Below are 115,343 nucleotides of genomic sequence, written 5' to 3' on the forward strand. Positions count from 1 at the left end.
TTGCCACCTTACCACCTTCTCTACTATAAACCTCTCCACTCCTTTACTAATAGGATGATTCGAGTTTTTTACTAGTTCTAAAACGATACTCTCATCAAAATCTTTTAACTTCTCATAGGTAATAACCGTTGGCTTTCCTTCCGTTATCGTTCCAGTTTTATCCAAAACAAGCATGTCGCTTTTTGCCATAGTTTCCAAAAACGCTGCCTCTTTAAAAAGAAGTCCTCTCTTAGCGGCTATACCTATGCCTACCAAAGTAGCCATCGGAGTAGCAAGCCCCAAAGCGCAAGGACAGGCTATAACTACCACAGAAATAGCTACTATCAAAGCCTTTTCAAACTCTCCCGCATAAAAATACCACCCTAAAAAAGTTAAAAAAGCGATAGAAAGAATCGTAACGCTAAAATATCCCGAGATCTGATTTACTAGTCTCTCTATTTTAGGCTTTTTAGTTATGGAGTCTTCAAGTAGTGAAACGATATTTGATAAAAGTGATGTGGAAAAATCTTTTTTCGCTCTATATCTGACTACCCCGTCTAAACAGATGGAACCGCTTAATACCTCATCACCCTCTTTTTTAAATACCGGCTCGCTCTCTCCGGTTAAAGAGCTTTCGTCAAAGGAAGCGCTTCCGTTTACTATAATCCCGTCAATAACAACTTTTTCGCCAGGTTTTATCTCTATGATATCTCCGGGCTCCACATTTTCCACCATCACTAGAGCTTTTTCGTTCTCCTTTACAACCGTAACTTCGGTAGGAATAGTACCCAAGATAGAGTCTAGAGTATCAACCGCCTGTTTTTTACTTAAAACTTCAAGATATTTTCCAACCAAGATAAATGTTACTATCATAGTTACAGAATCAAAGTAAACCTCTCCAGTTCGGGTAACCATGGCATAAATGGAATAGATATAAGCTAGCGTAGCTCCTGTTGCTACGAGCAGATCCATATTGACAAAGCGATGCTTCAAGCCATAATAGGCACTTCTGTAATATACCCATCCGCTATAAAAAAGAGTAGGAGTAGCCAAAACGAACTCGGCAAAATTCAATATATCTTTGATATCTCGTCTCATTCCGGTAAAAAGTCCTACATACTGAGCTATAGCTATCCACATAATATTCATTGTTGCAAAAACAGCTACTAGTATGCGAGCATAGTAGTCTCTCCTTTGTTTTACTGCTCTCTCTTCTTGAAGTTTTGGATCGTAAGGATAAGCGTTATACCCTATGGAGCGGATCGTTTCTATAATCTTAGAGAGTTTTATCTCTTCTGGAACCCAAACAATTTTTGCTTTATTGTTGGTATAGTTGATAGTAGCCTCTATGACTCCGGGAGTTTGGTGAAGAACCTTTTCGTTAAGCCATACGCAAGCTGCACAGTGAATCCCCTCCATTATGAGATTTATCTCGTGCAACCCGTCATCTCTAACTTTTACATACTTTTTGATAAAACCTTCTAGATCAAACTTTTTTAGATCATCCTCTTTCTTAACCGCAGGCTGAAGCTTCGTGCTCCCTAGTTTATCGTAAAAACTATCAAGACCTTCCTCTTTTAAAAGATGATAAACTCCCCGACACCCTTTACAACAAAAATACTTCTTTTCTCCATCAATCTCATCTTCTATCATAACCTTTTCGTCAAATTCGAGATTGCAGTGATCGCAGCTTATTTTCGACAAAAAACTCCCCTCTCTCTATCTTTTATAATTTTATTATAAGGAAGAACCAAAGAGTGCATAGCTATAAAAACCCCATGCTCATAATCCAAAAGAAGTTTTGCTAAAGCCAAAGTAAAATTTGCCGTCGCTTCGACCGGATTTATGGAAAAAGGCTCCATAGCACCGGTAAATACGACACATTTTTCTTCAATATTTTTTGCTATGAAGGCCGCACTCTTTTGCATAGTATCCGTTCCGTGAACTATTAAAACCTTTTTAGTTTGAGCATTTTTTATCTCGTTTAGCAGACTCTCTCTATCTTTATCGTCCATTTCAAGACTATCTTTAAATATCATCCCTTTTAGTACATAATCTAAGTTTGTATGATAACTTTTTAAAATATTCTCTATAGCTAAGTTATCTTTGGGAACTATCAACTCTCCCTTTATGGGATCATATCTTTTATTGAAGGTCCCTCCGGTATTGATAATCGCTATCTCCAACTCTACCTCTTTAGTTAATATTCAACCATATTTTATTCATTTTTGATTAAAATAGCGAAAAGTTTTTATATTAGTAGGAGTTATGGAAGATAAAGCTTTATATCTAATCGTTTTAATAATTTTTGAGCTATACGAGGCATCTTGGCAAAAAGCGGACAGTTTTAAAGGTATAATCGACAATATTTTTAAAAAGTATGAAAATGGCCAAATCTACTTTTTCTTATCTCATCCTAGCTACTGGTTTGTTTTATATATAGCTATAAAATCTGGAATATCAAATATATGGATGATTAGTATCTTGCTTTTAAAAACTTCCGATATAGCCTTTAAACTATGGCTCATTCAATCTAAAATAAAAGGCAAAGATATAGATGAGATTTTAGGTATCCCTCAAGATTTTCAGATGTCTTCTAGTATGATATACTTAAATACAGTCGTTTATACTGTATTGTTTTATTTTGCACTCTTTTGATAAAGAACTAATAACTTACACATAAACAGCTTTTTTATCTTTTTCTTTTTTGAACTATAATAATTCAAAAACGAAAAAATAGCAAGATTATATCTTAACACGATAAATCTTGCTCCAAGGAGATATAACTATTGGCTCAAACAGATCTTTATCATAGTTGTCAAAAACAAACATCTGGATATATAAAGAGTTTAACATCTCATCATCGACTATCAAAAAAGATTGATAACTTGACAAAGAGATCACGCTTAAAGGAGCGTTTTTGCGCAGACTCTGTTTTTGTTTAACAACTTTTCCATCTTTTGTAAACCCTACCGTAAAAAAATCTTTTATAGGGACTTTCTGTTTACCGATAAGTAAAACTCCACTTTTTTTATCAAGCGCCACTCCTCTTTCAAATATGAGGAGATCTTTTGTATCTTTAAATCTTTCACTATAGAACATAAAAGGTGAGGAAGTTTTTTTGCCGGTTTTTAGATCTATACTGCTAAAAAGTTTTACGGTTGAAAAAATCTCCATCATTCTAAGAGGCAGATAGATATATATCTCTCTCGTCTTTTTTGGAAGTTTTACGTCACCATATTTTAGCTCTTCTAAAAAGTCGTTTGGATCTATCTGGCTCTTTTTACCGTTTTGAAAGATTACATCTGCAACCGGAAAACCCGGATTTGCTACAAAAGATTTCCTCCCTTTTTTTTGAAATATAAACTCTTCTGGAATTTCAGATAAATCAAGTCCTTCTTCTTTATATCTTTTATACCACTCTACCTGTTTGACGTAAGTCTCAACGGAGATCCTAGCTAGTCTAGCGGCTTGTAGTTGTGAATTGGTTGAGAGAATTGTTGAAACTATAAAATTGTCATGATTGTGTTTTCCACCGTCTATTAACGTACATTTATCCGCATAGTACCAGATGGGATAGCCGTAATCCCACCAGGTTAGCACAAAATCTTTAGATGAACCTATATTTTTAAGTCTATTAAGGTCTGCAACCTCTTTTTTCGTAAAAACGGTAGGGACTTTATAATCCACAACGTGGAGGATATTAGGTAGTAGCGTAAAAAAAGTCAAGACACCAACAAGTAGATATCTAAAAATATTTTTTTCTATTTTATAGAACATGAACCAAAAAAGATATACCAAAGAAAAAGCCAAAAATGGTACGGCGTAAATGGTAAATCTAAGTCCCCCCGTTATAGCAAAAAGTCCAAGTCCTACCAAAACCAAGCTTATCCAAAAACTTCTCTCTTTAAATAAAAGTACGATATATCCTACCATTGCAAGCAAAAAGGTGGCTACATGGCCGCTTATCCTGTTTGCGAGAGTCTCAAATGGTATCGAGGAGGCTTCTCTGACGGTTTGCATAACCTTAAAAAAGTGTAAACCCTGATTTTCCGTTCCGTGTTTGAAAAAATATGCGTCAATCTTTTGCCAGATCCTTAAAAGCGCATCACTCCAAAGGAAAAATATAGCAATAACTCCAAAAGCTATATACTTCTCATACTGTTTTGAGATAAACTCTTTTTTCAACACTATAAATGAAACTATTACCAATATGAGTTTAAAAATAAAAAATAGAGGAAAAAGCGAAATATAAAGTACAATTAGCGACGGATAGAAAAAGGAGTCTCTTCTATGAAAAATTGCCAAATAGATAGTATATGCTATGATAAGTCCGTATAAAACGTTCTGTCCAGGAATATAAAAAAAAGGATATATAGCACTAACAACAGCAGCCCAAAAGGTATCATAATAGTTTTTTCTCTTTATAGAAGCAACTAAAAAGTAAAACACGAACATCAAAATCGATACGCTAAACATATCCGTATCGTAGTAGCCTATCATGGTCCTGTTGTAATAACTCCAAACTATAGAGCCTAAAAGTGCAGCAAAAAAACCGATCCAACTATTACCGTAAAGCCGTCCCAATAAAACAAGAGGAATTACTATAAAACTAGAAAAAAAAGCGGATATAAAAAGGATTATCGTATCTAGAGAAAAGGGTAAAACCTTAGCTAAAATAGTGGTTATAAAAACAAGCCCCCTATCCCAAAAGCCTGGGACTAACGGATTAAACTGATGCATCCCAAATAGCTCTTTTTGAGCGCCGCTAGCAAAAAAGTAACCGTCATTGGTATTTATCATAATCTGATTGTTCCAGTAAAACCCATCTATTCCCGATGCCCAATAGTACCAATAAAAACGAACGGTTATAGAGAAAATAAAAGCTAAAACTATAAAAACAATAATCTCTTTTTTTGATATATTCTCTTCCTTGTTACTAAACACTTATTCACCTTTAAAGTAAATTTTTATAATATTAACATTATTGTTTATCAATATACTTTAAAAACAAAAAACTATTTTTTATCAACTTTTTTTATAATGATTGGGCTGAAACTCTTTAACTATCTCTTTTAACTTTGCAACTATACCGTTTTCATCGGTTTTTAAAAGTTCTTCTATATTTTTTTCAAGCACATCAATATCATAAATGGTCGGTCTTGTCACATAGATAGATTCATACTTTGTTTTTTGCTCCCTCTCATCTAGCAATAGTTCTTCAAAAAGTTTTTCTCCGGGTCTAAGACCGGTAAATACTATCTCTATCTCTTTCTCTTTTCCGTAAAGCTTTAGCATTTTTTTAGCTAAATCTACTATCTTCACAGGTTCTCCCATATCTAGTATAAAAATCTCTCCTCCCTTAGCGATTGCAGCTGCTTGAAGAACCAACTGGCAAGCCTCGGGAATAAGCATAAAGTATCTTGTAACTTTAGGATGCGTTACGGTTATAGGGCCGCCTTTTTTTATCTGCTCTTTGAACTTAGGTATGACACTTCCACTACTTCCTAGTACGTTGCCAAATCTAACAGCGACAATCTCGGTATCTTTAGCATCCACATTTTGTGCGTATAGTTCACAAACTCTTTTTGTCGCACCCATTACGTTCGTAGGTCTAACAGCTTTGTCTGTTGAAATAAGTACAAATTTCTTTACTCCGTACTTAATAGAAGCGTCAATTACATTTTTTGTTCCTAGTATATTGTTTATTACTGCCTCTTTAGGATTAAACTCAACTAGAGGAACGTGTTTATACGCTGCCGCGTGAACTATGATATCCGGTCTATATTTTTTTATAGTTTTGTTGATAGCTTCTCTATCCACAACCGTTTGCAATAAAGAAACTATATCGTAATGTAAGAGCTCTTCTGTTATAGTGTATAGATTATATTCGCTATTGTCTAAAAGAATCAGTTTTTTTGCTCCAAATCTACTACACTGTCTTGCTATCTCGCTTCCTATACTACCGCCTGCACCTGTTATCAAAACAGTTTTATTTTCTATAAAATCTTTGATAACTTTAATATCTAAATCTTTTGGTTTTCTAGCTAAGAGATCCTCTATGGATATATCATTTAACTCTTCGACTCTATCTCCCAAAAGCTTTACCAATTTAATATCTTCTATACCTAAATCTTTAAGCTTTTCAAAAATTTTATCTAACTCTTTCGTATCATAATCTTTTGCGATAATAACGGAACTTATATTTAATTTCTCTATAAGTCTTTCTAAATTTCGCAAATCATATACTTTTATATTTGCAAGATAAGTATTTATCATCGAACTATTATCATCAACTATAGCAACAGGCCAATAATCTACTTTTTCCGTTACAAAATGTCTTATAAGAGAAACCGCCTTTGGAGTAGCCCCTATAATCATAGTCGGTTTAACTTCACCTTTTTTTGAAAACTCTAAAAATAGTCTTTTTAAAAAACGAAAACCGCCTATAAAAAATATAGATAAGAAAAAGTCTATTAAAATAACGCTTCTTGGCATAGGTATAAAAAACTCTTTGAAAAATAAAAATAGAATCGTAAAACCAAAATAAGCTGCAATATGAGCAAAAAGTAGTTTTTTAGCTTCATTTAAAGAAAAAAATCTCCAAGCAAAAAAGTAGATCTTAAAAGCAAAGAAAAATAAAATCTTTAAAGATACCAATACAACGAATACTTTTGGAAAATTGTGTAGATGATCAGCCGGTATGTGAAAATTAAATCTTAAAAGATATGACAAATATAGCGTGAAAAGAGAGATTAAAAGATCAAATATCAAAAAAAATATCGCCCTATTTGCAACTGTTGGTTTAAAAATATTCATCAAAAGGCCTTTTTTGTATCTATAAACTTTGTCAAAAAGTATAAAGCGACAATATATATTAAAAAGAAGTAAAAAATCTCTTTTGTCCCTTTTAAAACGTATAAAATAGAAAAAGCGACTAAATTAATAATCATTGCGACAATAATGGTCTGCTTATGCGTAAACCCGGCTTGTACGACTCTTTGATAGGCATGTTTTTTATGAGGTTTCGTAAAAGGTTCTCCGTTTTTTATCCTTCTTACAAGGGTTAAAGTAGCATCAAACCAAAACAGGGCAAGTAAAATAAGCCAATAGATTATGGAGACTTCCTTATGTATATAATAGACTATAAACACCGCAAATACAAAACCCAAAAAAGCGCTGCCCACGTCACCCATGAAAATCTTGGCTTTTGGCCAGTTAAAGGGTAAAAAACCGCTAACCGACACCGCCAAAAGCAAAAAGATCTCATTTTGAAACAGAATGTACGCTCCAATAGATACGAAAATCGCTTCCGTAGCCGCATACGCGTCTATACCATCTATAAAATTGTAAAGATTAATAAGCCAAACCATACCCAAAAGTATCAAAAGATTAATCCATTCTCCTTCGATTTTAAACAGAACGAAATCTAGCTTATCGACTCCCCCTAACAAGTAAAGAGCCAAAGCGGCACTTGCCGTCTGAACAATAAATCTTACTTTAGAACTCACCGTTACGATATCGTCAACTAAACTAACTATAACGATGGGTAATGAGCATATTAAAGCAAAAAAAAGCTCACTAGAAATTTTACCATTAAGATAAAAAATCACAAGACCGATATAAAAAGAGATCACTATCGCCAAACCGCCGCCTCTTGGCGTAGGAACACTATGAGAGCTTCTTTCGTTTGGAACGTCGATAATTTTTTTTCTAAGAGCATACTCTCTTACGAGAAATGTTAATATCAACGATAAAATTATAATCGATATATAAAAAGTCATTTGATCCTCGTTTCTAAAAATCCTAAAAACTTTTCAACTTCTCGCCATCAATCATAAACTTAATTCCCTCTTGAGTCGTATAGGGATTTTTGAGTCCTAATCTCTTCATAGTCTCTTTATTATCTACTACTAGATTCCCGTAAAGCCTTTTATAATAATCTCTCTTTAAAGTTTTCAACAAAAAGGAAAACATCGGAATTTTAACCAAATTTACTTTTTGCCCTAAACTTTGAGCTATTAGTTCAATCAATCTAGTAGTACTTATAGCCTCATCGTCGCTCGCCAAAAAAATACCGTTTTTTTCCTGTTTTACAATCTCATCTATCAAATGAGACAAATTTCCAACATATACCATACTTCTTCTGTTGTTAATATCCGCAAAAGGCAGTATAGGAAACCTTTTTACCAAAGTTACAAGACTTCTCATATTTGCCTTAACGCCGTATCCGTAAACGATAGGTGCTCTTACTATAGATACTTTAAAATCGATATCTTCTATTTTTTTTAATTCCAATTCTGCTTTCAATTTACTTTTTCCATAATAATCTTCAGGCTTGCATATAGATTTTTCAGTATATACCTCATCACTCTCTTCGCCGTAAACTTTTACACTGCTCATAAAAACAAACTGCTTTACGTCGCTCTCTTTTGCTTTTCTTGCCAAATCAAGAGTTTGCTTTACGTTGATCTTTTCATAATCTCTAATATCTCCACATCTCATCTGATGCACCAAAGCAGATAGATGTATAACTACGTCAACATCTTTTAAATCCAGTTCGCTAAAATTATCTTTTAAAAAGGAAAATGTTTTTATATGGTAAGTTTGTCTATGTTTTTTTATAAAGTATCTTCCTATAAAACCACTTGCTCCTGTAAGTAAAACTTTTTTTTTCTTCATAATGCATATACTTCTTGTGCTAATTTTTTCATAATATTTTTCCTGCTAAATTTTTTTACAAATTCTCTTCTATCAATCTTAACTTCTACAATCTTATTAAATTTACTCTTAAAATCGTTTATATCACAGGGTGTAAACACCATTGAAGCAGTAACATTTTTTTCTATAAACTCCTTTGCATAACCATCTACTCCGGCAATAATAAACTTATTTGTAGCTGCATATTCAAAAATTTTAGAAGGAAGTACTTTTTTAAAAGCCTCATAACTGTTTAAATGCAAAAAAAGGAAATCACTATTTGCATATTCTTTCAATAATCGACTTCTTTCCATAGGAGGAATTATTTTTACATTTTCTAATCCTTTAACGGCATTTGCCAACTTTATTTTTGTTCCACCATCACCTATAATTTTGATTTCATATTCACTACCCAAAAATTTGGCCATATTGGGAATTATCTTTTCTAAACCCTGACCCTCTCCAATATTTCCTGCATAAGTAATCACCTTTTTTTTATCTTCTCTTTTTTTTTCAAATGAAGTATTTATAAAGATTTCATCTACTCCATTGGGATAAAAACTGTATTTAATATTTGGGTTTATATTTTGAAAATATTCTGAAAATCCCTCAGAAACTAAATTAATACAATCAGCAGAGTTTATAGTATATTTTTCTACTATTTTAAATAGGGGAATTATATGTTTTACTTTGCTTTTTTCAAATATAGAATTTAGTGTGTCTGTAAAAATATCTCTTATATCCAAATATAACTTAGCCTGTGTATGTCTTTTTACCAAGCTACCTAAAAATGCGGTCATCAAACGAGAAGAAGTCGCAAAAACAATATCATATTTTTTTTTTGTTCTTAAAATTTTAAATACTGCAATTGCATACTGAAGAAATAGATATGACTGATCTATAAAACCGCTTTTATGTTTTGATAATTCTACTCTATATATAGTTATATTGTTATACTTCTCTATTTTTTTTGCGTTTTTATTAAAAGTGTTATATCTGTTTGGTAAAGTCGTTATAATATCGATTTGATCATTATCAGAAACTATTTTTTTTAATTCCTCAACAAAAGCGGTCATTCTAAACGAACCAGCAGATAAATCGGGCTTGTAATAAAAAGTTAATATCAATATTTTTTTACTCATATGACAAAATAATTTTCAAAAGTAATAATATTTTTGTGAATTTTAACAAACTCATCTATTTTTCTTATAGAAAAACGGCTTTGTGCTTTAGGATGTCCAATAATGACTAAATTGTTATAATTTTTGTTTTTTTCATATAACTCATAAGCTTTTTCTAAAAGAATGCTTCTATATCCATCGCATGATACGACATTGTACGATGGAAAAGCTAACAGTTTTAAAATATCTTTTTTTGAAAAACCTATAGGGTTTCCGTCTCCAAAAACTTTATGAGTAGTACTCTTAACTTTTTTTGCTATTATAAGTTTCCAAAAAAATTGCGGATATATTTTAATATAGCCAATAGGAATTTCAGTAAATGTGCCATTTGGCTGCTCTATAAGAGGATCATCTTCAAATTTCCATAAGGTTTTTTTTGGAGCATTTCTAAAATCAAAATAGTGTGTTTTTGATAGATTATTTCCTCCATAATAAATAGTGCTATCTAACCAAATATTATTCTTTTTTAATGCTTCTTTTATTTTCTTAAAAGGCTGTATACACCATCCACCTGCTCTATAAGCAAATATGTTATCACTAAAATTTTCTAAAACTTTTTTATATCTTTTAACTATATCTTCTATTTCATATTTAGTAAAACTATGAAGCCTATATCTTTTTAAATCAAAAACCCATTTTTTACCATCATAAAAACTATCTTCCCAATGAGAATGAATATGTAATTGAATCTCATGTCCTTTTTTTGACAACTCTTCTAACTGAGAAAATACTAAATCATATTCTTTTTTTATATAACTATATTTTTTTTTATATTCTTGTAATCTTAATAAATATCCACTATCCACAAAAAATATATATTTCACTCCATAAACATCAGCAATTTTAATAAGTTCATTAGTTGGTTCAATAATAGATTTTAGAGCTGTTCCACTTTTTCTACCAAAAAATAATTCATAATCAAATGTAAAAAAAATATTCATTTACATTTCCTAATACTATCAATGGGTTCTTCATATTTTAGTCCTTTTAATCCCAAATATGTTTTTACAACTATATTAAAAAGTTTAAATTTTAATGGATTTATTACTATTCTAAACGTATATCCCTTTTTTAACTCGGCTCCAAATCTGCTTTTAAATTTTTGAATTCCTTCAAATTTTGAGCCTTTATTTACACAAAGTCTTGCCCCTACAAAATCATAAAACCTAACCCCTTTATCTCTTAAAATCTTCATCGCTTCATATTGTAATAAATTTATACTACCTATATAAGGCTTTTGAATACTTCCTCCATACATATAATAGCCCTTCTCATTGTCATAAATTATGATAGCGCTTCCTTGAATAACATTATTTTTTTTTGCAATCAACAAAAGCAAATTATCACTAATATTTGCCTTTAAACATTCAATATATGATAAAGATGGAAAATATGGCGATTTTTGTCTTAATAAAGTTTCTTTTATATTTTTAAATATTAATTTAGTATCATTTGTAACTTCAATCTTAACTCCATCTTTAATAGCTTTTCTAATAACATTTCTATGTTTTGAATGAAATGATTTTAATAGTTCTTCATTATTTTTGTCTATATCGGTTATATATGTCCCCCATTCAATACAATCACTATTTTTAGGACAATAATTAAAATATACATTAGATTGAGGTTTTGCAATAAAATCGCAAATTTTTAATTTCTTTACAAAATCAACTAACTCATCTAAAAACTCTTTTTCATCATTCAAACCAAACTCCCCTTTAGGTATCAAAGCCATTGTAAATACCATTCTTTTAAAAACTAATCTTTTATCTATAAAAAAAGGTAAAACAAAATTTTCATTCTCAAACCAACCATATTCACTACTTTTACATTTTAAATAATTCTCCGTCGCTAATACTGGCAAATTTATTTTTATTTCATTATAATCTTTTACTATTTTCATCTAATACCTTTATAAATTCGGCTATATCATCAAAATAATCTTGATATCTTAAAATATCTTTTATATTCATATCCCACCATTTTAATTCTAATAATTTTTCAATAATATCTTCGCTAAATCTATATCTTATAACTTTTGCTGGGTTACCTGCGACTATTGCATATGGTGGAACATCTTTGGTCACAACTGATCCGGTACCAATTACGGCACCATTTCCCACTTTAACTCCCGCTAAAATAATAGCATTTGCGCCTATCAATACATCATTTCCTATTTCTGTATATCCTTTATCTTCAAACTCATTATATAACTGTTTCTTAACATATCCCCTATAAGGTTCATAAAAAACTGGACTTGTAGAAAAGAAATGCAAAGGATGAGGTCCCAGACCTATTTTTACTCCGTGAGAGATAGAACAAAACTTTCCTATTTTTTTTGTGTTGGTATCAATTTGAGTATTTTCGTTGACAAATGTATAATCTCCTATTTCTACGTCTTTTTGAATTTTACAACCTTCTCTAATAATTACATATTTTCCTATTTTCACCCCTGGCATTATAAAATTGGTATAGATTTTTGCTGTTGGATATTTAAAAAATTTAATGAAAAAAAAATAGACGTAATACATTTTTTTTAAAATAGTTTTCATATTTTTATTTCCTCAATATTTTTTATAAAAATAAATTTTTCAGGATATTTGCAATTATAATATTTCATTATATTTCCGTCTAATATATCCAAAATATATGTTTTTTTATGAAAATGTACTGCATCAAAATGACAAGATGAATATATAGAAATATGCGCAATACTACTATAAATATATTGTTCAGTTAAAAACTTTTTTGAGTTTAAAATCTTAATATATTTATTATCAATTTTAAACTCAAAATTTTCCGTAGGATGAGGTAAATAAAGCAAATAAATATCTTTTTTTTTTAAAAAGTTTATTGAGTCTTTCAGAAAAAGCACTATCTCTTTTTGTTTAATGCCTTGTCCGGTAAATACAATAAATGGTTTATCATAGATTTGAATATCCTTTACTAATTTATATTGATATTTAGGATAAATTCTGATTTGTTTTTCATCATAATATCCAGCATTTAATATCTCACTTTTCCAAAATTCATCGTAAACTAGTATTTTATTTGGAGTAGGTAAAAGAGGAGATTTTACTTTATAATTGTATCCTCTATGCATTTCTCCTATAATTCCATGTTGTAATTCTATAATTTCTATTCCCTTTTCTTTTAAAACTGCTATTATTTCTGTATTTGAATATGCAGAAACAATATAAGCTTTTTTTATCTTAAAAAACTCAAATACTATTTTATATATCCAATATCCCACTATAAATTTAGCATATATATATCGTATCTGCTCATCAAATATTTCGAAATTATTTTTTTTTAAATATTTTTTTATATCTCGAATATCTAATTTAATAAATTTTTTAAGAATTTTAGCAAAAATGTTTCTCAATGGAGAAAACAGAAAACTATGAACAATTACTCTATGATTTTTAAAATATTCTTTATGAAGATACATTCTATCTATTAAATCTGCACTTGCAAAATATAAAATATCATCTTTTATTAAATCTTTTGGATAATAAATATCTATAACTTTTCCATCTATTTTTAAAATACCGGAACTTGCTCCAACAAATAAAACAACTTCCCTTTTTGATAAAATTAAATTTTTCAAACTATTTATTACGAAAAAAAACAATTTTTTAAATTCAAATTTATATTTATTTTCTATAAAAAATCCAATATTCAAACTCTGAGCATATATATAATTTTTTATATTTATCCATACGGTAGATTTTTTATATTTAAACTTTTCGATAATATTAAAGTTTTTTTCTATTTCGAATAAAACTTCAACATTTTTTGGTAAACTATTACTCATATTATCTAATAATCCTATTATGATTTTTGAAGTGTGCTCATTATTGATATAAAAATTTTTTCAGAAATATTATTTAATAACATAATTTATATTTTCATTTTAAGAAGTAAACTTTTAAATTTTAAGTTAAGAATTAGTTTAAAATAGGTTATAATAATCATACTACTAAAAAGTAGTTTTAATATAATTGAATCTATAAAATTATTAATGAAAAATAGTATTAAAATATATAAAATATAAATTGCGTTGTTAAATCTAAAATCGGTATATTTTTTTACAAGAAAAATAAAATATAATATACTTACTAATAAACCTAATAAGGAACCTATAGCAACACCTATAGCTCCTAAATATTTTATAAGCAACAAACTAAAAATAATATTGACAACTATTCCATATATTATTCCAAAAACTTTTTTTCTATTTAACAAAGCTGAAATAGAAAGTGCATTGGTGTTTATAAAATAAACAATCCCAAAAATATAATATAAAATAAATATAGGAACGATGTTTTTTGCTTCAATATATGAACTATTTATGATATTAAACAATAAAGGATAAAAAAATAATAATAAAACTTCAACTATCCCGGCTATAAAAACAAGTTTATTTATAATAGAATAGATTTCTTTAAATTCTAATCTATTTTTATTTTTTTCATAAAGTTTAAAGAAAATCGGAACATATGCACTGTTTATTGCCAGCATTATTATTTGTGCTATACTGCCAATTTGCAAACCTAGATAATATACACCTACAACTCCACCTCCAATGATATTCAATAATAAAAATCTATCAATAGAACTATTTATAATATTAACTACTCTAAGAGGTATTATAGAAATAGAGTAATTAAAAATAAGTTTTATAATCTTTTTATTGATAGTTAGATTTATTTTCTTATTTAATTTATATAGCGCAATTACTGCAAACAATATATTTGAATATAACATTCCATTTAAATATAATAAATCTTTTTTAAAATTAAAAAAAATTACGAAATATAAAACAAAAGAAGTTTGCGACAAAAAATAAAAATTATAAAATATTGCAAATTCTTTTATATTTTGAACAACTTTCAAAAAAGAAATGTATAATATATTAATCATTTTAAAAGATACAATAAGTATCGCAATGAAAATATAAGGGTAAAAACTGAGATTAGAAAAGATTATTTTAAAGAAAAAAGGACCAACAATTGATAACACAGTAATCCAAAAAACTATGGAGAAAATTGATATTAATATTACGGTACCTAAAAAATCTTTTTTAAGTTTTTCATTTTTGAGTCTTACGTAATATCTCATTATCGTTGACTCTAAAGAAAAAGCGAATATAATTTGAAAAAAAGCTATAAAGATAAAGATAATTGATATATTTCCATATTCTTCAGGAGTTATGTAATAAGTTAATAATGGAGTTATGAAAAAAAACAAACCTTTTTGAAAACCTTCTATTGCGGAATAAGAAAATGCAAGTTTTAATATTTTTTTCATATATCAATATTTCTCGCTCTCTTCTATATGTATATCTAATAATTTATCATACTCTTGATTTTCAATTATTATTAAAATAAGTTTTATTTTAAGTAACTGTTCGACAAGCAAATTATACCTTCCGTAATTAAATACTTTTTTAACATCTTCTGAATCAAAAAATTCATCAAACGTTTTACATTCATAATTTTGAATTTTTTTGACAAACGTTTTCACTTTTTTATTCTTCCACCAATCATTATAATTTATTACTAAGCCTCTAATAATAAAGTTCAATAAACTTATAATTTTATATAAAAAATTATAATATTTATTTATAGGTTTATTTTTAAATGTAAGCGGTAGTTCAAAAGTTTGTAAAGGTATAGATGCTATATTTTTATCTTTCCATAACAAAAACTCTTCCATTATTTTTCTTTTTTTTAAAAAATTCTTATCCCATTCTTTAGATAACTCATAAATGTAGGGATAATAAATAGAATATGATTTTACTTGACCGTGCAAACTTTCAAAAGCCCCTCGAATAGTATGCCTACTTAGATGCAAATTCATTATTAATGTTAAGTTATTTCCTGCAATATTCTCAAAAAATTTTTCATACTCTTTAATTATTTTTACTCTTATTTCTGAAGGAATCAAAAAATTACTTTTTTTAAAATTATCTAATTTTTCGTGTAAATTAGCTCTTATTTTAGATAGTCCAAAAAAGGATAAAATTTTATATAAACTTTTTTTAATAAAAATCGATTGTGCCTTGCCAGTTTCCAATTGTTCTAAATCAGAGATAGATGAATAAAATAAAAATAATTTATTTATCAATTCTTTTCTTTCTTTAGAACTTAATAATTCATCATTTAATATTCTACCACCTATCATGCCCCCATATGCTCCTGTAATTAAAATATTAAATTTTTCATTTTCGTCAAAATATCTTTTTTTATCAATCGCTTTTAAAATATTACTTGGACCTATAGGATTTCTTGATATATCTATCATAGCTTTTTTATAAAAATCAATACTAAAAGGATTAATTAATTTTAATCTTAATCCAAAATACTTGGCAATTTTTTTAGCACTTTTAAAATCCAAGGCATCCAAAAATTTTTTATTTATACCAATCAAATAAGCTATTTTTTTAGAAAATCTTTCTAAATAAAAAAGAGGAAAACGAGAATCTAATCCTCCACTTATAGTTACCGCAATAAAAGGATCGTTGTTTTTTGAAAAAATTTTATCAGTTGTCTTTTCAAATGCTTTATCTATCTTATTAAATAGTTCCTCTTTGCTATTATATTTTTTAGAAATCCTATACTCTATAGGCTTATAAGTTTTTATACTAAATTTACGTTTTTTTTTCGAATAAACTAATATACTGCCTTTTGGAACCACTTTTATCCGTTTAAAAAATGTTTTGTTATTAAGAGGAAAATACATAACTAAAGTTTCATATAAAGCTAAGACATCCAAATCTTTAGTAGTTAAACCTTTTTCTTTTACTAAATACCATAAATTATTGCTTACTAAAAAACTATTCTCATCATAAAAATAAAACCATTTTATGCTGCCCAATTCATCGTTAATAATATAAACATTTTCTTTATCTTCAAACAAATAAGAGAACTCTCCTAAAAAGTCTTTAATATTTTCGGATTTAATTCTTTTATAAATCTCCTTTATATCAATGTCAGGTTCAAAAATTTCTCCGGCATTATAAAAATAAAAACTATCTTTCTCTTTTAAATTTATACGTTTAACATTTTCTTTTTCAATTTGCAACACAAACATTTAAACTCTTTTTTTTATATATTTTCAATAATTTTTTTATAATGTTTTATTACTTTTTCTCTTTCGTCCTCTAATGTTTTTATTTCACACTCATCAATATCACTAATAACTTTATTCAACGCAAATTGTAAAATATATTCAGGCGTTCTTTTCGCACCTTCCCCAATATTAACTATAACCAAATCTCCATCCTTTATTAAATTTTTCCTTACAGCCTTAAATAAACCTTCAATTGCAATACCCGCAGCAGGTCCAATTTTTACCGTTTCAAGCACAGCTATTAATTTAGTAGTTAATTTTGTAAACTCTTCATCAACGCCTATAATATCTCCTTCACTATCTTTTACTATTTTTGCGACATATGGATATAAAGTGGGATTTCCCGTAGCAATCGTAGTTATTTTAGTATCAGGATTATTATAAATAGGATATTCTAAAAACCAATTACCTTTAAAGTCATTTTTTTTAGCATTTTGGTAAGCATCTGCCATAGGTGCGCATTTATTACTTTGAATCAATATCAATTTAGGTAGTTTTGATAGCAAATTGTTACTCATCAACTCTTTTGAACCCTTATATACTCCTATAGGACCGGTTCCACCGCTTAATGCTTGAATATAAACGTCAGGCTCTCTTTTTAATTGTCTTAATATCTCATATATCATAATTTTTTTTGCTTCAATTCTTGTAGGATCTATTCCAGTTGCGGCAAGTAAAAAGTTGTGTTTTTTAGCAAATTTTTTAGCTAGTATTTTTGCTTTATGATAATCCCCATCAACTTTATATACAACTCCTCCATTGCTTCTAATTTCAGCTTCTTGCATAGAAGATGAGTCTTTTGGCAAAAATGCATACAAGTTTATATCGTTTATTGCTAAATATCTTGAAAATACCGCGGCTATATTTCCCGTTGATGCAACTACATAATTTTTAATATTGTTTTCTTTTAATACAGATGAAACCATAGTTCCTGCTAAATCTTTAAATGTTCCAGTTCCTGGATTATTATCATTTCTAATTACTCTGATTTCACACTCTATATTGAAAATATCTTTAACTATATTTTCAACTCTTTGCCATCTATCTATAGGTAAAACACCTTCTCCTAAAGTAGTAATATTTTCTTTTCTTTCCAATGGTAAAATATCAAAATAATGCCACATACTTTGTACACATTCTCTAGTTAATAAACTAACAAAATCAACATTTTCATAATCATATATAGCTTTAACATAAATTTCTCCACATTTAAGACATTTTTGCCCTATTTCAAACCACTCTACAAAAGAATTTACAATATGGCCACACTTCGTACATTCAAATTTATACTTCATTTTTATCCTTTAATATAACTTCAGCTAATTTAAAATCAACTTCGTCATCAATATCAACTGAATTTTTTCTATCCATTATATAAGCATAAATATTGTTTTTAATAAAGAAAGAATTTTCCTTTAATAATCTTTCAACTTTATAAATATAAATAGCACCATTAATTTTATAAAATTTTGGTAAATCTTGACTTCTTTTATTTTTGATTTCATCTTTCAAAAAATTATTCATACTTAAGTCATCTGGAAGAGTATTGCTCCATAGGGGAGAATGTTCTGCTTCGCAAACTGAAATAATAGCGTCTGCTTTTTTTTGTTCTAATAATTCAATCGCTTCATCTATATGTTTTTCATTTCTTAAAGGACTTGTAGGTTGTAATAAAACTAAATAATCATATTTTTCATTTACATTTTCAATAGCATGTTTAATTACATCTATCGACTTAGCAGTATCACTTGCAAGATAATCAGGCCTTTTTATAGTTACAACATCATAATTCCTTGCAATTTCTAATATTTTATTGCTATCGCTTGAAACTACGGTTGTATCAATATATTTTGATTTTTTAGCAGCTTCTATACTCCAAACTATAAGAGGCTTTCCTGCTAAATTTAAAATATTCTTATTTGGAAGCCTTTTACTACCTCCTCTTGCAGGAATTATTGCTAAAAATGTTTTGTTTTTGTACATTAAAAAATCCTCTTATATTCTTCATTCGCTCTTTCATACTCTTCTATTCTTCCAATATCAAGCCAATATTCTCTAATAGGAAAAGATATTGTCTTTTGTTTTTGTGCAATTAATCTCTCAAAAAGATTTGGCATATCAAAATATTCATTTTTTGGAATAAGTTCTATAGTTTCCGGATTTAACATATAAATACCTGCACTTACAAAAAAATTATATTTAGGTTTTTCCTCAATTGAAATTATTTTATTACCATCTAAATTCACAACTCCAAAAGGTACTTGATATTCATATTCTCTTACACACATTGTAGCAATTGCATCATTTTGCAAATGATATTCAAGTAGATGCTCAAAATTTATGTTTGTAAGCAAATCTCCATTCATTACAAAAAAAGGCTCTTTTGGTTTTTCATTTAATAAACTAAGTGCTCCTGCCGTTCCCATCCTTTTACTTTCTAAAACATATTCAATATTAACTCCAAACTTGCTTCCATCACCAAAATAATCTTGAATAATATTTGATTTATAATTTACACACATTATTATATTTATAAATCCATAGCTTGCAAATTTTTCTACTATTGTTTGTAAAATTGGCTTTCCACCTACATGAAGCATAGGTTTTGGAGTATTTTCAGTTAATGGTCTAAGCCTAGTTCCAAGCCCCCCTACCATTAAAATTACTCTATTTGGATACTCTTTTGGTTTTAAAAGTTCATCTAATAAAGCAATTTTTATAACTTTTCCTTCCTTATCTACAACAGGTACTTGATAAATTTTTTTTGAAGCACATAAATTAATAATATTTTCTCTATTTTCATCAATAGAAACAGTTATAGGATTTTTAAAATACACATCTTCTATATTATCATCTAAACTTTTCCCATTAAGTATAGCTCTTCTTATATCTCCATCTGTAATAGTACCAAGTAAAACATTATTTTTATCAACTACTAATGCAATTTTAATAGCACCACTATCAATTATTTGAAGGGCTTCCTTTATCGTAGATTTAGGTGATAATTTTATTTTTTCCAAGTTTTTCATTTGATACCTTTTATGTCATAAAATTCTTTTTTTAATAAATTTTTCAAATCAAAAGATTTAATAGTCTTAACAATTTTCTTACTTGGCAATTCATTTTGTTCATAAGGATTTTTTACACTCTTTAATCTTTCTTGAAAGTCCGTGGAGTAAAGCTTTTCAAATGCTTTTCTTATATCCTCTTTTTTAGGTTTACAATCAATAACACTTTTAGCTTTTGTTCTACCTTTTTGTCTATCTCCTATATTTATAGTCCCAATTTTAAAAGATGGTGCCTCTAATAAACCACTTGAACTATTCCCTACAACTGCATCTACAAACTGCAATGCACTTAAATATCTAAGCTGTCCCATAGAAGTAAATGCTACTGCTTTATCACTGTTTTTAACCACATAATAATCAATCATTTGGTTGATGATTCTACCATCAGTATCACTATTGGCTTTTGTAAAAATAATATTTGTTTCTGATAATTCATCGATAGCACTTAATAGCTCTTGAAATTGTTCTTTAGCAGTTGAGTTTTCAAGAGTTACTGGATGAAAAGTTACTAATATATTTTTTTTATTAAGTTTAAAACCTATAGACTTTTCAAACTCCTCTTTTGAAAGAAGTTTTAGGCGTTTAATATTTTCTATACCCATTCCACCGACATTAAAAACTCTTTCAGGACTCTCTCCAAGTTGTATAACTCTTTTTTTATAACTCTCAGTAGCTGTAAAGTGCAAATGACTCATCTTTGTGATAGAGTGTCTTATGGATTCATCAAATGCACCTTCAGTAGTTTCCCCACCATGCAAATGTGCAATAGGTATACGGGCTATCATCGCTGCACTCGCAGCTGAAAATATCTCATATCTATCTCCCAACACAACAACAATATCTGGTTTTAATTCATTATAAGCCTCAGCAAAAGAAATTTGCGCTAAACCCATTGATTTTGAGATACCTATAGGTGTATCAGACGATAATAGCATCTCAATTTTTTTATCTATTTTAAATTCTTTTTCTATTTCTTTGTAAGTTAAGCCAAATTCAGGACTTAAATGCATACCGGTAGCAATAATTTGTAACTCTAAGTCTTTATCTGCTTCAATCTCTTTCATAAGCCAATAAAGTAATCCATACTCTGCTCTTGTACCAGTAACAACACAAACTTTGCGTTTACTCATATTAAATCATCCTTGTCATAATCTCTTTGTGCCACTTTACCAATTATCTCATTCCATCTCATTGGAGATATTCCACTACCTGGTCTTTTAACGGTTAAATTTTCCTCACTAAATATTTCACCTTTTTTTATATTTCTTCTTGCAACAATACTTTTTCTCGCAATTTCTTTGTTTTTACTCTCACTCTTGCTTGGTTTTTTAATACTATTTCCAAGTGCTTTTTCAATATTTCTAATGGCCGCTACCATAGCCTTTAGCTCATCAGGTTCTAAGCTTGCCTTATGGTCAGGTCCAGGCAAATTTTTATCAAGTGTAAAATGTTTTTCTATCACTTCTCCACCCATTGCAACGGCTGCGATTGGCACTTCTATTCCTAAGGTATGGTCACTATACCCAACTTTTACATCAAAAGCACAAGCAATCGTTTGCATTGCTTTTAAATTCACATCCTCTATAGGAGTTGGATACTCAGTATTTGCATGTAAAATGGTTATATTGTCTTTTTTTGTTCCTGCGTCTATTAACACATCCAAAGCATCCTCAATCTCACCCAAATCAGCCATTCCAGTTGAAAGAATAACTTTTTTGTTTAATCTTCCAATAGCTCTTAGATAAGGCAGATTTGTTATCTCTCCGCTTGGTATTTTAAAAATTTCAAGTCCTAAATCATTTAAAAATTCAATACTTTCTAAATCAAAAGGAGTAGATAAAAAAGTAATGCCTTTTTCATCACAATATTTTTTTAATTCTGCAAACTCATCAAAACTTAACTCTAACTTTTTAATCATTTCAAGTTGAGATTCATCTTTATTAGTAGTTTTCTTTTGATAATCTGCTTTTTGAGCATTTTTACTAACTAAATTTTTCGCTTTAAATGTTTGAAACTTAACTGCATCGACCCCTGCTTCTTTCGCCTTATCTACTAGTTTTTTAGCAAGTTCCAAATTGCCATTATGATTTACTCCTGCTTCAGCTATTATAAACACACTCATTTAACTAAACTCCTAGCTTTTATAAAAGAGTTTTCTTCTATTTTTATATATTCTTTTGCAATGGCACCACTTCCAAAAAAACTGTTTTTACCTAAAACCACACCGCCATTTACAGTAGCACCTGTTGAAATATGACAATTATCTTCTATAACCACATCATGTTCAATCAGTGCTTTTGAATTAATTATGCAGTTTTTTCCTACTTTTGCATTCGCATTGATTAATACATCATGCATAACAACTGTTCCTTCATCAATAAAAGAGTGTTTTGAAACATAAGCCCGTGGAGAAATAATGACAGGTAAATTATAATTTAAATTTTTGAGTAAGCTAAATAATTTTATTCTAATTTCTGCTGACTTAATTTGTCCAATTGTAACTAATGCATAATCATATTTTTTTCTTAATTTTTCTAATTCATCATCACATCCTATTACTTCATAACCTAAAATCTTATCACCAATTTCTAAATTATTATCAACAATTCCTGCAATTTTAAATTTTCCTTCCATTTCTATAACATCTATAACACTCCTGCAATGTCCACCTCCACCTATTAAAATAATTTCTTTCAAAGTAGAACTCCACTTGGAATATTTACAACTCTCTCTTCTAAATAATCAGCATTTTTAAGACTATCTCTTTGGCAACTTTTATACATAGGCAATTTATTCATAAGTCTCCAAATAGGTCTTGTCATTACATCATTATTATTTGAGTACTCTAAAAATTCATCTCTCTCTTCTTTGTTGTCAAACATTATTGCATTTAGCCAAAAGTTACTTTTAGCATATTGTGGTTCATTTACAAATTTTATACCTAAACTTTCAAAAAACTCTTTATATTTAAAAGCCAGATCTCTTTTTATTTTTAAAAATTTATCCAAATTTTCAAGCTGGGCTAAAAGAAGAGCCGCATTTATATTCGGCATCCTGTAGTTATATCCTATCTCATCGTGAAAATATTCCCATTTGTGAGACACTTTTGCAGTAGTTGTCAAATGTTTGGCTCTTTTAGCCAACTCTTCATCATCTGTTACTATTATCCCTCCACCACCACTAGTTACAATTTTATTGCCGTTAAAACTAAACACACCAATTTTTCCAAAAGTTCCTGTATGTTTGTTTTTATAAAAACTTCCAAGAGATTCTGCCGCATCCTCTATTAAAACAATATTCCATTCATCGCAAATCTCTTTTATTTCAACAATTTTGCAAGGATGTCCAAATGTATGCATAGGCACACAAGCTTTGATGATTTTTCCAGTTTTTTTATTTATACACTGGTTATTTTTTATTTCACAATTTTGCTCTAAAAAAAGTTTTAATGAATCTGGACTAAGACCTAAAGTATCCAAATCTACATCAATAAAAACTGGTTTTGCCCCTGTATAATTTATTGCATTTACAGTTGCAACAAACGTTAAAGGTTGAGTTATCACTTCACTATTTTCATCAACTCCAACTAAAATTAAAGCAATATGCAAAGCGCTTGTTCCATTTACAGTTGCTATTGCGTATTTAGCTCCTGTGAAATCACCTATCCACTCTTCAACTCTATTTACATATTCACCTACACTTGATACGAAAGTAGATTCAATTGTATCACACACATACTTTTTTTCATTACCTATAAAAACTGGCTCATGAAGAGGGATTATAGGATTTAGAGGTTTGGATTTGGGATTTGGTGTATAGATAGATTTAATAAAATTAATAATTTTTTTAAAATTTTTATTTTTCTTCATATTTCCTCACTTTCACAATTATTACTCTTACTAAATCCCACATCCTATATCCTAACTCCTATTTTACATTTTATCATCTAAATATTTTCCTCGCTCTAGATGCGAAAATTCAGGTAACATATATTCAAAAAGTTCCACTATCTCTTTTTTACTCCACTTAAGAGAGTTTTTCATCCTTTCTATCTCTTTCATAAAAAAGTTTAGCTTATCTTCTTCAAAAATTGGTTCATTTTTTATAACCCCAATTCCTTCAAATCTATCCCAATCAATGATATTTTCATCTGTATAAAACTCTTCAAAATCTTTCTCTCCTGTAGTATCACTAATGGTAAAAAGGCAAGGCCAATATTTGGATTTAGGATTTAGGGTTTTGGATTTGGAGTTAAAAAATTCTCTTGCTTCTTCTTCACTCTCACAAATATAAGGCTCATATCCTTTAATTTTTAAATATTTAACTGCAATATCAGCAAATGTTATTAAGTGCAATTTTTCACTAAGTTTTGGGAAAAATATATCCCTATTTTCTCCAAAAATTGCACTCATCAAACAAAGCTCTCCACTCTCTTTTGGTGTAACAAAATATCTCTTGATATCTTTTGGAGCAACAATTGGCTGATTTTTTTCAAGTCGTCTGTTAAATGAATATAAAAGACTCCCATCTGAGAAAGCCACATTTGCAAATCTAGCAGTAGATACAGGAATTTCTAAGCTTCTTCTCATTAAAAACAGTTCCATTATTCTTTTACTTGCACCCATCATATTTACTGGATTTGTTGCTTTATCAGTAGATACACAAAAATATTTTTTTGTTTTATTTGCAATAGATTGCATAAGTGTTTTTTCAGTATTCAAAATATTAACTTCTATCATTCTCATCAAAGTAAATGGGTCTTTTTCACTTCTAACATGCTTTAAGGCTGAAAAATTCAATACATAATTATATTTCCCATCCTTTTTTATAAAAGTATCATACTCAAAACTCCCAGCATCCAATGCAAATGTTTTAAACTCTCCATCAATATATCCTAAACTGCTTCTAATGTCTCTTACAAGTTCTACTAAATTATTCTCACTTATATCTACAACATGAAGTTTCTTTGGATTTCTTTTAAATATCTCTTTTACTGTTGCACTACCTATGCTTCCAGCACCACCAATTACTAAAAATGAAGAATTATTGATTATTTTACTAAGCTCTTTTTCATGTTTTTTTATATCTTCTTCAAAAAGCTCGCTATTTCTTCCTAGCAATTTTAATATTTCTTTATCCATTAAACACTCCGCAAAAATCTAACACTTTTTTATTTCCACTAATTCTTAGATTCTTAAATTCTTTATGTGCCACTAAAAATACAATAATATTTGCTTCATAAATAGCTTTTTCATAATTTACAATTTTAAATTCATTAAACTCTTCAATATTAGGTTCTACTGCTAAAATATTATAATTTTCTTTTATTAATCTTCTAGTAATATAAAGTGCGGGAGATTCTCTTAAATCATCTATATCTGGTTTAAATGAAAGACCCATACAAGCAATTTTTGGTTTTCTTTTATTCTCAAGTTCATATTTTAATATTTCATTTTTAATCTTTTCTATAACCCATTCTGTTTTAAAAGTATTTACCATTCTTGCTGTTCTTATCAGTTTTGCCTCATCCTTAGCATCTGCTACAATAAACCAAGGATCAACTGCAATACAATGTCCGCCTACTCCAACTCCGGGGTAAAGAATATTTACCCTTGGATGTCTGTTTGCAAGTTCTCGTAATTCCCATACATCTATTCCAAATTTATCACAAATTATTGATAATTCATTTGCAAACGCAATATTTACATCTCTAAAAGAGTTCTCCACCAATTTACAAAGTTCAGCCGTTTTTGCATCTGTTTTTAAAACTTCTCCTGTTACAAACGTTTTATAAAACTCTGCAACTTTTTCTGTAGCTTCAGTAGTAATACCTCCAACTATTCTGTCATTTTCTACAAGCTCTTGCATAATTCTACCCGGTAAAACTCTTTCTGGACAATGAGCGATATAGATCTTTGATGTATCAATACCCTCATTTTTTAATGTCTCTTCAATCTTCTCTGTTGTACCAACAGGCGAAGTTGACTCTAAAATAACAATATTTCCATCTTTTATATAAGGAACAATTGACTTTGTTGCATCTATTACATAATCAATATTTGGAATATGGTTATCTTTAAATGGTGTTGGAACTGCAATTATAAAAATATCTGCTTCTGACGGCTTAATATCTGCTATGAGTTTACAACTGTTAACTGCTGCTTTAACAAAAGTATCTAGTTCAGGTTCAACTATATGTATCTCTCCTTTATTTATTGTGTCTACAACATCTTCAACTATATCAACACCATGAACATTATATCCTCTATTTGCCAAAAGAGCAGCTGTTGGCAAACCAATATATCCAAGCCCTAACATACATATTTTTTTATTTATTTCCATCTCAAAAACTCCACAATTCTTTTGCTTGCTTTACCATCTCCATAAGGATTATGAGCCTTACTCATTTTTTCATACTCTTTTTTATTTTTTAGAAGTTTTTCTATCTCTTTTACAATTTTTTCTTTATCTGTTCCTACAAGTTTCACTGTACCTGCTTCTACTGCTTCAGGCCTTTCTGTTGTTTCTCTCATAACTAATACTGGTTTTCCAAGTGATGGGGCCTCTTCTTGAACCCCACCGCTATCTGTAAGAATAATATAACTTTTACTCATTAAATAAATAAACTCATGGTATTCAAGCGGTTCAATTAAGTAAATATTTTTTATATTCTGTAATATTTTGTTTACAGGTTCTCTCACATTCGGATTTAAGTGAACAGGATAAACGATATTGATTTCGGGATTTTTAATAGCTATTTCTTTTAAAGCATAACAAATATTTAAAAAACCTTCTCCAAAATTTTCTCTCCTATGCCCTGTAACCAATATAAACTTTGAGTTTAAAGTTTTAAAAGATATAGCTTTAGTCAATTTTACTATAATTTCTTCTTTTAAATTTAAATCATTTTCGATTTTATCAAGTACCATAAATAAAGCATCTATAACAGTATTTCCCGTAACAATTATGTTTTTATCTTCTATATTTTCCTTTAAAAGATTCTCTTTTGCTTTTTGTACGGGTGCAAAATGATATTTTGCCAATACTCCTGTTAATGTTCTATTTGCTTCTTCTGGCCATGGGGAATACAAATTACCAGTTCTAAGTCCAGCTTCAATATGTCCTACATCTATTTTTTGATAAAAACATGCTAAACTTGTTGCAAAAGTTGTCGTTGTATCACCATGTACTAAAACAAAATCGGGTTTAAAATCATTTAAAACCTCCCTCATACCGCCTAAGATATTTGATGTTATATCAAATAAATCTTGATTTTCTTTCATAATATTTAAATCATAATCTGCTTTAATTTCAAAAAGATTTAATACTTGATCAAGCATTTGACGATGTTGAGCAGTAACACAAACTTTCAATATAAATCTATCCCCATTTCGTTCAAATTCTTTTACCAATGGAGCCATTTTTATTGCTTCTGGACGTGTACCAAAAACTATTAATATTTTTTTCATTTGTATCCTACTAGAAATTATAGTTGCATTTATCATGTTTATTATGCATGCTCTCTTCTTTGCTGGAAATAGTTTTATAATATTTTTGATTTTTATCTAATTTCTCCATTCTTTAACCCCTTCATTTTTTCACTCTTTATGTATTATACACTGTGCAGTTGGCCAGGGGACAGTATACTAGAGCAGTCTGATAAACCTCTTTTAAAAGATCTTTGAATTCTTCTAAGATTTTATCAAAATCTATCTCTTTTCTCTATTCAATAGTCTTTGCTATTTTTTCTCTATTAATATATCTAATTGGGCAAACACTTTCTTTTTCTTACTTAACTCAACTTTCGCACATAAGTTATATTAGTTTTTTAACCCGGATTTTGCAATAGAATTTGTTTCAATAGTACTTTTACTTGAGATTTAGAGGCTTTTTAAAAATTTTGAAGCCCTATCTATAAGATGATAAGTAAAAAAAATTTTTAATTGCCTATAAACGGGGTGTTAAGTGCTAATGTGATAAAGTCTATTGTAAAATCCAGGTTTATTTAGGGTCAAGACCCGTTTAGAGGTTCTTTTCTAAAGTTTTTTATAAGAATTTTAATAAATCATTATGACGATTATTAAATCTAAACTCACACTCTTTTAAGTGTAAATTGAATTTGTCTTTAGAGAGTCTTCTAAATTTATATAATCTCATTTTAGCATAACTCCAAAATGATTCTATGTCATTAATGTGATTCTTTCCATTTGCAAATTCATTGTCACCATGATTTACTCTAAAATGCTTGTCATAACCAATATCAAAAGTTAGTTATAACCTCTCAATTTGTCAGAATAAATTACACTCTCTATCGAAATTTTCCCTCTAATTATTGCCTGTAATGTGTCTTTTTGAACATCTGAAACTATCTCTGTATAAACTTTACCATTTCTTTTTAAAATACCAAATACGATAGTTTTTCCTTTTGCTCCTCTGCCTCTTTTACCTTTTACTCTTTTTGCTCCAAAATAACTCTCATTAACTTCAATTTCTCCCTGAAATGGAGAATCAATTTGACAAAGTCTCACTATTCTCTCTCTGAATTTATTAAAATATCTATTGATTGTATTTCGATTAATTTTTGTTATTTCAGATGTCTGTTTTGCTGTTAAATCTAAGCAAAAACATTTCAGAATCTCTTTAAATTTTCTCTCTGAAATATGCGCATTTTTTTTATATATCTATTTTTGCCCTTCATATCGATATAGTTTAGCATATTTTTATTGCTAAACTAGTCTTGACCCTTTAAAATTTATACAATTCTAAAATGAAATGTTATAGACTTATACACACTATTCACTTAATTTTAAATCTCCGGTAAAATACCTTCTTGAAAATCATAATGAGTGCCATATGTATTGGACTTATACATAAACTTGACAATAATAGTGGGTTAGTATAAAATAACGACACATATTTACTTAAAAACGCTCTTTTTATCTTTCATAAAATCTGCTGCAAACAAAATCACAAGAGGAAATCAATGAACGAAAATACAAATCAAAGCGAAACGACGACAAATTCAAACCAAAACGGACAATCTGCTCCAAAATCAAAAACAAGAACACATATACCGGTAGAGGGCTACACTATAGAAGAACTTAGAACAAAAACGCTTGACGAACTTATAGCGATTGCTACTCAACTTGGTATCGAAAACCCGCAAGAGTATAAAAGACAAGATTTGATGTTTGAGATACTAAAGTCTCAAGTGAGCAAAGGCGGGTATATACTTTTTACGGGTATATTGGAAATAACTCCTGAGGGTTACGGATTTTTAAGAGGTATAAACGAAAACTTTTCAAATACTGCAAACGACGCTTATGTAAGCGCCACCCAGATCAGAAGATTTGCACTTAGAAACGGAGATGTTGTAACTGGACAAGTTAGACCTCCAAAAGATCAAGAGAGATACTACGCACTTTTAAAGATAGAAGCTATAAATTATCTTCCACCTGAAGAGAGTAAAAAAAGACCTCTTTTTGACAACTTAACCCCACTCTATCCAACTCAAAAAATAAAACTAGAATACGACCCAATGAAACTAACAGGAAGGGTTTTAGATCTCTTCACTCCTATAGGAAAAGGTCAAAGAGCTCTTATAGTTGCACCTCCTAGAAGCGGTAAGACTGAGCTTATGAAAGAGTTGGCTCACGGGATAGCAAAAAATCACCCAGAAATTGAACTTATCGTGTTGCTAGTTGATGAGAGGCCTGAAGAAGTTACTGATATGGAAAGAAGCGTAAAAGGAGAGGTTTACAGCTCAACTTTCGATATGCCAGCACGCAACCACGTTAGAGTAGCCGAACTGGTTATAGAAAAAGCAAAAAGAAGAGTTGAGATGGGCAAAGATGTGGTAATCTTGCTTGACTCTATAACTAGACTAGCAAGAGCCTATAACACGGTGACTCCATCAAGCGGTAAAGTTTTAAGCGGCGGTGTTGACGCAAATGCTCTTCATAAACCAAAAAGATTTTTTGGTGCGGCCAGGAACATAGAAGAAGGCGGTAGCCTCACTATCATCTCTACTGCTCTTATCGATACTGGCTCAAGAATGGACGAAGTCATCTTTGAAGAGTTCAAAGGAACGGGTAACTGCGAAATAGTTCTTGATAGGAAGATAGCCGATAGGAGAATATATCCGGCCATAGACATACTGAAATCTGGTACAAGAAAAGAGGAACTTCTCCTTGATCCTAACACTTTACCTAAAGTTTGGGCTCTAAGAAACGCTATGCAGCAAATGGACGAAGTTGAAGCATTGAAGTTTTTATACTCTAAGATGCTAAAAACGAAAAACAATGAAGAGTTTTTAAGTATTATGAATGAAGGAGCATGAGTAGACATTAGTATTTAGTCGACAGTCGTTAGAAAAAGGGAATCGTTTTGAAATGTGAAAATCTTGATGTATGGAAACGTTCTTCCAATTTATGTGTAGATATTTACAAATATTTTAAAAGTTTAAAAGATTACTCATTCAAAGATCAAATAACTAGATCTTCTCTTTTGATTCCAAGCAATATTGCAGAAGGATTTGAAAGAATATCAGATAAAGAGACAATAAGATTTATAGATATTTCAAAAGGCTCTATTGCAGAATTGAAAACTCAAATATTTATAGGTATAAAAATTGGTTATATTTCAAAAAATGTCGGTTTGTCTTGGATAGATGAACTAAATGAGATTTCAAAAATGTTATCTTCTTTGATAAAAAAAACCAAATTCTAAAGACTAATGACTAAAGACTAAAATATGAAAGTGGCAGTATTTGATAGCGGCATAGGTGGACTCACCGTTGTAAAGAGTCTTCTTGAACACAAACTTTTCGAAGAGATTATCTACTTTGGAGATACCGCAAGGGTCCCATACGGGATAAAAGACAAAAACACAATTATTCGCTACTCTTTGGAAGCTTTGGAGTTTTTTAAAAACTTTGAGGTAGATATCTTGATAACAGCCTGCAACTCGGTAAGCGCCTATGCTATCCCAGAACTTAAGCAAAACGCTCCTTTCCCGGTTGTAGGGGTTATAGAACCCGGAGTTTTGGCTCTAGAGAGAAAGATAAATGATAAAGAGGCGAATATCCTCATAATTGGAACTAACGCTACTATTAAAAGTCAAAAATACCAAAAACTTCTAAATCAAAAAGGTTTTTTCAACCTTGTTTCAAAACCTACCGGACTTTTTGTTCCTATCGTGGAAGAAGGTATATTTGAGGGAGAGGTTTTGGAAGCGGCTATGAGGCACTACTTTAAAGATATCAATAAACCTGACGCCATTATACTTGGCTGCACACACTTTCCTTTGATAGCCAAAAATATAAAAAATTACTTCCAAAACGATACAACTCTCATTCACTCCGGAGAAGCGATAGTAGAGCATTTAGAAAAAGATTTCTCTCTTAAAAAGAGATTTTCAAAAACATCGTTGAAACTTTTCGCCTCCGAAAATCCCGAAAAATTAAAAGTTATCGCAAAAGTCTGGTTAAAACCTTCTATTGTATAATATAAAAAAACATACTTGGAAAAAAGATGAATAAAAATAGAGTTTTAAAAATAATAAAAGATAATAAAAAAGAGCTATCAAAATTTGGTGTAATAAAAATTGGTATTTTTGGAAGTTTTGCAAAAGGAACTTTTACAACAAATAGCGATATTGACATTTTAGTGGAAATTGAAAAATCAAAAAAAACTTTACACAACTTTTTAGAAATAAAACGTTTCTTAGAAAAAAAACTTCAAAAAAAAATAGATCTTACAACTCCTGAAGCTTTAAAAAAATATATAAAAAAAGAGATATTAGAAACGGTTTTGTATGTCTAGGGATCAAGTATTGTATCTTCTTGATATAAAAGAAAGCTGTGAAGCTATTTTTGAATATCTAAAAGATATAGAATCTGCTCAAGATTTAGTTAAAGATAGAAAAACATATCAGGCAACTATAAGAGAATTTGAAATAATAGGAGAGGCGGTTTCTCATATATCGAAAGATATTAAGGAAAAATTTTCCGATATTGAATGGAGAGATATTAAAGATTTTAGAAATCTTTTAATTCATGAATATTTTGGCGTTGATTATGAGATAGTATATAAAACTGCTAAAAATGATTTAGAAATTTTATATATAACTGTTAATAAAATCTTAAAGGATTATGGTGTCTAAAACTCTTGCGCTTAAATATCGTCCTAAACGTTTTGAAGATTTGATAGGTCAAGACTCAATTGCTCAAACATTGTCTTTAGCTCTAGATTCAAAACACCTTTCTCATGCTTATCTTTTTAGCGGTCTTAGAGGAAGTGGAAAAACAAGCACCGCTAGGATCTTCTCAAAAGCTATGATCTGCGATGAAGGACCTACAAGCAAACCATGTGAGTCTTGTGAAAACTGTATCGCAGCAAATGAAAACCGCCATATAGATATCATAGAAATGGACGCTGCTAGCAGCAGAAAGATAGACGACATCAGAGATCTTATAGAACAGACCAAATACAAACCCGCAAGCGCAAGATTTAAGATATTTATCATAGACGAGGTTCATATGCTAACACGCGAGGCTTTCAACGCCCTTTTAAAAACTTTGGAGGAACCTCCCGAATATGTTAAGTTTATACTTGCAACTACCGATCCTTTAAAGCTGCCGGCAACTATTTTGAGTAGAACACAGCATTTTAGATTTAAAAAAATAAGCGAAAAAGAGATTGTGTCTCATTTAGCGCATATTTTAAATCTTGAAAATGTAGAGTATGAAGAGGAGGCTTTGCAGATATTAGCTAGAAGCGGTTCCGGGTCACTTAGAGACACTCTAACTCTTCTTGATCAAGCCATAATCTACTCCAAAAACTTCGTCAATACCCAAACTGTTACAGAAATGTTGGGTTTAGTGGACCCTAAAGTTTTAGAAAAGATTTTCGAAGCTATCTTAAGCGGCGATAAGAAAAAAGTAAAAGAGATTGTGGAAAATCTAAGAGATTATGAAGCTGAAATGGTGATAGATGAGATGATCATCTATCTAAAAGAGAGACTTTTTGAGGGTGATATAAGATTTTCCACGTTGATTCTGGATAGGTTTTTTAGAATTTTGAGCGAAGCCAAAAATCTTCTTTTTATAAATGCAGACGAAGATTTTGTTTTGACTCTATCTTTTTTAAAAATGATGGAGGCTCTAAAAATCAAAGAGATAGACGAACTGATAGAATCTTTAAACAATGAAACAGATATAGAGCCTACTCAACGACCAACTCAACCTAAACCGATAGAGACAAAACCAAAAGAGCCTCTACAGCAAAAACCGAAAGATTATAAAGTGGAGTTTAAAAAACTTATCAAAAAACTTTATGACAGAAATTATGAACTAGGAAAATGTTTTGAAAAGAGCATTAAATTTGTCTCTTTTGAAAACAAAGTTTTAACATGGCAAAGCGATCCCGATGAGGAGTGCAAAAAAACTTTAAAAATCTCTTACGGAATCATAAGACACTTTGTTCAAGAGATCTTCGGTATAGATACAAAGATAAAAAAGATAGTTCCACCGAAAAACGAAATCAAAGAGATGGAGCTACACGCAAACGAAGATAGCTCTTCTATGATAGAAGATATAGAGTCACAAAGCAGCTGTATAAGCGCTCAAGCGGGATTATCCGCTAAAGAGTTTGAAACTAAAGATATTTTAAACGAGCCTATGGTGCAAAAAGCAAAAGAGCTATTTGACGCAAAAAGGATTATCGTAAAGCCTAAAGTTTGAGTAAACTCAAGTGAAATAGACGAAAAAATATTGTCAGAGAAGATGTAAGCATTGTTTGCAATGACTGCAATCCAACCTTCACAATAAAATTATCAAAAATCACATCTGAAGTTGTTGAATTTTACAATTATAGATAAAATTGTACATTTGACTAAACGATAATGTCAAGAAAAATTCGCAATTTTCCTGATACTGTCAAGTTTTGTTCGCAATTTTACTTCCCAGCAAGTTGTATTTCATTGGATATCAAGCAGCTTTAAGCTGCGCTTCATAGATTTCCATCACCTCTTGAAGCTTTTGTGGATGAATATAGCTTCTCTCAATCTCCCAGTCTTCAGTGTACTCCATCAAGTATGTGGTAATGAGTCTAATATAGGACTCTCTTGATGGAAAAACAGATACTACTTTAGAGCGTCTTCTAATCTCCTTGTTGATTCTTTCTAACACATTTGTCGAACTTATCCTCCTTTTATCAATTTGCGGGAAGTGATAAAACTGCAAAGAGTCTTCCAATCCATTTTGAAGCACTTGGGTAGCTTCAGGGAATTTTTTGCCATATTCATCGATAATAGCTTGGGCTATAAGATAAGCTTCCTTTTTGCTGTTTTGCAGCCAGATTTGTTTGAGTTTTGCTGCAAATTTCTCTTTTGCTTTAGGTGGAACATGAGCCAGGATATTACGCATAAAATGGACTTTACACCGTTGCCATGATGCGCCAATAAAACTCTCTTTGAAAGCCTTTTGAATCCCTAAATGTACATCACTGATAAGCAATGCTATTTTTTTGTAATCCTCTTTCTTTGAGTCTCTCAAAGAAATTTCTCCAAGTTTCATAAGACTCATTGATAAATGGCTCTATGGCTAATACTTCTCTTTTGCCTTCTAGTGTTACACCATAAGCTATCATAATAGCGGTAGATACCACTCTTCCTTCATAGTCTCTCACTTTCTCATACAAAGCATCAACCCTTGCGTTGGGATACTCTTTTTGCAGCGGTCTGTTTCGAAACTCTTCTACTTGTTCATCTAGCCCTTTATTGATTTGAGATACTTGCGAAGCACTAATATTTTCTATCCCCAACTCTTTGGCCAAACGCTCTATCTTTCTTGTGGATACTCCATTCACATCAAATCCTGTAAAATATCAAGACACCCTGACCCCTCTCTTCTAAACCTCTCTAAACCTATTTTTATGGGACTTCTGCTCCCTCTCTTTAAAAAGTGAGAATATCAGGAAAAAATTAGAAAAATGATAATTAGATTGATTGAATATAATAAAAACAAAATTCATTAATAACTATACTAACTTTTTACTGATCACTGCTTACTGTTTGCTGATTACTAACTTATTTCTATTTATCCAAAAGATACCTAAGCAAGGCTAAGAGGATAGGTTGGGCAAATCAGACCGCTATTTGAGGAGTTGCGGGATTTTTCAATATGTCTTGCAAATTTGTTATAAACTTAAAACTATTTTTCGGGCAAAATGCCCGAAAAATCTTAAGTAAATTTAGAATTTAGAGATATATTCTGATACAGCTTCGATGTCAGCATCGCTGTAAGAAGCAACTTGACCTTTCATAAGGCCGCCCATTCCGTAAACGTTTCTTGTACCCGCTTTATATCCTTTAAGAGACTCAACTAGCTTATCTTTACTCCAACCTTTAATTGGCTTAGATTTTCCAAGTGCGTGTTTTTCACCATGAGCGCCGTGGCATCCCGCACATTTTTTATATAGAGCCGCTCCGTCAGCCGCCATTAGGCTCATAGTTCCAGCGGCGATAAGTCCTATTATTGCCAATTTTTTCATTTATGCTCCTTTATAGATTTTGCACAATAGGTGCAAATTTGATTAAGTCGTACATATTATAAATTATGAAATCTTTAATAAAGATAAAGAGTTGTAGAATTGCATTAAAATATTGTTTGTGATAAGAAAAGAAACAAAATAGTTTTAAATATCGACAATGAAGGAAGGTTCAGTATGAATAAAGCTATTTTTTTAGATAGAGACGGAGTTATAAATATAGATAAATCTTATGTTTACAAAATTGATGACTTTGAATTTGTTGAAGGATTGATTAAAGCGCTAAAACATTTTCAAGGTTTAGGGTATTTGCTTATAGTCGTAACTAATCAGTCCGGAATAGGTAGAGGATATTATACTATTGATGATTTTAAAAAACTTACCGAGTGGATGTTGAGAGAGTTGAAAAAAGAGGAGATAGACATAAAAAAAGTATTTTTTTGTCCTCATTCTCCAGATGAAGGGTGTGAATGTAGAAAACCTAATCCTGGAATGATAAAAGAGGCAGTCAAAGAATTTAATGTAGATCTAATAAACTCTTGGATGATAGGAGATAAAGAGAGAGATATAGAAGCGGCTTTGAGTGCCGGTATAAAAAATACGATATTGATAGGAGATATGGAAACGAAAGCGAAATTTAAAGTTAAATCGATTTTAGATACAATTTCTATAATTAAAAAGTAGAACGTAGCCGGTAAGTTACAAGGAGAAAAGATGAGATATTGCGATATAGACTTTAATAATAAAACCGTTTTGATAACAGGAGGAGCCGGTTTTATAGGGAGCAATCTGGCTTTCTATTTTCAAGAAAATTTTCCCGAGTGCAAAGTGGTTGTTTTTGACAAATTTAGAACCGAAGAGAAGTTTTCAAACGGTAATTTGACTAGTTTTGGCCATTTTAAAAACCTTATAGGTTTTAAAGGTGAAATAATAAGCGGAGATATCACAAATAAAGAGGATCTTGAGAGATTAAACGATTTTAAGTTTGACTATATTTTTCATCAAGCCGCTATTAGCGATACTACGGTTCAAGATCAAAAGATAATGGTAGATACAAACGTAAATGCTTTTAAAGACCTTTTAGATATGGCGGTTATGATGAAAGCGGGGATGATTTACGCTTCTAGCGGGGCGGTTTACGGAAAACTACCGGCTCCTCATAGCGTCGGCAAAGAGGCTCCCGCAAATATATATGGATTTAGCAAACTTATGATGGATAATTTAGCTTATGAATATATAAAAAAAAGTGACATTCCTATCGTAGGACTTAGATATTTTAATGTTTACGGTCCTAGAGAATACTACAAAAACAAAACCGCATCTATGATACTTCAGTTTGGTTTACAGATACTTAGAGGACAAAACCCTAGACTTTTTGTAGGAAGCGACAAGATAAAAAGGGACTTTGTGTATGTGGAAGATATTATACAAGCCAACATCAAAGCCTGTGATCCGAAAAAAAGCGGAGTTTATAACGCCGCTACTGGGATTGCTAGAAGTTTTCAAGATATAGTCGATATTTTACAAAAAGAGTTAAACACTGAACTTCCTTGTGAATATATTCCAAACCCTTACGAAAAACAGTATCAGTTTTTTACTCAAGCCGATATCGAACCAACCAAAAAGTTTTTAGATTATGAACCTAGATTTTCTTTAGAAGAGGGTATAAAAGCAGATATACCTTATATTAAAAAGATTTATGATGAGGAAGTAAGGTAGAAGGGAATAAAATGAGAAATAATCAATATAGAGATTTAATTGTTTGGCAAAAAGCAATGAAACTAGTTGAATTAGTTTATGAGAAATTGCTATATTTTCCGAAAGAAGAAATATATGGTTTGGCATCTCAGATAAAAAGATCAGTGATATCTATTCCAACTAACATTACAGAAGGTAAAGGAAGAAAAACAGATAAAGAGTTTATACAGTTTTTACATATTGCTTTAGGCTCTTTATATGAACTTCAAACTCAAATTGAACTTGCCAAAAGATTAAATATGATAGAAAATATTGATGAAATAGAAAATAGAAGTTTAGAAATAGAAAAAATGTTAAATGCATTGATAAATTCTAAAAAGGAATATAAATGATATCTTCATCCTTCAACCTTCATCCTTCAACCTATATTCCTAAAATCCTGGTAGTGGGTGATCTTATGATAGATCACTACCTTTGGGGAGAGTGTGAGAGGATATCCCCTGAAGCGCCAGTTCAGGTAGTCGATGTCAAAGAGGAGAGCTTTGTTCTTGGTGGAGCGGGAAATGTTTTAAACAATCTAAAAGCTTTTGGAGCTGAGGTAAGCGTAGTTAGTGTTGTGGGAGATGACGAAAACGGAGAGTGGCTAGAGAGAAGATTAGAAAAAAGAGGCATAAAAAAACTAGTTCTCATAAAAGAGAAGGGAAGAAAAACCAGCAAAAAAAGTAGAGTTATCGCTTCTCATCAACAGATAGTAAGGTTTGATAAAGAGAGTAAAGATGATATCTCTAAAAGAAGCGAAGAAGAGATTTTGAATGTTTTAAAGAAAAATTTCTCGGATTTTGATCTAATTTTGCTTTCCGATTACGGTAAAGGGGTTTTAACTCTTTCGTTGACTCAGGAGATAGTTTCTTTAGCAAACGGAAAGATTCCGATCTTTGTTGATCCAAAAGGAAAAGATTATAGCAAATACAAAGGAGCCGATCTAATAACGCCTAACAAAAAAGAGGCGTCAATCGCTACTGGTATCGAGATAAAAGATGAAAAGAGTTTAAAAGAGGCCGGATTTTATTTGAAAAATGAGTATGATTTAAAAAATGTGATAATAACTTTGTCAGAAGAGGGAATGGCAATATTTGAAGATAAGATGGTTAAAATCCCTACCGTAGCTAAAGAGGTTTATGACGTTACGGGAGCTGGCGATACGGTATTGGCGGCTTTGGGTTTTGCGGTTGCAAGCGGAAAGAGTTTAAAAGAAGCCGCGCGGTTTGCCAATCTTGCGGCCGGAGTAGTTGTAGGAAAAGTTGGTTGCGCTACTGCTACTTTAGAAGAGATAGAAGAGTATGAAAGCTCTTTGCATAAAAGTAGTTCCGAGGAGCAAATAAAAAGCTTTGAAGAGATCAAAAAAGTCGTTGAATATCTAAAAAGTAAAAATAAAAAGATTGTCTTTACCAACGGCTGTTTTGATATTTTACATATAGGGCATGTGAAATATCTTGAAAAAGCTAAAAAATTGGGCGATGTTTTGATAGTAGGCGTTAACGCCGATGAAAGCGTTAGAAGATTAAAAGGTGATGATAGACCCGTAAATCCTGAGTATGACAGAGCTTATTTGCTAGCAGCTTTGGAAGTGGTGGATTTTGTTGTGATTTTTAAAGAGGATACTCCTTATGAGCTTATAAAGATAATTCAGCCTGATATTTTGGTAAAAGGAGCCGATTATAAAGGTAAAGAGATAGTCGGTAGCGATATAGCAAAAGAGGTAAAACTTATAGAATTTGTTGAAGGTAAGAGTACGAGTAAGATTATTGAGAAAGTGAGAAATAAGTCGAATTAGTATACTAGTATATTTGTATATTGGTATATTATTTCTCAATATTCTAATACATTAAATATACTAAACTTTTACGAATAAAGGAAAAAAATGTTGGAAATAATAGAAAAAGATTTTGAGTCTCATTTAAAAACTTTTGAAAAGGTTGTTGAAGAGTTAAAGTTTCATATATATACCGCTTCGATAATCTGTGTTGAGGCACTAAAAAATCAAAAAAAGATTTTACTTTTTGGAAACGGAGGAAGTGCGGCTGACGCTCAACATCTTGCGGCTGAGCTTGTGGGGAGATTTAAAAAAGAGAGACGCTCTTTGCCGGCTATTGCCCTAACAACAGATACTTCCGCTTTAACGGCTATAGGAAACGATTACGGCTTTGAGGAAGTTTTTGCAAGGCAGTTAGATGGCTTAGCGAACGAAGGGGATGTAGCTATAGGTATAAGTACTAGCGGAAATAGCGAAAATGTTTTGAGAGCTTTGGAAATTGCAAAAACAAAAGGGTGCAAAACTATAGGGTTAAGCGGTAGAGATGGTGGGAAAATGGCTGCTTTATGTGATGCAAATATTGTTGTTCCATCAAATGAAACACCTCGTATCCAAGAGATGCATATTATGATAGGTCATATTATATGCAATGTTATTGATGAGAATTTTTAATGAGATTGACAGAATTTGAGATAGAAGCTATTAGAAAATGTGCTAAAGATATTATCAAAGAGGGTAGAGTTTATCTTTTTGGTAGTAGAGTTGATGATACAAAAAAGGGTGGAGATATCGATTTGTATATTGAACTTCCAAAAAAACCTGATTTCATGATGAAAATAGATTTTTTGGTATGTTTAAAAAAAATAATAGGTGAACAAAAAATAGATATAGTTTTACATTATCCTGAGAAAAAAAGAAAGTTAATAGATGATATTGCTAAAAAAGAGGGAATATTGCTATGGAGCAATTAAAAGAGAAAATTTTTATGCTTGAACAACTTTTTAAAAAAACTGATTTTGACTTTGACGAGTTAACAAAAATGGATTTAAATGAAAAAATATATGAAAATATTGAAAAAGAAAGGATTGTAAATAGTTTTTTATTTAGGTATGCAAAAATACAAGACAGTATGGGAGCAAAGCTTTTTAAAGAGATTTTATATGCTTTGAAAGAGATAGATAACTATTCTATTCCTATGAAAGATGTGTTAAATAAAATGGAAAAATTGGGGATTATAAAAGATGCTACAACTTGGGATAGATTAAGAGAAATTAGAAATGATATATCGCACGAATATCCGTTAGATTATGAAGAGAGATTGGAAAATCTTAAAAAAGCTATGTGGGGTTATGCAAATCTAAAATCAATATTTAATGATATAAAAATTTATTTAAAAAGAGAAAGTCTTTTAGATTAACTCGTTTGCAGCTTTTATAACCATATTTGGAGTTAAATCTTTCATACATTTATGATGTTTTAGCGGACAGACTCTTTTCATACAGGGTGAGCAGTCCAAGTTTAGAGTGACTATTTTACTTTTTGGGTTTTCCCATTGGGAAGTGGAAGTATAGTCGGTAGGGCCAAAAATAGCAACAGTTGGTATCTTAAAAGCTGCCGCTATGTGCATAGGTCCGCTATCGTTTGTTATAAAAAGATCCAGTTTTGAGATTGCTGCCATCAACTCTTCTATAGTAGTTTTTCCGGCTAAATTTATATAGTTTTTAATACCCAATATTTTGAGTTCTTTTTCTATATCTTTTGCTATCTCTTTTTCGTTTGGGCCTCCAAAAATTACTATATTAAATCTATCCGAGAAGGTAGCCGCTACTTTTGCAAACTTTTGAGGATACCATCTTTTTGCACTTCCGTATGTTGCGCCTGGATTTATACCTAATAGAGGAGAAGGCGGTAAGGTGATAAGGTGGTAAGGATTAAGATAGAGTTTTAAGTCGCTGGGCGGTAGATCTGTTTTAAAAACGGAGTTTATGAAGTAGTTGTACTTTTCTACTTGATGCAAAGAGGTTGAAGGTTGAAGGTTGAAGGTTGAAGGAGAATAAAAAAATCTTTTTTTTGAATCTGTTAAAAAGAGTAGAAGTTTAGAAAAAAAGTGGCTTCTAAAAGATACTGCGATATCATGAGAACCGATTTTTTTAGCTAGTTTGTATGTTGAAAAGAGGCGATTTTTACTCTTTTTGGTTTCGTCGATGAAAACTTTATTTATTTTTGGATGGTGTTTTAACGCTTCGGTAGATACGTAACTTCCTACTATAGTTATCTCTTTAGGATTTAGAGTTTGTATGAGATTTTCGATAGCCGGTGTTGCCATAACAGTGTCACCAAGCCATGTGGGAAGTTCGATAAGTAAGTTTGAAGTTTGAAGTTTGAAGTTTGAAGGGTTAGACAAGTTCATAGATAACCTCTAACGTTTTTTGGACATTTTTTTCTATGGTAAAGTTTTTTGAAATTTCTCTCATCTTTTTTTGCGTTTTATTGAGTTTTTCTTCATCTTTTAAGAACAAATCTATCTTTTTAGCAACCGAAAAATCTTTTGGTTTTTTTAAAATAAACTCTTTAGGTAATATCTCGGAAGCGCCATTTTGGGCCGTAGTAAACGTTACATTTTCAAAACTCATAGCCTCCAAAACAACGTTGGAAAAGGGCTCGTAGTGAGTTGGAAATAAAAATATATCGGAAGCCGCGTAAAAATAGTCGATATCCTTTCTTGGACCCGTAAAGGTAACTTTTGCATCAATTCCCAAATCTTTTGCCATTTTTTTATATTTTGATATATTTTTCTCTTTACCAAGAACAAAAGCGTGAAAATCACTTTCAAGCAATGCCAAAGTCTGTAAAAACTCCACAACTCCTTTTCTTTTAAAACCGCTTCCGGCATATAGGATAATTTTGATATCTTTATCTATTCCAAACTCTTTAGAAAGAAGGACTCTAGACTCAATCTTATCAAACTCTTTTATCTCTATACCGTTGTAGATGACAACTATTTTTTCAGGAGGAACATTGTAATTTTTGAGGATTTGATCTTTTATCATATTAGAGTTTGCTATGATCTTTTTTGCGTTTAGAAAAGCTTTTTTCTCAAGATAGAGATATGTTAGATGAAGTGGATTTAAAGATATACCTTTAGTTTTTAAAAACTCTTTGTGGACCCCGTCTCCTGCTCTGTATATATCGGGGCAGGCGATACGATCTAGAGAAAAGTAAAACTTTTTATTTTTTTTGCTGCAAATTTGTCTATTAAAAAGTAAAGCTTTTATCCAAGAAGGAAGCCAATTTGGAAAATTTGCATGTATGATCTCAAAATCGATATCTTTTTCTTTTAAAACTTTTGTAAGTCTCTCAAGATATCTTTCCGCTCCTCCGTAGGGAGTATATTTTTGACGGATGAAACTAATCATAAAAGGATATTGTCTTTATTTTTATTTTCTATATAATTCAATGTACTAGCCCAAATAAGAGACAACAGCATAGCATTTTCATGATGAAAAGTAGTGTTAGCTAAAGAGATTATCATATTTGCAACCCATATTAATATAGATACTTGTACAATGTCCAAATTTTTATGCTTAATAAATTTATAAAATATTGTAAAACAAAATATTAGATATGAAATGAGAGCTAACACTCCTCTTTCAACAAGAAAATTTGTAAAGGTGTTATGTGCATGAGAATTTCGTTCAAATGGAGAGTATGGAAAATAGTCGTGAATATTAATATTGATAAAATTACCTGGTCCTATGCCAAATAGTAAATCTCCATCTAGCCACTTTAAAATAGCAGTTTTAAAAAGAACATCTCTGTAGCTTGGCCAAAGTCCTTGTTGAATTTTCATAAATAGTCTTGAATCTTGTAGTAAAAAATAAAAAATCGCTAGTAAAATCAAAGACAAAAAAATAAAAAACAATATGTTTTTTAAATTCATTTTTTTATCAATTATTAGATATAAAAAATAGATTATAGGAAAAGTGAAAATTGCTGCTCTACTTCCAGTGTTTAATATGCCAAAAATCGCAATAAAGGTAGAGAAAAAAAACAAAACTTTAAGTCTAATATCATTTATTTTTAAAAAAAAGACTAAAGAGAGTGAAAACATAAAGATTATATAAATTGCAGAATGGTTAACATGTCCTACGGAATGAATATTCATATATTGATTTAATACAAATTTATCATAAAATCCCCAAAAAGAAGCGATTATAAAAGATAATAATAAAGGAAAAATAATATAGTATTTTATATTATTTTTTGTTAATGGTGTATTTCTTAAAATTATAAATATTAATAATATTCTAAAAATATCTAAATTTTTCCGTAAATTATATATTACAGTGTTTTGATATTCTGATTGAAAAGAGCTTATTAAAGAAAATATAAAAAACATTAAAAATGACCAAAAAATTACATCTTTTTTTATTTTTATTTTATATTTAATTATTATTGATAATCCAAGCAAAATAGTTAAATATGAAAAAATCTGTTTTCCAGCTTCAGTTAGAGGTAGCGATAAACATAGTAAAAAAAGAGAAATTAAAAAACTTCTAAATAAAATATCTGTTTCCGCAGATGTATTTTGTAAGAGGTTATCTTTATCAAATCTCATAATTTTTTCCGTGTTTGTTGTTTAATGCTTTATCTATTTGTTCAATAACTTCTTCTATGCTAATACTCATCATAGCAGTACTTATTTTTTTGCCGTTTTTAAAAACGATTTTATCGTTTGGATGTTGTATAATAACATGTTTACCGTTGAATTGGGTTTGTTTGATTTTTTTATAGCTAGATTTTTCCGTTTGATTGTCCCATGGACCCCAAATAGTAGGTTCAGTGGGACCTAAAAGAGCAATAACCGGAATATCCAGGGCTGCAGCCATATGCATCGGCGCCGTATCTACGCCTAAATATAGAGTTGCTTTTGAAATAAGAGCGGAAAGCTCATATAAAGAGATTTTGCCTCCAAGATTTAAAGGGGTGCTTTTACAATACGAGAGTATTGTATTTACCTTATCTAACTCTTTTTTTTCTGGAGAAGAGGTTATGATGACTTTGAAGTTTGTTTCGTTTTCTATATAGTCTATAACTTTGGCGAATTTTTCGTCGTCCCAACATTTAAACAGCCATCTTGAGACCGGATGAACTATTATAAACTTTTCGATATTGTGAGATTTTAAAATATTTTCTATCTTTTTGTTGCTAATATCATCTATATAAATTTCTACTTTTTTTTCTAAGATATTTTTTCCCAAGTGTTTTACAAATTGTAAGTCTTTTTCGACTGTGTGAATAAACGGATCAAAAGATATTTCTTTAGTATACGGTTTTAAAAGGTTTAAAAATTTGTTCCTGGTTCTTATACCTAATCTTTTTGGTGCTTTAGATAATATAGATATTATAGCTCCTCTATCGCCTTCTGTTAAATTTATAACAATATCATATCTATTTTTGATTATCTGCTTTGTAAAATCAATTTCATATTTTATTTTTTTTAAAAAACTTTGACTTTTATTTTTTCTATCGTATGAGAAAATTTTATTGATATTAGGATTATTTTTAAGAATAGGCAAGCTTTCTTGGTTTAATACGAAATCTATCTTTGAATTTGGAAAATTTTTCTTTAAATTTTTTATAAGGGCAGTAGATAAAAGAACGTCTCCTATATGTCTAAATTTTATTAGAAGAATTTTCATTATAGAACCTAATATATAAAATCTTTTTTTCTTTTAAAAACTGAATTCTAGTAAAGTTGCAAATAATTAAAACTGAAAAAACTTTTTATATATACATTTTTACAATAGTTTAAACTTATTTAATTTAGTTTTTTTAAAAAATTATCGAAATTTTTGCTTCTGTTTTTGTAAGAAAATTTTTTTGCCAATTTATTCATTTTTGTTATTTTTTTCTTTTGATTTTTATCTGTTACTATTTTTTCTATAGTCCTTGCAAACTGTATCGGATCGTTATCCGCAAGATATATTTCATCGTTTTTAACAATAAGATTTATTGATGGATAGTTAACCGCCAATACAGGAATTCCTGTTGCCATATATTCAAATAGTTTCATAGGGGAAGTTAAATATTTTGATTGAATATTATTTCCTAATGGTAAAAGTAATACGTTAGAATTATTAAGGACTTTTTTTTACAATTTCATTTTGCTTTATAAATCCAAGATAGTTTACTCTTTTTTTGTCAATATTGTATTTTTTAATTAATTCTTCTATTATTTCAATACTTTTTCTATCCCCTTTTCCTCCTGCTATTTTTAGGGTAAATTTTTCATCAAGTAGTGAAAAAGATGAAAAAATTAGATCAATATTTTTCCATTTATTAAACTGTCCAAGATATGTTAAGACAAAATTATCTTGTTTTTGTGTATATTTAAACTTGTCTATTTCAACACCGTTAGGTAAGATGATATAATTAACGGGAGAGTTTTTCTTAAACTCTTTTTTAAAAAAAATCACTTGTGAAAAGTTTGTAAAAATAAGTCCATCTAGCTTTGAAATTGATTTAAAAAACTTGTTTTTCGTTTTTCTTGATCATAAAAGCCGTATAGATATATTTTATAACCTAAATTAGATAAACTCTTATAATCTCTTATTATTTGAATAGTTTGTACGGAAGTAAAAGTTAAATAAAGTGGATGAAAATAAAAAACAGTTTTTTTCATTAAAACTTTTCTTATTATGCTTAGATGATGTTTATTGAATTTTTTTGGTATATTATTATATCGTAGTTTATTAATTCTGGTTTTGATACAAAAAAATATCAACTAAATGGAAGTATTATGTTCAATAATAAAAACATACTTATAACAGGCGGAACCGGAAGTTTCGGGAAAAAATATACCGAAATTTTACTAAAAAGATACAAACCCAATAAGATAATTATCTATTCAAGAGACGAACTAAAGCAGTTCGAGATGGCTCAGGAGTTCAACGAGCCTTGTATGAGATATTTTATAGGGGATGTAAGAGATAAAGAGAGACTAATGATTGCTATGCAGGATGTGGACTATGTTATCCACGCTGCGGCGCTTAAACATGTTCCAGTGGCCGAGTACAATCCTATGGAGTGCATAAAGACAAATATTCACGGAGCCGAAAACGTCATACAGGCTGCTATAGCTAATAATGTAAAAAAGGTTATGGCTTTATCTACCGATAAAGCGGCAAATCCTATCAATCTATATGGGGCTACTAAACTTGCGAGTGATAAGATGTTTGTAGCTGCAAACAATATAGTTGGAAAAAGAGAGACTAGATTTAGCGTTGTAAGATACGGAAATGTAGTAGGCTCACGTGGGAGTGTAGTACCTTTTTTTAAAAAACTGATAATACAAGGAGCTAAAGAGCTGCCTATAACCGACGAGAGGATGACTAGATTTTGGATAACTCTAGAGCAGGGAGTAGAGTTTGTTTTGAAGAACTTTGAGAGGATGAAAGGTGGAGAGATATTTGTTCCAAAAATCCCTTCTATGAAGGTTGTTGATCTTGCGAAAGCTATGGCACCGGAACTTCCTTTAAAGATAATAGGCATACGACCCGGAGAAAAACTTCACGAAGTAATGTGTCCAAAAGATGACAGTCATCTGACTTTGGAGTTTGAGGATCATTACGTTATAAAACCAACAATTCAATTTGCACATAAAGTAGATTTTGAGGAAAACACTATTGGAGAAAAGGGAAAACCTGTTGAGATTGGTTTTGAATACAGTTCGGATAAAAACGATTGGTGGCTAACCGAAAAAGAACTTCTTGACATGATAGAAAAGATATGATGGACTTTATACCTTACGGAAAGCAGTATATAGATAAAAAAGATAGACGTGCAGTAAAAGAGGTTTTAAAATCACCATTTATCACTCAGGGTCCCAAAGTAAAAGAGTTTGAAGATAAAATTTCCGAATATATCGGCGCAAAATATGCTGTGGCGGTATCAAATGGTACAGCAGCTCTTCATCTGGCTTCTTTGGCTATCTTGAATCCAGGGGATAAAGTATTGACGACTCCTAACTCGTTTGTAGCCACTTCAAATGCTATTCTTTATGTTGGAGCGAAGCCGGTTTTTGTAGATATAAAAGATGATGGCAATATAGACTTGGATAAGTGTATAGAGATTTTGGAAAAAGATAAAAATATAAAAGCCTTATACGCGGTTCATTTTAGCGGAAACCCCGTAGAACAAGAGAAATTAAGTTATATAAAAGATAGATTTAAAATAGCTGTTTTGGAAGATTGTGCCCATTCGATAGGGGCAGAGTACAAAGGGATTAAAGCAGGTAGCTGCAAATATAGCGACTGTTCGATTCTCTCTTTTCATCCTGTAAAGCATTTGACAACAGGAGAGGGTGGTGCGGTAACTACAAATGATAAAAATATTTACGAAAAACTGCTTATACTTAGAAACCATGGCATAACTAAAGATGAAAAGCAATTTTTAAACAAAGAGATGGCTTATGATGAAAAGGACAATCTAAATCCTTGGTATTACGAACAGCAGTTTTTGGGATACAACTACCGTATAACTGATATGCAGTGCGCTTTAGGGATAAGTCAGTTTGAAAAACTTGATACTTTTATAAAAAGAAGAAGAGATATCGCTTTAAAGTATGATGATGCATTCGAAAAAGAGGATATTGTAAAGCCGCTGTATAGATACAATGACAACTCATCCTATCACCTCTATGTGGTAAGGGTAGATTTTGAAAAGCTCTTTATAACCAAATCGGAACTCTTTTACAAGATGAGAGAGAAAAATATTGGACTACAACTTCATTATATACCGATAAATAAGCAGCCATATTACAGGATGTTGGGTTATGGCGAAGAGTGTACTCCGAAAATGGATAGATACTATAAAGAGGCTTTCTCTTTGCCTATGTATCCACCTTTGGAAAGAGAAGAGCAAGAATATGTGATAAATACGCTAAAAAAGATCGTTAATGAGAATAAAAAGTGATCTTTTTGTCATAATTCAGGCCCGTATGACCTCTACCAGGCTTCCTGGAAAGGTTATGCTCCCTCTTTGCGGCAAAACCGTATTGGAGGTAATGATAGAGAGATTAAATAGATTTGCAAAAAACATTATCATAGCCACTACTGACGACGGAAGCGAAAAACCTATAATTGAACTTTGTGAAAAAAAAAGATTGCGATTTTTTAGAGGAGATACAAACAACGTACTAGATAGATACTACAAAGCCACTACTGCTTTTGGCGCAAAAAATAGTGATACGATAGTTAGGCTTACGTCTGATTGTCCTTTAATAGATCAAGAGATTTTGAAAAAGATGTTGGAAGAGTTTGGAAAAAAGAAGTGCGATTATCTTTCAAATACGATTGAAAGAAGTTTTCCAAGAGGACTCGATATAGAAATTTTCAGTTTTGAAGCGTTAAAAAGAGTCTATGAAAATGCAAAAATGGAGTTTGAAAAAGAGCATGTGACTACTCACATTCACACTACCCATAAAGACGAGTTTATGATTTGTCAATATAAAGATAAGGAGGATAATTCAAAATATCGTCTGACTTTGGATGAAGAGGCTGATTATGAAGCAATAAAAGAGATATATAAACTTTTAAAGTGTAAGACGGATTTTAGTTATGAGGATTTGATAGAGATATTGGAAAAAAATCCCTACATATACGAAATAAACAGCCATGTAGAACAAAAAAAGGTATGAAAAAAATTTTAGTCAGAGCGGACAGCTCAAAAGAGATAGGAACAGGGCATATAACAAGAACTCTTGTTTTGGCAAAAGAGCTAAAAAAAAATGGTTTTGATGTAATATATCTAGTGAAAAATCTGCCTGGAAATATAAATTTCAAGATAAAAAAGGCTGGATTTAAGAAAATTGAACTTAAAAGCAAAGATAAATATAGCGAGATTAAAGAGGTAAAGAGCATTATAAAAGAACAAAACGCATCTTTTATAGTGTTCGATCATTATGGAATTGATGAAGATTATGAAAGAGAGATAAAAAATAGTGGTGTAATGATCTTTTCCTTCGACGATCTATATAAGAAACACTATTGTGATATATTGTTAAATCAAAATATTTACGCAAAAAAAGAGGATTATAAAGGACTGGTACCAAAGGAGTGTAGCCTACTTTGCGGGATCGAATTTGCACTTATAAGAGATGAGTTCAAAAGAATCAAAGATATAAAAAAATCAGAATCCAATAAGAAAAATTTGAGAATTTTAGTTACTCTTGGCGGAGCCGATCCTGAAAATGTGACTTTTGAAGTTATAAAAGCTTTAGATGAGGTTGAAGATGTTTTTTTTGAAGCGGATATTGTAGTTGGTGCCGCAAACAAACATCTAAAACAGCTTCAAGATTTTGCGAAAAATAGCGAAAAAGGATTTAATATTATTGTAGATGCCAAAAATATGGCTGAGCTTATGAATAGATCAGATATAGGAATTATATCTTGTGGAACTACAAGTATAGAAGTTCTATATATGAAACTTCCTTTTATAGCTCTACGATTAGCAGATAATCAAAAGAAAATTTTTGAGTATCTTACTAAAAATGGTTATGCTATTGGTGCAAAAAACTGTAAAAATGAAATAAAAAATGCCTTTGTGACTCTTGCAAATGATGAAGAAACGAGAAAATTTTTGATAGAAAAGATGAAAAATCTATCTATAGGAAGAGTTGATAAAGTTACAAAGACAATAATCTGCAAAATATATGAAGACTTTTATATAAGGAAAGCGGAAAAACAGGATATAAAAATAATTTTTGATATCTCTAACGATGAAGAGGTTAGAAGAAACTCTTTCAACAGTGAAAAAATAGTTTTTGATAACCATCAAAAGTGGTTTTTGAATAAGTTAAAAGATAGAAATACTCTGTTTTTAGTTGCACAAAAAGATGATGAGGTCTTTGCCCAAGTAAGATTTGAAAAAGATAATGAAGGCTATATTATAAGCATATCTTTATCCTCTAAAGTTAGGGGATGCGGGTTGGGAGTAAAAATATTGGAAAAGAGTTTAGAATATTTCAAGGAAAAAATAGGCAATGAAGAGATTTACGCTTATATAAAAAGAGAGAATATCTCTTCTATAAAAATATTTGAAAAAATCGGTTTTAGAAAGGAAAAAGAGACTTTGTATAAAAATATTCCTACCTACATTTTTAAAAGGTCAAAAGATGATTAAAATAGGTTCCAAAACCATCTCAAACGATAGTCCAGTATATATAATCGCAGAAGTTTCGGCAAATCATAACCAAGATTTTGAAATAGCCAAAGAGATGATAAAGGCTGCAAAAGAGGCAGGGGCAGATGCGGTAAAGCTTCAGACTTACACTCCAGATACTATAACTTTAAAATGCGACAATGAGTATTTTCAGATAAAACAAGGTACCATCTGGGATGGAAAAACTTTATATGAATTGTATGAGGAAGCGTACACTCCTTGGGAGTGGCAACCAAAACTTAAAAGTTACGCAGACTATATAGGAATCGATCTTTTCTCTTCTCCTTTTGATAAAAGTGCGGTAGATTTTCTTGAAAAGATGGATGTGTCCGCCTATAAAATTGCCTCTTTTGAGATAACGGATATTCCTTTGATAGAATATGCGGCTTCAAAAGGAAAACCTATGATTATATCTACGGGTATTGCGACTCTTTGCGATATTGAAGAGGCGGTGAATGCTTGTAGAAGAGTCGGCAATGAACAGATCGTACTTCTTAAATGTACATCTGCTTATCCGGCACCCTTGGAAGATGCAAATTTAAGAACCATTCCCAATCTATCCGAGACTTTTGGCGTAATAGCGGGATTTTCCGATCACACTTTAGGTATTACCGCTCCCGTTGCAGCTGTAACTTTGGGGGCCAAAGTTATAGAAAAACACTTTATTTTGGATAAAAGTTTAGGTGGTCCTGATGCTGCATTTAGTTTGGACATAAATGAATTCAAAGAGATGGTAAAGGCTGTTAGAGATACTGAAAAACTTCTTGGAAGAGTTGACTACACTATGGACGAAAAGAAAAGAAAAAACAGGGAGTTCTCGAGAAGCCTTTTCATAGCTAAAGATATTAAAAAAGGTGAAATTTTGACTGAGAAGAACATTCGTTCTGTCAGACCCGGTTTTGGGCTTCATCCAAAATATTTAAAGGATATTTTAGGCAAAAAAGCGGCGGTCGATCTAAAACAGGGAACGCCTCTTAAGTGGGAGCATATTAGCTAAGCAGATTTTGATAAATATATAAGATTTTGTCTGCCATTACTTTTTTAGAAAAATTTTTAACAACAAAATCCCTAGCTTTGAGGGAGTGGTTTTCTCTAAGCTCGGGATTTTGTATCAATTTATCCACACTTTCAACCAAATTTTTCATATTTTTGGGCTCAACTAGTATAAAATTTTCATCGCGCCACAAATCTTTTACGCTGCCCACATCTGTAGCCACAACGGGCAATCTCATCATAAGAGCCTGCATAACCGATTGGGGAACGCCCTCGTTTGAATCGGAAGTGAGAGTGAAGATATCCAGAGCCGAGAGGAATTTTGCCGGCTCATTTATATGACCCAACATTTTGACTTTTTTTTCAAGTCCGAAATCTTTTACCAATTTTTTAATGCTTTCTCTTCTTGGACCGTCACCTGCTATCAAAAAAATGGTATTTGGATGTTTTTTTGATATCTCTTTTGCCATTTCTAAAAATAGATCATGCCTTTTAAAACCTCTTAAAACCGCTAAGATTCCTATGGCGATTTTGTCTTTTTCTATACCGAAAAGCTCTCTGTTTTTTTCTTTGTCGTATTTTGAAGGATCAAAAATCTCTTCATCTATACCTGTTGGAATGGATTCTATTTTTTGTGGCTTTATTCGATTGTAACGGATCATATTTTCTTTTACGCTTTCCCCTGTAGTGATGATAAAATCGGCCATCTCGTTGATGAAGTTTAATCTTGAAGGATTAATTTTATTTGATAAATGTCTGGTTCTGATAAATTTTACTCCGGCTATTTTAGCCGCAAATCCTCCCACCCAAGTATCTTTACCGCTGTGGGTGTTTACTATATCGATATTTTCATCTTTTATGATTTTAACTAAACTAAATAGTGTCTTTAAGTCTGCATTTCCTTTGAAAGGAAGTGTGTGGACTTTAAACCCTTTTTTTAAAGCTTCCTTTTTTATTTTGGCATGATCTCGACAAGCAAGTTGAAGCTCCACTCCTTTTTCACGCAGAGTCTCCATTTCTGAAATGATTCTTATTTCTTGTCCGCCCCATCCGTCAGACCATTCTGTATGTAATACTTTTATCTTTTTCATCTTTTTAAAATTACCTTTAGAGTTCTTTTTTGCTTTTTACATATTTCCAAAAAGTATATTGGCTGTATAGTCTTGCTATCAAAAATCCTTCCCAACCATCGAGAAAACCCAGCTTTAAAAAATATATTTTAAAAAAAGTCCAAAAAGGGTTTATTAAAGCTTTGAGCTTGTTTGGTTTGGCACCAAGAGAAGAGTATCGGTTTTGTTTAGATATAAACTCTTCAACGCTTTCATAAGCAAGATGGATCATATGGTTTTTTAGCGAGCCAGTTTTACCTTGCGTAACTACTTTTTCGTGAACCTCGTCTTGAGTGAAATGGGCTTTTTCTTTATCGAATAGCCTGATAGTTTTATCTGGATAAAGCCCGCAATATCTTATAGGTTTTCCAAAAAAGTAGTTTAGTCTTGGAACTTCATAAGCCTCAAATTTTGGATTTTTCAAAATTTCATTTATCTCAATTTGGAGATTTTCGGTTATTCTCTCATCACTGTCAAGCACGAAAACCCATCTGTTTTTGGCTAAATCTACCGCTTTTTGTTTTTGCTTTCCAAAACCCAGCCACTTTTGATACTCCACTCTTGCACCAAGACTTTTTGCCACATCTAATGTTTTATCACTAGAGCCGCTATCGAGGATCAAAACTTCGTCCGCAAATGAAGCGCTCTTTATAGCATTTTTTATATATTTTTCACTATTAAAAGTTATGATAACTACAGTTAGCTTTTCCAATCAAACTCCATAAAACTCTCTATACCATTTGACAAACTGTTCTACTCCATATTCGATAGGTGTGCCTGGCTTATAGCCTAGATCTTTTTCCAAAGAGGAAGTATCCGCCCAAGTTGCAGGAACGTCTCCTGGCTGCAAAGGAAGATAATTTTTCTTAGCCTCTTTGCCTAGAGATTTCTCTATAGCTTTTATAAAATCCATCAGTTCAACAGGAGAGCCGTTTCCTATGTTATATACTTTATAAGGAGCTTTACTAGTGGCAGGATCGGGCGTTTTACCGCTCCAGTTTGGGTTGGGTTTGGCCGGATTGTCTATGACTCTGACAACACCTTCGATGATATCGTCGATATATGTAAAATCTCTTTTCATTTTTCCATAATTAAAAACGTCAATAGTTCTATCTTCCAAAATCGCTTTAGTAAACAAAAACAGAGCCATATCCGGTCTTCCCCAAGGACCGTAAACGGTGAAAAATCTAAGTCCGGTTGTAGGAATATTGAAAAGATATGAGTATGTGTGAGCCATTAGTTCGTTACTTTTTTTGCTTGCTGCGTAAAGGCTTATTGGATGATCTACGTTGTGATGAACGTTAAATGGCATAGTCTCATTTAGTCCGTAAACACTGGAACTGCTTGCATATGATAGATGTTCAACTTCGTTATGACGGCAAGCTTCTAAAATATTGATAAATCCCACTATATTGCTTTGAGCATAAGCGTGCGGATTTGTCAATGAGTACCTAACACCTGCTTGAGCGGCGAGATTACATACTCTTTGAGGATTTTCGTTTTTGAAAATTTTCTCAATAGCCTCTTTGTCTTCGAGATTTGCTCTGTAAAATGTGTGGTTGGAATATCTTTTGCTTACATACTTTTTTCCAAATTCAAAATCTTTCTCTTCAAATCCAAGTTCTTTTAATCTTCCGTATTTAACCCTGATATCGTAATAGTCGTTAATATTGTCTACTCCTACTACTTCGTCTCCTCTTTCAAGAAGTTTAATTGCTAGATGAAAACCTATAAATCCTGCCGTTCCTGTTACAAGGATTTTCATTTGAAAATCCTTTTAGTTAATGGTTGATGGTTTATGGTTGATAGTTGTTTGTTGATTATTATAATAGAGTTTTTCATTTTGTTTTTCCTTTCAAAGAACTTATAAGACTGTTTAACATTTTTCTTAATTTTGTTATTTCGAGAATATAATTTTCAATATTATTAATATATCCAATTTTTTTTGCAATTATAATTTGAGTTTCTAATTCAGAAGCAGAACCTAAAGCTATATATAAAAATTGTATAAACTCTTTTTTAGTATTTCGAGATGCACCTTCTGCTATATTACTTGGAATTGAAATTGCTGATCTTCTAATTTGATCTGATAATACATATATTTCACTATTTGGGAAACTTTTAATAAGCTGATATATTTTTTCCACTAAGGATATGGAGTTTTGCCAAACCTTCAAATCTTTGTAATCATTCAACTATTATCCTTTCAAAACTATCAACTATCCACCAGAAACACCTACTTGGTAATATTCAAATCCCATCTCTTTGAGTTTATCTTTATTGTATTGATTTCTTCCGTCAAAAATTATAGGGTTTTTGAGTCTTTTTTTCATCTCAAAAAAGTCCGGGCTTCTGAACTCTTTCCATTCAGTTACTAGTATCATAGCGTCCGAGTCGTTTAGAGTGTCGTATTTGTTGTCGAAATACTCGATATTTTCAACACCTTTAAGCCAAAAGTTTTTTGCCTCATCCATAGCTTTTGGATCGTAAGCTTTGATTTTAGCGCCTCTTTTGGTAAGCTCTTTTATGATTGTGATGGAGGGAGCTTCTCGCATATCATCCGTTTCTGGTTTAAAGCTTAGTCCCCATATAGCAAAAGAGAAGCCTTTTAATGGCTTATCTTTTGAGTTGATAGTTGATAGTTGATAGTTGATAGAAAAGCGGTTTAAGATTTTGTTTAGAAAATAGATTCTTTGCTCTTTGTTTACCTCTTCGACAGCTTTTACGATCTTTGGATCAACTCCCGAATCCAGCGCTATCTTTTCAAGAGCCTTCACATCTTTTGGAAAACAGCTGCCGCCATATCCGACTCCAGGATATATAAAGGCATAACCTATACGACTATCGCTACCGATTCCAACTCTTACTTTATTAATATCGGCTCCTACCGCTTCGGCGATACGCGCCATTTCGTTCATAAAAGATATTTTAGTTGCAAGCATTGCGTTTGCGGCGTATTTGGTAAGTTCGGCGCTTCTAACGTCCATACCTATAAACCTTTCATGACTTCTTGTAAAAGGAGCATATAACTCTTTTAAAACTTCCATTGATTTTGGATTATCGGCGCCTATGACTACTCTATCTGGTTTCATAAAATCATTTACCGCGTCACCCTCTTTCAAAAATTCAGGGTTGCTGACAACGTCGAACTTCATTAGCTCTTCAAATTCGCCTTCGGTGATATCTTTGTTATGAAGTCTGTTTTCGAGCTCTTTTTTTATAGTTTCTCTAACTTTATCTGCGGTTCCTACGGGAACAGTGGATTTATCCACTACTATCAAAGGATGGCTCATATATTTTCCGATATCTTTTGCTACAGCTAAGACATACTGCAAATCTGCACTTCCATCTTCACCTTGTGGAGTTCCTACTGCAATAAAAACTATATCAGAGTTCTCAAGTGCATATTTTATATCTGTGGTAAATTCCAAAGTACCGATTTTGAAGTTATTTTTAACTATCTCTTCAAGACCTGGTTCATATATGGGTATAATTCCCTTTTTTAGATTTTCAATCTTTTTTTCGTCGATGTCAACGCATACTACGCTATTTCCCATCTGTGCAAAACAAGCACCGGTAACGAGTCCTACATAACCTGTACCAATAATGCTTAGCTTCATTTTTTTCCTTTATTTATAAATCTCTTCATACTGATTTTTCCACCTTTTATGAAACCAAAACCACTCATCAGGTTTTTGACGTATCACTTTTTCCGTTATATCTGCCTGAGCCTGGGTGCATTTTCTTATATCCTCTTCGCTGTTTTGGGTTTTTTTGCAGATTATGGGTTCATAAAAGGTGATTGTATATTTTTCATAATCGTTTGTGCTTATGAACGTAGGTATAATTTTAGCATTAAATCGTCTAGCCAGTAAAGCCGCACTTGGGGTATGGCGTGCACGTTTGCCAAAAAAGTCTATCAATATCCCTTCGCTTTCAGCTGTGTTTTGATCTACTAAAAGTCCAACCATTCTTCCTTTTTTAAGATCGTTTATAAGTCCCTTCATGGCTCCTTTTTTATCGAGTATTCTTATATCATACTGCTCTCTATTTCTTTTTAAGATATCGTTCATCGTTTTAGAGTCAAGCGCTCTTCCTACTGCAGTAAGTGGTCCAAAAAAAGCGGCTATGGATAGTGGCAGAAGCTCCCAGTTTCCGTAATGGGCTGTTATGAGTATAACTTTTTCGCCATTTTTCAAAGCGTCTTTTAATATCTTTTCGTTTTTAAATTCAATCTTTTTTAACAGTTCCTCTTTAGAAATACCTTGGTTTTTTACAAAATCTGCCAAATTATAAAGCATATTTTTATAGCATTTTTTAATGATTTTATCTTTCTCTTTTTTGCTAAGTTTATCTCCAAAAGCAAAATCCAGATTGGTTTTTATTATTTTTCTATGCTTTTTATCCAAAATATATATCAGCCATGAGAGTGAGTTTAAAATGGCGTTTAAAACCTTTTTTGGAGTATGTCTGACTGTCCATTGGAAGATATTGAAAAGTCCCAGATATATTTTATCTTTCAAGAAGCTCCTTTGCTTTTTCTATAATTTTTTTAGGCTCTATCAGCTTGATTGAATCGTCACTTTTATCAAATCTGCAAGCTCCGGCGGATGACGGAGATTTTATAGCTATATTTTTAGGTGTTTGATACATTAAAGTAACAGGGGTATAGCCAAAAAGAACTATCGAGGCTCTATTCATAGCCCAGGCCATATGAACCGGTCCCGTGTCCCCTCCGATTATAAGATCCATTTTAGAGATAAGATATTTTAAATCGTTTAAAGATAGTTTTGGCAAAACTTTAGCGCCACTTTTTTGGGAGATATACTCTGCCTTTTTCCTCTCCTCTTCATTTCCCCATAGAAGCAAAATATTTTTCTTTAAACTTTTAGCTACTTCAATAAAACCTTCACTAGGATAGTTTTTGTTCTCTTTGCTTGAACCTGGAATGAACAAAATATTTTTATCTTCTAAAAAATTATTGATAACTGAGTAGTCTTTAGAAGTATCATAAAAAAGATAAGCCTCTTTTTTTAAAATCTCTTCATCATTATATTCAAATCCGAAAATTTTGGAAACAAAATCTAAGTTTCTATAGATCACATTATTTTCGCAAGGAATTATTACTCTATCTGTATAAAAAAGGGAAGCTAAAGATTCTCTTATGCAACCAACTTCCAAACCGTATCTTTTTTTACCCAAAAAAAAGGAGATAGTAGCCGATTTTATAAGCCCTTGTATATCTAAAACATAATCAAAACTATCAAGACTTTTTAAAAACTTGGCTGTTTTTTTGAACTCTTTTAAAGATTTTTTAGTTTTTAGTTTTTTAATATCTATTCCCACAACTTGTTTTATACCGGGATTGAAGTTTAGTACATCTTCGAAGTTTTTTTGAGTAACCCAAGTGATATTGGCATCCGGAAAATGTTTTTTTATAAACTGTAAAACAACCATAGAATGAACGATATCCCCAAGCGCACTAAGTCTAATAATTGCTATATTCATCTTACTCCTTGAGATTTGGTATTTTATCAAAACTGCAAAAAATTGACAATTTTTGTATAATATTTGTTAATTTTATCTACGGAGTAGCAATGATTTGTGTATTTGACTGTGAAACGATCCCAGATACCGAGCTTATAAAAAAACAGTACTCTTTTAATGAGGATTTGGATGAGTTAAATCTAAGTTTAAAGGCTATGAGCCTTCAAGAGGCAAAAAACGGTTCTTCTTTTTTACCTGTTCCATACCATAAAGTTGTGGCTATTTCGGCAGTTATAGCCGATGATTTTGGAAATTTCAAAAAAGTCAGCTCCATTGATGGCACAAATGAAAAGGAGATGATAGAAAACTTTTTGAATTTTATCGACAAACACAATCCAAAGCTCATTAGTTTCAATGGAAGAGGTTTTGATATTCCTATGCTTTTTATAAGAGCTTTAAAATACAACCTTTCATGTCCTGCATATTTTGAGCAGGACAATCAGATGTTAAATAAGACCAAATGGGAAAATTATCGATCAAGATACAGCGAACAGTTTCATATAGATCTTTTGGAAGTTCTGGGACATTACGGTGCCGTTAGAAATCTAAAACTAGATACTATCTGTACTATGGCTGGAGTTCCAGGAAAATTTGACATAAGCGGCGATATGGTGTTGGAGCTTTATTATAAAGGCGAAATTAAGAAAATAAAAGAGTATTGCGAAAGTGATGTTTTAAATACTTATATTCTATTTTTGAAGTATGAGATATTAAAAGGAAATCTCTCTCAAGAAGATTATAAAGCTATCCTTTTGCAAATGAGTGATAAAATGCCAAAAGAGAAAAGTTACAGCAAAATTTTTTTAGATTTTATAAAAAAAGAGGTAAAAGATGATAGTTAGAGAGATTGAGCAGTACGCCGAGATAAGAACGAAAGCTAGAGCCTATTTATGTTATTTGTTACAGCGTTACATACCGAACTATATGCCGGTTCCTTCGTTAGACAACATTATCAATACGTTAAAAATACTTAAAAAAGAGCTTCCTCAAGCGGAGGCTTTTTACGTATTGGATAAAAGCGGAATGCAGATCATCGATGCTATCTCAAAAAATCCCGAATATAGAAAAGGAAAAGGGATTAACAGAAGTATGAGAGCCTATTACTATCGTGCTGTAAAAGAGAAAAGATGCATTTTGACAGATCCTTATCCCTCTTTGTTAACTCATGAACTTACAGTAACGGCCTCATATCCTATATATAACGATAAAAAGCAGTTAGTTTATATAGTCTGTATCGATCTCTCTTTAACGGATGTTTTAAAAGTTTTTCATCCTACCTCTATAGATTCGATTTTTGGTAATTTTTCCAAAATCTCATATTTTCTTTTTACTTTTGCACTTTTGATAGTGGCTATTCTTCTTTTTTTTAAAGGGATTATGAGTGTTATGGCTCACGGCATTCACGTATATAATCTAGACGTAAAAGAGATTTTTGAATCCACTATTTTGATAACTTTGTCCTTAGCCATATTTGATCTGGTTAAAACTCTTTTTGAAGAGGAAGTATTAGGCCGTCATAAACAAAGAAGTACCTCCGATATACATAAAACTATGATACGATTTTTAGGTTCGATTATAATCGCTCTATCTATAGAAGCTTTGATGTTGGTTTTCAAGTTTGCTATAATCGGGCCGGAAAAAATTATATATGCTGTTTTCTTAGTAGCAGCCGTTACGATGCTACTATTTGGTCTCTCTTTCTATCTAAAATCTATGCAAGGGTATAGAGAGGAAGAGTAGATTTTAGATGTTTGATGTTGGATAATTGATAATGAATTGTTCAACATTTAACATTTAACATTCCATATTTTTCAAAGAGGTATTATGAAAGTAGCGATAGTTGACTATAATATGGGAAATCTAGCAAGTGTTAAAAATGCTTTTTTAAAAATAGGTGCAAAGCCAGAGATTGTAAAAGAAGGTGAAAAACTAAAAGGTTTTGATAAGCTTATTTTACCTGGAGTTGGGGCTTTTGGAGACGCAATCTCTCATCTAAATCAATATGGCCTAATTGAGCCTATTTTAGAGTTTGCAAAAAGTGGAAAACCTCTTCTTGGGATTTGTCTTGGAATGCAGCTTCTTTTTGATAAAAGTTATGAGTTTGGCGAGCATAACGGGCTTGGACTAATTTCTGGAGAGGTGGTTCCTTTTTATAAAAGCAGATTCGATCATAGGCTGAAAGTTCCACATATGGGGTGGAATGAACTTTTTGTTCAAAAGGAGACTCCTATCTTCAAAGGACTTCCAAAAGCTTTTTATCTCTATTTTGTTCACAGTTTTCATGCCGTATGCGATGAAAAGTATGTTATCGGGAAAACTATATACGGCTATGAATTTGTAAGTGCGGTTCAAAACGAAAATGTATTTGGCCTTCAGCCGCATCCGGAAAAGTCACACGAAAACGGACTTAAAATTTTGGAAAATTTTGTGAGACTTTAGGGTGAATAGTGTGAGTGTGAGTGTGAGTGTGAGAGGATTATCCCTTACCACTTACCTCTTATCACTAATTACGCTTTACAATTCAAGATTCACGAATCACAAAATAAAGGAATATAATGACGATTTATCCGGCAATAGATCTAAAAGATGGAAAAGCGGTAAGACTAACAAAAGGTTTGATGGAAAGCGCCAAAATCTACAGTAATGAGCCGTGGGAGCTTGCTAAGAAGTTTGAAGAAATGGGTTCAAAATGGCTTCATTTAGTTGATCTAAACGGTGCTTTTGCAGGTGAACCTAAAAATCTTGAGCAGATAAAAAAGATTAGAGAAAATTCCTCTTTAAAGATGCAGTTGGGCGGCGGTATAAGAGATGAAGAGACTATAAAGAGATATCTTAATATTGGTATTAACAGGGTTATTTTGGGTTCAGTCGCGGTAAAAAATCCTAGTTTTGTTAAAGAAATGGCAAAAAAATATCCCATTGTAGTTGGAATAGACGCAATTGATGGCTATGTGGCGGTAGAGGGATGGGCAAAAACCAGTACTATGAAAGCTACTGAACTTGCAAGAGCTTTTGCGGATAGCGGAGTAGAAGCGATAATCTGTACCGATGTTGGGCGTGATGGAACTTTAAGCGGAATAAATGTGGATTTTACCGTAAGTATAGCCGAAGCTAGTGGCATTGAGACGATTGCTAGTGGCGGTGTCAAAGATATAGAAGATATAAAAAGATTGCTTGAAACTAAGAAAGTAGCCGGTGTAATAATAGGTAAAGCTTTTTATGAAGGTACTTTAGATTTGAATGAGGCGTTTGAACTAGTCATTAGTTATTAGTCATTGGTGTCGATAAACTTAAAATTGCCGCTAATGACTATTATGTATTACATGTTATGTATTACGGTTTAAAGGATTGTTTTGAGAGATTATTACTATGAAGTTACGATTACTCCATCCTCTCATAAAGAGGAGATAGAGAGTTTTTTGATGGATCATTTTTATAACGGTATCGAAGAAGTCGGAAACTCTTTAATCTTAAGAAGTGAAGAGCCGCTAGAGGATATTATTGAAAAAACTAAAGAGTATGCAAATGCTTTGAGTAAGATTTTTTCTGAAAAAGTAGAACTAGATATAAAGATTGAAAAAAAAGAGAATCAAGACTGGATAGAAAACTATAAAAAAAGTATTACGCCTGTTGAAGTAGAAGAGTTTTATATACGTCCAAGCTGGTATGAAAAAAAAGAAACCAAGATAGATATTGTTATGGATCCGGCTTTAGCTTTTGGCTCGGGGCATCATCCAAGCACTCTTAACTGTTTGAAAATAGTAAGTCAAAAGGTAAAAAAAGAAGATAAAGTATTGGACGTAGGTACCGGTAGCGGTATATTGGCTATTGCTGCGGCTAAAAAGGGAGCGATAGTCGATATTTGCGATACGGACGAACTTGCCGTTAAAGAGGCAAAGAAAAATTTTAGATTAAACAAAGTTGAATTTAATAAAGCATGGATTGGTTCGGCCGTAAATCTCAAGGAAAAGTATGATATAGTAATAGTCAATATAGTAGCTGACGTTTTGGTATTTTTAGCCAAAGATTTAAAAAGTTGCGTAAAAGATGGAGGATACTTGATACTTTCGGGGATAGTGGAAAAGTATCTTTCAAATGTATTGGAAAGATATAACGATTTGAAACTTATAAAAAAAATTCAAGAAAAAGAGTGGATCACTCTTTTGTTAGCAAAATAGTTATAATACGTTAAAGTAAATGGAGCTTTAACTCTAAAATATTTAAATTTTTCAAGAAAAGGATACAGATGGCAAAAAAGAGACCGAACAGAGATAAAAAAGATAATTTTTTCAACCAAAATCCTCTTATAACTTTTGCAATTTTTTCGATTATTATCATACTACTTTTCAAATCGATGATAGGTCCAACTGGCGGGAATATGGGAGAGGGTGCGGCTACGCATATGGTAGGAGCGCCTATACAAAAGAGTAAAGAGGTTAGTTATTCTGAACTCAAAAATCTTATAAAACAAGGACAAATAAAGTATGTTGCTATTGGCCAAAGAACCATTAAGGCAATAGCCGACGAAAATGGTTATAAAGTTATATACTTTGCAAATAGAGTACCAGAAGACAACACTTTGATACCTCTTTTGGAGCAAAAAGGCGTTGATTATGGTGGATATAGTGAAAGCAACTGGGTAAGCGAGGTTATTTTTGGCTGGGTTATTCCTATTTTTATCTTTTTTGCGATATGGATGTTTTTAGCAAGCCGAATGCAAAAGAGTGTCGGTGGCGGGATTCTTGGTATGGGTAGTGCCAAAAAACTTATAAATAGCGAAAAACCTAATGTAAAATTTAGTGATGTGGCCGGAGCGGAAGAGGCGAAAGAAGAGGTAAAAGAGATAGTCGATTTTCTAAAATATCCCGATCGTTACGTTAAGCTTGGGGCTAAGATCCCAAAAGGGGTTTTGCTTGTAGGACCTCCTGGAACAGGAAAAACTCTTTTGGCAAAAGCTGTTGCCGGTGAAGCGAGTGTTCCCTTTTTCGCCGTTAGCGGTTCAAGTTTTATAGAGATGTTTGTTGGGGTAGGCGCGGCAAGAGTAAGAGATCTTTTTGAACAGGCTAAAAAAGAGGCTCCTGCGATAATTTTTATCGACGAGATAGATGCCATAGGAAAAAGTAGAGCTGCTACGGGACCTATCGGCGGAAACGATGAGCGAGAGCAGACGCTTAATCAGCTTTTAGCAGAGATGGACGGTTTTGATAGTGCGAAATATCCGATTATAGTTTTGGCTGCCACAAATAGACCCGAAGTTTTGGATCCGGCACTACTTAGACCGGGACGTTTTGATAGAACGGTAGTTGTGGATAAACCGGATTTTGAAGGAAGGTTAGCCATACTTAAAGTTCACGTGAAACATATAAAAATGGCTAAAGATGTAGATTTGACAGAGATTGCAAAGTTAACGGCCGGACTTGCGGGAGCCGATTTGGCAAATATTGTCAATGAAGCCGCTCTTTTAGCAGGTAGAAAAAATAAAAAAGAGGTAGAACAAGAGGATTTCCTGGAGGCGGTTGAGAGAGCTATAGCCGGGTTAGAAAAGAAAAGCAGAAGAATAAGTCCAAAAGAGAAAAAAATAGTAGCATATCATGAGAGTGGGCATGCACTGTTAGCCGAGACCACGCAAGGTGCAAAAAGAGTAACAAAAGTCTCTATTATTCCTAGAGGGCTTGCCGCTTTGGGTTATACTCTCAATACTCCCGAAGAGAACAAATATCTTATGCAAAAACATGAGCTTGTTGCTGAGATAGACGTACTTCTTGGAGGTAGAGCGGCCGAAGAAATTTTTATAGGGGAAATTAGCACCGGTGCCGCTAACGACCTTGAAAGGGCAACCGATATAGTAAAAGCTATGGTTATGATGTACGGGATGAGTGAAGTAGCGGGCTTAATGGTGTTGGAAAAGCAGAGAAACCTCTTTTTAGGCGGTGGAATGGCGCCTGTTAAAGAGTATAGCGAGAAATTGGCCGAAGATATAGACGAGTTTATAAAGAGATTTTTAAACCAGAGATACGAGCACGTTAAAGATCGGCTTAAAGAGTATAGCGAAGCGATAGAGGAGATGGTTAAAGAGCTTTTTGAAAAAGAGGTTATAGAGGGTAAAAGGGTAAGAGAGATAATCAGAGAATTTGAAGAGAAACACTCTATAGAATCAAAGTTGGTTTCTGACGACTTGGAAGATATAAAAGAGGCTAAAGAGAGAGCGAAAAAAGAGTCTCAAAAAGAGGATGAGCCAAAAAGGGAGAAGGAGTAAACTTTGAGCCTCTTCTTTGATTATTTTGCTTACGAAGGACGTAAAAAGTTGGTAATAAGCGTGTTAATTGCGCTTATTGTGGTAGTTTTTGCTAAATCTTGGTTTTTGAAAGCTTTTTTTATTTCTGTCTTTTTGTTTTTTTTATATATCTACTATATTCCGAAAAACAGAGTCGAACTTTTAGAAAAAGATGCCATTTTTTCTCCCGTAGATGGACAAGTTACCGATATTTTCGAAAAAGATGGAAAAAGAGTTATAGAGATTTATAAAAACCTAGAACACGGTTCTGTTATAAAATCTCCTATGAGCGGGATAGTAGAGGATATTTACTTTAGACACGGAGCATTTTTGGATTTGACCTCAAGAAAATCGCATAATTTTAATGAAAGATTTACTTTTGTGATAAAAGATGATAAAAAGATGATAAAAGTTGTTTCATTGGCCGGAAAATTGGGTTTTTTTGGACATTCGTTTTATAAACCTAAAAATAACCGATGCGATTTCTCTGAAATTTTGGGATTTTGTACCGAGGCGTTATTTAACATAGAGTTACCCGAAGAAGCCGTATTGAATGTGAAAAAAGGTGAAAACCTAGTTGCAGGTATAAGTGTATTGGCTTATCTAAAGGGATAAAATTGAATAAACCTAGTTTTCATTTGATGTATATATTGCCTAATCTTTTTACCGCAGCAAGTGCATTTATTGGCGTTATAAGTATCATAGCAGCTTCTAAAGGCGAATTTCAAAAGGCCGCATGGCTTATACTTTTGTCTTTGATTTTTGACGGTATAGACGGAAGAGTAGCAAGACTTACCCATACTACTAGTAAGTTTGGCGTAGAGTTTGACTCTTTAGCTGATATTGTCGCTTTTGGTGTCGCGCCGGCTATGCTTTTGTATTTTTGTTGTGGTCACGAATATGGAAAATTTGGCTCTTTGGTATCGGCTATGTTTGTAGTTTTTGGTGCGATTAGACTAGCTAGATTTAACGTAATGGCACCATCGAGTGAACCATCAGTATTTATAGGTGTGCCTATACCTACTGCAGCAGTTTTTGTGGCTGTATGGATATTGCTTTTTCAAGAGTATCCTATTTTGCTTAAATACTCCTATTTTCTTTTGATTGGCGCTCTGCTTTGTGCATTTTTAATGGTCAGCAATATAAGGTATCCTAGTTTTAAAAAGATAGAGCTTCAAAAAATAAATGCCATAAAAATTTTGATAATTTTGGTTATTGTTTTATCTCTTTTGTATCTTTTTCCTATTGAGGGTATAACTATACTTACTACAATTTATATACTTTATGGTATTTTTAGAGCAGCCTATTTTGTTATATTTAGAAAAAAGAGAAAAATATAGTATAATAATGGAAAAAAATTATTAAGGGAAAATAAATGAGTGATGCAGGTGTTGTTAAGGCTATCAAAATTCTTCCTAAAATAGAGATTAAAAACCTTCTCCTGCGCTTCTGATAGATTTTATCAACAGATATATAATAATCAAAACATTTTTTAATTTAAAGGATAGAAAATGAGCGATATAGTAAAAATTTTCGATACAACTTTAAGAGATGGTGAACAAAGTCCCGGAGCATCTATGAATACAGAAGAGAAGATACAGATAGCAAAACAGCTAGAAAAGCTTGGAGTAGATATCATAGAAGCAGGTTTTGCAGCGGCAAGTCCGGGAGATTTTGAAGCTATAAATAGAATAAGTGAAATTGTAAAAAAAAGTACCGTATGTTCTTTAGCGAGAGCAGTTGAAAAAGATATTAAAGCAGCAGGGGAAGCTATAAAACCGGCAAAAAAGAAAAGAATACACACTTTTATCGCTACAAGCGATATTCATATGAAATATAAGCTTAGAATGAGTCCTGATGAAGTTGTAAAAAGAGCAATCGAGGCAATTAAATTTGCTAAAGAGTTTGCGAATGATATAGAATTTAGTTGTGAAGATGCAGGTAGAAGTGAGATGAGTTTTTTAAAAGAGATAATAGATGAGGCTATAAAGGCAGGTGCTAAAACTATAAATATACCGGATACCGTTGGTTATAGATTGCCTCACGAGATGGGTGAGATGATTAAAGAGTTAAAAGAGTTTATTGGTGATAGAGCCATAATTTCCGTTCATTGCCATAACGATTTGGGACTTGCTACTGCAAACTCTTTATATAGTGTTTTAAACGGGGCAAGACAGGTTGAGTGTACTATAAATGGACTTGGCGAACGAGCAGGTAATGCGGCTTTGGAAGAGGTTGTGATGGCCATTAAGACTAGAAAGGATATCTTTGAAGGTATTGAAACAAATATCAATACAAAAGAGATTTATCCTACTAGCCGTTTAGTTTCTACAATAACAGGTATTGAGCCTCAACCAAATAAAGCGATTGTTGGAAGAAATGCTTTTGCTCATGAAAGCGGCATCCATCAAGATGGGGTATTGAAACATAAAGAGACTTATGAGATAATGAGAGCCGAAGATATAGGATTTGAGACAAATTCTATAGTTTTAGGTAAACATTCAGGACGCCACGCTTTTAAAGAAAAAATCAAATCTTTAGGCTTTGATTTAAGTAATGATGAGATTAATAAAGCTTTTGAGAGATTTAAGATCTTAGCAGATAGAAAAAAAGAGATAACTGACGATGATTTAAGGATGATAATAACTAGCGAATTAACTAGCATACCGGAAATTTATAAACTTAAAAAGTTACAGATAAATGATTGTAGTGAAGGGGTTCCTAGTGCCGCCGTAACAATAGAGCATAATGGAAAAGAGATAACTGATGCCGGTATTGGCGACGGCACTATTGACGCTATATTTAAAACTATAGATAGAATAAGTGGTTATAGCGGAACATTAAACGATTATGAAGTAAAAGCTGTAAGTAAAGGAAAAGATGCTTTAGCTAAAGTCGTAGTCAAAGTCGTATTTGATGAAAACAAACCTGCGGTTATTGGTCATGGCTTAAGTATAGATACCATGATGGCAAGCGCCAAAGCCTATATAGGAGCTTTAAACAGCTTTATTTCTATGAGAGATATTTTAAAGAAAAAAAGTTGCGTTGAAGGAGATGATATATAGCAGGTCAAGTTTATACTTGACCTGAATTTCTTTATATATTTAGTATTTTTTCACTTTTTTTAAAAAGCACTCCGGCATATTTATAAACTCTAAACCGATTTGATAACTATCATCTTGTAAGATATATTTTATCTTTGCCTCTGTTGATTTAAATTCATTATCAAACAAAATATTTAATGTGACTGTTTTGTTTCTATCTATATCAATATTTTTTTCATTAGTAGTTACTTTTACACCGTCTAAACTAATATTTTCGACCACACAGTTAAATGAGCTAACAAATCCTTTTTGGGTTTTATAAGTCAGTTTTGCTTTCAAATTAGTTTTATATCTTTCATGGCCTCTTGTTTCTTTATATGATAGTGAGGTACTATGTTCAGTTGTAATAATACACCCGCTTTCGCTAAAATCGATAGATATTATTTTTGTATTAAATTTATAAAAACGCTTATCTTCACTTCTTGAAAAGCCTATTTCTATTTTTTCACCTTCGTTCAAATATTTTACTTGATTACAATCTATATACCAGAATAGTTTTGATTCTGAGTTTCTTTGAAGAGATATAGGTATATTGTTTTTACTGATAACTACTGCTTTTTCCCTATCTTTGATATGTTTTGTATTTGATAGGGCATACTTTGTATCATAAAAGTTTAGTTTTTCTCTTATATTATTAAGAAGATTTTTCTCTTGATAAGTCAATCCTTCTATATGCTGTTTTAGCCAATCTGCAACACTATTTTCAAATTCTGAAATATTTTTTATCTCTATATCATATTGAGAAAAAATTTTACGTAGAAGATCTTTTTCGTTTTCTGTGAGTTGTATCTCTTTTAGTATTTTTTCTATCTTGTTTCTATCCATTTCTAATGTCCTTGTATATACTATAACATTTAATTAAATAATATCATAAAAATATTACAAAAAAAATATTGAATTGATTAATATAATAAATATTTAATAAATATTAAAAATAACTTTTCAAAACTTCCGGGATTTTGATAGAACCGTCTTTTTGCTGATAATTTTCCATAATGGCAATAAGTGTTCTTCCCACCGCAAGGCTTGAGCCGTTGAGGGTATGGACCAGCCTGTTTTTTTTACCATCTTTAAATCTTATCATGGCTCGTCTTGCTTGAAAATCTCTGGTATTTGAGACGGAGCTTATTTCACGGTATTTTCCTTGTCCCGGTAGCCATACTTCAAGGTCTATCGTTTTAGCGGCGCTAAATCCCAGATCTCCGGTACAAAGCATAACTAGTCTATGAGGAAGTCTGAGAGACGTTAAAAGATCACTGGCGGTATTTACCATCTCTTCGAAAACTTTGTCGCTATCTTCGGGTTTTGTGATGGCTACAAGCTCCACCTTGTCAAATTGATGCTGTCTTATCATACCTCTTACGTCTTTCCCGCCGCTTCCTGCCTCTTTCCTAAAGCACGGGGTATAGGCAGTGAGTTTTATAGGTTCTGTTAAATCGGCAATGATCTCGTCTCTATAAAGGTTTGTAAGAGGCACTTCAGCTGTAGGTATGAGATACAAATCTTCATCGCAAACTTTAAAAAGATCCTCTTCAAATTTAGGCAGTTGTCCTGTTCCAAGAAGCGTGGATGAATTTACCATAAATGGGACATATACCTCTTCGAATCCTCTGTTTTTATTGAAATCTAGCATATAGTTGATTAAGGCTCTCTCTAGTACGGCAGCCTCTTTTTTAAGAACGCTAAAGCGGCTTTTTGCAAGTTTTACCCCTCTTTTAAAATCTATCCAGCCGAGATCTTCCCCAAGCTTGAAGTGCTCTTTTGGTTCAAAATCAAACTCTTTTGGTTCCAACACTTTTTTTATCTCTACATTATCCTCTTCGTCTTCTCCTATAGGAACGTCCGGATCTGGAATATTTGGAATTTGAAGGGCGATTTTTTTCAAATCCTCTTCTATGTCTCTAACTATCTCTTGGTGGGCTGATATTTTGGCTTTGTTGCTATCTACCTCTTTTTTTAGTTCATTTATATCTTTTCCCTCTTTTTTGTATATTCCAAAAAGTTTAGAAAGTTTGTTCTGTTTTGCCTGAAGCTCTTCTAAAACTTTTTTTTCCGATTTATATTTGGTAAAGAGCTCTTTAAGTTCGGCCAAAAGTTTTTCCTCTACACCTCTGTTTTTAAGTTTTTCGGCAATCTCGTCAAAATTTTTTTCTAAAAGTTTAAGGTCAAGCATAAAGGCTCCTGTTAAATTTATTAATAAAAGTTAAAAAAGCTGAATAACAAAAAAAATATTTAAACATTTGCTATTTTAAAATCAGATTATATATAAATATTGCTATGAGTGTGATAAATTTTGGCATATTTGATGAAATGTTTGAAAATTTTGTGAGAGGTTTTAGAGAAGGGGATAAACTCCGGATGCCACTGGACGCCGAGTATGTATCTGTTTTTAATATGCTCTATGGCTTGGGTTATACTGTTTTTGTCATAAGCGGCGATTTGCAGATCTTTTCCTAATATATCTATAGCTTGGTGATGTAAAGCATTTACTTTGATTTTTTTTCTTTTTAGAATTTTATATAGATGCGAGTCTGAGTCGATAATAACCGTTTTTAAAGGAAGAGGGGTTTTTGAGTGAGGATGATTTAGATCAAGTTCGTTTATATCATAATGCAACGTTCCTCCAAAAAAAACGTTTATAAGTTGCATACCTCTGCAAATCCCTAAAATAGGAATCTCTTTTTTAACTGCCTCTTCAATGAGAGACAACTCAAGTAAGTCTCTTTTTTTATCGCCGTTTTTTATATAACGTTTTTTGCCGTAGATAGATGGATCGATATCGACTCCCCCACTAAGAATGAGTCCTTGAAAGTTTTTGGGATTTTTTTTAGAAGAGGGAGAAACAAAAACAAGTTTGATTCGATATGGTGTAAGCATAAGTTTGATAAAGCTCCATACAATTTTACTTCCTTTATCTGAACCTGTAATAACTATCTTTATACTCAAATAATACCTCTATCGTTTAATATTGTATCTACTCTTTTTACCCACATTGATGTAATAAACCAAAAAGGAGATTCTAAAAAGTCTCTATACTCTTTGGATAAGATATATAATCTATTTTCGTCAAAAGCCAATTTTTCTATCAACGCCCAATAGTTAAACTCATAAGCTATAGACCAGATATCCTCGTCTATTCTGGAGTTTGGCAGTCTATAATGAAAAGCCGGTCTTGGGGTTATTTTTTCATTTGGTAGTTTTTTTTTGACCTCTTTATCTAAATAAGCAAAAAGAGGAAGCATATCCAAAGCTCTGTTTCTTGTCGGATTGAATCGGATATAATCATCTATCAACTTTTTAAAATCAGGTGTGTAGTTTGAAGCCATTACTAAAAGAATATACTCTTTATCAAATGGCTCTATAAACCATGAGAGTTTCCTTGTTAAGTCTATATTGTCCTTCTCTTTTATCCAATCATATAAGATCAAAAAAGCTCTAAAAATATTTAGAATATGTTTTAGTTCCAATGATGGAGTCTCTATGTTTATATGAAGGCCAAAGGCGTAAAAAGCGGAAGATTTCGTACCCAAAGCGCCTCTTCCTTTTAGTTTTTCTCTTAGATAATCTATCTCATCTAATCTATCAAAGGGTATAGGGGGAGTTACTATTTCGTATGGTATAAAGATTTCCGATACAAAAAAGAGAAGATCTTCAAAGAATTTTTTATCACCATTTTTTTTGTTTTTTTCATAATCTTGTAAAAGTTTGCTATCTATGTAAATCTTAAAATCTCCAAATAGAGTCTCTTTGACTATTAACGAGTGCTCTTGCTCGTACTGTGCTCTTCCTCCAAAAAGTTCAATGATTGTTGCGGCACTTTGAGTGGGGGTTAGGCCGCTAAACTCAATCTCAAATCCAGCTTTTCTTATTTTGCCTTCTTGATTTTTTAAAAGCGGAGGAAGAGAGAAACCATCCATTATATCTCTTTAGGAGATGAAAGCTCAACCATTATTTTCATAACATTTCCCTCCTCAACAGCGTAAAATCTATGTTTTTTACACCAGTTAGCGTTTGCGTGGTTAGCGAGTCTCAAAGCTTCAAACTCGGCCTCTTTTTTATCTTTAAATGTTTTGTTTAGCCATTTTTCTTTTAGTGTTTCATCTTTTTTGGCACATCCGCACATCATTTGCATCTGGATTTTATACATTATAAACCTCCATAAATTTTTTTAAAAACTATTATACCCATTATTGTTGCTCCAAGCGATAAAATTACGTTTAAAGTTATGTTTATAAGAGCTCTATAATAGAGTGAATTTTGAAGCATGGTTACTGTTTCATAGCTAAATGTTGAAAATGTTGTTAAAGCTCCTAAAAAACCGGTAACAAGCAGAGCTTTTTGAGTTGGGTTTATTACATTTTCGAAGTAAACTATCAAAAAACCTATTAAGAAACTACCGATAACGTTTACGCTTAAAGTACCGAAAGGAAAAAATGAAGAGCTTAATTTTTGAATGAAACTTGAGATTAAAAATCTGCTTATTGCTCCAAAAAAACCGCCGACTCCTACGGCAATTATCAAACTTATATTCATTATTTACCTCGTAATTTAAAATCCGGGATAATTTGAGTGAGTAACAAAATCTTACTTCACACCTTTTCCCTTATTCCCAATTCCTAATTGAGTACTCTGAAAAATTAAGAAATTTCACTCAAGCGAGTTACAATTTTTCCTAACGGATTGCTTGAAAATTTTATTAAAAAGTGCTAAACAAGCGCACTTTTTTAGCCTTTTGGCGAACATAAAATTTTCAAGCTAAAATTACAAAGCTTTCGCTCAATTTTGATTTTCCAGAGAGTTCAATTCCTAATTACTAATAATCAAATTTCTGATGTTTATAACTTATTACTTCCGTATCTGATAGCGTTACCAAACCTTCTTTAACCATGAGATCTACAACTCTTAAAAAACTCATGATTTTATCTTCTTTATCGATTATCTCTATGACTATAGGTAGTTTTTGGCTAAGACTCCATACCGAAAACGAACTTATCTCAGAGTGAGCACCCATTCCGGCAACTCCTTTGAAGACGGTTGCACCGGCAATACCGTTTTCCTTTGCGGCAGATAAAATAGCTTCCCAAAGAGGTTTTTCATCGTAAGTGTCGTTATTGTCTATATAGATTCTTAAAATCTTTCTTGGTCCTAGATAGCGCTTCATAGGTTTCCTTTTTTTGCTCTACTATCCAATATCACATTTTATCTCAAATATGGCTCTATTTACTTTTTCCATCTTTTTAGCGGTGATCTCTTTTGCCTTTTCGTTTCCTTTTTTTATGATGTTGTCTATCTCTTCGTTGCTTAAAGAGGCTCTTTTTTCTCTAATGGGTTCCAATACTTTTTCTATCGATTGGGCGCACCATTTTTTACACTCAACGCAGCCAATAGTTGCGCTTTTACAACCATCTTCCACTTTTTTGACTATCTCTTCGTTGCTGAAAGCTTTGTGATAGTCGTAAATGAGACACACTTCGGGATCTCCTGGATCTGTTCTTTTGACTCTTTGAGGATCTGTTTTTGCACCTCTTAGTTTTTGCCAAACCTCATCTTTTGAATCGTTTAAAAATATGGCGTTATTGTAACTTTTGCTCATTTTTCTACCGTCCAATCCCAAAAGACGCGAAGTTGAACTTAAGAGCTCTTTTGGTTCAGTGAAAATTTCGCACTCGAAAAGATGATGAAAACGTCTAACAATTTCTCTAGCTATCTCTAGATGAGGTCTTTGGTCTTCGCCTATGGGGACTCTATTTGCGTCATAGAGTATGATATCCGCCGTTTGCAAAACGGGATAAGTTAAAAAACCGGCGGTGTGGATTTCTTTATTTTTCATCTGCTGAAGTTGATCTTTGTAGGTAGGGTTTCTCTCAAGCCAGCCAAGAGGTGTTATCATATTTAGTATTACGTATAGTTCGGCATGCTCTTTGATGCTGCTTTGTATAAAGATGGTTGAACTATTTGGATCAATACCCGAAGCCACCCAATCTTTGACGAGTTCTAAACTAAGCGACTTTAGGTTTAGTTTATCTTCGTAACTTGTAGATAATGCGTGCCAATCTGCAACGAAAAAGAAACATTCGTTTTCTTTTTGTAGCTCTATCCAGTTTTTCAAAACACCTAGATAGTGTCCTAAATGAAGTTTGCCTGTTGGCCTCATACCGCTTACAATTCGCATTTTTCTCCTTTTTTATTAGTATGGGTGTGGGTGTTTGAATTTCGTAATCCGTAATACCTAATTCTCAAATCATGAATCGTAACATTTTCTTCCATACCATTAACCATCAACCATGAACCAAAAATCCTAATTTCCAATATACCAAATATACTAATATACTAATAATATACTAAATTCCTCTCACTTAAAACTTGAAACTTTACCGCTTCACTACTTATCGCCTTACCTCCTAATCATCATCCAATATCTCCTCCCTCTCTCCTCTTTTCCTTGGACTTAAAATAACCGGGCTTCCTTCTAAGTCGAAATTTTCTCTTAGTTTATTTATAAGATATCTTTTATAACTAAAATGGAGTCCTTCGGGTCTATTCATAATAAGAGCAATTTTAGGCGGTTTTGTTTCATATTGAGTGGCAAAGAGGATATTTACCACCTTTGAGTAGTATGCCGGTATAGCGTGGCGTTGGGTAGCCTCTTTTATAATTTTGTTTAGTTGTGACGTAGGTAACCACTGAGAGTAGTTTTTATAGACTCTAAGTATTAGATCGTATATTTTGTCCACTCTTTTTCTCGTTTTTGCCGAAACGGTTATTATAGGAGCAAAACTTAAAAACTTAAATCTATCTCTAACCTCTTTAACCGCCTCTTCGTAACTCATCTTAGCCTTGTCCCATTTGTTTAAAACGATAATGCAGCCTAGTTTATACTTATCTACAAGTCCCGCGATCTTTTCGTCTTGTTCGGCAAAGCCTTCGCTAGCGTCTAAAACTACCAAAGCTATGTCAGCGCGCTCAAGCATCTTTTGGGTTCTGTTTAGCGCGTATTTTTCTATGCCTACAATCTTGCCTCTTCTTCTAATACCCGCAGTGTCTATAAAAGTGATAAGTTTATCTCTATATAGATACGTCTCATCTACTACGTCTATGGTTGTTCCCGCAATATCGCTTACGATTGATCGTTCCTCTTTCAAAAGAGCATTCAGTAAAGAGCTTTTTCCCACGTTGACTCTTCCTATAATTGCGACTCTGATTTCGTTTGAATCCTCCTCTTTTTTGTTAATTTCAAACTCTTCTAAAAAAGATTCGATATCTAACTCTTCATCCTCTTGGATATTTAAACTCTCTTCGTTGGGTATTTTGCTCTCTATCCACTCAAGCAGTTTTTTAACTTTTCTATTGTGGGAAACGGAGATTGGAAATATGTTTTTAGTTCCGAAACTGTAATATTCCCAGACGTTTTCTTCTAGTTTGTCGTTGTCTATCTTGTTTATGACCAAAGCTATATCTTTATCAAGTTTTTGAAGCTCGAAAAATAGTTTTCTATCCTCTTCATCGGGAAGCTCTTTCCCGTCAACCATATAAAGGATTATGTCCGCCTCTTTTGCGGTCTGCAAGGATTTTTCTTTAACTTTGTTAAAAAGCTCGTCTCTGTCTTCAAGCCCGCCGGTATCTATTAGCTCTATCTCCTTTTCTCCCAAATTGGCTATCTTTTTTTTTATATCTCGCGTTGTTCCGGCTACTTCCGAGGTTATGGCGTCACGCTGTTTTAAGATTCTGTTAAAAAGCGAACTTTTGCCCACATTTGGTTTTCCTAAAATTACTACTTTTTTCATTGCTCCTCTTTTTGGTGTGAGTGTGAGTGTGGGTGGATGTAAGTGAGAGATTTTATTAGATTATAAAGCATTTTACTAATTTTATCTGTTTCTTTTATTAAAAAATTATAATTTTCTTTTGTAATATATCCAATATCTTTTGATAATCTAAGAAAATATTTCAATTCACCAGCAGAGCCTCGTGCAATTCCTACAAATTGTTTAAACTCTTTTTTATTTATTCTGTGTGAGCCTTCCATTAAATTTGCTCCTATAGAACTTGCAGATCTCCTTAGTTGGCTTGTTATACCATATTTTTCATATTCTGGAAAATAATTTGTAATCTCATATATTTTTATTGTTAATTTATGTGCTATTTTAAAAACTTCCAAACCTTCTGCACTTTTTATCTCATTATTCATATTATATCACCTTTAACACACACCCACACCCACACTAACATCCACACCCACACTGTTCACCCACACTATTTTACAATTTTCTCAACATATATAGATTGGCTAGGAAAGGCAAACTCAGCTCCGGCACTTTCCACTATATCCATAATTTTTAGATTTACATCCTCTTTGATTTCAAGATATTTTTGCCAGTTAGCCGTATTTGTAAAACAGTAGATGAATATGCTTAGACTGCTATCTTGAAACTCATCGAAATTAACAAGCATAGTCGCTTTTTTATCGATTCTTGGATGGGATTTTAACATATTTCTTATATTTTTGAGAATTTCGTCCATCTGCTCTTTTGTTGTGGAGTAGGTTAGTCCAACTCTCATTTTGATTCTTCTTATATCTCTTCTTGAAAAGTTTTCGATAGGATTGTTTGCCACTATCTGGTTGGGAACCGTAACGAGAGATTTTTCGAAAGTTCTTACCTTTATGGTTCTAAGACCTATATCCTCTACCGTTCCTTCCACATCTTGAACTTTTATCCAGTCATCTATCTTAAGCGATTTATCGGCTAGTATGGTTAGTCCTCCAAAAAGATTGGCCGCCGTATCTTTGGCAGCTAAAGCAAATGCAAGACCTCCAAGTCCCAAGGAGGCTATAAAGGCGCTTACGTTTATGTTCCACTCTTGTAAAACTGCCACAAGACCAACCGAAAAGATGAATATCTTAAGTGTTTTTATAAAAAAGTTTCCAATTTCACGATACAACTCTTTTCCAAATTTTTTAGCGAAATTGAAGATGGTCTTTTCAAGGACGCTAACGGCGTCAAAAAATAGCCAAAATATAGCGACGATAACCATCGAACGGACTATCTTGTCAACCGTTTCGCTATCTATATCCATTACCTTTACTGAAAGGTAAAAGCCTACGATTATAAAGGCAAATTTTAAAGGTTCAGTTACGATTGCCAAAACTTTGTCGTCTAATGAAGATTTCGTTTTTTCGGACATCTTTTTAAGAATCTTTAAAACAATAAGGACAAAAAGTTTTCTTAAAAAGAGAAATAGTAAAAATATCCCTATACCGGCTACGATTTTATAAAGGGGGATATTAAAAAATCTGTTTTGAGTTAGAAAAAACATAGCATTTTCTTTTAGTTGATATATATACGTAGTGGTTTTTCCTAACCTTGATTCGATAAAAATATTTAGAGCTTCGTTGAGGGCATCCTTAATATCTACGTTTTTAGATGAAAACTTGGAGGCGGTCTCTAATATGTCGATTTTAAGTTGAAATACTTTTTCGCTTTTTTGCTTTAATGCTTTAAAAAAAAGGAGAAGTTGCGATTTTATCTCTTTTTTTATATAGCTATCTTTGAGATTTGTTAATCTTTGAATCTCTTTTTCAAGGTTTTCAACATACCTTTTTTTATCAAGTATTCTCCATCTCTCTTTTTCTATCTCTAACTTTTTTATCTTTTTATCTATCTGTAATATTTTTTTTTGCAGCTCTTTTACGCTTTTATTGTTATTTGTAGTTTTAAACTCGATTTTTGGCAAGTATTTTAACAGCTGTTTTAACCAAACCTCGTAAAGTGTCTCTACCTTTTCGATATCTTTTTTTATTTTGTCGTATTTTTTATAGTAATAGGCGTACTCAAGCTGCAAAGTTAAAAGGTTGGTTGCGTTGGAGTCTAGTTTAGAGATATCCTCTTCTATATCGCTTAGTTGCTCTTTGAGTTGTGATAGACTCTTTTTATACCTTTTTGCTTCGGCTATTTTTTCAACGATTGTAAAAAACGTATCTATAAAATTTTTTTGGTTACTTACTTTATAGTTGTATATATCAAAACTTTTAATACCCTCTTTTTTAATATTTAATATCTTTACGATAAGAGTTTTTTGCAAGGCGGTTTCCGGGTTATCGGAAGTTTTTAACGACTTTAGAATATTTTTGTAGATAGCGCTGGTGTTATTGTCCTTTAAAAGAGTAGTGTTAAGGTCGGCCGCTTTTATAAACGTTATAAGAAGAGATATTATTAAAAAAATCTTTTTCAACTAACTACCTTTTTGAAAGTATAAAGTATTATATAATTTTGTGCTATTTTAACACAGATGAATTGATAAAGGTTTTATATGAGAGCTTTAGCGTTAGGTTTTTTTCTGATTTTTACTCTCTATTCTCAAACAATTGAAGCAAAATATAGAGTAACTTACGGTATTTTGGGCAAAGTTGGATACTCAGTCGCCACATTTACGAAAAACAAAGATAGATACGTTATAAAAGTAAAGGCTAAAGCTACCGGTCTGGCTAAAATTTTAAGCCGAGGAAGAGAAGAGGAGTATATAAGCGAAGGCGTAGTCCAAAAGGGGATTTTGATACCAAAGGTTTATAAAAAGGTTCGAAAAAATGCATCTAAAAAAAGTATAAAAGTCTATAGATTTGATCATGAAAAAAAGAGGATTTTCGTTCATACAAAAAGATATAAAAGCGGTAAATTAGAGAGTAAACACGATGAAATTTTGCAATACTACGCAAAAGATGATATTTTAAGCCTCTATTTTAACCTAAAAAAGTATTTTATTAACGGCAAAAAACATCTTGTATTTTTTGCGGTGGGAGGAAATAGAAAAGATGGAAAGGTTGATGTTTACTTACCGGAAGGAAAAGAGCTGAAAAAACTAAAATCTCTTTTTGGTAACGAAAAAGGTCTCTATATGGACGTTGTTATACATCAAAAGATTTTTGCCTCTAAAGAGGGAAGGCTTCATATAGTTATGGATGAGAAGAGTGGAGTCGCTAAAAAAGCTCTTTTAAAAGATGTGATATTTTTTGGGGATATTGTTGGAAAATTGGATAAATTAAAGATTAAATATTAGTGTATTGGTATATTAGTATATTTGGTATATTGGAAATTAGGATTTTTGGTTGAGTGGTTGAGTGGTTGAGTAGTAAATTAACACACCCACACTTACACCCCTTTAGCCTTCATTTTTTGAATCGTAAATCGTGGTAAGGGGATAAGGGGGTAAGGGGATTGCTTGCACTACACTACTATATAAAGGAGGAGGGTGATAAAAAGAGTAGAAATCGGTATTTGGTATATGCTTTTTGCCTCGCTTTTGTTTGCTGGAATGGGAGTGTTTGCCAAACTGTTGAGTCAAAACTTGCCCTCTTTGGAGGTCGTTTTTTTTAGAAACCTATTTGGCGTTATACTTATAAGCGCTACGCTTTTTGCAAAACCTATGAGGCATAAAGGCGGGAGGCCTTGGCTACTTCTTTTTAGAGGTTTGATGGGTTTTTTGGCACTTTTGTGTTTTTTTTACGATATAGCGCATATTCCTTTGGGAGAAGCTATGACTTACTCTAAAACTTCTCCTATATTTACAGCGCTTTTTGCTTTTTTGTTTTTAAAAGAAGCTCTAGGTAAAAGGGGTTGGTTTGCGCTTTTTATAGGTTTTGTCGGAATCGTTTTTATAACAGATCCCTTTCATACCCCTTTTGATAAATACGACATTTTAGGGATTTTAAGCGGTGTTGGAGCCGCTTTGGCTTACACGAGCGTAAAAGAGTTAAAAAAGTATTACGATACTAGGGCCATAGTTCTTTCTTTTATGGTGGTAGGAAGTGTCGGGCCTCTTATATTGATGGGTGTTTCAAGATTTGTAAAAGTTGAAGAGCTCGATTTTATGTTGGCCGAATTTGTAATGCCCGAGGGTGAGATGTGGGTATATATTTTCTTTATGGGGCTTTTGGCTACTTTGGCACAAGTATATATGACAAAGGCTTACGGCGCTAGTAAAGCGGGAGTCGTAGGGACTATAAGCTATTCTAATATACTTTTTTCCATCGCTTTAGGGATAGTTTTTTTAAACGATCCTTTTCCTGAAACTATCAAGATTTTGGGTATAATCTTAATAGTGATTAGTGGAATTTTGGTAGCTAGGAGATAATAATGGCAGCTTTGGATTTATTGGATAGATATACATATGAAGATTATAAAAAATGGGAAGATAGATGGGAATTGATAGATGGAATTGCATATGCAATGAGTCCGGCGCCAAGTCTGAAACATCAGAGTGTTGTAGCAAGAATATGGAAAGAGTTGGATGAAAATTTAGATTGTGATAAATGTAAAGTCTATATCTCACCCGTTGACTGGGTAATAGACGATAGAAATGTTGTTCAACCGGATGTTTTGGTAACTTGCGAAGAGGTAGATGAGGATGCAAAATTTTTGACAAAACCTCCGAAAATTGTTATTGAGGTTTTATCATTATCAACTGCATTGAAAGACTTAACTACTAAATTTACTCTTTATGAAAAGGTAGGAGTACAATACTACGTTGTTATAAATCCAAAAACAGAAGAACTTGAGATATTTGAACTAAAAAATAGCAAATATCAATTGCAAGAGAGATTTAAAAGTAAAGGCGTATATAATTTTCAGTGGGATAGTTGTAAAACCCAAATAGATTTTGAAAAGGTGTTTAAATGATTTTGATAGCGGGACCTTGTGTTATAGAGAGCAAAGAGCAGTTAGAGATCATTGCCTCAAAATTGAAAGAGTACGATGAAGACTCTAGTATAGATTTTTATTTTAAGGCTAGTTTCGATAAGGCCAACAGGACGAGTCTTGATAGCTACAGAGGGCCAGGTTTGAAAAAGGGTCTTCAGATGTTGGCGGATATAAAAGATAGTTTCGGTTATAAGATATTAACGGACGTTCACGAATCTTATCAAGTTGAAGCGGCAAGCGAAGTTGCCGATGTTATACAGATCCCTGCCTTTTTATGCAGGCAAACCGATCTTTTGGTCTCAGCGGCAAAAACCGATAAGATAGTCAATATAAAAAAAGGGCAGTTTATGAACCCCAAAGATATGAAGTATAGCGTTTTGAAGGTATTAAAAAGTAGGGAAAGTGTATTGGAAATAGGGAATTGGGAAGTTGAGTCTTTGTATGAAATCAGTAAAAAAGCCGGGATTTGGCTAACTGAAAGAGGAACGACTTTTGGATACGGTAATCTTGTGGTAGATATGAGAAGTTTAGTCATTATGAGAAGGTTTGCTCCCGTTATTTTTGACGCAACCCATTCGGTTCAGATGCCAGGAGGCGCTGGAGGGAAAAGCGGCGGTAAAAGGGAGTTTGTAGCGCCTCTTGCTCGCTCAGCTACGGCTGTTGGGGTAGATGGGTACTTTTTTGAAACCCATTTTGATCCGGATAACGCATTGAGCGACGGGCCAAATATGCTAAAACTAGAAGAGTTAAACCAAGTTATATCAGATATCAAAAAAATCAGGAGTTGCCTTGAGTCTTAATAAAACAAGATCTATTTTGTATGCGATTGCGAAATATTTAGGCGATATTCAGGCGATACAGAAAGCTTTGAAAAAAGGTGATTTTAGACCTGTAATAATGAGGATTTTAAGAAGGATCTACGGTAAAATAACCGGACGAGGGATGGGTAAAATAAGATAGTTAAAAAATGTTTAGATTGTAAAGAACGAAACGTAAACGTAGTAAAGAGATAAGAAAAGAGGCGATAAAAGATGAAGTTGGGAGATGAACAAATATCATTTAGCGCTAGATTTTATGAATCATACAAAGGTGGTTTATGGATGTTAGATTGCAAGATATTGTTGAGAGAATGTTTAAAATAGAAGAAGATTTGAATTTTTTAAAACAATATGTAAAAATTGTCATAAAGTTATAAAAGATAAAATTATAGACGATGTAATTTTATATAATAGAATGCTCTGAAAAATTACAAAATTTCACTCAGGAGAGTTGAAATTTTTAGTAAAACTAACGCTTGTAAATTTTATTAAAAAGTGCTAAACAAGCGCACTTTTTTAGCCTTTTGGCGAACATAAAATTTTCAAGCCAAAATTTCAAATCCTTCGTTCAATTTGTAATTTTTCAGAGGTCTCAATTTATATGTTTTAAGTGATAGAGTTTTAAGGTTTGCTGAGATTATTTGTAAATTTAAAAATGCAGGATATTTCGATAGATATAGTGGATTTATTTACAGGTGAAATTTTTTGGCACATCAATATGATGAAATAAATAAAAACATAGTTTGTAATGAATTGTAAGATAATCTTAAATCTGTAGAAAAATTTTTAGAGCAAGTAAAAAACAATATAGGAGTATAAATGAACCTTATAGAAGGAAAATTAAGACTTACCGGAAAAGAGAGAGTGGCGATCATCGCTAGTAGATTTAACCATATAATAACAGATAGATTAGTTGAAGGCGCTAAAGACGCGTTTTTAAGGCATGGCGGAGAAGAAAAAAATCTAGATCTCATCTTGGTTCCTGGAGCTTTTGAACTGCCTTTTGCTTTAGACAAGGTTTTAAATAGCCAAAAATATGAGGGTGTTTGTTGTTTAGGCGCTATCATAAGAGGATCGACTCCACATTTTGATTATGTAGCGGCTGAAGCGACGAAAGGTATCGCAAATACCACTTTAAAGTATCAAAAACCTGTTACGTTTGGAGTTTTAACAACCGATACCATAGAGCAGGCGATTGAGAGAGCCGGTAGCAAAGCGGGAAATAAGGGTTTTGAAGCAATGACGGGGCTTATTGAGCTTATCGATTTGTATAGGAATTTTGGTTAGATATTGGTAAATTAGGAATAGGTTTTTGGTTGATAGTTGATAGTGGATGGTGGATGGTGGATGGTGCGGAAAAAATGTTATGATTTACGAATTACGAAAACGAAAGGGAAAAATGGCAACGAGACATCAAGCAAGAGAAGCCGTGATTGGCCTTTTGTACGCATACGATTTGGGTAATCCTGAGATTAAAAAGTTTGCGGAAGATATTTTGGAAGAGAAAAAGATAAGAAACAGACAAAGAGAGTTTGCTTTATCTTTGTTTAACGGCGTTACGGATCGTTTAAAAGAGATAGACGAAGAGTTGAAAAAACATCTTGAGAGCTGGGATTTGGATAGAGTTGGACATATAGAGAGGGCAATTCTTAGACTTGGAGCATATGAACTGATGTTTAGCGAACTTGATAAAGCGATTGCGATAAATGAGGCTATAGAGCTTGCAAAAAAACTTGGAACGGATCAGTCTCCAAAGTTTATAAACGGTGTTTTAGATGCTATAGCTAAGAAGAGGGGAGAAGTGAGCGAGGGCAAGCCGAAGGCTTGAGAAAGCAAACTGTTTTGCTTTCGTCCCGAAGCGAAAGCCTTGAGTATATGTGAGCCCTAAATTCGAGGAATTTAGTGGCGAACATACGAGAGGCTGGTTTACCTAAGAGCAAATCAAATGAGCGAAGCGAATGATGATTTGCGGTTATTTTGGTAAGGGTGAAGGTGTGAAGGGATGTGAGTGTGAGTGTGGGTGTGAGTGGGGATTAACCACCTTATCCCTTATCACTCGTTACTCGTCACTCATCACTGATTACGCTTTACGAATCACGATTTACGGAACAAAGGTAAAAGATGGAAGCAAAAAAACTTGAAAATTATAGTTATGAAGATTATCTGCAAATAGATAAAACTACAAAAGAGAGAGTAGAACTTATTTTTGGAAAAATTTATATGATGGCTGGGGCAAGCGCAAAACATCAGGATGTTGTATTAAATATTGCAATGCTTATAAAAGCTTTAAATAAATGCAAACCAAGAGTTGCTCCGTATGATTTAAAGTTAATTTGCGATTTTGGAGGCAAAGATAGTATCAATATAGTTCAGCCGGATATTATGATTTTTTGCGAAGATAGAGATACTCCCTGCGCGATCTTTGAAGTTTTAAGTCCATCAACCGCCCAAAAAGATAAAAAAGAAAAATTTAGCCTATATGAGTGTTCCGGTATCGAAGAGTATTATATAGTTGAGCCCGAATATAGAAGTGTTGAAAAGTTTATACTAGATAACGGTAGTTATAAATTTGGCGGAAATTATGTATTAAGCGATAAAATGTTTATTGAGTGTATAGGCCAAGAAGTTGAGATTGAGAAGTTTTTTGAAGGGATTGAGGAGTGAGGTTAAGTAAAAAAGAGGCGTTAGAACTTATAAGAGAAGCCGACTTAAGAGAGCTTGGCGAAATGGCATTGGCTAAAAAAAGGGAGCTTCATCCTAAAAAGATAACAACTTTCATAGTAGATAGAAATATAAACTATACAAACGTATGCTGGGTTGATTGTGATTTTTGCGCTTTTTACAAACACGCAAAAGATGATGGTAGTTATATACTTAGTTATGAAGAGATCGATAAAAAGATAGATGAGCTTATAGAAATAGGTGGAACGCAGATTCTGTTTCAAGGAGGAGTCCATCCGAAGTTAAAGATTGACTACTACGAGAGATTAGTGGAGCATATTCATAAAAAATATCCGCAAATAACCATACACGGTTTCAGTGCGGTAGAGATAGATTTTATCTCCAAAGTAAGTCGTATAAGTTATGAAGAGACTCTGCAAAGATTAAAAGAAAAAGGTCTAAGCTCCATTCCGGGAGCGGGTGCGGAGATTTTAAGTGACAGGGTCAGAGATATCATAAGTCCTAAAAAGCTAAGTTCTAAAGAGTGGCTGGATATTCACAAAACAGCGCATAAGATCGGTATGAAGACAACCGCTACGATGATGTACGGTACAGTAGAGACCGATGAAGAGATAGTTGAGCATTGGGAAAAGATAAGGGAACTTCAAGATGAAACTGGAGGGTTTAGAGCTTTTATAATGTGGTCTTTTCAACCGTATAATACGAAGCTTCAAAAAGATGACATCGTAAAACATAAAACCTCTTCAAATAGATATCTAAGACTTTTAGCTGTAAGTCGTCTATTTTTGGATAATTTTAAAAATATTCAAAGCTCTTGGGTAACGCAAGGAAGCTATATAGGTCAGCTTGCACTCCTTTTTGGGGCTAATGATCTCGGTTCTACTATGATGGAAGAGAACGTTGTCAAAGCGGCCGGAGCTCAAAATAGGATGAATCAAGAGGAGATGATAAAACTCATTAAGGATGTAGGAGAGATACCGGCAAAACGAAATACGGCTTATGAGATATTGGAGATGTTTGATTGAAATTGGAAAATTTTGTTATTTGTGTATTAGTATATTGGTGTAATTAGAAAAAGAAGATTATAAATCAAACCAATATATAAATGTACCAATAACAATTTAACAATTGAATGCTCTGAAAAATTACAAAATTTCACTCAGGAGAGTTGAAATTTTTAGTAAAACGAACGCTTGTAAATTTTATTAAAAAGTGCTAAACAAGCGCACTTTTTTAGCCTTTTGGCGAACATAAAATTTTTAAGCTAAAATTTCAAATCCTTCGTTCAATTTGTAATTTTTCAGAGGTCTCAATTTAATTTTTAGCACGTAACACTAAAAAATTAGACACATACAAAAGAGGTATCTATGAAAAAATTGATAACTATTTTATTTTTTATTCAAGGGGTGATAATGGGTGCTGTTTTAGATAGTGTTGAAGTTAAAGGCGTGAAGATTCCCGTAATATTTGAAAAAAGCGACGCTCTTCCTATCGTTTCTATGCAGTTGGTTTTTCAAAAAAGTGGAAGTATAGAAGACGGAAGGCTTCCTGGACTTGCAAAATTTAGCGCTCGGATGTTAAATCAAGGAACAAAGAGTTTGGGAAACGTGGGCTTTGCTAAAAAACTGGAAGAGAGAGCTATCCATTTTGGAGTAAATACGGGTATAGAGACTCTTGTTTTGGAACTTAGCGCACTAAAAGAGGAGTATAAAAAAGGGATAGAGCTTGTTTCAAAACTTTTAAAAGAGCCTAACCTTACTCAAGAAGTCTTTGAAAAGGTAAAAATCAATACTTTGGGGATGTTATCTCGAAAAGAGGATGATTTTGATTATATTGCCGGTATAAATCTAAAAAAGATACTTTTTAAAGATACTCCACTAGAACATACTAGTAATGGTACTTTTGAAAGTATCAACAATATAACTTTAAAAGATGTAAAAGAGTTTTTGAAAAAACATCTTGTTTTAAAAAGAGCTATAGTGGTAGTAGGTGGGAAACTTGAACTAAGTGAAGCAAAAGAGAGCGCAAGAGAGCTTTTGGGGCAGCTTTTACCAGGGGAACTGGAACCTTTGACATTTTACAACGCTAGCGATAAAGAGGAAAAGCAAGAGGTAAAAAAAGATACAAAACAGGCTTATATCTATTTTGGTTCGCCATACTTTATGAAAGTGGATGACGAGGATAACTATAAAGCAAGAGTGGCCTCATTCATTTTAGGTGCCGGTGGATTTGGAAGTAGAATGATGGAAGAGATAAGAGTCAAAAGAGGACTTGCTTACTCAGCCTACTCAAGGGTGCATATAAATAGGTCTCACAGCTATTTTAGCGGATATCTGCAAACTAAATTAGAATCAAAAAAAGAAGCTGTAGAGATTGTAAAAGAGGTGATAAGAGATTTTGTTCAAAACGGGGTTACGCAAAAGGAGCTTGATGCGGCCAAAAAGTTCTTGTTGGGAAGCGAACCATTAAGAAACGAAACTCTTTCACAAAGATTATCTAGAGCGTTTAACGAGTTTTACAGGGGCAAATCTCTAGGGTTTTATAAAAAAGAGCTTGAAAAAATAGAAAAACTGAGTTTAGAAGAACTTAATAGATTTATAAAGTCTCATCCTGAGATTAATAAGCTGTCGTTTTCTATAGTTACAAAGTAGATGTTGAGTTATTGGTGTATTAGTATATTCGAATCACGAATAACTAGTTACGAATGATGAATTAGAGGGAGAGGGATTATAAACCAACTACCGCACTGCAATTATATCAAGATTTTTTTAAATAAAGTAAAATTATTAGTATATTGATGTATTGGCATATTTGAGTTATGAATGACAAATCAACTAGTGATGAGTGATCAGTTTACCGATTACTGCTCACTATTCACTGTTTACTCATCACTGATTAAAAGGCAAAAGTTGCAAATAGATGCTAAAGATTTTGAAAAATTTAAAAGACTTGGTATCTCAAATATACTTGAACTATCTATTATCGCGCCGGTAAAATATTTTGATTTTAGGCTTAAAAAGTTTGTTCCTTTCGGAACTGAGGGGCTTTTTGAAATCGAAGTTAAAGATGTTATAAAAACTCAAAAATACCTAAAAATTGAGACGTTTTGTGTAAACTTTCAAAAAGAGATGGAGCTTATCTTTTTTAAATACTCTCCATATCATCAAAAAGTTTTTTGGAAAAACGTTTCGCTTTTTGTTTATGGAAGACTTGAATACAACTTTTCAAAATTTCAGCTTATACAGCCTAAAAAGATTCCTTCTGCTAGGGTGGGGAAAATATATCCAAGCTACAAAACTTCAATAAGAGCCGACATCTTTAGAAATTTGATAGAAAAGTATGTAAAAAAAGAGAGTCTGATAAATGAAGGTGTTTTGGAAAAATATGCCGAAGAAATCGAAAAAATCCATTTTCCGGATAGTTCATTTTTAGAGAGTTTTCAAAAAAGAAAAGGGTTTGAGGATGAGTATCTTAAGGCTTTGAAGTTTGTTGAGATATACAACCACTTAAAAGAGCTCAAATCGAAAAGGAAATTTTTGCCTGCGCTAATGAACTGCAAAAAGGATATTGAGCCTTTTTTGAAAAACCTTCCTTTTGTGCTAACAAAAGATCAACTAAAGGCGATATATGATATAAAAAAAGATATAGCAAAAAATATTGCGGCTAGAAGAGTCATCATAGGTGATGTTGGAAGCGGCAAAAGTATAGTTATGTTTGCGACGGCTTTTTTAGCCTATCCAAATAGAACTATTTTAATGGCTCCAACAACCATTTTGGCAAATCAGCTCTATGATGAGGCAAAAAAGTATCTTCCTTCATATATAAAAATTGCTCTAATAACATCTTCATCAAAAGAGGAGTATTTGGATGATTTTCATTTTATTATAGGAACGCATGCTCTTTTGTATAAAAATCTGCCGAAAGCTTGCGTGATTATGGTAGATGAACAGCATAGGTTCGGAACGAACCAAAGGAACAGACTTAAAAAGCTTATTGAACAAAACAGAAAATCTCCCCACTATTTTCAATTTTCTGCAACTCCTATTCCAAGAACTCAAGCCTTGATAGATTCGAGTTTAGTTGATTTTAGTTTTATAAAAGAGACTCCTTTTAGAAAAGATATTACATCAAAAGTTGTTTCAAAAGAGGATTTTAAAGAGCTTTTGGTTCATATAAAAAACGAGATAGATAATAATAGGCAAGTTTTAGTAGTGTATCCTTTGATAGAATCGAGCGAAAATTATAGATACAAATCTTTAGAAGAGGCCGCATCCTTTTGGAAAAAATATTTTCAGAACGTTTTTATTACTCATGGAAAAGATAGAGAAAAAGAGGATGTTTTGATAGAGTTTAGAAAAAATGGAGATATTTTGCTTGCTACTACCGTAATAGAAGTAGGAATATCTTTGCCAAGATTATCAACAGTCATTATAGTAGGCGCTGAAAATTTAGGTTTAGCTACCTTGCACCAGCTTAGAGGAAGAGTCAGTAGAACCGGTCTTAAGGGATACTGTTTTTTGTATACCGAAGATAAAAACAATAAAAGATTAAACGAATTTGCAAAAGTAAGCAGCGGTTTTCAGATAGCGGAACTGGATCTAAAATATAGGCAAAGCGGCGATCTGTTGAAAGGAAAAGAGCAAAGTGGCAAAAGTTTTAGGTGGATTGATCTTGGCCAAGATAAAGAGATAATAGAAGAGGCGAAAAAAATAGTCGATAGTCTTTAGTCGAAAGTCTTAGTATAGTTAACTAAAGACTTCAAACTAAAGACTTATGAGCTTATCAATAAAGACCAAATCTACCGTCGGCTCTTTTGTAAAGGACTCTTATTTTCCCTGTTCTATCTTCAAAAACTATGAAGTATTTGTCGCTATTTTTTAGATACTCTATAGCTTCTTCTATCTCAACAGGTTTATCGATATCAAGCTGATGAGGAACAACGTCTTCTGAATATTTTAAAGCTTCGTTGATCTCCTCTTGAAGCATAGGCTCGGCCATTATCTCTTCTAGGGAAATATTTTTGTGATTTTTGATTTTGTCCGCATATCTTCTTAACACTTTGCTTGCTCTATCAATTGCCAAATCGATTGCAGCGTATACGTCTTTGTCTTTTTGTTTTATAACCACGTTTCCTTTTTTTGCGATATGGATATCAAACTCAACATTGTACCCTTTTGAGCCTTTTCTTTCATCTCCGGATACCGTAACGTTTGTACCGGTAATATCAAGATTGTATTTGTTAAGTCCATCTATCGCTTTATAGATATAATCTTTGATACTGTCTGTTAAATCGAAAGATTTTCCGTATATATGAATGTAATCCATTTATCATCCTTTTTTTTCTAAAGTTTCTTTAAATTTTAACAAAATAAGGCTTAAGAAGGGTTAATATGAGGAGTAAGCTATCATCAAGGTTTTTGAATCGTTCTTCTATGGTATCTTATGGGTTCGTCTGATTGTAGATTGGTTACAAAAGTATCGATGATAACCGTTGCGTTTGAGTCGGAGGTGGATATGTTGTTGTCTAATATTTTTGAAGAAGTGCAGGGCAAATTTTTACCTATATAATATATCGATACGTTAATATCAAAACTTGGTGCGTTTGCGGGATATCTTAGGTCTATTTTCTCTACGCATCCGTTTGTAGTATCCGTTTTGTGTCCAGATATTGCTAAAAGTGCATATTCAGTTGCGCTTCTAGCTAGTAGCTCGGCTTGTTCTTTTAGATATATATCGCCCGTCTGTTTAGCGCTCTGAGTAGAAAGGGATAACATAAGTACCAAAAGTGTCGCCATAAAAACTAAAATGATAATTGCCGTAATTAAACTAAAAGCTTTTCTCATCAATAAACCACTTTCTCTTTGCAAAAAGATATATTGAAATCGTTTGTTATCGGTTTATAGAGACAAAGTTTCAGACGTATTACTTGATCATCCTGCCTAAATTTAAATACCGAAACGTTTTTTGCCAAAATTGTACTATTTCCATCACTGTACTTATCGCCTTTCCAAGGTCTATAGTTGTAATATAGCGTTAGTTGCGAATTGTCTAAATCAGGAACTATTGCGTATGCAGTCCATGTAAGATAATACTGCTCGGTAATCTCTTTTCCGTCTAGAGTAGGTGATATTTGTAAAATGTTATTGTTATAACCTGTTATATCAAAAACATAATCTCTACTGTTACAATTTATGGGATCGGCTTCATCGTAGCAGTTCCAGCCGTACTGCTTTATGTCAAAACCTGCGTAAAGTCCTTTAAAAACAAGTCCCATATTGCCGTTAGTTAGCGTAACGGAACCGTTAGATAGAGCGGTAACTATAGAATCGGTTATGTTTAAATCGCTTCCGGGCGTTTTTATCTGAGTTGAGTTTGTTTCTGTACTATAAAGATCCACAAAACCGCTCCATCCTGGGGTTATTATATTTTTACTCCTATTCCACGCTCCTTTGAAACTATCGTTATCGTAGCTTATCCATTCCAATATTTTATAATCGTCGTCGGCGGTGGATAGTGAGGTTATATTTGTGTCATTTGGAGGCAGTCTTCTCGCAATTGTTGCTTCTTTAATTCTAAATTGCAATCTTTTTGCTATCTGTTCAAGTATCAATTCCGTTTTTGTCTCTAGTTCGTTTATGGTTCTATTGACTACATAATCTTCATAGAGTCTTGATATTATCTGAGCACTTATTGCTCCAATGATTGAGAGGATTACTATAACAAAAATCAGCTCGATTAAAGTAAACGCTCTTTTCAATCAAAAAGTCCTGCTTAAGAGATTAGTGGCGCCTATATTTGATGCATAACTTCTAAAGACTGCTATAACTTCGCCCGTTTGATTATCGGTTATTGTAACTTCTATCATCTTTATATTGGTTGAACCGCTTTTTTGTGCGGTAGAAAAATCAAAAGTGATACTATTATTAGTATAATAGGCGTCGTCGTTTACGTATACGACTTTTGTTTTTAGGGTAAAATCTTTTACATAGTCACTAGCGGTTTGAGATATCGTGGTTAAAGTAGATATTTTGTTATTGAAGTCGTCTATATCATTTGGTGTGGTATCAGTTGCTTCCTCTCCGAGTAGTAAAGTGGCGAAAGTTTGATTTGTATCGAAAGCCCTTCGATATTGTCCTTTAAAATGTCCGATTCTCCGAGAGCTGTTCACATCTGGATAGCGATTTAACTCACTATCTCCATCCGTGACATCTAAAACATATTTTATTACTTGAGTTGTAGTACTGTTTTCATCCCATTCGTATGTCAGGATATTTCCAATTTTTGTTGCACCAGCAAGCAGTGCTTCTTGATTTAAAGAAAACTCGCTGCTTTTCATTGCCTGCGATAATACTACGGGGATAGAAACCATGGCCAAACCGATTATAATAATAGTAAAAATCAGTTCGATTAAAGTGGCTGATTTTCTCACCACTCAATCCTTTTTTGCGTCGATGTACTGATATTTAGATCAACAGTTTTACCGGTTTTCCCAACTCCCGCCCAATCTTTAGCGCTTCCTGGAAAGGTTACGTAAAAATGGTTGGTTGTGGCGTTCTCGTCAAATCTGTTGTAGATAAGCCAAGAAGAGGCGTTTAAGTCAATTTTGACTTTATAAGGAAAAGAGGTACCGCTATATGTTACTACCTGATTTTCCATACCTTGAGAAATAGCAGTCGTAGCGCCTGGATTTACGGTTATGTTAGAGCCGATTATATTTAGATTTATGATTTTTCCATCATTTGGAGAGTTGTGTTTTTTGTTTATATACCAATTGATATCGTCAACACTTTCTGCTCCTTTTAAATTTACATAATCTGTTCCGTTTTTTATATAAATTTCGTAATATATCTTGGCGTTTATGATATTGTCAGCGTCTTCGTCAATATAATCTGGCGCATGTACTCTAGCAAAATAAAACGTTACGTTTTGATCGTTTGTTCTGTTAAAATCGCTTCCGCTAACGGTTCCGTTAGTCTCTTTGACGCTTACGTTGAAGTCGTTTTTAGAGATTGTAAAGGGTTCGTCCGGATTGGAGGTGTTTCTGTCAAAATTGAACTCAACGGCAAGATTTGCTATGCCGGAAGTAAAATTTCCTTCAGAACTTTTAAAAGATACAGAATATTGCTTAGTAGGAGTCAAGGCCGTTGAGGTGTTTGTTTCAAAATATCTTATCCTACTTTGGGTATCCGACCATGTAAGGGTTTTGTTGTTTATTAGAGAGATTGTGTAGTTTATATCTTTTGAAAAGCATCCTTTTGTATAGTTAGTGGCGGGACTGTTGTCATAAAGTATAGCTTTTATAGATAGGTCTATTTTTGCGGACATATCTACTTCGTTGGAGAGATAAGTGTAACCGCCAATTGAGTTAAAATTTAATAAACTTACGCTATTTACAAAAGCTTTTGGAACAAATTTTAAAACTTTCGAACCTTTTATAAGACAGCCTACTTTACCGTTGATATGCTCATCGGTATCGCTTTGGACTATACAGTCGATTGAGCCGTCGTCTTTAGGCTTTTGATCTACTTCTGTCCAGTTGTTATCGATAAAAGTAACATTAACATCTCCAACGTTATCGTACTTTAGATATAGATTTTGCGCCTTACCGTTATAAAATTGGACTTGAGTGTTTATTAAAGTGGGATCCGAAGAGAGTGTATTACATGTTGCGGGTAAAACAAGAGACATAGTTCCGTTTTTATCGGTATTGTTTGTTATAAGCTGATCGTATCCGCTAACGTTTACGTCGCTATTGTATAAAGTAGCATTTAGATCCGTAAGATAAGGTTTTGCACCTATTAAAGGAGATGAGTTTATATCTAAAGAGTATTTATCCGGTCTTATGGAGAAGTTGTCTCTTGCGCAAATGGAACCGGAAAGTTCACCTCCTAAAACACAGTCTAAACACTCTTGGCTAGCTTGATTTTCCATAGCTCCACCCTGTCCGGGTCTACACTCTGCAGCGCAAGGGCAACTGTCAGGATAGTCGTCTGGATCAACGTTGTTTGGTGATTGATTTTTGTTGCATTCGCCGCTGTAACGACCTTGAGTATATATTCTACTTACTAGCATCCCCCATATACAGTTGTAAGTTTTTTCAAGACATCTCCAGTTGCTTATATCCCAATCTATTGGATTACCGTATTCGTCGCTAATGTAGTTAACCCTAAATGTGGTGTCTCTTAACGCGCCGTTGTAAGTTATATTTGTTTCTTTAAATTGTTCATTATTAAAAGTTATATCTTTATCAATAAGAGATAGAGAGTTTTTACATAAAGAGGTTTTTAGCTCATCCGTAGCACCTTCTGGGAAATTTGGTGTTTTTATAAGAGAGACTCTAACCAATCCGTTGTAATTATCGGGAGTTATTAAATCCTCTTTTGTTTTAACTACTTTTACAAAAAACTCTTTTCCGGCTATTTGAGTATAAAGTGAGTTTATGGGACTGTTGTAGTCTTTTGAGAGGTTTTCACCGTTATAGTTTTCGTTAACGACGTTAAACGTTCCTAGTGCAGGTTCATATGCCGTGATAGAGTTATTAAAATCTTGGCATTTTGGCAACGGAATAGACGTCAAATCTATTTGAGAGCCTCCTAAAGTATATATATAAGAGGTTGAATAATCTAACGTTAAAGGCTCTGTAGATAATAGTGTAAGGTTGTACTCTATAGTTGCAAGATCGTTTGTCAAAGAGTAGGGTCTAAACTCAAGTTCCGCTCCGTTTCCAAGATGCAGGATCGATAATGTATTATTGATGTCGCTATATTCTACGCTTACTCCGTTAAACGTTGTGTTGTCATTAAAATTGTATGTAGATGTCCAATCTACGTCTTTAACTATGGTAGAGTTCTTTTCATATAATACTTTATTGGTATCGAAAGTTTTATAAATTTTTACATCTTTTGCTACTTCATAATCATCGTTTCTTATGGTTAGTTTAATGTTGATTTTACTATCTATTGGAATTTGAGTGGTGCTGTTGATCTCTTGATTGTTGTAGTAGAGTTTTTCTTCATAACATATTTTAGGTTGATATAGTTTTACCGAAAAACCTATAACGCTAGCGAAATATGCATCAAGTCCAGTATCTAGTTTAAGTGTAACTTTGTCTGTGTTAGGATCATCATCTCTAATGGAAGTCATTATAGAAGTAACATCGTAAATATCTATATCTATACCATTTGTATTTGAGACATTATTATCACCTATAGATGGTCTTTCGACATTTGCCAATTTAGCGTCAAAGTTATTAGGTCTGTTTTCATCAGTACCTGGCATATAATTGTCGTTAAGCTTCATACTATCAGGAGTATAAACATATTCACCTTCTCCTACAAAAGAGGCGAAATGAGAAATGACGTCTCCGTAAAGTGGTAGATATAGATTATCTATCGATATCTCTTCAAAGGGATTGGAAGTAGAAAGATGTTTGTATCCGTTATATATAAGAACTCTTTTATAGTCCGTAGTAGATGAACTTTTATATATAACTACCAAACACCAGGCTCCATAGTTGCCTAAAGAGGATTCTATTCCTTCGTTAGTTGATATATTTGCTGCCGTAACTGTTATCTTTTGTCCGGGGGCAAAGTTTTGAGCATAATTTTTTATAAGATCCGTTACATCGGCATACGCGGAATATACAGCCCCGTAATATCCGTACCAGTTATAATAATCTACATATGTCGCAATTATTTGGGTGTAGTCATCCATACCCTCTATCTTAAACAATATTTTGTTAGCGTCTGTGTTAGTAATATCTACGGTATAAGATGAGGTGTTATAGATATAGTCCCAAGTGGTAGAAGAAGTCATATAGGCTCTACGTTGGTGACGTTTATATGAAGTTCCACGAATATATCGATTTATATCACTTTCTCCATTTATATTTCCTTGCCAAAAAAGTCCCGCCCATAAAATGTCGCTATAATCGTTAGGTAAGTTTAAATATGCGCTTGAAGAGTTGTATGTTCTGCTGTCGCCGTCGATATCGATGTATTTGACAACATAATTGTTATCATTTTTTTCCTTATCGTTTGTACACTCTCCTCCAAAATCCCAAGTTTCGTTTGTTACGCACTCTACAGTATTTCCGGTGATTAAAAAGTCTCCTACTATATTTCTCGTATTTTCTGGGTTTATTATTTTAAACTCTCTATCTCCTTCGGTATAGATAGTTGAACTCTCTTCCGTAAATTCAATAAATAATTGATAATCACCTCTATCTCCCCACCAAAAATAATCTACTCCTTTAACTTTTATATAGTATGTTCCAGGTTCTAAAACCTTTTCTATGTAGAAATTGTAGTTGAACATACTTTTATCGTCGTTACTCTCAATTGTATTGCAAGAACTATCCAGAAGTTCCCCATAGCTATCTAAAAAGTCGGTTGATACATATTCGGTATATATTTTTATTTTTCCTTTTGTAGAGATCTCTATTTTAAAAGTATCTACATCATCTTCTGGGTCTATTTTTCCGTATAATGAACTGTTAATCGCTATAGTCTCGTTTGAAGGGCATGAGTTTGGATAGTCTGGAACTTCACCATAGAGTATAGAAAATATAATCGGTATTAACATAATTGTTTTTAAAAAGTTTTTCATTATAAAACCTTTGTGAAGATAGGTGTAGGTTGTGTATGAAAATAAACAAAATCATTTATCATTAGAAGTTTGCAACCCAACCACCCACCTTTTATTGTTACAATATATCTAATATTTTAGTATAAAACTATTTTCTTTTGATAAAGCTTAAATCTGGGTTAAATAATCTTTTCATTTTTTTTGTGTTTTTTCAAAAGCTGCAGTTATCGCTTTTATAAAAGCGTTTCGTGTTGCGTTTTTTTCCAAAGCGGCATATCCCGCCGCGGTTGTTCCTGCCGGACTCATAACTTCGTCTTTTAAAATAGCCGGATGTTTTTGTTTCAAAAGATGTGAAAATCCTTCAAAAAGTCCGTGGGTTAATTTTTTAGAATATTCTCTTTTTAAACCCTCTTTTACGCCAGCGTCCATTATGGCTTCCGCTACAAGCGCTAAAAATGCAGGACCGCTTCCCGCTATTGCCGTAGCTATATCTAGCTCTTTTTCACTATCTACCCACAATACTTCACCTATTTTTTCAAAAATATTTATACTAACAAGTTTGGCATTTTCGTCTCCGGTTATGGTTGTCATCGATTTTTTGTATATTGCGGCTAGATTAGGCATAGCCCTTATATAGGTTTTAGAGTTTATATTTTGTTTTAACTCTTCTAGAGTGGTTCCCGCTAAAACGGAGATAAGAAGATATGAGGAATTTTTGAAATATTTTGAAATCTCTTTCAGTGCGTGAGGTTTTACGGCTAAAATAACGATTTTGTCTTTTGAATCAAACTCTTTAAAAGTTTTTGTAGCTATTTTATTATCTTTTAATTGTGACAATTTTTCATTGTTTCTTCCGATTACTTCGATATTAAAATCATCTCTAAGGGCGTCAATCAAAGCATACGCCATTTTACCGGTACCAATGATAGAAATCTCTTTCTTCATTTATAAACCTTTTATATCTCTTGTGCTTTATTATACAAAATATTTGTTATAATTTGCCAAAATCAATAAAAAGAGGAGAGATGAAAAAGTTTGGTTATTTTGCTTTAGTCGCTATAATATTGTTTATGAACGGTTGTTCTTCAAAAAATGAGATGGCCGAATACAACAAGCCCGCTATATATTGGTATCAAAAGATTGTCAAATCGGTAAGTCTAGGAAATCTTGATAAGGCTGATGAGTATTTTACATCTTTACAGAGCGAGCATATAAGCTCCCCATTTATAGAAGAGGCTATGCTTATTTTGGCTCAGGCACATATGGATAACGAAGAGTATTTGATGGCAAATTTTTATCTGGATGAGTATATTAAAAGATTTGGAACATCTAAAAAAAGAGAATTTGCCGAATATATGAAGATAAAATCCTCCTTTTTGGGTTTTAAAAATATCAATAGGGACCAAAAACTGTTGCAAGATACTATATCAAATGCAATCTATTTTAAAAAAAAGTATCCTAATTCCGAATTTAATCCATTGATAGAAACAATTTTGACTAAACTTTATATGGCCGAATATATATTAAATAGAAATATAGTTGAGCTTTATCTAAGAAGAGATAAACCTAAAGCGGCCTTGGTTTACGAACAAAAACTTAAAAAATCGTGGCTAAAAGATAATGAAATATCAATACCTAAAAGTTGGTACGATTTTTTGATAGAATGGTAAAAGCCTTAAATAAAAAAAGAATAAAAGGAAAAAGATGAAACTAAGCGATTACAGCGCTTTTCCGACAACTTTACCTATAATAGTGGAAGATGAACTCTTTTTATATCCATTTATGATATCTCCTATTTTTTTAAGTGACGAAGAGAATATTTTAGCGGCTCAAAAGGCTTTAGAAGATAACTCTTTGGTTTTGATATGCCCTTCTAAAGAAGGAAAAGAGGGACAAAGAGATTTTGAATCAATCTATCCGGCCGGCGTTGTCGGTTCCATAATGAGAAAAGTTACTTTGCCAGATGGAAGGATAAAAATACTTTTTCAAGGTTTGGCAAGAGGAAAAATAGTTAAAAAAGTTGCCGAACATCCGCTTAGAGCATTAACTGACTTAATAGAGTCAAAACCGTTTAATGAGATTAAAGTGGAAGCTCTTTTAGAGGTTTTAAGAGAAAAGGTTAGAAATCTAGCCGCTGTAAGCGGACATTTCCCTCAAGACTTAGTAAAAACGATTGAAGAAAATCATGAACCAAATCGTATCGCTGATCTGGTAAGTAGTTCTATCAGGCTTAAAAAGAGTGACGCATACGAACTGTTCATCGAGTCTGATATAGAAAAAAGGATAATGCTTCTTATAGACTTTATAACCGAAGATATTGAGCAGAGCAAGCTTCAAAGAGAGATAAAAAGTAAAGTTCATAGCAGATTGGAAAAAATAAACAAAGAGTATTTCTTAAAAGAGCAGCTTAAACAGATACAAAAAGAGCTAGGGGTAGATACGCAAAGAGAAGAAGAGATAGAAGAGTATAAAGAAAAACTGGAAAAAATAAAACCTTACTTAACTCAAGAGGCGTATAAAGAGATAAAAAAACAGATAGATAGATTTTCTCGAATGCATCCAGATAGTGCAGAAGCCGGCGTTATTCAGACATATCTTGATTGGGTGCTTGAGGTTCCGTTTGGAAAATATTCAAAGAAAAAACTAAATATAAATGATGTTAAAAGACAGCTTGATAAAGATCATTACGGATTGAAAAAGCCAAAAGATAGAATCGTGGAATATTTTGCCGTTAAAGAGCTAATGGAGTTAAGGGGTATTAAAAAAGAGAAAGGTTCCGGTGCGATTTTGTGTTTTGCGGGGCCTCCGGGGATTGGTAAGACCTCTTTAGCAAACTCTATTGCCAATGCTTTAAAACGACCTCTTGTAAGGATTGCTCTTGGAGGACTTGAGGATGTAAGTGAACTTAGAGGACATAGAAGAACATATATAGGCGCAATGCCAGGACGTATAGTTCAGGGGCTTATTGAAGCAAAAGAGATGGATCCCGTCATGGTACTTGATGAAATCGATAAAGTAGGAAGAAGCTTTAAAGGAGATCCTACCTCCGTATTGCTTGAGATACTTGATCCCGAGCAAAATACACATTTTAGAGACTATTACCTAAATTTCAGTATAGATTTGAGTAATGTGATCTTCATAGCTACGGCGAACGATATCAGTTATATTCCGGCACCTCTTAGAGATAGGATGGAGTTTATTTTTCTTAGTAGCTATACTCCGAGTGAAAAATTTGAGATAGCAAAAAGATATCTTATACCTCAAGAGATTAAAAAGCATGGATTAAAAAGAAGTGAGATATCTATCTCGACTAAAGCTTTAGAAGAGATAATAGAAAAATATACAAGAGAAGCTGGTGTAAGAAATCTTAGAAGAAGAATAGCGGATATCGTGAGAAAAGCGGCTCGTGAGCTTTTAGAGAACTCTCACATCCATAAAATTTCCGTAACCCTAAAAAATCTTAACAAATATTTGGAAAAACCCATTTTTGAGATAGAACTAGCAGAAGAGGAGCCGCAAATCGGCGTTGTTAACGGGTTGGCATGGACTGCCGTAGGGGGAGATGTTTTAAAGATCGAGGCCATTAAAATCAAAGGAAAGGGCAGTCTTCAATTAACCGGAAGTTTGGGCGAGGTTATGAAAGAGTCCGCAAGAATAGCATATAGTGTAGTAAAAGTGTTGATAGATAAAAGAGATATTAAGATAGAACAAAAAGTTATTCCAAAATCTCAAAAAGAGACTGAAGATGGTGTAACAGTAGAACAGAGCGAAGTTTATAGAAGATACGATATTCATCTACATATACCGGTAGGTGCTACTCCAAAAGATGGACCTAGTGCTGGCATTACGATGGCTACGGCTATAGCGTCGATTTTATCTGAAAAAAAAGTTAGAAATGACGTAGCAATGACGGGGGAATTGACTTTAACGGGGAAAGTATTACCGATAGGCGGATTAAAAGAGAAGCTGATAGCCGCATATAAAGCTAAAGTTAAAAAAGTTTTGATTCCTAAAAAGAATTATGAAAGAGATTTGGAGGATATACCTGAAGAGGTTTTAAACGAGTTGGAGACAGTGCCTGTTACACGAATTGAAGAGGTTTTAAAAGAGGCGATTATATGGGACAAATAGCAAGAGAGGTAGTTTCCCTCTTTTGCTATAAAAATGCGTAAGTTTTTATCTTCTCGTTCAATATTAGTTCTCTAATCGGCTTATTGATAAAGTCATTTGCGCCGTTTTCTAAAGCCTCCATTTTTTTAGTTTCATCGGTACTTAAGACTATAACTGGAATATTTTTAAATTTTTCTTCACTTCTTATAATTTTTAAAACTTCTATACCGTTCATTACCGGCATTAAAATATCGAGGAGTATTAAATCTGTTTCTGAATTTTTTAGTACATCTAATGCTTCTATCCCGTTTTTAGCTTCGAAAATATTATCAACCAACTCATTTTTCATCAGCATTGTTTTTAGAAGTTTCAAGTTTATAAAATCATCATCAACAACTAAAACATTTATTTTCTTCATGATTTAACACCTTTAGGAATAAATTTTTCTATAATTAATCTTAATAGATCTTTATTTATAACGTTTTTTACGATTTCGTCAAAAATATCAATTTCTTCATTGGAAGGTTCGCTATTTGGATCGATAAACAAAATAAACTTTGTTTGTGCTTCGCTAGACTCTTTTAGATTTTTTATTTTAGATAAATCGTAATCGTCTATTTCTTTATCAATAAACACGATTTTATATTTTTTACTCGATATTTTATCTATAAGATCCTCAAAACTTGAGGCTATTTCCGAAGTATACTCTAAAGAGTCGGTTAACTGTTTAAAAAGTTTCGACTCCAATAAGGTTTTTTTAACGATTAAAATATCATTATCGTAGTCAACGGCAATATCTTTTTTTTCGACTTCTAACTCATCAGGAAATATAAAAGTCTCTTTTTGTAGTTTTTGTTCCATTTTCTTTTTAGACTCTTTTTTTTCTTCTTCTTCTTTAGTTACTATTTTATCTGATAAGAATTTTTTAAGTATAGCTGCAATCTCATCTCTAATTATCGGTTTTGTAATATATTCATCCATACCTTCACTGAGATATTTTTCTCTATCGCCTTTTAACGCATGTGCGGTAAGAGCTATAATAGGAATATGTTGTTGTCCATAATCCTCTTCGTAATCAAGTATTTCGTGAGTCGCTTCAATACCGTCCATTATAGGCATCTGTATATCCATAAAGATTATATCGTAGTCACTGTTTTTTCTTTTTTCAAAACCTTCAAGTCCATTGCTGGCTAGATCAACTTCCAAACCAAAATCTTCGAGTGTTTTTTTGATAAGTTTTTGATTTATTGCATTGTCCTCAACAACAAGAGCTTTTGCTTTAAATTTGATTTTTGAAATATCTAACGTTTTTGTCTCTTTTGCTTTTTGTTTTTTGTATTCGCCTATATAGTATTGGATAAGTTGTTTGATCTTTGTATAATTTACCGGTTCATACATAATCTTCATTAAAAAGTTTGAAAATCCTTCAACTTTTTTGTTGTGTGAAATTTTGGAAATTAAAGCTACCGGTATATTTCTAGCAAAGAATTTTTTTAGATTGTTTTCTTGTATATAATCGTAATCTATAATTGTAAAATCGTAATTAGAAGAGTCGGTAATAATTTCAGAAATATTTGTATAAGTTATAAACGATACTCCTAAGAACTCAAGATACTCTTTTAGATATAAATTTTGGTCTTTTGGCTCGTTTTCATTGATATAAAATGCTGTGTTAATGCCTGAATATTTGTTTTTTAGTGATTCGGTTAATGTTGGAATCTCTTCAAGTTCCAATGTAAAGAAAAATTTGGAACCTTTTCCAACTTCGCTCTCTAAACTCAGTTGACCACCCATAAGTCTAATAAACTCACTTGATATTGTAAGGCCTAGACCTGTACCGCCATATTTTCTAGTTACGCTTATGTCTGCTTGAGAGAAAGCTTCAAAAATTTGCGCTTTTTTCTCTGCTGGGATACCTATACCAGTATCTCTTACTTCAAAATAGAGTTTTGCTTTTCCTTCAATATTATCTAATTTTTTAATTTCAACGGAAACTGAACCGCCTGTTTCTGTAAATTTTATGGCATTACTTACAAGATTTATTAAAACCTCTTTGATTTTTGTAGGATCACCTTTAAGCGGTTTTTCTAGATTTGGATCTACAAAAAGTGCCAAGTTTATATCTTTTTCTGCCGCTTTAGGAGCATAAACTTCGATTGCGTTTTCAAATTCGACAATAGGATCGAATACTACATTTTCAATTTCGATTTTATTGCTTTCGATTTTAGATAAGTCTAATATTGCATTGATTATTTCAAGAAGATTTTCAGAACTTTTTTCAATAATATTTACAAACTCTTTTTGTTCTTCATTCAAGTCTGTATTTTTAAGTAGTTCGGTAAAACCTACAATTCCGTTAAGTGGAGTTCTGATTTCATGAGACATGTTAGCTAAAAACATACTTTTTGCTTTACTTGCCTCTTCGGCATACTGTTTCGCATTCTCAGCTTTTTTCAAAGCTGTTTCTAAGATCTCATAGGCGGTATTTATCCCTTCTGTAGTATTAAGATCAAGTTTAGATTCTATTTCTCCTTTTTCTTGAATAATAGTTTCTGACTCCGCAACTTTTTTAAGAACCGATTCTAGTCGTTTTATGTTATTATAGATTCCTCTTGCCAAAAAGAAACCAATAATGGCTACAAGTATAGAGAATAACCAGACTAACGCCGAGACTATAAGAGTGTAGAGTTTAGATTTTGCTATAAGATTTATATGTCTTTGTAGATCGTTTTTAAGTAAATTTTCGGTTTTTAGTATTAAGCCTATTTTTTCGGTTTGAAGGTTGAACCATAATGTTGGATCTACAGGATAAATACCGTCATTAACGGCTCTTTGTATATCAACTCTTGTTTGTGATACCTCTTCTAAAATCTCTTTTGCTTCTTCTTCTTTCAGTATCTGTTCTATTTTTTGCTTAGTTTCATGAACTATTAGTGAAAAGTTTACAAAACTATCTGCTTTTCCTATTAGTTGGTTCCATATTTTCATCTCTTCATCACTCATCGGTGTATATCTTGCCAAAACAAAAGAGATAAATCCTCTTTCGATTCCGGAAAACTCTTTTGAATTTATAAATTGTATAAAAGTAGTAGCTAAAGAGGAGATTTCTGGAGTTATTGCAAAATATTCTATCTTTTTTATCTCGTTGATTAGCGGAGCATTTATAGTATATGTATAAAAATCGAAAAATGCTTTTTTAAAGTCTATCTGAAGAGAGTCTATCTGTCGCCTAATTTCCGGAAGTAGTTTTAACGATGACATATAAACTTTTGACTCTTTTTTAAATTTCGGGTGCGATTTTAAAAATTTGTTTAAGCGATTTATTGAATTATTTACTGCGTCTCTTTGTTTTTGAAGAGACTCTTTTATAAGTTTACCTTTGCTTCCTAAATATATTGATGTCATACCTCTCTCTTTTGCTACTTGAGTTATAACATCGCTTAGATAAGTATTTAGCTCCAGTCTCTTTTTGATCTCTTCAGTCTGATTATAGACGGTATAGGAGTTATATAAAAGATAACTGGAGATAAAAAATAGCAAAATTATAGGGATTAAACTGATTAATCTTAATTTGCCTCGGATACCCATATCTTTCCTTTATAGTTTTATTTTATATTTTTTTGCGATTTGATTACACTCGTAAGCACCGCTTTTTTTACCGCTAATCAGAATCTTCTTTGCTTTGTCATAATCTTTATATTTCAAAATAATTACTTCTGCCAATAGGCAGTTTGCTCTTTCGTTACCGAACGAGGAAGCAATTTGCAAATATTTTTCCGCTTTATCCAAATCTTGTTGAGTTCCTAAACCTTTTAAATAAAAAAGACCTAAGAAATAGTAGGCATTTTTAGAGTTTTCTTGTAAAGCCGCGTTTTTAAACGCTTCTAATGCGGCTTCAAAATTTTTTTGTTTATAATGTACTATCCCCTCTCTAAAGTATGAAGCAAATACAAAGATAGGAATTAGTGAAACTAATAAAAATATTTTCATATTGTCAACCTTTAAATATTGTATTCAAAATTTTTTATAGTATTTATTAGATTTTCTAGTTCTTTCTCATGATAATCATCAGTTTCTATCTTACTTAGAAGCTTTGCGAGCTCCTCTAATCTCAAGTTATCTGCCATACTTTTTAGTTTTTTTGCCTCTTTTTTCAACTCTTCTTTATCGTTTTTATCTAGCACAGTTTGGATTGTTTCTAAGAACTCTTTTAAAAATATATTGTAAACATCTACTTCCAATCCAATTTCTGCGGCCACTTTTTTAATCTGCTCTTTTGAAATATCACCGATTTTTTCATTAGTGTCTTTAACTATATTGTCTAAATTATCTAATTTGTTGTCTATAGAACCATATTCATTTTCTAGATATTCTAGATATTCAAAACATTGTTGAATATATTTTTTTGTCTTTTCAAAATCTTCGTAATCGGTTGTATATAATATTTTGTCTAGAAGTTCAACTATATTATTTATTCTAAGATTTGCTGCACTTCCTTTTAATTTGTGGCAAATATTTTTTATTCCTTTTATATCCCGATTTTCTAACAATTTAAAAAGCTTCTTTATATGCTCTTTATTTTGTTTAATATACTCTTTTACAAACTCTATAATAACATTTTCAGGGATTCCTAGCTCTTTTGAAGCAGTTTTTGGTTCATAAGGTGTAAACAATATATCCTTGGCAGTTTCTTCTTTAGGGTTCTCTTTTATAGAAGGTAAGTCATTATCACTATCTATTTTTTGTTCATTAAAATCTTTTGTTTGTCTCTCTTCTGTTTCTATATGAGATTCAGGCAAAGTATCTTCTTCTTTTTCTGGGGCTGAACCAGAACCATCTTGATAAATGTGTTCTTTGAATATTTCTATAAAATCGTAGAAGTTTTTTAAGATCTCTTTAAGTTTTTCTAAATCGTTTTCGCCCGTTGTACTTGCCAATATTTCATTTGCTTTTTCTATTCTAAGATTTGCGGCCGCTCCTTTGATCTTATGAACCAATGAGTGAATCGTTTCAGAATCCTTATCTTCAAAAGCTTTTTCTATTTTTGGTTTTTGTTCATAAGCCTGGGAGATAAACTCGTCTAAAAGCTCTTTTATAAGGGATTCGTCAAGACCTAACTCATTTGAAACTTTATGTAAATCGTAGATTTTGTCAGAATCTGATTTTTCTATTTTTGAATCTGTAATAATATTTTCAACTTCGTTTTCTTTATCAAAATAGAGATTAAAATACTCATCATTGTCATATGTTGATTGTTCACTACTTTTAGTTTTTTCGAGTTCCGACAATGGCTCTTCTTTATGGATAATATCATCGAAATTAATATTTAACGCTTGTTCATCACTACTATTGTCGTTGTAAAGATTTTCTTTATCAAAAATTTTTGTGGTATCCATATCTTCGGATTGTTCAGATTTGTCTGTTATATGAATATGCGATGGTTTTTGATCTATTAAGTCTTCTAAAAAATTTTCTTCAGTAATTGTTGGGTTTTCGTCCTTATTTTCCATAACTTTCGGCATATTTTCAATCTCTAGATACCTATCGGAGACGGTATCACTTGAAAGTGAAGAGAGAGGTGATATGCTAACTAAATAATAGCTAGAATCTTTATCGATTGAAGCAAGAATTGAAACTTGAAGTTCAACTTCTATTTCGTTATCATCTAAATTTAGTATAGCTCTAGGTTTTTTTACTTGATTGAAAACTATGTAATCTATCCAAGAGAAATTTTTGAAATTATATATATACCCTGGTTTATTTACAAACAAATTCGCAATATCGTCAATCTTTTCTTTTAATTCGTCAATTGACTCAAAACCTAAAAAGTCAAGTAGTTCTTGACTTATAGCTAACATCTGTTTATTTGAGCCGTAAAGAATCAATTTAGTTCCTTTTCTCTCATCTCTATATAGAGCTGTTCGGCTTCTTTTATATCTTCTTTGCTAGCCGGTTTCCTTGCAGCTATATAGCCTATCTTTTTACCATCTTTATAAACGGGCTTTATGTATGTTTTTACCCAGTAATACCTTCCATCTTTTCTTAGATTTTTGACAAGACCAATCCACTCTTTATCTTTTTGGATTGTATCCCACATATCTTTAAAAGCAGCTTTTGGCATATCGGGATGTCTTATAATATTGTGGGGTTTGCCTAAAAGTTCTTCTTTATCATAGCCTGCAATTTGGCAAAACTTTCTATTTGCATAAGTTATTATGCCCTTAAGATCAGTTTCACTAACTATAACACCCTCTTCAAATACAAACTCTTCATCTATGCATTTGGGTTTATTCACAAACACTCCCTTCCTTAGAAGAAATAGTTAGCTGCAAAAAGTAAAAAATGTGTGAAATAACTATAACATATTTTTATTAACTAAATCTTTAGAAAAATGTTTTTTTATATTTAAAGCGTCTTTTTTATTTAAAATAGTAGTGAGTTCTTCCAGCGAGGCTTCTTTTATATTTTCGAAGCTTCCAAAATAGTTTAATAGTCTTCTTATCTTGGCTTTGCCAATACCCTTTATTTTTAAAAGAGATATTTTTTTGTCCTCTTTTATTTTCTGTTTTTTATGAAATGTTAACGCAAATCTATGAGCTTCATCTCTTAGTTTTTGTACAAATTGCAATCTTTTATCGGTTGGCTGAAGTTTAAAAATATCATTTTTGGTATATATTATATCTTTTGCTTTACCTTTAGTTCTATATGCTTTAAAATCTACTTTTTCTTTAGAGATGGCGATAATGTCCAAATTGACTCCTGCACTTTTTGCTATTTCTTGGGCAAGTTTTCTTAAAGTTTCTCCACCGTCTATTATCCAAAGATCTGGTGGAGAGTTTTTTTCAAAACTTTCGCATCTTCTTTGAAGCAGTTCTTTCATCTGAGAATACTCATCTTTAGAAGTTAGATTATAGTGCCTGTAGTCACTTTTTTTGAATTTATTGTTTTCAAAGATGACCATTGCTCCAACAGTAGCGCTTCCTTTTAAATGAGAATTATCAAAAATTTCGATTCTGTAAGGGGTGTTTTGGAGTCTAAAAAGTTTTTTGATATCTTCCAATATAGAATCTTCGCTCTGTTTTTCCTCTTTTTTTATAATCTCTTTTGCGTTTAAAGCGGCAAGGTTTATTAGTTTTTGTTTTTCGCCTCTTTTTGGATATATGATGGAGATGTTTTTATCAAATCTATCTTTTAAAAGCCGTTCTACCTCATCTTTTTGACTAAAATCTTTACCTACCAATATCTTTTTAGAAACCAACGGCGACTCCATTTTATAAAAATCTAATATGGCTCTTTTATAGGCTTCGTCTATATCGAAACCTTTGTCTTTGTCAAATCTTATTATCGAAGATGAGCTTGAAATAACTTTGCCTTCTCTCATAAAAAGTCTAACTATAGCTGCAATATTCTCTTGGGCTTTAATTGCTATGATATCTAAATCTTCAAGCTTTGCGATATCTATGTTACTGTTTATTTCGCTCTTTTTGATTCTTTCGATTCTATCTCTTATCTGTGCCGCCTCTTCAAATCTAAGATTTTGGGATAGTTTTAGCATTTTGTTCTCTAATCTCTTTATCAATGCTTTTTTATCTATTATGAGTTTTGTTGCTTCTTGGACTATTAAAGCATAATCATCTTTGCTTATTTTTCCTTCGCAAGGAGCTAGACATTTTTTCAACTGATAAAAAAGACACGCTTTTTTTCCTTTAAGACAGCCGCTTTTTTGAACCAGAGGAAAAATCTCATAGATTGAATCTAATATATCTTTGGCAGCGGTCGAAAAAGGGCCGTAATATTTTATCTTTTCTCCTTTTACGACCTTTCTTGTGATCTCAAATCTTGGAAAATCCTCAGATAAATCTATGTATATATAAGGATAAGTTTTATCATCTCTTAGTAAAATATTGTATTTAGGTTTTAACTGTTTAATAAGAGAATTTTCCAAAATAAGCGCGTCATTTTCATTTTCAACTACGATATATTCCAGATTTTCCACTTCGCTTATCATTTTGTAAATTCTTGGACTAAGATTTGGAGCAGGAGATAGTGTGGAAGAGAATCTAAAATAGCTTTTTACTCTGTTTTTCAAGCTTTTTGCTTTGCCTATATATAAAATGTTTCCTTTTTCATCGAAATACTGATAGACTCCGGGTTTGTTTGGAAGATTTTTAAGTTTTTGCAACATTTTGTCACTATTTAAAACTAAATTTATCAATCTACGTTCCTTAAACTTTTTATCTTTTCTCTTATTTTTTCCAAAATTTCTTTAATCTCTTGATTTTTGGCAAAATTTTCAAAATCTCCTTTGGAATTTTCTTTATAACTATTAAGCTCTCTTTTTCTATACAAATATCTTTTCTTTTTATCGTTTTTTACAAATGCTTTAATACTCTTTATTTCAAGATTTTTGCATTCATTTGAGTTTTTTTTCACTATATTTAATAGTTCATTTATAAGATTTAGATTATAATTGAACTCCATTTTGATACCGGGATGGTCTAAAACAAAAAAAAGAGTTTCATTTCTTTTGTAACAAAAAAGAGTATGCTCTTTAAATCTTTTTGGTAAGAGCGATATAAGTTTGTTAAAACAGCTATGTTCGCCAAATTTACTATTTTTAGGAAAGATATGAGACAAAACAGATTTTACGCTTTTCATATTGCAATTATAACACTTTTAGCTTTTTTTATAGCAGGGTGTGGTTACAAAGCAGACCCTTACTATCCTCAAAAAAACACTAAAGAAGTGAAAAAATGAGATATGATTATATAATTGTAGGAGCCGGTATAGCCGGGCTTTACGCAGCTTTAAATATACCTGAAAACAAGAATGTCTTAATAATTTCAAAAGAGCCGTTATGGGAGTGTAACACTTTTTACGCACAAGGGGGTATAACTACCGCTAAGGATGAGTCAGATATTCCCATTCATATTGAAGATACTTTAAAAGCAGGTGCTGGACTTTGTGACAAAGAGGCCGTTGAGATTCTTAGTAGAAACAGTACAGGTGTTATAAACGATCTTATCCACAGAGGTTTTGAATTTGATTGTGATGAAGAGGGAAATCTTCTTTTTACCAGAGAAGCGGCACATTCAACTGCTAGGATTTTGCATGCCGGAGGAGATGCTACAGGAAGAAAACTTCATATATTTTTGATGCAAAACATAAAACATAAAGTTTTAGAAGGCGCTGTAGTTACAGATCTTTTGTGCGACGATGGAATCTGCTACGGAGTTACTGTCAGATACAAAGGAATATTGCAAAATATTTATGCTAAGAATATTTTTTTGGCCAGCGGCGGAATCGGTTCTTTATATGAGTACCATACAAACGCAAAAACAATAAGCGCAGATATACATGGAATAGCGGTTGAGAAGGGGATTGAGCTCAAAGATATGGAGTTTACCCAGTTTCATCCAACCGTTTTCATAAAAAGTAAAAAGGCTAGAAAACTTCTTTTAACTGAAGCTTTAAGAGGAGAAGGGGCAACTGTAGTGGATGAGGATGGAAAAAGGTTTCTTTTCGATTTTGATGAAAGAGGAGAGCTTGCTCCAAGAGATATAGTAAGTAGGGCTATTTACAGATATAAGCAGATGGGGCATCAAGTATATCTATCTTTCGAAAATTTTGATGAAGAGTTTTTTAAATACAGATTTCCAACTATCTATAAAAATTTTCAAGAATTGGGATTTAGAGTTCCAAAACAAAGAGTTCCTATTTCACCAGCTTTTCATTTTATGATGGGCGGTATTAAGACAGATTGTTATTCTAAAGTTTTAGGTTATAAAAATCTTTATGCGATTGGAGAGGTTGCCTGTACAGGTGTTCATGGAGCAAATAGACTTGCTAGTAACTCTTTACTTGAAGGGCTTGTTTTTTCAAAAAGAGCCGTTGAAGATAGTTTGTTAAGTGAAAAAGATATAAAAAGAAAAGAGTTTAAAATAGATCAGACTCCACTAGTTAAAAATATTGATAAAAAGATGAAAAATCTGTTAAGAGAGACTATGTGGAATAGTGTTGGAATCATAAGAAAAAGAGATAAACTTATAGAAGCTGCTCAGGTTTTAGAAGATATTGGCAAAAAAGATATAGGTAGATTTTTAAAGCTTAGAGTTTTAACGGCTAAAAAGATTGTTGAAAGTGCGATTGAAAGAAGAGAGTCTGTTGGAGCTCACTATATTGAAGATTAAGTTCATGATTGGTTTAATTAAAATATTAAAATATTAGGAGTCAAAATGCATGGACTAGAGTTAACCCATACTTGGGTAGGTTATCTTTGTCTTTCTATTTTCATTATTGGATACTACTTTATAGCCGCTGAAGAGAAATTTCATATGAATAAGGCTAAACCTGCCCTTCTTGTTGGTACGTTAATGTTTATGATAATTGGGATATATTTTACTATTAATGGTTTGGATCCAGATCCTTTACATGATGAGATGGAAAAGTTGATTTTGGAGATTGCAGAGATTTTCTTTTTCCTTTTTGTTGCTATGACATATATAGAAACGCTTATAGAAAGGCATGTGTTTGATGTTTTAAAATATAAGCTTACTTCAAAAGGGTACAGTTATAAAAAACTTTTTTGGATAACGGGTACAATCGCTTTTTTTCTCTCGCCTGTAGCAGATAACTTAACAACTGCTTTAATTCTTTCTACAGTACTATTTACTATAGATAAAACCAACAATCAGTTTTTGGTTCCTGGAGCTATCAATATAGTTGTAGCTGCAAATGCGGGAGGTGCTTGGAGTCCTTTTGGAGATATTACAACTTTGATGGCTTGGACCGCCGGAAAAGGGGAGTTTGTAGATTTTCTTTTTCTATTTCCGCCCTCTATAATCGGTTGGCTTCTAACCGCATGGCTCTTATCTAGGGTGGTTCCAGAAGGAGAGCCATATTTTGATGCGAGTTTGCCTAAGATGGAGTTAAAACCAGGAGCAAAAGTGGTTATATGGTTAGGAGTATTTACTATCTTTTTTGCGGTAATGGGACATCAGTTTTTCCATTTTCCTGCAATGTGGGGTATGATGTTCGGTTTGGCATTACTTAAGATCTACTCATATCTTCATAAAAGGAAAAACTCTAACGATAAATTTAACGTATTTGTAAATATGAAACATATTGAAAATGATACTTTGCTCTTTTTCTTCGGTATTTTGTCCGCCGTTGGTGCTCTTCACTTTTTAGGATTTCTTGAATATATTGTAAAACTTTACGATATTATCGGACCAACTGCAGGAAATATTGGAGTAGGTATAATATCTGCGATAGTAGATAACGTTCCTGTTATGAGCGCTATATTAAAAGCTAATCCTGAGATGGGAATAGATCAGTGGCTTCTTGTAACGTTAACTGCTGGAATTGGTGGAAGTTTGATCAGTTTCGGTAGCGCTGCGGGTGTTGGAGTTATGGGAAGACTTAGAGGAATCTATACTTTTGGCGCCCATATGAGATATGCGTGGACTATAATGCTTGGATATATAGTATCTTTGGTAGTTTGGTATATTCAGTTTGAAATTTTCGGTTTGTACTAGTAAAAAATTTTTTATCGAATCATATTGAAAAAGGATATAGATGAAAAACGTTCCTATAGTTATTTTGGATTTTGGCAGTCAGTATACTCAGCTAATTGCTAGAAGGTTAAGAGAAGAGAGAGTTTACTGCGAAATTTATCCATATTTTACAGATATTGAAGAGATTAAAGCAAAAAATCCAAAAGGAATTATTTTTAGCGGCGGACCGGCTAGCGTATATGATAAAGAGGCTCCAAGAGTTGATAAAAAGATTTATGAACTAGGACTTCCGATTTTGGGAATATGTTACGGAATGCAGCTTATAACCGTTGATTTTAACGGAGATGTTGTAAGAGCAAATCATCATGAATACGGGAAAGCAAGACTTATTTTCGATGAAGTTCACAGCTCTTTCTCCCCACTTTTTAAAGACACGAAGGATGGTCAGATTGTATGGATGAGTCATGCCGACAAAGTTGAAAGACTACCATACGGATTTGTAAGGATAGCTCATACGAACAACTCTTCATATGCAGCGATAGCAAACGAAGAAAAGAAAATTTACGCTCTTCAATTTCATCCTGAAGTTTCCCATTCGGAAGAGGGGAGTAAGATATTAAGAAATTTTGCAAGAGAGATATGCGGTGTTGAAGAGAAGTGGGATATGGGTCACTTTGCTAAAGAGCAGATCGAAAAAATCAGAAAAATAGTCGGGAAAGACAAAGTTTTGTGTGCTCTTAGCGGCGGTGTGGATAGTTCTGTAGTTACGGCACTTTTATATGAGGCTATAGGTGATCAGCTTATACCTGTATTTGTAGATAACGGCTTGTTAAGAGCAAGCGAGAGAGAAAAAGTGGAGCATGTATTTAAAAATATGCTAAAAGTTCCTTTGATAGTGGTAGATGCAGGCGAGAAGTTTTTGAACGCTTTAAAAGGAGTGACTGACCCGGAACAGAAAAGAAAGATAATAGGCCACACTTTTATTGAAGTTTTTGAAGAGGAAGCAAAAAAACATACTGATGTGAAATATTTAGCTCAAGGAACACTTTATCCCGATGTTATTGAGTCAGTTTCGGTGAAAGGACCCAGTGAAACTATAAAATCTCATCATAATGTTGGAGGATTGCCTGATTGGATGAAATTTGAGCTAATAGAGCCTTTAAGAGAGCTTTTTAAAGATGAGGTTAGAAAACTAGGACTTGAGCTGGGACTTCCTAAAGAAATGGTTATAAGACACCCTTTTCCAGGGCCTGGACTTGCTATTAGAATAATGGGAGAAGTTAACAAAGAGAGTTTAGAACTTTTAAGAAGAGCCGATACTATACTTCTTGATGAGATAAAAGCTGCAGGATATTATGAGAAACTTTGGCAGGCGTTTGCAGTTTTGTTGAACGTTCAAAGCGTTGGAGTTATGGGCGATAAGAGAACCTATGAGAATACTGTTGCGGTTAGATGTGTAGAGAGTACCGACGGTATGACGGCTACGTTTGCTCATCTGCCTCATGATCTGCTTGAAAATATCAGCAACAGGATTATTAACGAAGTTAATGGAATAAACAGGGTTGTTTTCGATATAAGCTCCAAGCCTCCTGCCACTATAGAGTGGGAGTGAAAACGGCTGTTACAGCCGTTTTTAAAATGACTATTTCGGTTGTTTTGGATAGGGTTTTTCAAAGTGGGCAATATATATATACTTTCAAATAAAGATATTCAAGGCGCTAATAAACTTCCGGTAATTAAGCAAATTTTCTTCAAGAAAGATCTGGATTTTAAAAAATATGACTATCTGATATTTACTTCAAAAAACGGTGTTTTGGCAGCTGAAAAAATATCAAAAGAGTGGAGAGAGATTCCATCTTTGGCAATTGGAGAAGCAACTGCCAAGATGATAGAGAAGTACGGCGGTAAAGTGGTTTTTATCGCAAAAAAGTTTTACGGTGATGAGTTTGCAAAAGAGATATCTCAAAATTTTGATAAAAACTCAAAATTTTTATATTTGAGAGCAAAAAGAGTTTTATCAAAACTTGCTGCGATATTGGAAAACAGAGGTTTTTATGTAACAGAGTCGATAGTATATGAGACCATTTGCGAAGATTGTAAAAAGCTAAAAAGACCTCCAAAAAACTCGTTTATCATTTTCTCTTCCCCATCCACTATAGACTGTTTTTTTAGATGTTTTGGTTGGGATGATAGTTATAAAGCTGTGGCAATAGGTAAAAAAACCGCTACTTATATTCCTTCAAATATTGATTATATAATCTCCCCAAGTCAGAGTTTACAAGCAACAGTGGATTTTATCAAAGAGACATTGAACGCTAATCATTAGTTTTTTACGAAAATTAAATCTTAAAACAGTATCTAATGCCTAAATATATACTTTTAAGCAAATTTATTTTATAATATATTTAAACCTGAGCGGTGCGCTACCCGCGATATGGGGGTCCGACAATAGAACTATGGAGGGAAACGTAGAACTGTGGTGTGTCGGTGGCTTCGCTTGAGCCCGGGACGCCGGGCGAGAAGTTGCCGCCTAAAGCAGTTCTCATTCCCTCATCTTTGGTCATTTGGGACCATTGCATAGCGTGAACGCCCGCTCGGGTTTTTTTATTTGTGATAAGAGTTATGCGTTATATGTGAAATTTATAAAGCTTTTTGTTAGCTCATAACTCTTAACACAAATCTTCAAAGGAAATCGATGAACATACTTGTTGTTGGAAGTGGCGCAAGAGAGTATTCTATAGGGCTTGCGCTAAAGAAAGATGAGAGTGTAAATGATCTCTATTTTGCTCCTGGCAACGGTGCAACATTAAATCTTGGCAAAAACATCGAGACTGGAAGCTGGGAAGAGCTTGCGGATTTTGCAAAAGAGAGGGATATAGATTTGACCATAGTTGGTCCGGAAGCTCCTTTGGTTGAAGGGATAGTAGATATTTTTAAAGATAGAGGTCTTACCATATTTGGTCCAAGTCAAAAAGCTGCTCTTTTGGAAGGCTCAAAAATATATATGAAGAATTTCCTAAAAAGACATAATATTCCTACTGCGAAATTTTTAGAAACGGATAGTCTTGAAGAGGCTTATAAATTTATAGAGTCTATTTCTGAACCTATTGTAGTAAAAGCTGACGGTCTTTGTGCGGGGAAAGGGGTGATTATAGCTCAAAGCAAGGAAGAAGCTAAAAAAGCCTCGGGCGAGATGTTAAGCGGCAAAGCTTTTGGAGAGGCTGGTAAAAGAGTCGTTATAGAGGAGTTTTTGGACGGATATGAACTTTCGATATTTGCTATAAGTGATGGAGAAAAATACGTAATACTGCCAGCCGCTCAAGATCACAAAAGACTTTTAGATAACGATAAAGGCCCAAATACCGGCGGTATGGGCGCTTATGCACCTACACCATTGATAGATGAAGAACTTTATAAAAAGATTGAAGATAAAATTATAGCACCTACTATAGATGGAATGAGAAATGAAGGAACTCCTTTTGAAGGAGTACTTTTTGCTGGACTTATGATTGTAAAAAATGAGCCTTACGTTTTAGAGTATAACGTAAGATTTGGAGATCCTGAGTGTGAAGTATTGATGCCTCTTCTTAAAACACCTGCCAGTGAGCTTTTTTATAAAGCGGCCACTAAAGATTTGGATAGTCTAAAGATAGAGTTTTATAACAAATATGCCGTGGGGGTAGTACTTGCTAGCGAAAACTATCCTTATGGTAAAAGCAAGCCGGCAGAGATTATAGTAGATGAGATAGTTCATAAAGATTTAGCCCAACATGCTCATATCTCATTTGCGGGAGTAAGCTTGGCTGAAGGTAAACTTTATGCTACCGGTGGTAGAGTATTGGTTTGCGTTGGGATAGGCGATACTTTGAAAGAGGCTAGAGATTATGCTTATCTTCTTACTGGACAAGTACATTTTGCCGGTAAAAAGTATAGAAGCGACATCGCTTATCAGGCGTTGAGAGATTAGTATATGGAGCTTGGCTTTGAAAAAAGGCAAATAGCTCCTTTACAAAAAAGGGCTTTTGCCTTCTTAATAGACGATATTGTAGTTTCTGTTATATTTTTGGCTATTATTTGGGATATGCTGCCATCCAACGCTACATTTTTGGAAATCTCTTCTATAATGAATCAATTTTTGATCTACTTGATTACTATAAAGATCGTTTATCATACATATTTTGTGTGGAAGTTTAGAGCTACGCTCGGAAAATTGGCAATGAAGATAGAGGTGGTTTCTGCTGAGAAATTTGTCGCTGTTACCTTTTCTCAAGCGTTTAATAGAGCGGTTTTTAGAATCATAAGCGAAATGGCTTTTTATCTCGGTTTTCTACTTGCTTTCATAGGCAAAAACAGGCAGGCATTTCACGACAAAACGGCAAAAACAGTAGTGGTAAATGTATAAAGTTCTCTGTTTTTTTCTCTTTTGTGTTCTTGCTTACTCTAAAGAGTTGCCGCTAGAGTTGTTTGCAAAAAAGGTTGAAACGAGACAAGATATAGTTGTTGCCAAAGAGGATGTGGTTTTAGTTTACGACGGCTATTACATAGAGGCGGATAAAGCTTTATACGAT

109 protein-coding genes and 2 pseudogenes (2 of these 111 cut by a window edge) are annotated in these 115,343 nt (G+C 32.5%); 48 read left to right on the forward strand and 63 right to left on the reverse strand.

Going from position 1 to position 115,343, the window contains the following annotated elements:
* Both NIL_RS01550 and NIL_RS01555 read right to left on the reverse strand, forming a co-directional pair.
* A protein-coding gene (locus NIL_RS01550; protein WP_187647893.1) for a heavy metal translocating P-type ATPase crosses the window boundary here: on the reverse strand, positions 1-1,683 show its 5' portion. The gene continues 792 nt to the left of window position 1, outside the view; 1,683 of the gene's 2,475 nt are visible here — the first part of the coding sequence; its start codon is at positions 1,681-1,683; the stop codon falls past the left edge of the window.
* On the reverse strand, positions 1,671-2,165 hold the full coding sequence (locus NIL_RS01555) for an asparaginase domain-containing protein (protein ID WP_197972108.1): 495 nt from the start codon (positions 2,163-2,165) through the stop codon (positions 1,671-1,673). The genes NIL_RS01550 and NIL_RS01555 overlap by 13 nt, the downstream gene beginning before the upstream one ends.
* 82 nt (positions 2,166-2,247) lie before the next feature.
* On the opposite strand from NIL_RS01555, the gene NIL_RS01560 reads away from it, so the two are divergent.
* A complete protein-coding gene (locus NIL_RS01560; protein ID WP_187647894.1) occupies positions 2,248-2,637 on the forward strand; it encodes a hypothetical protein in 390 nt (129 codons plus the stop codon).
* Positions 2,638-2,724: 87 nt separating this feature from the next.
* Here the strand turns inward: NIL_RS01560 and NIL_RS01565 are convergent, their stop codons facing one another.
* The 22 genes and pseudogenes from NIL_RS01565 to NIL_RS01670 all read right to left on the reverse strand — a co-directional run bounded on the left by NIL_RS01565 (position 2,725) and on the right by NIL_RS01670 (position 28,763).
* Positions 2,725-4,926 (reverse strand): STT3 domain-containing protein, encoded by a 2,202-nt coding sequence (locus NIL_RS01565; protein WP_187647895.1) that lies wholly within the window; start codon positions 4,924-4,926, stop codon positions 2,725-2,727.
* An 81-nt stretch (positions 4,927-5,007) separates the two neighbouring features.
* Positions 5,008-6,798 (reverse strand): polysaccharide biosynthesis protein, encoded by a 1,791-nt coding sequence (locus NIL_RS01570; RefSeq protein WP_187647896.1) that lies wholly within the window; start codon positions 6,796-6,798, stop codon positions 5,008-5,010.
* Positions 6,798-7,763 (reverse strand): MraY family glycosyltransferase, encoded by a 966-nt coding sequence (locus NIL_RS01575; protein WP_187647897.1) that lies wholly within the window; start codon positions 7,761-7,763, stop codon positions 6,798-6,800. The genes NIL_RS01570 and NIL_RS01575 overlap by 1 nt, the downstream gene beginning before the upstream one ends.
* A gap of 22 nt (positions 7,764-7,785) precedes the next feature.
* Positions 7,786-8,661 carry an NAD-dependent epimerase/dehydratase family protein gene (locus NIL_RS01580; protein WP_187647898.1) on the reverse strand — a complete coding sequence of 292 codons (876 nt, stop codon included), beginning with the start codon at positions 8,659-8,661 and terminating at the stop codon, positions 7,786-7,788.
* Positions 8,658-9,821, reverse strand: coding sequence for a glycosyltransferase family 4 protein (locus NIL_RS01585; RefSeq protein WP_187647899.1), 1,164 nt, complete (start codon positions 9,819-9,821; stop codon positions 8,658-8,660). The genes NIL_RS01580 and NIL_RS01585 overlap by 4 nt, the downstream gene beginning before the upstream one ends.
* Complete coding sequence (locus tag NIL_RS01590; protein WP_187647900.1) at positions 9,818-10,801, reverse strand: polysaccharide deacetylase family protein; 984 nt, start codon at positions 10,799-10,801, stop codon at positions 9,818-9,820. The genes NIL_RS01585 and NIL_RS01590 overlap by 4 nt, the downstream gene beginning before the upstream one ends.
* On the reverse strand, positions 10,798-11,763 hold the full coding sequence (locus NIL_RS01595; RefSeq protein ID WP_187647901.1) for a lipid II:glycine glycyltransferase FemX: 966 nt from the start codon (positions 11,761-11,763) through the stop codon (positions 10,798-10,800). Before NIL_RS01595 ends, NIL_RS01590 begins: the two co-directional genes overlap by 4 nt.
* Positions 11,741-12,412: a CatB-related O-acetyltransferase gene (locus NIL_RS11030; protein ID WP_281389202.1), complete on the reverse strand. Its 672-nt coding sequence runs from the start codon at positions 12,410-12,412 to the stop codon at positions 11,741-11,743. The genes NIL_RS01595 and NIL_RS11030 overlap by 23 nt, the downstream gene beginning before the upstream one ends.
* Positions 12,409-13,677: a hypothetical protein gene (locus NIL_RS01605; protein ID WP_187647902.1), complete on the reverse strand. Its 1,269-nt coding sequence runs from the start codon at positions 13,675-13,677 to the stop codon at positions 12,409-12,411. Before NIL_RS01605 ends, NIL_RS11030 begins: the two co-directional genes overlap by 4 nt.
* A gap of 86 nt (positions 13,678-13,763) precedes the next feature.
* Entirely contained in the window at positions 13,764-15,173 is a 1,410-nt protein-coding gene (locus NIL_RS01610; protein WP_187647903.1) for a lipopolysaccharide biosynthesis protein, read from the reverse strand.
* Positions 15,174-15,176: 3 nt separating this feature from the next.
* Complete coding sequence (locus tag NIL_RS01615) at positions 15,177-16,958, reverse strand: asparagine synthase (glutamine-hydrolyzing) (protein WP_187647904.1); 1,782 nt, start codon at positions 16,956-16,958, stop codon at positions 15,177-15,179.
* Positions 16,959-16,972: 14 nt separating this feature from the next.
* A complete protein-coding gene (locus tag NIL_RS01620; RefSeq protein ID WP_187647905.1) occupies positions 16,973-18,292 on the reverse strand; it encodes a threonine synthase in 1,320 nt (439 codons plus the stop codon).
* Positions 18,282-18,980 carry an acylneuraminate cytidylyltransferase family protein gene (locus NIL_RS01625; RefSeq protein WP_187647906.1) on the reverse strand — a complete coding sequence of 233 codons (699 nt, stop codon included), beginning with the start codon at positions 18,978-18,980 and terminating at the stop codon, positions 18,282-18,284. Before NIL_RS01625 ends, NIL_RS01620 begins: the two co-directional genes overlap by 11 nt.
* Positions 18,980-20,026 (reverse strand): nucleotidyltransferase family protein, encoded by a 1,047-nt coding sequence (locus tag NIL_RS01630; protein WP_187647907.1) that lies wholly within the window; start codon positions 20,024-20,026, stop codon positions 18,980-18,982. The genes NIL_RS01625 and NIL_RS01630 overlap by 1 nt, the downstream gene beginning before the upstream one ends.
* The gene (gene neuC, locus NIL_RS01635) at positions 20,023-21,195 is read right to left on the reverse strand and encodes a UDP-N-acetylglucosamine 2-epimerase (RefSeq protein WP_187647908.1); all 1,173 of its coding nucleotides are present in this window, start codon (positions 21,193-21,195) and stop codon (positions 20,023-20,025) included. The genes NIL_RS01630 and neuC overlap by 4 nt, the downstream gene beginning before the upstream one ends.
* Complete coding sequence (neuB, locus tag NIL_RS01640; protein WP_187647909.1) at positions 21,192-22,187, reverse strand: N-acetylneuraminate synthase; 996 nt, start codon at positions 22,185-22,187, stop codon at positions 21,192-21,194. Before neuB ends, neuC begins: the two co-directional genes overlap by 4 nt.
* A complete protein-coding gene (locus NIL_RS01645) occupies positions 22,184-22,762 on the reverse strand; it encodes a NeuD/PglB/VioB family sugar acetyltransferase (protein WP_187647910.1) in 579 nt (192 codons plus the stop codon). Before NIL_RS01645 ends, neuB begins: the two co-directional genes overlap by 4 nt.
* The gene (locus tag NIL_RS01650; RefSeq protein ID WP_187647911.1) at positions 22,759-23,934 is read right to left on the reverse strand and encodes a LegC family aminotransferase; all 1,176 of its coding nucleotides are present in this window, start codon (positions 23,932-23,934) and stop codon (positions 22,759-22,761) included. Before NIL_RS01650 ends, NIL_RS01645 begins: the two co-directional genes overlap by 4 nt.
* A gap of 63 nt (positions 23,935-23,997) precedes the next feature.
* On the reverse strand, positions 23,998-25,206 hold the full coding sequence (locus NIL_RS01655; protein ID WP_187647912.1) for a UDP-N-acetylglucosamine 4,6-dehydratase: 1,209 nt from the start codon (positions 25,204-25,206) through the stop codon (positions 23,998-24,000).
* Entirely contained in the window at positions 25,199-26,407 is a 1,209-nt protein-coding gene (gene wecC, locus NIL_RS01660; protein ID WP_187647913.1) for a UDP-N-acetyl-D-mannosamine dehydrogenase, read from the reverse strand. The genes NIL_RS01655 and wecC overlap by 8 nt, the downstream gene beginning before the upstream one ends.
* Positions 26,398-27,534, reverse strand: coding sequence for a non-hydrolyzing UDP-N-acetylglucosamine 2-epimerase (gene wecB / locus NIL_RS01665; protein ID WP_187647914.1), 1,137 nt, complete (start codon positions 27,532-27,534; stop codon positions 26,398-26,400). The genes wecC and wecB overlap by 10 nt, the downstream gene beginning before the upstream one ends.
* A 542-nt stretch (positions 27,535-28,076) precedes the next feature.
* A pseudogene (locus tag NIL_RS01670) lies at positions 28,077-28,763 on the reverse strand (IS1595 family transposase).
* Positions 28,764-29,048: 285 nt separating this feature from the next.
* On the opposite strand from NIL_RS01670, the gene rho reads away from it, so the two are divergent.
* The 6 genes from rho to NIL_RS01700 are packed head-to-tail and all read left to right on the forward strand — an operon-like array spanning position 29,049 to position 33,806.
* On the forward strand, positions 29,049-30,404 hold the full coding sequence (gene rho, locus NIL_RS01675; RefSeq protein ID WP_187647915.1) for a transcription termination factor Rho: 1,356 nt from the start codon (positions 29,049-29,051) through the stop codon (positions 30,402-30,404).
* Between the two features lie 47 nt (positions 30,405-30,451).
* On the forward strand, positions 30,452-30,793 hold the full coding sequence (locus NIL_RS01680) for a four helix bundle protein (protein WP_187647916.1): 342 nt from the start codon (positions 30,452-30,454) through the stop codon (positions 30,791-30,793).
* Positions 30,794-30,817: 24 nt separating this feature from the next.
* On the forward strand, positions 30,818-31,570 hold the full coding sequence (murI, locus tag NIL_RS01685; RefSeq protein WP_187647917.1) for a glutamate racemase: 753 nt from the start codon (positions 30,818-30,820) through the stop codon (positions 31,568-31,570).
* A gap of 26 nt (positions 31,571-31,596) precedes the next feature.
* A complete protein-coding gene (locus tag NIL_RS01690; RefSeq protein WP_187647918.1) occupies positions 31,597-31,887 on the forward strand; it encodes a nucleotidyltransferase family protein in 291 nt (96 codons plus the stop codon).
* Positions 31,880-32,227, forward strand: a complete 348-nt coding sequence (locus tag NIL_RS01695; RefSeq protein WP_187647919.1) for a HepT-like ribonuclease domain-containing protein — start codon at positions 31,880-31,882, stop codon at positions 32,225-32,227. Before NIL_RS01690 ends, NIL_RS01695 begins: the two co-directional genes overlap by 8 nt.
* Positions 32,217-33,806, forward strand: a complete 1,590-nt coding sequence (locus NIL_RS01700) for a DNA polymerase III subunit gamma/tau (protein ID WP_187647920.1) — start codon at positions 32,217-32,219, stop codon at positions 33,804-33,806. The genes NIL_RS01695 and NIL_RS01700 overlap by 11 nt, the downstream gene beginning before the upstream one ends.
* A gap of 246 nt (positions 33,807-34,052) precedes the next feature.
* Here the strand turns inward: NIL_RS01700 and NIL_RS01705 are convergent.
* Positions 34,053-34,932: pseudogene (locus NIL_RS01705) on the reverse strand (IS256 family transposase); the annotation flags it as partial.
* A 384-nt stretch (positions 34,933-35,316) separates the two neighbouring features.
* Entirely contained in the window at positions 35,317-35,616 is a 300-nt protein-coding gene (locus tag NIL_RS01715; protein ID WP_187647923.1) for a c-type cytochrome, read from the reverse strand.
* Positions 35,617-35,790: 174 nt separating this feature from the next.
* On the opposite strand from NIL_RS01715, the gene gmhB reads away from it, so the two are divergent.
* The 7 genes from gmhB to NIL_RS01750 all read left to right on the forward strand — a co-directional run bounded on the left by gmhB (position 35,791) and on the right by NIL_RS01750 (position 40,541).
* A complete protein-coding gene (gmhB, locus tag NIL_RS01720) occupies positions 35,791-36,297 on the forward strand; it encodes a D-glycero-beta-D-manno-heptose 1,7-bisphosphate 7-phosphatase (protein WP_187647924.1) in 507 nt (168 codons plus the stop codon).
* A 30-nt stretch (positions 36,298-36,327) separates the two neighbouring features.
* Entirely contained in the window at positions 36,328-37,332 is a 1,005-nt protein-coding gene (rfaD, locus tag NIL_RS01725; protein WP_187647925.1) for an ADP-glyceromanno-heptose 6-epimerase, read from the forward strand.
* Between the two features lie 11 nt (positions 37,333-37,343).
* Positions 37,344-37,703 carry a four helix bundle protein gene (locus NIL_RS01730; protein WP_187647926.1) on the forward strand — a complete coding sequence of 120 codons (360 nt, stop codon included), beginning with the start codon at positions 37,344-37,346 and terminating at the stop codon, positions 37,701-37,703.
* Positions 37,700-39,145, forward strand: coding sequence for a D-glycero-beta-D-manno-heptose-7-phosphate kinase (gene rfaE1, locus NIL_RS01735; protein WP_187647927.1), 1,446 nt, complete (start codon positions 37,700-37,702; stop codon positions 39,143-39,145). Before NIL_RS01730 ends, rfaE1 begins: the two co-directional genes overlap by 4 nt.
* An 87-nt stretch (positions 39,146-39,232) precedes the next feature.
* A complete protein-coding gene (gene gmhA / locus NIL_RS01740; RefSeq protein WP_187647928.1) occupies positions 39,233-39,796 on the forward strand; it encodes a D-sedoheptulose 7-phosphate isomerase in 564 nt (187 codons plus the stop codon).
* Positions 39,796-40,095, forward strand: coding sequence for a nucleotidyltransferase domain-containing protein (locus NIL_RS01745; protein WP_187647929.1), 300 nt, complete (start codon positions 39,796-39,798; stop codon positions 40,093-40,095). The genes gmhA and NIL_RS01745 overlap by 1 nt, the downstream gene beginning before the upstream one ends.
* A complete protein-coding gene (locus NIL_RS01750; RefSeq protein WP_187647930.1) occupies positions 40,083-40,541 on the forward strand; it encodes a hypothetical protein in 459 nt (152 codons plus the stop codon). The genes NIL_RS01745 and NIL_RS01750 overlap by 13 nt, the downstream gene beginning before the upstream one ends.
* Here NIL_RS01750 and waaF read toward each other — a convergent pair.
* The 6 genes from waaF to NIL_RS11040 form a co-directional block, all read right to left on the reverse strand.
* Positions 40,533-41,534: a lipopolysaccharide heptosyltransferase II gene (waaF, locus tag NIL_RS01755; protein ID WP_187647931.1), complete on the reverse strand. Its 1,002-nt coding sequence runs from the start codon at positions 41,532-41,534 to the stop codon at positions 40,533-40,535. The two genes, NIL_RS01750 and waaF, sit on opposite strands and share 9 nt — an antisense overlap.
* Positions 41,521-42,540, reverse strand: a complete 1,020-nt coding sequence (locus NIL_RS01760; protein WP_187647932.1) for a glycosyltransferase family 4 protein — start codon at positions 42,538-42,540, stop codon at positions 41,521-41,523. The genes waaF and NIL_RS01760 overlap by 14 nt, the downstream gene beginning before the upstream one ends.
* Positions 42,537-43,742: an O-antigen ligase family protein gene (locus tag NIL_RS01765; protein ID WP_187647933.1), complete on the reverse strand. Its 1,206-nt coding sequence runs from the start codon at positions 43,740-43,742 to the stop codon at positions 42,537-42,539. Before NIL_RS01765 ends, NIL_RS01760 begins: the two co-directional genes overlap by 4 nt.
* Entirely contained in the window at positions 43,732-44,826 is a 1,095-nt protein-coding gene (gene rfaQ / locus NIL_RS01770; RefSeq protein WP_187647934.1) for a putative lipopolysaccharide heptosyltransferase III, read from the reverse strand. The genes NIL_RS01765 and rfaQ overlap by 11 nt, the downstream gene beginning before the upstream one ends.
* A 119-nt stretch (positions 44,827-44,945) precedes the next feature.
* The gene (locus NIL_RS11035; protein ID WP_281389212.1) at positions 44,946-45,227 is read right to left on the reverse strand and encodes a glycosyltransferase; all 282 of its coding nucleotides are present in this window, start codon (positions 45,225-45,227) and stop codon (positions 44,946-44,948) included.
* Between the two features lie 37 nt (positions 45,228-45,264).
* On the reverse strand, positions 45,265-45,603 hold the full coding sequence (locus NIL_RS11040) for a glycosyltransferase (RefSeq protein WP_187647936.1): 339 nt from the start codon (positions 45,601-45,603) through the stop codon (positions 45,265-45,267).
* Positions 45,604-45,926: 323 nt separating this feature from the next.
* On the opposite strand from NIL_RS11040, the gene pseB reads away from it, so the two are divergent.
* Genes pseB through pseI form a run of 5 tightly spaced genes read left to right on the forward strand, consistent with a single transcriptional unit; the run spans position 45,927 to position 51,344 of the window.
* Positions 45,927-46,919, forward strand: coding sequence for a UDP-N-acetylglucosamine 4,6-dehydratase (inverting) (pseB, locus tag NIL_RS01785; protein WP_187647937.1), 993 nt, complete (start codon positions 45,927-45,929; stop codon positions 46,917-46,919).
* Positions 46,916-48,100: a UDP-4-amino-4,6-dideoxy-N-acetyl-beta-L-altrosamine transaminase gene (gene pseC / locus NIL_RS01790; protein ID WP_187647938.1), complete on the forward strand. Its 1,185-nt coding sequence runs from the start codon at positions 46,916-46,918 to the stop codon at positions 48,098-48,100. The genes pseB and pseC overlap by 4 nt, the downstream gene beginning before the upstream one ends.
* On the forward strand, positions 48,084-48,824 hold the full coding sequence (locus NIL_RS01795; protein WP_187647939.1) for a cytidylyltransferase domain-containing protein: 741 nt from the start codon (positions 48,084-48,086) through the stop codon (positions 48,822-48,824). Before pseC ends, NIL_RS01795 begins: the two co-directional genes overlap by 17 nt.
* Entirely contained in the window at positions 48,821-50,308 is a 1,488-nt protein-coding gene (gene pseG, locus NIL_RS01800) for a UDP-2,4-diacetamido-2,4,6-trideoxy-beta-L-altropyranose hydrolase (RefSeq protein WP_187647940.1), read from the forward strand. Before NIL_RS01795 ends, pseG begins: the two co-directional genes overlap by 4 nt.
* Entirely contained in the window at positions 50,301-51,344 is a 1,044-nt protein-coding gene (gene pseI / locus NIL_RS01805; protein WP_187647941.1) for a pseudaminic acid synthase, read from the forward strand. The genes pseG and pseI overlap by 8 nt, the downstream gene beginning before the upstream one ends.
* On the opposite strand, the gene NIL_RS01810 is transcribed toward pseI, so the two are convergent.
* The 7 genes from NIL_RS01810 to waaC form a co-directional block, all read right to left on the reverse strand.
* A complete protein-coding gene (locus tag NIL_RS01810) occupies positions 51,337-52,431 on the reverse strand; it encodes a glycosyltransferase family 4 protein (protein WP_246434448.1) in 1,095 nt (364 codons plus the stop codon). The two genes, pseI and NIL_RS01810, sit on opposite strands and share 8 nt — an antisense overlap.
* Positions 52,432-52,447: 16 nt before the next feature.
* A complete protein-coding gene (locus NIL_RS01815) occupies positions 52,448-53,161 on the reverse strand; it encodes a glycosyltransferase family 2 protein (protein ID WP_187647942.1) in 714 nt (237 codons plus the stop codon).
* The gene (locus tag NIL_RS01820) at positions 53,162-54,214 is read right to left on the reverse strand and encodes an NAD-dependent epimerase (RefSeq protein WP_187647943.1); all 1,053 of its coding nucleotides are present in this window, start codon (positions 54,212-54,214) and stop codon (positions 53,162-53,164) included.
* Between the two features lie 73 nt (positions 54,215-54,287).
* A complete protein-coding gene (locus NIL_RS01825) occupies positions 54,288-54,644 on the reverse strand; it encodes a four helix bundle protein (protein WP_187647944.1) in 357 nt (118 codons plus the stop codon).
* 24 nt (positions 54,645-54,668) lie between these two features.
* Entirely contained in the window at positions 54,669-56,069 is a 1,401-nt protein-coding gene (locus NIL_RS01830) for a UDP-glucose dehydrogenase family protein (protein ID WP_187647945.1), read from the reverse strand.
* A 9-nt stretch (positions 56,070-56,078) separates the two neighbouring features.
* Positions 56,079-56,972 carry a lipid A biosynthesis lauroyl acyltransferase gene (locus NIL_RS01835; RefSeq protein WP_187647946.1) on the reverse strand — a complete coding sequence of 298 codons (894 nt, stop codon included), beginning with the start codon at positions 56,970-56,972 and terminating at the stop codon, positions 56,079-56,081.
* Entirely contained in the window at positions 56,962-57,957 is a 996-nt protein-coding gene (waaC, locus tag NIL_RS01840; RefSeq protein WP_187647947.1) for a lipopolysaccharide heptosyltransferase I, read from the reverse strand. The genes NIL_RS01835 and waaC overlap by 11 nt, the downstream gene beginning before the upstream one ends.
* Positions 57,958-58,046: 89 nt before the next feature.
* Between waaC and NIL_RS01845 the strand changes: the two genes are divergently transcribed.
* From NIL_RS01845 to NIL_RS01885, 9 genes are all read left to right on the forward strand, one after another.
* Complete coding sequence (locus NIL_RS01845) at positions 58,047-58,838, forward strand: 3'-5' exonuclease (protein ID WP_187647948.1); 792 nt, start codon at positions 58,047-58,049, stop codon at positions 58,836-58,838.
* Positions 58,828-59,736 carry a PDC sensor domain-containing protein gene (locus NIL_RS01850; protein ID WP_187647949.1) on the forward strand — a complete coding sequence of 303 codons (909 nt, stop codon included), beginning with the start codon at positions 58,828-58,830 and terminating at the stop codon, positions 59,734-59,736. The genes NIL_RS01845 and NIL_RS01850 overlap by 11 nt, the downstream gene beginning before the upstream one ends.
* A gap of 84 nt (positions 59,737-59,820) precedes the next feature.
* Positions 59,821-60,435, forward strand: coding sequence for an imidazole glycerol phosphate synthase subunit HisH (gene hisH, locus NIL_RS01855; RefSeq protein ID WP_187647950.1), 615 nt, complete (start codon positions 59,821-59,823; stop codon positions 60,433-60,435).
* A gap of 116 nt (positions 60,436-60,551) precedes the next feature.
* Positions 60,552-61,268 (forward strand): 1-(5-phosphoribosyl)-5-[(5-phosphoribosylamino)methylideneamino]imidazole-4-carboxamide isomerase, encoded by a 717-nt coding sequence (hisA, locus tag NIL_RS01860; protein WP_187647951.1) that lies wholly within the window; start codon positions 60,552-60,554, stop codon positions 61,266-61,268.
* An 81-nt stretch (positions 61,269-61,349) separates the two neighbouring features.
* Positions 61,350-62,174, forward strand: a complete 825-nt coding sequence (locus NIL_RS01865) for a 50S ribosomal protein L11 methyltransferase (protein ID WP_187647952.1) — start codon at positions 61,350-61,352, stop codon at positions 62,172-62,174.
* Positions 62,175-62,242: 68 nt separating this feature from the next.
* A complete protein-coding gene (ftsH, locus tag NIL_RS01870) occupies positions 62,243-64,252 on the forward strand; it encodes an ATP-dependent zinc metalloprotease FtsH (protein WP_187647953.1) in 2,010 nt (669 codons plus the stop codon).
* A 3-nt stretch (positions 64,253-64,255) separates the two neighbouring features.
* Positions 64,256-64,885 carry a phosphatidylserine decarboxylase gene (locus tag NIL_RS01875; RefSeq protein ID WP_187647954.1) on the forward strand — a complete coding sequence of 210 codons (630 nt, stop codon included), beginning with the start codon at positions 64,256-64,258 and terminating at the stop codon, positions 64,883-64,885.
* A 26-nt stretch (positions 64,886-64,911) separates the two neighbouring features.
* Positions 64,912-65,610, forward strand: coding sequence for a CDP-diacylglycerol--serine O-phosphatidyltransferase (pssA, locus tag NIL_RS01880; RefSeq protein ID WP_187648546.1), 699 nt, complete (start codon positions 64,912-64,914; stop codon positions 65,608-65,610).
* Between the two features lie 171 nt (positions 65,611-65,781).
* Positions 65,782-67,335, forward strand: coding sequence for a 2-isopropylmalate synthase (locus tag NIL_RS01885; protein WP_187647955.1), 1,554 nt, complete (start codon positions 65,782-65,784; stop codon positions 67,333-67,335).
* Positions 67,336-67,374: 39 nt separating this feature from the next.
* Here NIL_RS01885 and NIL_RS01890 read toward each other — a convergent pair whose 3' ends face one another.
* From NIL_RS01890 to NIL_RS10925, 11 genes are all read right to left on the reverse strand, one after another.
* Positions 67,375-68,199 carry a PilZ domain-containing protein gene (locus tag NIL_RS01890; protein WP_187647956.1) on the reverse strand — a complete coding sequence of 275 codons (825 nt, stop codon included), beginning with the start codon at positions 68,197-68,199 and terminating at the stop codon, positions 67,375-67,377.
* A 103-nt stretch (positions 68,200-68,302) separates the two neighbouring features.
* On the reverse strand, positions 68,303-69,547 hold the full coding sequence (gene serS, locus NIL_RS01895) for a serine--tRNA ligase (RefSeq protein WP_187647957.1): 1,245 nt from the start codon (positions 69,545-69,547) through the stop codon (positions 68,303-68,305).
* 86 nt (positions 69,548-69,633) lie between these two features.
* Positions 69,634-70,320: a gamma-glutamyl-gamma-aminobutyrate hydrolase family protein gene (locus NIL_RS01900; protein ID WP_187647958.1), complete on the reverse strand. Its 687-nt coding sequence runs from the start codon at positions 70,318-70,320 to the stop codon at positions 69,634-69,636.
* A complete protein-coding gene (locus NIL_RS01905; RefSeq protein WP_187647959.1) occupies positions 70,317-71,291 on the reverse strand; it encodes an amidoligase family protein in 975 nt (324 codons plus the stop codon). Before NIL_RS01905 ends, NIL_RS01900 begins: the two co-directional genes overlap by 4 nt.
* Positions 71,291-71,521, reverse strand: a complete 231-nt coding sequence (locus NIL_RS01910) for a hypothetical protein (RefSeq protein ID WP_187647960.1) — start codon at positions 71,519-71,521, stop codon at positions 71,291-71,293. The genes NIL_RS01905 and NIL_RS01910 overlap by 1 nt, the downstream gene beginning before the upstream one ends.
* Positions 71,521-71,907, reverse strand: coding sequence for a fluoride efflux transporter CrcB (crcB, locus tag NIL_RS01915; protein ID WP_187647961.1), 387 nt, complete (start codon positions 71,905-71,907; stop codon positions 71,521-71,523). Before crcB ends, NIL_RS01910 begins: the two co-directional genes overlap by 1 nt.
* A 280-nt stretch (positions 71,908-72,187) precedes the next feature.
* Positions 72,188-72,535 carry a DUF190 domain-containing protein gene (locus NIL_RS01920; protein WP_187647962.1) on the reverse strand — a complete coding sequence of 116 codons (348 nt, stop codon included), beginning with the start codon at positions 72,533-72,535 and terminating at the stop codon, positions 72,188-72,190.
* 21 nt (positions 72,536-72,556) lie between these two features.
* Positions 72,557-73,546 carry a tryptophan--tRNA ligase gene (trpS, locus tag NIL_RS01925; protein WP_187647963.1) on the reverse strand — a complete coding sequence of 330 codons (990 nt, stop codon included), beginning with the start codon at positions 73,544-73,546 and terminating at the stop codon, positions 72,557-72,559.
* A 229-nt stretch (positions 73,547-73,775) separates the two neighbouring features.
* Positions 73,776-75,158 carry a ribosome biogenesis GTPase Der gene (gene der / locus NIL_RS01930; protein ID WP_187647964.1) on the reverse strand — a complete coding sequence of 461 codons (1,383 nt, stop codon included), beginning with the start codon at positions 75,156-75,158 and terminating at the stop codon, positions 73,776-73,778.
* Positions 75,155-75,559 (reverse strand): four helix bundle protein, encoded by a 405-nt coding sequence (locus NIL_RS01935; RefSeq protein ID WP_187647965.1) that lies wholly within the window; start codon positions 75,557-75,559, stop codon positions 75,155-75,157. The genes der and NIL_RS01935 overlap by 4 nt, the downstream gene beginning before the upstream one ends.
* A gap of 65 nt (positions 75,560-75,624) precedes the next feature.
* Complete coding sequence (locus NIL_RS10925) at positions 75,625-77,601, reverse strand: mechanosensitive ion channel family protein (RefSeq protein ID WP_246434450.1); 1,977 nt, start codon at positions 77,599-77,601, stop codon at positions 75,625-75,627.
* 78 nt (positions 77,602-77,679) lie between these two features.
* Here NIL_RS10925 and NIL_RS01945 point away from each other — a divergent pair, with 78 nt between their 5' ends.
* From NIL_RS01945 to recG, 11 genes are all read left to right on the forward strand, one after another.
* Positions 77,680-78,423, forward strand: coding sequence for a DUF3108 domain-containing protein (locus NIL_RS01945; protein ID WP_187647966.1), 744 nt, complete (start codon positions 77,680-77,682; stop codon positions 78,421-78,423).
* 192 nt (positions 78,424-78,615) lie between these two features.
* Positions 78,616-79,497 carry a DMT family transporter gene (locus NIL_RS01950; protein ID WP_197972110.1) on the forward strand — a complete coding sequence of 294 codons (882 nt, stop codon included), beginning with the start codon at positions 78,616-78,618 and terminating at the stop codon, positions 79,495-79,497.
* A 2-nt stretch (positions 79,498-79,499) separates the two neighbouring features.
* Positions 79,500-80,042, forward strand: coding sequence for a Uma2 family endonuclease (locus NIL_RS01955; RefSeq protein WP_187647967.1), 543 nt, complete (start codon positions 79,500-79,502; stop codon positions 80,040-80,042).
* Positions 80,039-80,863 carry a 3-deoxy-8-phosphooctulonate synthase gene (gene kdsA / locus NIL_RS01960; protein WP_187647968.1) on the forward strand — a complete coding sequence of 275 codons (825 nt, stop codon included), beginning with the start codon at positions 80,039-80,041 and terminating at the stop codon, positions 80,861-80,863. Before NIL_RS01955 ends, kdsA begins: the two co-directional genes overlap by 4 nt.
* A complete protein-coding gene (locus NIL_RS01965) occupies positions 80,853-81,023 on the forward strand; it encodes a hypothetical protein (RefSeq protein WP_187647969.1) in 171 nt (56 codons plus the stop codon). Before kdsA ends, NIL_RS01965 begins: the two co-directional genes overlap by 11 nt.
* A gap of 677 nt (positions 81,024-81,700) precedes the next feature.
* On the forward strand, positions 81,701-82,168 hold the full coding sequence (gene ribH, locus NIL_RS01970) for a 6,7-dimethyl-8-ribityllumazine synthase (protein ID WP_187647970.1): 468 nt from the start codon (positions 81,701-81,703) through the stop codon (positions 82,166-82,168).
* Positions 82,169-82,280: 112 nt separating this feature from the next.
* Positions 82,281-82,709, forward strand: coding sequence for a transcription antitermination factor NusB (nusB, locus tag NIL_RS01975; RefSeq protein ID WP_187647971.1), 429 nt, complete (start codon positions 82,281-82,283; stop codon positions 82,707-82,709).
* Positions 82,710-83,002: 293 nt separating this feature from the next.
* On the forward strand, positions 83,003-83,545 hold the full coding sequence (locus NIL_RS01980) for a Uma2 family endonuclease (RefSeq protein ID WP_187647972.1): 543 nt from the start codon (positions 83,003-83,005) through the stop codon (positions 83,543-83,545).
* Complete coding sequence (locus tag NIL_RS01985; RefSeq protein WP_187647973.1) at positions 83,542-84,588, forward strand: dehypoxanthine futalosine cyclase; 1,047 nt, start codon at positions 83,542-83,544, stop codon at positions 84,586-84,588. Before NIL_RS01980 ends, NIL_RS01985 begins: the two co-directional genes overlap by 4 nt.
* Before the next feature lie 342 nt (positions 84,589-84,930).
* Complete coding sequence (locus tag NIL_RS01990) at positions 84,931-86,214, forward strand: M16 family metallopeptidase (RefSeq protein WP_197972111.1); 1,284 nt, start codon at positions 84,931-84,933, stop codon at positions 86,212-86,214.
* A gap of 258 nt (positions 86,215-86,472) precedes the next feature.
* Entirely contained in the window at positions 86,473-88,290 is a 1,818-nt protein-coding gene (recG, locus tag NIL_RS01995) for an ATP-dependent DNA helicase RecG (protein WP_246434451.1), read from the forward strand.
* A 55-nt stretch (positions 88,291-88,345) separates the two neighbouring features.
* Here the strand turns inward: recG and hpf are convergent, their stop codons facing one another.
* The 6 genes from hpf to NIL_RS02025 all read right to left on the reverse strand — a co-directional run bounded on the left by hpf (position 88,346) and on the right by NIL_RS02025 (position 96,094).
* Positions 88,346-88,888, reverse strand: a complete 543-nt coding sequence (hpf, locus tag NIL_RS02000; RefSeq protein ID WP_187647974.1) for a ribosome hibernation-promoting factor, HPF/YfiA family — start codon at positions 88,886-88,888, stop codon at positions 88,346-88,348.
* Between the two features lie 83 nt (positions 88,889-88,971).
* The gene (locus tag NIL_RS02005; RefSeq protein WP_187647975.1) at positions 88,972-89,406 is read right to left on the reverse strand and encodes a type II secretion system protein; all 435 of its coding nucleotides are present in this window, start codon (positions 89,404-89,406) and stop codon (positions 88,972-88,974) included.
* The gene (locus tag NIL_RS02010) at positions 89,406-90,320 is read right to left on the reverse strand and encodes a prepilin-type N-terminal cleavage/methylation domain-containing protein (RefSeq protein ID WP_187647976.1); all 915 of its coding nucleotides are present in this window, start codon (positions 90,318-90,320) and stop codon (positions 89,406-89,408) included. The genes NIL_RS02005 and NIL_RS02010 overlap by 1 nt, the downstream gene beginning before the upstream one ends.
* Positions 90,321-90,992 carry a hypothetical protein gene (locus NIL_RS02015; RefSeq protein WP_187647977.1) on the reverse strand — a complete coding sequence of 224 codons (672 nt, stop codon included), beginning with the start codon at positions 90,990-90,992 and terminating at the stop codon, positions 90,321-90,323.
* Positions 90,989-95,170 carry a pre-peptidase C-terminal domain-containing protein gene (locus NIL_RS02020; RefSeq protein ID WP_187647978.1) on the reverse strand — a complete coding sequence of 1,394 codons (4,182 nt, stop codon included), beginning with the start codon at positions 95,168-95,170 and terminating at the stop codon, positions 90,989-90,991. Before NIL_RS02020 ends, NIL_RS02015 begins: the two co-directional genes overlap by 4 nt.
* 171 nt (positions 95,171-95,341) lie before the next feature.
* Positions 95,342-96,094 (reverse strand): pyrroline-5-carboxylate reductase, encoded by a 753-nt coding sequence (locus NIL_RS02025; RefSeq protein ID WP_187647979.1) that lies wholly within the window; start codon positions 96,092-96,094, stop codon positions 95,342-95,344.
* 80 nt (positions 96,095-96,174) lie between these two features.
* Between NIL_RS02025 and NIL_RS02030 the strand changes: the two genes are divergently transcribed.
* Together NIL_RS02030 and lon are read left to right on the forward strand one after the other, a co-directional pair.
* On the forward strand, positions 96,175-96,819 hold the full coding sequence (locus NIL_RS02030; RefSeq protein ID WP_187647980.1) for an outer membrane protein assembly factor BamD: 645 nt from the start codon (positions 96,175-96,177) through the stop codon (positions 96,817-96,819).
* A gap of 34 nt (positions 96,820-96,853) precedes the next feature.
* Positions 96,854-99,280, forward strand: coding sequence for an endopeptidase La (lon, locus tag NIL_RS02035; RefSeq protein WP_187647981.1), 2,427 nt, complete (start codon positions 96,854-96,856; stop codon positions 99,278-99,280).
* Positions 99,281-99,305: 25 nt separating this feature from the next.
* Here the strand turns inward: lon and NIL_RS02040 are convergent, their stop codons facing one another.
* From NIL_RS02040 to NIL_RS02070, 7 genes are read right to left on the reverse strand one after another with little or no spacing between them, the layout of a single operon-like run.
* Positions 99,306-99,677, reverse strand: coding sequence for a response regulator (locus tag NIL_RS02040; RefSeq protein ID WP_187647982.1), 372 nt, complete (start codon positions 99,675-99,677; stop codon positions 99,306-99,308).
* Complete coding sequence (locus NIL_RS02045) at positions 99,674-102,847, reverse strand: ATP-binding protein (protein WP_187647983.1); 3,174 nt, start codon at positions 102,845-102,847, stop codon at positions 99,674-99,676. The genes NIL_RS02040 and NIL_RS02045 overlap by 4 nt, the downstream gene beginning before the upstream one ends.
* Positions 102,848-102,856: 9 nt before the next feature.
* On the reverse strand, positions 102,857-103,249 hold the full coding sequence (locus NIL_RS02050) for an SEL1-like repeat protein (protein WP_187647984.1): 393 nt from the start codon (positions 103,247-103,249) through the stop codon (positions 102,857-102,859).
* 11 nt (positions 103,250-103,260) lie between these two features.
* Complete coding sequence (locus NIL_RS02055) at positions 103,261-105,144, reverse strand: Hpt domain-containing protein (protein ID WP_187647985.1); 1,884 nt, start codon at positions 105,142-105,144, stop codon at positions 103,261-103,263.
* Entirely contained in the window at positions 105,141-105,554 is a 414-nt protein-coding gene (locus NIL_RS02060; protein WP_187647986.1) for a PAS domain-containing protein, read from the reverse strand. Before NIL_RS02060 ends, NIL_RS02055 begins: the two co-directional genes overlap by 4 nt.
* A gap of 60 nt (positions 105,555-105,614) precedes the next feature.
* Positions 105,615-107,444: an excinuclease ABC subunit UvrC gene (gene uvrC / locus NIL_RS02065; protein ID WP_187648551.1), complete on the reverse strand. Its 1,830-nt coding sequence runs from the start codon at positions 107,442-107,444 to the stop codon at positions 105,615-105,617.
* 26 nt (positions 107,445-107,470) lie between these two features.
* On the reverse strand, positions 107,471-107,917 hold the full coding sequence (locus NIL_RS02070; RefSeq protein ID WP_187647987.1) for a hypothetical protein: 447 nt from the start codon (positions 107,915-107,917) through the stop codon (positions 107,471-107,473).
* A gap of 95 nt (positions 107,918-108,012) precedes the next feature.
* On the opposite strand from NIL_RS02070, the gene nadB reads away from it, so the two are divergent.
* The 7 genes from nadB to NIL_RS02105 form a co-directional block, all read left to right on the forward strand.
* Entirely contained in the window at positions 108,013-109,449 is a 1,437-nt protein-coding gene (nadB, locus tag NIL_RS02075) for an L-aspartate oxidase (RefSeq protein WP_187647988.1), read from the forward strand.
* Between the two features lie 45 nt (positions 109,450-109,494).
* A complete protein-coding gene (gene nhaD / locus NIL_RS02080) occupies positions 109,495-110,796 on the forward strand; it encodes a sodium:proton antiporter NhaD (protein ID WP_187647989.1) in 1,302 nt (433 codons plus the stop codon).
* 40 nt (positions 110,797-110,836) lie between these two features.
* Positions 110,837-112,387, forward strand: a complete 1,551-nt coding sequence (gene guaA / locus NIL_RS02085) for a glutamine-hydrolyzing GMP synthase (protein ID WP_187647990.1) — start codon at positions 110,837-110,839, stop codon at positions 112,385-112,387.
* Positions 112,388-112,450: 63 nt separating this feature from the next.
* Positions 112,451-113,101 carry a uroporphyrinogen-III synthase gene (locus NIL_RS02090; RefSeq protein ID WP_187647991.1) on the forward strand — a complete coding sequence of 217 codons (651 nt, stop codon included), beginning with the start codon at positions 112,451-112,453 and terminating at the stop codon, positions 113,099-113,101.
* Between the two features lie 369 nt (positions 113,102-113,470).
* Complete coding sequence (purD, locus tag NIL_RS02095) at positions 113,471-114,742, forward strand: phosphoribosylamine--glycine ligase (RefSeq protein ID WP_187647992.1); 1,272 nt, start codon at positions 113,471-113,473, stop codon at positions 114,740-114,742.
* A gap of 3 nt (positions 114,743-114,745) precedes the next feature.
* The gene (locus NIL_RS02100; protein ID WP_187647993.1) at positions 114,746-115,177 is read left to right on the forward strand and encodes an RDD family protein; all 432 of its coding nucleotides are present in this window, start codon (positions 114,746-114,748) and stop codon (positions 115,175-115,177) included.
* Positions 115,170-115,343 carry the 5' end (the start) of an LPS-assembly protein LptD gene (locus tag NIL_RS02105; protein WP_187647994.1) on the forward strand. The gene runs 1,887 nt beyond the window's last position, so the window shows 174 of its 2,061 coding nt (coding positions 1-174); the start codon lies at positions 115,170-115,172; its stop codon lies beyond the right edge, outside the window. Before NIL_RS02100 ends, NIL_RS02105 begins: the two co-directional genes overlap by 8 nt.

Source organism: Nitrosophilus labii (assembly GCF_014466985.1).
Lineage (GTDB): Bacteria > Campylobacterota > Campylobacteria > Campylobacterales > Nitratiruptoraceae > Nitrosophilus_A > Nitrosophilus_A labii.

Bases quoted from the DNA above. Each gene is read 5' to 3' on its own strand.
- NIL_RS01560 (WP_187647894.1), top strand. From the start codon at position 2,248: ATGGAAGATAAAGCTTTATATCTAATCGTTTTAATAATTTTTGAGCTA.
- NIL_RS01570 (WP_187647896.1), bottom strand. From the start codon at position 6,798: ATGAATATTTTTAAACCAACAGTTGCAAATAGGGCGATATTTTTTTTG.
- NIL_RS01575 (WP_187647897.1), bottom strand. From the start codon at position 7,763: ATGACTTTTTATATATCGATTATAATTTTATCGTTGATATTAACATTT.
- NIL_RS01580 (WP_187647898.1), bottom strand. From the start codon at position 8,661: ATGAAGAAAAAAAAAGTTTTACTTACAGGAGCAAGTGGTTTTATAGGA.
- NIL_RS01585 (WP_187647899.1), bottom strand. From the start codon at position 9,821: ATGAGTAAAAAAATATTGATATTAACTTTTTATTACAAGCCCGATTTA.
- NIL_RS01590 (WP_187647900.1), bottom strand. From the start codon at position 10,801: ATGAATATTTTTTTTACATTTGATTATGAATTATTTTTTGGTAGAAAA.
- NIL_RS01595 (WP_187647901.1), bottom strand. From the start codon at position 11,763: ATGAAAATAGTAAAAGATTATAATGAAATAAAAATAAATTTGCCAGTA.
- NIL_RS11030 (WP_281389202.1), bottom strand. From the start codon at position 12,412: ATGAAAACTATTTTAAAAAAAATGTATTACGTCTATTTTTTTTTCATT.
- NIL_RS01605 (WP_187647902.1), bottom strand. From the start codon at position 13,677: ATGAGTAATAGTTTACCAAAAAATGTTGAAGTTTTATTCGAAATAGAA.
- NIL_RS01610 (WP_187647903.1), bottom strand. From the start codon at position 15,173: ATGAAAAAAATATTAAAACTTGCATTTTCTTATTCCGCAATAGAAGGT.
- NIL_RS01615 (WP_187647904.1), bottom strand. From the start codon at position 16,958: ATGTTTGTGTTGCAAATTGAAAAAGAAAATGTTAAACGTATAAATTTA.
- NIL_RS01620 (WP_187647905.1), bottom strand. From the start codon at position 18,292: ATGAAGTATAAATTTGAATGTACGAAGTGTGGCCATATTGTAAATTCT.
- NIL_RS01625 (WP_187647906.1), bottom strand. From the start codon at position 18,980: ATGTACAAAAACAAAACATTTTTAGCAATAATTCCTGCAAGAGGAGGT.
- NIL_RS01630 (WP_187647907.1), bottom strand. From the start codon at position 20,026: ATGAAAAACTTGGAAAAAATAAAATTATCACCTAAATCTACGATAAAG.
- neuC (WP_187647908.1), bottom strand. From the start codon at position 21,195: ATGAGTAAACGCAAAGTTTGTGTTGTTACTGGTACAAGAGCAGAGTAT.
- neuB (WP_187647909.1), bottom strand. From the start codon at position 22,187: ATGAGTGTGTTTATAATAGCTGAAGCAGGAGTAAATCATAATGGCAAT.
- NIL_RS01650 (WP_187647911.1), bottom strand. From the start codon at position 23,934: ATGAAGAAAAATAAAAATTTTAAAAAAATTATTAATTTTATTAAATCT.
- NIL_RS01655 (WP_187647912.1), bottom strand. From the start codon at position 25,206: ATGGATAAAGAAATATTAAAATTGCTAGGAAGAAATAGCGAGCTTTTT.
- wecC (WP_187647913.1), bottom strand. From the start codon at position 26,407: ATGGAAATAAATAAAAAAATATGTATGTTAGGGCTTGGATATATTGGT.
- wecB (WP_187647914.1), bottom strand. From the start codon at position 27,534: ATGAAAAAAATATTAATAGTTTTTGGTACACGTCCAGAAGCAATAAAA.
- rho (WP_187647915.1), top strand. From the start codon at position 29,049: ATGAACGAAAATACAAATCAAAGCGAAACGACGACAAATTCAAACCAA.
- murI (WP_187647917.1), top strand. From the start codon at position 30,818: ATGAAAGTGGCAGTATTTGATAGCGGCATAGGTGGACTCACCGTTGTA.
- NIL_RS01690 (WP_187647918.1), top strand. From the start codon at position 31,597: ATGAATAAAAATAGAGTTTTAAAAATAATAAAAGATAATAAAAAAGAG.
- NIL_RS01695 (WP_187647919.1), top strand. From the start codon at position 31,880: ATGTCTAGGGATCAAGTATTGTATCTTCTTGATATAAAAGAAAGCTGT.
- NIL_RS01700 (WP_187647920.1), top strand. From the start codon at position 32,217: ATGGTGTCTAAAACTCTTGCGCTTAAATATCGTCCTAAACGTTTTGAA.
- NIL_RS01715 (WP_187647923.1), bottom strand. From the start codon at position 35,616: ATGAAAAAATTGGCAATAATAGGACTTATCGCCGCTGGAACTATGAGC.
- gmhB (WP_187647924.1), top strand. From the start codon at position 35,791: ATGAATAAAGCTATTTTTTTAGATAGAGACGGAGTTATAAATATAGAT.
- rfaD (WP_187647925.1), top strand. From the start codon at position 36,328: ATGAGATATTGCGATATAGACTTTAATAATAAAACCGTTTTGATAACA.
- NIL_RS01730 (WP_187647926.1), top strand. From the start codon at position 37,344: ATGAGAAATAATCAATATAGAGATTTAATTGTTTGGCAAAAAGCAATG.
- rfaE1 (WP_187647927.1), top strand. From the start codon at position 37,700: ATGATATCTTCATCCTTCAACCTTCATCCTTCAACCTATATTCCTAAA.
- gmhA (WP_187647928.1), top strand. From the start codon at position 39,233: ATGTTGGAAATAATAGAAAAAGATTTTGAGTCTCATTTAAAAACTTTT.
- NIL_RS01745 (WP_187647929.1), top strand. From the start codon at position 39,796: ATGAGATTGACAGAATTTGAGATAGAAGCTATTAGAAAATGTGCTAAA.
- NIL_RS01750 (WP_187647930.1), top strand. From the start codon at position 40,083: ATGGAGCAATTAAAAGAGAAAATTTTTATGCTTGAACAACTTTTTAAA.
- waaF (WP_187647931.1), bottom strand. From the start codon at position 41,534: ATGAACTTGTCTAACCCTTCAAACTTCAAACTTCAAACTTCAAACTTA.
- NIL_RS01760 (WP_187647932.1), bottom strand. From the start codon at position 42,540: ATGATTAGTTTCATCCGTCAAAAATATACTCCCTACGGAGGAGCGGAA.
- NIL_RS01765 (WP_187647933.1), bottom strand. From the start codon at position 43,742: ATGAGATTTGATAAAGATAACCTCTTACAAAATACATCTGCGGAAACA.
- rfaQ (WP_187647934.1), bottom strand. From the start codon at position 44,826: ATGAAAATTCTTCTAATAAAATTTAGACATATAGGAGACGTTCTTTTA.
- pseB (WP_187647937.1), top strand. From the start codon at position 45,927: ATGTTCAATAATAAAAACATACTTATAACAGGCGGAACCGGAAGTTTC.
- pseC (WP_187647938.1), top strand. From the start codon at position 46,916: ATGATGGACTTTATACCTTACGGAAAGCAGTATATAGATAAAAAAGAT.
- NIL_RS01795 (WP_187647939.1), top strand. From the start codon at position 48,084: ATGAGAATAAAAAGTGATCTTTTTGTCATAATTCAGGCCCGTATGACC.
- pseG (WP_187647940.1), top strand. From the start codon at position 48,821: ATGAAAAAAATTTTAGTCAGAGCGGACAGCTCAAAAGAGATAGGAACA.
- pseI (WP_187647941.1), top strand. From the start codon at position 50,301: ATGATTAAAATAGGTTCCAAAACCATCTCAAACGATAGTCCAGTATAT.
- NIL_RS01810 (WP_246434448.1), bottom strand. From the start codon at position 52,431: ATGAAAAAGATAAAAGTATTACATACAGAATGGTCTGACGGATGGGGC.
- NIL_RS01820 (WP_187647943.1), bottom strand. From the start codon at position 54,214: ATGAAAATCCTTGTAACAGGAACGGCAGGATTTATAGGTTTTCATCTA.
- NIL_RS01830 (WP_187647945.1), bottom strand. From the start codon at position 56,069: ATGAAGCTAAGCATTATTGGTACAGGTTATGTAGGACTCGTTACCGGT.
- waaC (WP_187647947.1), bottom strand. From the start codon at position 57,957: ATGAATATAGCAATTATTAGACTTAGTGCGCTTGGGGATATCGTTCAT.
- NIL_RS01845 (WP_187647948.1), top strand. From the start codon at position 58,047: ATGATTTGTGTATTTGACTGTGAAACGATCCCAGATACCGAGCTTATA.
- NIL_RS01850 (WP_187647949.1), top strand. From the start codon at position 58,828: ATGATAGTTAGAGAGATTGAGCAGTACGCCGAGATAAGAACGAAAGCT.
- hisH (WP_187647950.1), top strand. From the start codon at position 59,821: ATGAAAGTAGCGATAGTTGACTATAATATGGGAAATCTAGCAAGTGTT.
- hisA (WP_187647951.1), top strand. From the start codon at position 60,552: ATGACGATTTATCCGGCAATAGATCTAAAAGATGGAAAAGCGGTAAGA.
- ftsH (WP_187647953.1), top strand. From the start codon at position 62,243: ATGGCAAAAAAGAGACCGAACAGAGATAAAAAAGATAATTTTTTCAAC.
- pssA (WP_187648546.1), top strand. From the start codon at position 64,912: ATGTATATATTGCCTAATCTTTTTACCGCAGCAAGTGCATTTATTGGC.
- NIL_RS01885 (WP_187647955.1), top strand. From the start codon at position 65,782: ATGAGCGATATAGTAAAAATTTTCGATACAACTTTAAGAGATGGTGAA.
- NIL_RS01890 (WP_187647956.1), bottom strand. From the start codon at position 68,199: ATGGATAGAAACAAGATAGAAAAAATACTAAAAGAGATACAACTCACA.
- serS (WP_187647957.1), bottom strand. From the start codon at position 69,547: ATGCTTGACCTTAAACTTTTAGAAAAAAATTTTGACGAGATTGCCGAA.
- NIL_RS01905 (WP_187647959.1), bottom strand. From the start codon at position 71,291: ATGGATGGTTTCTCTCTTCCTCCGCTTTTAAAAAATCAAGAAGGCAAA.
- NIL_RS01910 (WP_187647960.1), bottom strand. From the start codon at position 71,521: ATGTATAAAATCCAGATGCAAATGATGTGCGGATGTGCCAAAAAAGAT.
- crcB (WP_187647961.1), bottom strand. From the start codon at position 71,907: ATGAATATAAGTTTGATAATTGCCGTAGGAGTCGGCGGTTTTTTTGGA.
- NIL_RS01920 (WP_187647962.1), bottom strand. From the start codon at position 72,535: ATGAAGCGCTATCTAGGACCAAGAAAGATTTTAAGAATCTATATAGAC.
- trpS (WP_187647963.1), bottom strand. From the start codon at position 73,546: ATGCGAATTGTAAGCGGTATGAGGCCAACAGGCAAACTTCATTTAGGA.
- der (WP_187647964.1), bottom strand. From the start codon at position 75,158: ATGAAAAAAGTAGTAATTTTAGGAAAACCAAATGTGGGCAAAAGTTCG.
- NIL_RS01935 (WP_187647965.1), bottom strand. From the start codon at position 75,559: ATGAATAATGAGATAAAAAGTGCAGAAGGTTTGGAAGTTTTTAAAATA.
- NIL_RS01945 (WP_187647966.1), top strand. From the start codon at position 77,680: ATGAGAGCTTTAGCGTTAGGTTTTTTTCTGATTTTTACTCTCTATTCT.
- NIL_RS01955 (WP_187647967.1), top strand. From the start codon at position 79,500: ATGGCAGCTTTGGATTTATTGGATAGATATACATATGAAGATTATAAA.
- kdsA (WP_187647968.1), top strand. From the start codon at position 80,039: ATGATTTTGATAGCGGGACCTTGTGTTATAGAGAGCAAAGAGCAGTTA.
- ribH (WP_187647970.1), top strand. From the start codon at position 81,701: ATGAACCTTATAGAAGGAAAATTAAGACTTACCGGAAAAGAGAGAGTG.
- nusB (WP_187647971.1), top strand. From the start codon at position 82,281: ATGGCAACGAGACATCAAGCAAGAGAAGCCGTGATTGGCCTTTTGTAC.
- NIL_RS01980 (WP_187647972.1), top strand. From the start codon at position 83,003: ATGGAAGCAAAAAAACTTGAAAATTATAGTTATGAAGATTATCTGCAA.
- NIL_RS01990 (WP_197972111.1), top strand. From the start codon at position 84,931: ATGAAAAAATTGATAACTATTTTATTTTTTATTCAAGGGGTGATAATG.
- hpf (WP_187647974.1), bottom strand. From the start codon at position 88,888: ATGGATTACATTCATATATACGGAAAATCTTTCGATTTAACAGACAGT.
- NIL_RS02005 (WP_187647975.1), bottom strand. From the start codon at position 89,406: ATGAGAAAAGCTTTTAGTTTAATTACGGCAATTATCATTTTAGTTTTT.
- NIL_RS02020 (WP_187647978.1), bottom strand. From the start codon at position 95,170: ATGAAAAACTTTTTAAAAACAATTATGTTAATACCGATTATATTTTCT.
- NIL_RS02025 (WP_187647979.1), bottom strand. From the start codon at position 96,094: ATGAAGAAAGAGATTTCTATCATTGGTACCGGTAAAATGGCGTATGCT.
- NIL_RS02030 (WP_187647980.1), top strand. From the start codon at position 96,175: ATGAAAAAGTTTGGTTATTTTGCTTTAGTCGCTATAATATTGTTTATG.
- lon (WP_187647981.1), top strand. From the start codon at position 96,854: ATGAAACTAAGCGATTACAGCGCTTTTCCGACAACTTTACCTATAATA.
- NIL_RS02040 (WP_187647982.1), bottom strand. From the start codon at position 99,677: ATGAAGAAAATAAATGTTTTAGTTGTTGATGATGATTTTATAAACTTG.
- NIL_RS02045 (WP_187647983.1), bottom strand. From the start codon at position 102,847: ATGGGTATCCGAGGCAAATTAAGATTAATCAGTTTAATCCCTATAATT.
- NIL_RS02050 (WP_187647984.1), bottom strand. From the start codon at position 103,249: ATGAAAATATTTTTATTAGTTTCACTAATTCCTATCTTTGTATTTGCT.
- uvrC (WP_187648551.1), bottom strand. From the start codon at position 107,444: ATGTTGCAAAAACTTAAAAATCTTCCAAACAAACCCGGAGTCTATCAG.
- NIL_RS02070 (WP_187647987.1), bottom strand. From the start codon at position 107,917: ATGAAAAGCGTAAAATCTGTTTTGTCTCATATCTTTCCTAAAAATAGT.
- nadB (WP_187647988.1), top strand. From the start codon at position 108,013: ATGAGATATGATTATATAATTGTAGGAGCCGGTATAGCCGGGCTTTAC.
- nhaD (WP_187647989.1), top strand. From the start codon at position 109,495: ATGCATGGACTAGAGTTAACCCATACTTGGGTAGGTTATCTTTGTCTT.
- guaA (WP_187647990.1), top strand. From the start codon at position 110,837: ATGAAAAACGTTCCTATAGTTATTTTGGATTTTGGCAGTCAGTATACT.
- purD (WP_187647992.1), top strand. From the start codon at position 113,471: ATGAACATACTTGTTGTTGGAAGTGGCGCAAGAGAGTATTCTATAGGG.
- NIL_RS02100 (WP_187647993.1), top strand. From the start codon at position 114,746: ATGGAGCTTGGCTTTGAAAAAAGGCAAATAGCTCCTTTACAAAAAAGG.